Genomic DNA, 104,432 nt, shown 5'->3' on the forward strand with positions numbered 1-104,432 from the left:
AAGCCGTTTCGACGGCGCACCGCGGGCTGTCTGCCCTCTCGACGCCCGCGGTGTCCTTGTTTTTCCGTGACGCGGCGCCGCCGCGTGACTATATCCGGGCCATGACCACCACGATCCAGACGATCCGCGACGATTTTTCGTTCCTCGAGGAATGGGAAGACCGCTATCGCTATGTCATCGAACTCGGCGAGGCGCTGCCGCCATTTCCCGACGAGCAGCGCAGCACCGCCAACAAGGTGCCGGGATGCGTGAGCCAGGTCTGGCTGACCACCGAACGCGGAGCCGGGACCGACCCGATCGTCACCTTCACCGGCGATTCGGACGCTCACATCGTGCGTGGACTGGTTGCGATCATGCTGGCGCTGTTTTCCGGCAGGACCGCCAGCGAAATCCAGCAGACCGATGCGGAAGCGACATTGAAAGAACTCGGCCTCGACGAACATCTGTCGCCGCAGCGCGCCAACGGCCTTCGCTCGATGGTCAAGCGCATCAAGCGCGACGCCGAGGCAGCGCTCAAGCAGACCGCCTGACACCTCCATACCCGATCCGCGCGTCGCGGCGCGCAAAAATCAAACGGCGCCCGAAGGCGCCGTTGATGTCGATCCGATCTGGCTTATTTTAACGCAATTCCCAAGGGAAAGCTCTATGCGCTTTCCCGGGAAAACCGTTTCACATTTTTCCTGGAATTGCTCTGGCAGCGATTACCGCGCTTTGCGCTTGCGGCCGAGGCCCATCTTCTTGGCAAGCTGTGACCGGGCAGCCGCATAGTTGGGTGCAACCATCGGATAGGTCGGGTCAAGGTTCCACTTTTCGCGATACTGATCCGGTGTCAGGTCATAGTGGGTCATCAAATGACGCTTCAGCGACTTGAACTTCTTGCCGTCTTCAAGGCAAACGATGTAGTCGTCATGAACCGACCGCTTCGGGTTGACCGCCGGCTTCTGCTTGTCGGCAGGCGGCTGTTCGGCGGTTCCGCCCACACGCCCGAGCGCAGCATGGACATCGGATATCAGGTTCGGCAATTCGCCGACCGGCACGGGATTGTTGCTGACATAGGCGGCCACCACATCGGCGGTCAATTCGATCAGCGCATCGCTGTTTCTGGAAGGTGTTTCGACAATATCCATGGTCTTCGGGCCCCAACAAGAGTTACATCGATCTGCGCCCTTTTTTACAAGCAGGGCATCGCACGAATTTTGTGCAGGTAGAGTTTCTACGATTCGTGTCGCGGGCACATCAATGAGCGCGCAGACCAAGTAAGTCAATTCGGCCCTTACGCTATATTGAACGATATTGATCAATTATTCCACGATCAGCTTCAATCTTTCGTGCATTGTGTAATTTATCGATATTTCGCGCTCCGCCGGCGGCGGCTGACGTAACGTCAGATCGCCGTTACATTCGTGGCAACTCACGACACGGGTTTTAATGTTTGATCTTGCTTGGCTATCGCCCGAGCAATATTGGTTGTTCACATTTATCCACAAAACCGTAGGTTGCCGTGGTCATACGCAAGCATCATGCATGCCTGTCATCCAACCGATCGGCTGATTGCTGCCGCGTCAATCAATGCGGGGTGATGTATTTGCCATAGGCCCAGCCGGTGATGAAATTGCCGTTCTGGGCCGGATCATGCCAGACTTCGCACCAGCGATAGCGAATCTTCTGTTCCTGCTTCCATGCCGGCTGGTTGGCGATGTCGAGCAGGTTTATTCCGCCGGTGCATCGCCCGGTCATCTGCAGAACGGTCCCGTTCGGATATCCCGCCTGCTTCTGGGATGTGCCCGAAGGGTATTTGCGTACGTTGAGCGTATCGCCGAACGGCACATTGGCCACTTGCCAAGCCGCGAATACGGTCGCATGAGACTGGCCGGCAAAGGCCAGAGTTAGTGAAGCAACGGCGAAAGCCGCAGCAGTCCGAGACCAAATAGTCATCATCTCTCCTCCCGGCTCATCTCCTGGAGCCGACACAACCCATACGCTGTGGCTCTTGAACCTGCCCTGAGTGGCGTGTTCATTCGCCGTTCAAGATCTTTCTCCATTTGAGATGGTCCATTCAAGATACTGGCCTATTCAAGATACTGGCCCATTCAAGATACTGGCAAAGCGAGACGCAATGACCAAGACATCCATATTTCCGATCGTCAGCCCGCCTACGCCCGAGAAGCGGCCGGTTTCCGACACGCATCACGGCATCACGCGAACCGACGACTATGCCTGGCTGCGGGCCGGCAATTGGCAGGAGATGTTCCGCGACCCGTCATTGCTCGATGCGGGAATCCGCGCAGAACTCGAGGCGGAGAACGCGTACCAGTCGAAGCTGATGGCCGACACGGCCGAACTGCAGAAGCAGCTTTTCAAGGAGATGAAGGGCCGTATCAAGGAAGACGATTCTTCCGTGCCGATGAAGGACGGACCCTATGCCTATGGCTCGTCCTTCAAGCTTGGTGGCGAGCAGCCGCGCTATTTCCGTATGCCACGCGACGGCGGTGCCGAGCATATCCTGCTCGATGGCGACGCAGAGGCCGCGGGCAAGGCCTATTTCCGTCTTGGTGGTGTCGACCATTCGGCCGACCACGCAAGGCTGCTTTGGGCATTCGACGACAAGGGCTCCGAATTCTACACGCTTCGCGTGCGTGACCTTGCCGACGGCAGGGAGCTTGAGGACCAGATCCCCGACACCGGCGGTTCAGGTGTCTGGAACGCCGGCAATGACGGCTTCTTCTATACACGTCTCGATCCCAACCACCGCCCGTCGAAGGTGCTGTTCCATGCGCTTGGCGACAGCCCGCAAAGCGACCGGCTGATCTATGAGGAAACCGATCCCGGCTTCTTCATGAATGTCGACGGCACCCGCAACAACGAGTGGATCATGATCGGCATCAACGATCACGAGACCTCGGAATACCGCCTGATGCGCGCCGACGATCCGTTTGCCGAGCCGAAACTGGTGTCGCCGCGCGAGATTGGCCTTCAGTACGAGTTGGAAGAAGGCGGCGATATCTTCTTCATCCTGACCAATGCCGACGGCGCCAAGGACTTCAAGATCATGACGGCACCGGCGGGCGATCCCGTGCGCGCCAACTGGCAGGAACTGGTGCCGCATGAGCCCGGTCGGCTGATCCTGTCGGTGATCGGCTTCAGGGACCACATGGTCCGGCTCGAACGCAAGGAAGGCCTGCCGCGCATCGTCGTGCGCGACCGGATCAGCGGCGAGGAGCATCTTCTGTCCCTCGACGAGGAGGCCTTCTCGCTCGGACTGTCGGGTTCTTATGAGTACGACACCGAGATCATGCGCTTTTCCTACTCGTCGATGACGACGCCGGCGCAGGTGTTCGACTACAATATGCGCACCCGCGAGCGGGTGCTGCTGAAGACCCAGGAAGTGCCGTCCGGCCATGATGCGGACCACTATGTCACGCGGCGCCTGATGGCGCCGGCCAGCGACGGCGAACTGGTGCCGATCTCGCTTTTGCATCATCGCGACACGCCGCTGGATGGATCCGCACCTTGCCTGCTTTATGGCTACGGCTCCTATGGCATCACCGTGCCGGCCGCCTTCAACACCAACTGGTTCTCGCTGGTCGACCGTGGCTTCGTCTTCGCCATCGCTCACGTTCGCGGCGGCAAGGACAAGGGCTATGGCTGGTACGATGAGGGCAAGCGGGAGAACAAGATGAACACGTTCACCGATTTCATCGCCGTCGCGCGCCATCTGGTCACGGAGCGTTACACGGCGCATGACCGTATCGTCGCGCAGGGCGGTTCGGCCGGCGGCATGCTGATGGGTGCCGTCGCCAACATGGCGCCGGATTGTTTTGGCGGCATTGTCGCCGAGGTTCCCTTCGTCGATGTGCTCACCACCATGCTCGATGCGACCCTGCCGCTGACGCCGCCGGAATGGCCCGAATGGGGCAATCCGATCGCGTCCGCCGACGACTACCGGACCATTGCCGCCTACTCGCCCTATGACAATGTCGCTGATCACGACTATCCGCCGATCCTGGCGCTGGCCGGTCTCACCGATCCGCGCGTCACCTACTGGGAACCGGCCAAATGGGTGGCCCGCCTGCGTGATCGCAAGAGCGGGGACAATCCGGTTCTGTTCAAGATCAACATGGATTCGGGCCATGCCGGCGCTTCCGGCCGGTTTTCGCGGCTGGAAGAGATCGCCTACACCTATTCCTTCGCGCTGAAAGTGATGGGCAAGGCGCAGCCTACGGGAGCAACCAACAAATGATCGACCTCACCACTCTGATCGCTTACATCGCGGTCGTTTTCGGCTTCGTCTTCATTCCAGGCCCCGCCACCCTGCTGACGATCGCCCGGGCAACGAGTTCCGGAACCAAGGTCGGCATCGCGACGGGCGCCGGGATCGCTGCCGGCGATGTCTTTCACACCGTCATGGCGATGATCGGCATATCGGCGGTCATCGCCGCGTCGGCGACGCTGTTCATCGTCATAAAGTACATCGGCGCGGCCTACCTGATCTATCTCGGCATTCGCGCGATCATGGAGAAAACACCGGCCAATCCGGCTGCCGGCGCGCTTGCGATCTCTGCCGGCAAGGCGTTTCGACAGGCTGTCCTGACCGAAGTGCTCAACCCCAAAACCGCTCTGTTCTTCCTCGCCTTCCTGCCTCAGTTCGTGCGGCCTGAAAACGGAACGGTGATGCTTCAGATGGCCGCGTTGGGGGTCATCTTCGTCGTACTGGGCCTTTTCAGCACGGTCGTCTTTGCCGTGAGCGCTGGCCGGCTCGGCACGCTCCTGCGCCGAAATCCGTCAGTGTTACGATGGCAGGGCAAAGTTGTCGGCGGCATCTACTGCGCTTTGGGCGTCCGTCTGGCGCTGCAGCAACGCTGACTCCAGACGATGATCGACGCGCCCTTTCCGGAGGGCTGGGTGATCAGGACTTTTTGAAGTTCCCGTTGCTCATTTTCACTCGCAATTGCGGTGACCGCGCGCTACCCAGTGCGCGGCTTTTCCCGGCCTGACAGCCTCCAATCGCGTAAAGGTCCATTATGCTGCTCGTCGACGTCTATCTCGACAAATCGCCTATCCAGGGAATCGGCGTCTTTGCCAAGAACCACATTCCTCGCGGCACTCTGATCTGGAAGCTGGACCCAAGGTTCGATCGGCTCATCGAGGTCGAGACTTATGAGCGCGTGGCCGGCCCGGTGAAGAGCTATCTCGATCGCTACTCCTATCCCGACCGCCGCGATCCGAACTACATCGTCTTCGAAGCCGACGACGCGCGCTATATGAACCATGCCGACGAGCCGAACTGCGACGTCTCCTCACCCGAGGAGAGCTTTGCGCTGCGCGACATCGCGCCTGGCGAAGAGCTGACCTGCAACTACAACCATTTCTTCGAAACGGGCTTCGATTTTCTCGGCGACCGCCACCTGTTATCCGCAGACCCGGTCTAGTTCGCCGTCTTCTTGCGGGCCGGATAGCCGTTTGGATGCGCCGGGATCGCCTTCAGATAGGCGGCGATGGCCGCACGGTCCTGCGGCGTCAGTTCGGCCATGTTCCGCTGGACGTCGACCATGGCGCCGCCGACCGAATCGAAATCGGGCGTGAAGCCGGTTTCGAGATAGTTGGCGATATCTGCCTCCGACCATTCGGCGAGACCGCCCTCGCCTGATGTGATGTTCGGCACGACGCCACTGCCTTCCGCGGCCACGGCGCCCGCCAGCCATTCGTTCTTCTTCGTGCCGCCCGCAAGATCGCGCGGCGTGTGGCATTCGCCGCAATGGCCTGGCCCTTCGACCAGGTAGCGGCCTGATATCACCGGATCAGGCGTGCCTTCGGGGAAGGCAACAACCGGCTGGTCGCTGAGGTAGAGCAATTTCCACAGGCCGATGCCGCGGCGGATATCGAAGGGGAAATCGAGCGAATTGCCCGGCGCCTTGCCGGCGACGGCCGGCAACGTCTTCAAGAAGGCATAGAGATCGCCAATGTCGGCCGGATTCATGCGCGCGTAGGATGCATAGGGAAACGCCGGATAAAAATGCTCACCAGAAGGCGACACGCCCTTCAGCATGGCATTGGCGAGGTCCTCGACAGACCATGCGCCGATACCGTCCTTGGGATCTTGCGAAATGTTGGGCGGCACGAAGGTTCCGAAGGGCGTCTTGAGTTCGAGGCCCCCAACGAGCTGAAGCCGCGTGTCGCCCTGTGAGCCCGGCTTTGCATGGCAGGATGTGCAACCGCCGGCATAAAAGATGCGCTTGCCCTTGGCAGCGTCGCCAGGACCGAGCTTGGCCAGAGTTTCCCTGTCGAGCCTCACCGGCGCCGACAGGACCCACCCGGCAACCGCGCCGACGCCGCCCAGAATGACGACGGCGCCGACAAGTTTTTTCAGCCACGCCATGGCTGGTGATCAGCCCTTCTTGATTCTGTAGCCTTGATGGCAGGTGCCGCAATCGGAGCCGATAGCGCCGACTTGCGCCTTCAGCGCGTCGGCATCGGCGGGAGCCGCAGCGACCGCAGCCTTGACGTCGGCGAGATATTTGTCCTCCGCTGCCTTGAAGCCAGCCATGTCTTCCCAGATCTTCGGCGAGGCCGTGGTGTCGCCGGTGTCGCTGCCGGCCGGGAACAGCGCATCGGCATCGAATTTGTCGGCATTCGCCTGCAGCGCCTGAAGTTGCGTCAACACAGCCGCCGCATCAAAGGGTTCCTCGCCCTTGACCACTTTCGACAGGCCGCCGACGATCTTTCCGCGTTCCTTCATCAGTGCCTGCCGATCGAGGATCGGGTCGGCAAAAGCCGCCGAGGCCGCGAGTGCGAGCATAGAGATGGCGATAACAAGCTTTCTCATTCAATTGGCTCCATGATGAAGGCATTTCGGGACAGGACGTTAACGGATGCATCAGGGGGAAAATTCCCTTCCCCCTGATGATTTTTGCCAGACCTTTGTTGTTACGGGAATCTCGACGCAGAAAAAGAAAAGCCCCGCTCGATGAACTGCCCCCCGAAAGTTGGGCATCAACCTTCGGGGGAGCAGTTCATCGCGCGGGGCTTCTCTACGATCGATCAGGACATCAAACGCGCTGTGTTCAAGCGGACTCGAACGACGCGGTTTGAGTCTTTGTTTTCGTGCATGTCGTTATCCCAAAACCGCTGCGCACTTTTGGGCAACATGCATCAGGCCTTTTCGTACAATTCGAGGACATGGTCCCAGTTGATCAGGCTATCGACGAACGCCTCGAGATATTTCGGCCGGGCGTTGCGATAGTCGATGTAATAGGAGTGCTCCCAGACATCGACGCCAAGGATCGGCGACGCGCCATGAACGAGCGGGTTCTCGCCGTTCGGCGTCTTCGAGATCGCCAGCTTGCCATCCTTGACCGAGACCCAGGCCCAGCCGGAACCGAACTGAGTCGTGCCGGCGGCAATGAAGTCGGCCTTGAACTTGTCATAGCCACCAAGATCGCTATCGACTGCCTTCTGCAAGGCGCCCGGCAGCTTGTTGCCGCCGCCGCCTTTCTTCATCCACTTCCAGAAATGGATATGGTTGTAGTGCTGGGCAGCATTGTTGAAGAGGCCGGCATTCTTGCCGAACGACTGCTTGACCACCTCTTCGACCGACAGATCACCCAAGCCGGCCTCGGCGGCGAGCTTGTTTCCGTTATCGACATACGCCTTGTGGTGCTTGTCGTGGTGATATTCCAGCGTCTCTTTCGACATGTAAGGCTGCAAGGCCTCATAGTCGTAAGGCAGAGCGGGCAATTCAAAGGCCATGGATAGTACTCCCTCGTGGAAAAATCCGGTGTCGATACCGGAGTAAGATAGGTCTGGAATGGATTGGGACAACTCCGGATGAAGCGTCGGTCGCCTTTTTATCCGCTCAAGCAGGGGAAGTCGAATGCGCCCAAGCCCAATAGAGTTCGCGCGCCTTTTTGGCCACCGGCCCGGGTTGCAGATTGCGATCCTCGATACGCGTGACCGGCACCACCTTGGAATGGTTCCCGGTCGAAAAAATTTCGTCCGCTTCGAGGAAATCTCGCACCGACAGCGTCTTTTCCGTGGTCCTGAAGCCATATTCGCCGAGCAGCGTTATCGTGCGCGAGCGGGTGATGCCGGACAGGAAGGTGCCGTTCGGCGCAGGCGTAAAGACGTGACCGTCCTTGACCAGGAAGATGTTCGAGGTTCCGGTCTCGGCGACGTTGCCCAGCATGTCGAGCACCATTGCGTTGTCGAAGCCGCGCATCTTGGCTTCGAGAATGGCCCGACCGTTGTTGGGGTAAAGGCAGCCGGCCTTGGCGTTGGTCGGCATGGTTTCGATGGTCGGACGCCGGAACGGCGACACGGTCACCGAAAAGCCAGTCGCCGGAATCATCGGTGATTCATAGAGGCAAAGGCAGAAGCGGGTCGAGGCGGGATCGGCCGGCACGCCCATATAGCCGCCATGCTCGGCCCAGTACATCGGCCTGATATAGACCGCCGTCTTGCCGTCGAACTTCTTCAACCCATCCCATGTCAGCCCGACGATCTTGTCGGCGCTCATGTTCGGCTTCAGGCCGAGCGCGATCGCCGAGGAATTCACCCTGGCGGCATGGAGGTCGAGATCCGGCGCCACGCCTTCGAACCAGCGGCCACCGTCGAACACGCTAGTGCCGAGCCACATGGCGTGGCTGCGCGGCCCCAGAATGGCGACGTTGCCCTCGTGCCAATCACCATCGACGAAAGTCCATGTCGCGGATTGCGCCGCAGCCGCCAGTGTCATCGTGTCGTCCCGCCTCAATCGGTCTCGTGTGACGGCCATTGGAAGATGCTTTGGCGGGCGCCGTCAACCGGCATCATGGAGTTTTGTTGAGGCCAGTGCCGGGGCGCAATGCAATCAAAGCTTGCACCTTGTCGCACCTGCCCTCAAAACTGTTGTCATGCAATACGCCGCCTATGTCTTCGACGCCTATGGCACGCTGTTCGACGTGCATGCCGCCGTGCGCCGTCATGCAGACCGGATCGGGCCGGACGGCCAATTGTTGTCCGAGATCTGGCGCGCCAAGCAGCTCGAATATTCCTGGGTGCGCACGCTGATGGGCGCCTATGCCGATTTCTGGCAACTGACCGAACAGGCGCTCGATTTCGCCTTGCGCAAGGTTCCCTCGGCCGACCCCGGTCTCAAGGCGATATTGCTGGATGCCTACTGGCGGCTGGATTGCTATCCGGAAGTGCCGGCCGTGCTCAAGGCGCTCAAGGCTTCGGGAGCGAGGCTGGCGATTCTGTCAAACGGTTCGCCCGAAATGCTGCAGGCAGCGGTCAAATCCGCCGCGCTCGACCAGGTTCTGGATGACATCTATTCCGTCGACAGGGTGCGGCGCTTCAAGACCGATCCGGCTGTCTACGATATGGTCGCCACCGGCTGGCGCCTCTACCCCGGCGCGGTTTCCTTCCAGTCCTCCAACCGCTGGGATATTGCAGGCGCCACCAAATTCGGCTTTCGCACGGTGTGGATCAACCGTTCCAACCAGCCCGAAGAATACCAGGATTTCCCACCGGCCCTTATCCTGCCGTCGCTCGAAGCCCTTGTGCCCGGCAGCTAGGAGACCTGTGTCTCTGGCGCCACAGTAGCGGCTCGGTCACAGCTTCGCCTTTGTTTGCCCACGTTCGGGCCAGAATCGGAACCGCCTATCGGCCCAGGTGTTGTCAGGCACCCCGCGGAACTGTCGGCGAATTCACGCTTTGTTGCGATTTGAGACTTAAAGAAGGCAACCATGTCCATAACCGAAATCGAATCTTTTCGCCTGAGCCGTCGCGGCTTTCTCAACGCCGCAGCCCTGGGCGCCGCTTCGATCGCGGTTTCCGCATGCGCCACTACCGGGCCGGGCCCGGTCGAGCCGCCGCCGCCAGCCTATGTCGAACCGCCCCTGACCGATTATGTGACGATGTACGCGGCAGTCAGCGACGGCGGCTTCGATTTGCCGGCCATCCCCGTCGACAAGATCGATCCGCAGTTCCTGCGTCAGATCGTTCCCGACCCGACGGGACAGAAGCCGGGAACCATAGTCGTCGATACCACCGGCCACTTCCTTTATCTGGTTCGTCCAGGCGGTCAGGCGATACGCTACGGCGTCGGCCTTGGCCGCGCCGGTTTCGAATGGTCCGGCGACGCCGTCGTTCAGTGGAAGCAGAAATGGCCAAAGTGGACGCCGCCGGACGAAATGATAGCCCGCCAGCCGGAATTGAAGCCCTACAGCGCCGACAATGGCGGCATGCCCGGCGGCCTGAAGAACCCGCTCGGCGCACGCGCGCTCTATCTGTTCCAGGGCAATGTCGACACGCTCTATCGTCTGCACGGCTCGCCTGAATGGCGGTCGATCGGCAAGTCGGTATCGTCAGGCTGCGTGCGTCTGATGAACCAGGACATTATCGACCTCTATGATCGCGTGCCCTCGAAGACGCCGGTCGTCGTGACCAGCGACGCCAGCCAACCCATGGTGGCGACGGCCAACCGACAGGCGATCCCGATCGACGCCGGCGTGCCGGACGGTTCGGTGCTACTTGGACCGGTCAAGGCGATTACCAATTCGATCTTCTGAGCAGGCGAAGGGGCGGCGGTTACGACGCTCCTTCACCGGATTGTCTCTCTGAAACGGAACCGATTCTGCATCGGCGGAGACCGGTCTGTCGCGTGGCGGCCCACTGCGATATTCTGTGGTGATGAAACTCAGCCAGAGCATACGGTTCTGCACGTCCGAGGACGGTACCCGCATCGCTGTCGCATCATGCGGGGAAGGCAAGGTGATCGTTCGGGCGGCGCACTGGCTGAGCCATGTCGATTATGATCTCGAAAGCCCGGTTTGGCGGCCATGGCTCCAGGCCCTTTCGGCCCACAACCAGTTTGTGCGCTACGATCCACGCGGTTGCGGTCTGTCGGATCGCCATGTCGCCGACCTCTCGATCGAAGCGTGGCACGCAGACCTGGACGCCGTGACGGCGACCATCGAGCAGCCAAGTTTCGTTCTGCTCGGTCTTTCGCAAGGCGGCGCTCTCAGCATCGCCTATGCGCTGCGGCATCCTGAGCGGGTGTCGCATCTGGTGCTGCTGAATGCCTACGGCCAGGGTGCGAGAGTTCGAGCGCAGACCGAGGCCGAGCGTTTGGAAGCCGAAACACTCGTCAATTTCGTGCGCATTGGCTGGGGACGCGAAAATCCTGCGTTCTGCCAGTTCTTCACCAATCTTTTCATTCCCAACGGGACACAAGAACAGCACCGCTGGTGGGGCGATCTTGAGCGCGTGACGGCAAGCGCCGACGTAGCCGCCCGCCTGCTCTGGCAGATGCAGGGGATCGACGTCCTCGACCTCGCGGTGAAACTCCGCGTCCCGACGTTGATCGCGCACAGCCGCGGGGACATGCGCGTGCCGTTCGATGAAGGCTGCAAGCTTGCCGCAGCGATCCCTGGAGCGCGCTTCCTGCCGCTTGAAAGCAAGAATCATGTTCTCCTGCCGACCGAGCCAGCCTGGAAGGTGTTCCAGGATGAACTCGATGCCTTCCTCGGACATGAGCGGCCCAGGCAGCCGCGCGCAATCCGAGAGGCCGGCCTGACACCTGCCGAGGCGGCGCTTCTGGATCTGGTCAAACAGGGGCTGGACAACCGCGCGATCGCGCAGCGCTTGAGCAAGAGCGTGAAGACCGTGCGCAATCAACTGTCGATGATTTTCAGCAAGCTCGGCGTCCACAGCCGATCGCAGGCAATCGTGATGACGCTGTCCGACAGAGAGCGAGCGCCCCAGCCCGATTGAGTTCCTCGCAGACCACAAATAAGGGACTTCTGTCCCTATTTGCATTCGCTTTCACTTCCCCCACGGGACTGCTGCATCATGCCCATCATCAGAGGGGGTCTCATCCTCGGAATCGGCGGAGCGACAAGCCGTCGTCCGAAGATCAGGAGGAACCCGACATGACGCAACTCAATGAAACCAGGCTCAATGAATTGGTAGGCCGCGTTCTGGGCGACCTTGGTGGTGCGGTCAGCGTGCCGTTGGTTCGGATCGGAGATGCGCTGGGTCTCTACAAAACGCTCAAGGAAATCGGCCCTGCGAAGGCCAACGAACTTGCCGATGCTGCAGGATGCGCGCGTCGCTACGTTCGCGAATGGCTGTCGGCGCAGGCGGCGTCCGGCTACGTGCACTATGAACATGGACGGTTTTCGCTGACGCCCGAGCAGTCATTCGTATTTGCCGAACCCGACAGCCCGGTCCATCTGATTGGCGGTTTCGACACCGCGGCTGCTATGGTCGAGAACCAGCCAAAAGTGGAATCGGCTTTCAGGACCGGGCGAGGCGTTGCCTGGGGCGATCAGGCAGGGTGTCTGTTTTGCGCCGTGTCACGTCTGTTTCGGCCGGGTTATGTCAATGCCCTGGTGAAGGACTGGCTGCCGGCGCTTGACGGTGTCGTCGCCACGTTGAAGGCAGGGGCATCGGTGGCCGACGTTGGGTGTGGGCACGGTCTGTCGACGATCCTAATGGCGCAGGCCTTCCCCGCCTCCCGCTTCATAGGTTACGACTTCCATCCGGCCTCGATTGCCGCCGCGACCGCGCATGCCCGGTCGTACGGACTGACGAACCTGAATTTCGAGGTCGGCCGGGCGCAAGATTTTGGCGGGCGTGGCTTCGATCTGATCACCTGCTTCGACTGCCTGCACGATATGGGCGACCCAAAGGCCGCGGCGGTGCATATTCGCAAATCGCTAAAAGAGGGCGGCACCTGGATGATCGTCGAACCCATGGCGGGAGATACTCTGGAGGAAAATATCAATCCGGTCGGACGGCTGTACTACTCGGCCTCGACGATGATCTGCGTTCCCACATCACTGGCACAGGAGACGGGCCTCGCGCTCGGAGCTCAAGCAGGAGAGAACCGGCTGACGGAAGTGATCCGGTCGGGTGGGTTCTCTCGTGTCCGGCGGGCTGCCCAGACCCCACTCAACATGGTGCTCGAAGCGACCTGACGCAGAAAAGGTCGGTTCGGGCCCTCCTCGAACCGGCCAACCAACGTCTGTCCGCCAAAACCGGCTCAATGCCGCCTATCCGATGCGGCTTCAAGCCACGGGCATTTCGCCAAAGCGGATGCCTCTGCCTCAGATCCGAAGCTCACCGCCCCCTGGAAAGACTGCCCAATATCCCGCGCACGATTGCCCTTCCGACCGACGAGCCGACCGAGCGCACCACCGACTTGATCGCCGCCTCGGCCACCGTCTGGCGGTTGGACGGGCGCGGTGCAGATGTGCGCCTGCCACCCGATTGCGGCGCGGGATCGTCATTGCCGAAGCCCGGAATGGTCCAGCGCGAGCCGCCGCTGCCGGCCTGCTGGGCCTGCTCTTCGGCATCCTGCGCGTCCTTGGCCTTTTTTTGCAGCATTTCGAAAGCCGATTCGCGGTCGACGGCCTGATCGTACTGGCCGGCGACCGGGCTTTCCTGGATCAGCTTTTGCCGCTCAGCGGCAGTTATGGGTCCAAGCCGCGAGGATGGCGGGCGGATAAGCGTCCGCTGCACCATGGACGGAACACCCTTGGCCTCCAGCGTCGAGACCAGCGCTTCGCCTGTGGCAAGCTGGGTAATGGCGGTCATGCAGTCAAAATCGGGATTTGGCCGAAACGTCTCGGCTGCCGTCCGGACTGCCTGCTGCTCACGCGGCGTATAGGCGCGCAGCGCGTGCTGGACGCGATTGCCGAGCTGGGCCAGGACTTTTTCAGGGATATCCAAAGGGTTCTGCGTGACGAAATAGACGCCGACGCCTTTCGAGCGGATCAGTCGGACCACTTGTTCGACGCGATCGATCAGCACCTTGGGTGCTTCGTCGAACAGAAGATGCGCCTCGTCGAAAAAGAACACCAGCTTCGGCTTGTCGGGGTCGCCGACTTCCGGCAGCACCTCGAACAGTTCCGACATCAGCCATAGCAGGAAGGTCGCGTAGAGCCGCGGATTCATCATCAGCTTGTCGGCGGCAAGCACGCTGATGGCCCCGCGTCCGTCGCGGGTGGTGCGCATGAAATCGGCGATACGCAGTGCCGGTTCGCCGAAGAAGTTCGCCGCGCCCTGCTGCTCCAGGACCAGCAGCGTGCGCTGGATAGCCCCGACCGATGGCTTCGTCACATTGCCGTAGCGTGAGCCGATCTCGTCGGCGCGCTCGGCGATGTTGGCCAAGAGCGCCTGCAGATCCTTCATGTCGAGCAGCAGCAGGCCTTCCTCGTCAGCCAGGCGGAAGGCGATGTTCATGATGCCTTCCTGCGCCTCGGTCAGGTTCATCAGGCGCGATAGCAACAACGGCCCCATTTCCGAGACCGTGGCGCGGATCGGATGACCCTGTTCGCCGAACAAGTCCCAGAAGATGACGGGGAATTCCTGGAAGTCATAAGGATCGAGCTTGACCTGTTCGGCCCGCTTGACGAGGAAATCCTGTGCCGTGCCCATCATCGCGATGCCCGACAGATCCCCCTTGATGTCGGCGCAGAACACAGGCACGCCGGCGTTGGAAAATCCTTCGGCCAGGATCTGCAAGGTGACTGTCTTGCCGGTACCGGTGGCGCCCGTCACCAGGCCATGACGATTCCCATATTGCAGCAACAGCTGCTCGGCACGCTGATAGCTGTCGTCGGGCTTGCGGCTGGCGCCGATGAAAATACTGCTGTCGTCAGCCATATGCACGGTCTCCGCAAACTGATGTGTCTAAAGCCAGGGGCCTTGCCGCAGGTATAGTGAGGCCATTGGACAGCGACAATGCCATTCGTCCAAATCGGGGCCATTCGTCCAAATCCGGGCCATTCGTCCAAATCACCCCATTCTTTCAAGTCGGGTTTTTGGAGCTTGCGGATTTTGCCGCTGTTTGGCAATCGTCGTCCTCGCGGACTGACCTATATCTGATGGATCGAATCCGGTCTCTGAAAGCGCATTGCATTGCGATATCGGACCGGGGACCGTAGACTGAACCACTCCCGGCCGGTGCGGCCGCATGAAACGAGGAGGACGGATGGGCGCCGGAGCCTTGATCCAGGACGTGGAACCCGAAAACATCGAGCGCCAGCGATGGCTCGCCTTGGCGGAAAAGGCTTTGGCAGGCGCTTCCTTCGAGGAAAGGCTGGTCTCGCACAGCGACGACAACATCCGTATCGAACCGCTCTACGACCGCAGCACCGCGGCGGAACCGATCGTGTGCGCAAACCCGAAATCGCCATGGATCGTCAGCCAGCGAATCGACGATCCCGACACCAACCGCGCCAGAAGCCAAGCGCTGGAGGATGTGGCACAGGGTGCCACGGGATTGTCGCTGGTCTTCGAGGGGGCGCCGAACGCGTTCGGATACGGCTTGCCGAGAACGGCGGAGGCGTTGGAGGCGGTGCTGGACGGCATACCGCTCAACCGCATCCAGGTTCGCATCGACGCCCATCCCTGGAGCCGCGCCGTGGCCGACTGGCTGGTCGCTTTCCTGAGCAAGCGGCGGTCGGACCCGGCAAAGCTCAACCTCTCCTTCGGCATCGATCCAGCGGCGATCTTCGCGGGAACCGGTCGGCTGCGCATGTCGATCGAGGCGCTGCAGGCCTCCATGCCGCAGTCGCTGGCGCATTTCTTCGCGATGGGCGTTCCGGGCGTGCTGCTGGAAGCTGACGGGCGCGTGTTCCACAATGCCGGCGCCACGGAAGCGCAGGAGCTTGGCATCATGCTGGCTTCGGCTGTCTCCTACCTCAGAATGTTCGAGACGGCGCGGCAGCCGCTTGTCTATGCCGCACCTCATATCGGTTTTGCACTCAGCGTCGACCAGGACCAGTTGCTGTCGATAGCCAAGATGCGGGCGCTGCGCAGGCTCTGGGCGCGGGTGCAGGAGGCTTGTTCGATCCCGACATCCACGGCCAGTATCCATGCCGAGACGTCGTTTCGCATGATGACGGCGATGGACCCGGAGACCAACATCCTGCGCACCACCATTGCATGCTTTGCTGCGGCGTGCGGCGGCGCCGATTCGATCTCCATCCTGCCGCACACGATCGCGCATGGTCTGCCGGCGGGTTTTGCACGTCGTGTTGCCCGCAACACGCAGCTGATCATGGCCAATGAAAGCCATATCGATCATGTCGCCGATCCCGCCTATGGTTCCGGCGCTGTCGAGGCGCTGACCATGGAATTGTGCGAGCTGGCCTGGGCGGAATTGCAGACGATCGAAGCCGAGGGCGGTGTCCTGTCCAGCCTTCAGGACGGACACATCCAGAAGCGCGTCCACGCAGCGGCGGAGCAGCGCAATGCAGCCTACCGCACAGGTGAACGGGCCATCATCGGCACCACGCTCTATCCATCAAAAGACGAACGCCCGGTCGAGACGCTGGCGGCGGAACGGCGACCGGCCTTCACCGAAGGCGTTGCCGTCTGCGAGCCGCTGTTTCCAGTCCGCATCGACCAATCGATCGGAGCCGGCTCTTGATCCCGGACTTCGGCCAGATCGGCTGGATCCCGCCACGCCGCACGCCTGTCGAGGTCAAAGGCCAGCGGACCACGCCGGAAGGGCTCATTGCCAAGCATCTGTACAATCAAAGCGATCTCAAGGGGCTGCCGCATCTCGACACCTATCCCGGCCTGCCGCCCTTCGTGCGCGGCCCCTACCCGACCATGTATGTCCAGCAGCCCTGGACGATCCGGCAATATGCCGGTTTCTCGACGGCCGAAGATTCCAACGCTTTTTACCGACGCAACCTTGCCGCCGGCCAGAAAGGGTTGTCGGTCGCCTTCGATCTCGCCACGCATCGCGGCTATGACAGCGATCATCCGCGCGTTGCCGGCGATGTCGGCATGGCGGGCGTCGCCATCGATTCCATCCTCGACATGCGGCAGCTCTTCGACGGCATTCCGCTCGACGAGATGACGGTATCGATGACGATGAACGGCGCGGTGCTGCCGATCATGGCGCTTTACATCGTCGCTGCGGAAGAACAAGGCGTTGCGCAGAAGGATCTCGCCGGGACCATTCAGAACGACATTTTGAAGGAATTCATGGTCCGCAACACCTACATCTATCCGCCGAAACCTTCGATGCGGATCGTGTCGGACATCTTCTCATACACATCGAAGAACATGCCGAAGTTCAATTCGATATCGATCTCCGGCTATCACATGCAGGAGGCCGGCGCGACGGCCGACCTTGAGCTCGCCTACACGATCGCCGATGGCATCGAGTATGCCCGCGCCGGCGTCGCGGCGGGCCTCGACATCGACCGCTTTGCGCCTCGCCTGTCCTTCTTCTGGGCCATCGGCATGAATTTCTTCATGGAAGTCGCCAAGCTGCGGGCTGCGCGCCTGTTGTGGGCGACCCTGATGCAGAAGAATTTTTCGCCCAGGGACGAGCGCTCGCTGTCGCTGCGCACCCATTGCCAGACTTCTGGCTGGTCGCTGACGGCGCAGGATCCCTACAACAACATCATCCGCACCATGATCGAGGCGATGGCTGCAACGCAGGGCCATACCCAGTCGCTGCACACCAATTCCTTCGACGAGGCGATGGCGCTGCCGACCGACCATTCGGCGCGGATCGCCCGCAACACGCAGCTCATCCTGCAAAAGGAATCCGGCACCACGCGCATCATCGACCCGTGGGGCGGTTCGGCCTATCTCGAACGGCTGACGCATGATCTGGCGGCGCGCGCCCTTGCCCATATCGAGGAGGTCGAGGCGCTCGGCGGCATGGCCGCTGCGACCGAACAGGGCATACCCAAGCTGCGCATCGAGGAAGCCGCCGCACGCACGCAGGCGCGCATCGATTCCGGTGAGCAGATGCTGGTCGGCGTCAATGCCCATCGGCCCGAGTCCGACATCGAGGTCGACGTGCTGAAGATCGACAATGCCGAAGTCAGGGCGCGGCAATTGTCGAAGCTGCAACGGCTGAAGGGCACGCGCGACGTCGCCGCCGTCGAAAGCGCGCTCGATGCGCTGACCCGTGCCGCGCAAGGCAATGAAAACCTGCTGGAATTCGCCATCCGAGCCGCGCGCGCCAATGCCACGGTCGGCGAGATTTCATTCGCGTTGGAAAGGGCGTTTGGGCGCCACGTCGCCACGGTGCAGACCATTTCCGGGGTCTATCGCAAGGCGCTTGGCGATCATCCCGTGGTCGAGGGTCTGCAGGACAAGCTTGACGCCTTCGAGAAGAAGACCGGCGGCAAGCCGCGCATCCTGGTCGCCAAGATGGGTCAGGACGGCCACGACCGTGGCCAGAAGGTCATCGCCACGGCCTTCGCCGATCTCGGCTTCGACGTCACCGTCGGCGCGATGTTCCAGACACCGGATGAGATCGCCAGGCTGGCGGTCGCACAGGACGTCCACATCGTCGGCGCCTCGTCGCTGGCGGCGGGACATCTGACGCTGATCCCCGAACTACGTGACGCGCTGAAAAAGCTCGGCCGCGGCGACATGCTGATCGTCGCCGGCGGCGTCATCCCGCCGCAAGACTATGACGCGGTGCGGCAGGCGGGAGCTGCCGAGATCTTCCCGCCGGGCACGGTCATACCGAAAGCAGCGGATCGTTTGTTGGACCGGCTGCTGGCTTGACATTCAACGCTTGTCGTTATAATCACTGTTGCAACAGCATATAGAGTGTCTCCTCCTGCACGGCTAGTGGACTTGAGCGTTAACTCAAGTCCACTAGCCGTGCAGGAGGAGACTGAAGGAGGTCACAAATGAACATTACCGTACGCAAAATCGGCAATTCCGAAGGCGTGATTTTGCCCCGGGAAATGCTTGACCGGCTAAATGTTCGAGCAGGGGATACGCTTGTTGCCGCCGAGAACGCAGGCGAGCTTCGGCTTCGTCGGCTTGCGAGCGATCCTGAAGAATTTGAGAACAAAATGAAGGTAGCTCGCGAACGGATGAAAAAATATGAAGTTGCTTATCGCGCACTAGCGAAGTGAGTCAGCATCATTCGCGAGAATTTGTCGAGGCGCTTCACACTGAGCAATTGCGCCTTCACGGTGGCGCGCCGGGCATCCGCGATGAGGGTATGCTGGAATCGGCGCTCCACCGGCCGCAACAGAGAGAGAGCTATGGAGAGCCCGATCTCTGCGAATTAGCATCGGCGTATCTCTTCGGTATCGCCAAGAACCATCCCTTCGTTGACGGCAACAAACGCACTGCTTTTGCCGCAGCAGACTTGTTTCTCTACTTCAACGGGTTGAGCATTGAAGCCGATCCTGCGGATATCATCCAGTTGGTTATGATGGTTGCCGCCAGCGAGATCGATGAAGCCGGTGCAGCCGCTTTCTTCCGCGACCATGTCGTCAAGCTTGAAGACTAGCCATCGGAAAGCTTGACGATTTCCCATTCCTTGCCGTTGACGCTGGCCAAGTCGCCGACCTTCTTGCCGAACAGGGCGACAGCCATCGGTGACACATGGGAAATCGTGCCCTTGGCCGGATCGGCCTCGTCCTCGCCGACGATCTTCCAGTGCACCTTCCTGCCGTCATTGCTCTCGATCGTGACGCCCATGCCGAAGCGCACAAGGTTACTGCCCGGCTCCGGTACGGAGAGTTCGGCGCTTTCACGCCGGGCGGTCCAATAGCGCAGGTCGCGCGACACGACCGCGATGCGCTCGCGGTCGGCTTTGCGTTCGGCCTTCGCCAAGATATCGCGCAGATCGGCGAGATTGTCCTCAATCTGCGTCAGGCCGCGTTCTGTCACCAGATTGCGATGGTGGCTGACTGGCCGTTCACCGACGCCGGCGATGGCATTTTCGCTGTCTTCCTCGCGCGTGAAAGCTCTGCTCATTTCCTGAACTTAGGCCCGCAGAAGCTGCTCGACAAGCCATTGTCGCGCGCTCGGCAGGAGAGACAGAACGGCTGGCACGATTCCTGCGATAAGCAGGCTTGAACGCTGGGATTCTGTGCCGATGTTGAACAGACGAACGCTGCTGACCGGGACCGCCGGCTTTGCCGTCATGGGGCTTGCGCTTGGCAAGGCGGTGGCCGCAAACCTGACTGGCATCGAGAAAGCCTCGATCCGCGGCTCGATCAATGCCACCGACCTCGGCGTGCAGCCCGGCACATCAGACGATCAGAGCAAGGCCTTCGCCAAACTCCTGCGTGACGCAAACAGCCGCGACATGCCGATATTCCTGCCGCCCGGCACCTATGTCGTCTCCAATCTTTCGCTGCCCGGCCGCGTGCGTCTTTCCGGCGTGCCGGGCGCGACGCGCATCGTTTACGGCGGTGACGGCCACCTGTTCATGGCCGAACAGGCCGACCATATCGAACTTAGCGGTCTGGTCTTCGATGGTTCGAACCGCACGATGGGCGATTACACGCAAGGGCTGCTCGATCTGCGCCGTATCGCGCACCTCGCCATCGACAATTGCCAGATCACCGGCAGCGGCAAGAACGGACTGGCGCTGGAACATGCGGCGGGCGGGGTCGAGCGCAGCGAGATATCGGGTGCCGCCGATGCCGGCATTTACTCGGTCGAGGCTGGCGGGCTGTCTATCACGGGCAACACCGTCTCCGATTGCGCCAATGGCGGCATCCTCGTGCACCGCTGGCAGGCGGCGGAAGACGGCACCATGGTCACCGGCAACCGCGTCCAACGGATCCAGGCACGCGGCGGCGGAACCGGGCAGAACGGCAACGGCATCAATGCCTTTCGCGCCGGCAATGTCGTCATCTCGGGCAACATCGTCTCGGACTGCGCCTTCTCGGCGATCCGGGCCAACAGCGCCAGCAACCTGCAGATATCGGGCAACACCTGCTCGCGCTCGGGCGAAACGGCGGTCTATTCCGAATTCTCGTTCGAAGGCGCCATCATCAGCAACAACATCGTCGACGGTGCCGCCAACGGCATCTCGATCGTCAATTTCAACGAAGGCGGCCGCATGGGCGTCTGCTCGGGCAACATTGTGCGCAATCTGTCGACCAGCGGCCCCTACCCCGCCGACTCGCCAGGGTTTGGCGTTGGCATCGGCGTCGAAGCCGACACAACCGTTTCCAACAACGTCATCGAGAACACGCCGCTCTATGGCATGCAGATCGGCTGGGGCCCGTACCTGCGCAATGTCGTCGCCACCGGCAACATCATTCGCAAGGCCGGAACCGGGATCGTCGTATCCGTGGTCGAGGGCGCCGGTACGGCCATCATTTCAGACAATGTCATCGACGGTGCGCTGAACGGCGCCATTGTCGGCCAGCGCTGGGCCGAACCGGCGACTGGCGATCTCACGTCATCGGACAATACCGGCTATGCGCATCTGACCGTCGAGCGCAATCACGTCAGTTGAGGGCTGCTGTCGGCCTCAGCGCCCCGACCTTGGCACCGTTGCGGTTTTCGATGGGCGTGTTTGCCAATTCGCTCAGCTTGAACGCCAAGGCCTCGTCGGCGCGCAACAGTTTGGCAAGGACGGCGGCAGCCATGGCTTCACCGGCGCGGCCGGCGCCATCGTCGCATTTGAGCGCGATGCCGAGACCGAGCTCCGGAATTGCGGCACAATGGACGCCCTCGGCGCCGCCTTTGGTGAAAATCCGCCCTGGTGCGGCCTGCATCAGCGCGACGTCTTCGCGGCCGCTGCCGGCAACCAAGAAGGGCTCGGCCATGCAGGCGGAAAGCAGCCGCTTTGCAGCCTTGGCTCGCTCTGGGCCAAAACCTGATGTCGTGGCCATGCGGGCAAAGCCGAGCGCGAAGCTCCTGAGCGGCACCGCATAGGTTGGGATCGAACAGCCATCGATGGCTCGCTGGTCCTCACCATGGACAGCGCCCGTGACCGACTGCATGGCATCGCGCACCATCTCCTGCAGGCCGTGTCCCGGCTTGACATAGCCGCGATGTGCAATGCCGGCGTGGACGCAGGTGCAGAGGAAGCCGGAATGCTTGCCGGAACAATTGTTGTGCAATGCGTTCGGCGAGCCGCCGCCGCGGGCGAGTGCAATCTCAGCATCATGATTGGACGGCCAATGCGTGCCGCATTCGAGAGCCGAACCGTCCAGCCCGGCCTTGGCCAGCATGGATCGCGCCAGTTCGACATGGGCCGGCTCGCCCGAATGGGACGCACAGGCAAGCGCCAGTTCGCGGTTGCCGAAACCATAGGCATCGGCCGCCCCGCTTTCGACCAGCGGCAATGCCTGGATCGCCTTGACCGCCGAGCGCGGAAACACCGGCTTGGCCGTGTCGCCGATCTCCCAGACAGGCTTGCCGTCGCCATCGAAGACCGCGACTGAGCCGCGATGCGCGCTCTCGACGATCTCGCCGCGCAACACTTCGATCAGAACCGGATTTGTCATGAACCCTCCCGTAAATGCGGGCGGTTTATCTGATCCGGTCGAGAATGGAAACGTAGTTGGCCACCGCCGCACCGCCCATGTTGAAGATGCCGCCAAGTTTTGCGCCCGGCACCTGGATGCCGCCGGCCTCGCCGACAAGCTGCATGGCGGTCAAGACATGCATGGACACGCCCGTGGCGCCGATCGGATGGCCCTTGGCCTTCAGCCCGCCGGATGGATTGACCGGCAGGCGACCATCCCTAGCCGTTGTGCCGTCCAGCGCCAGCTTGGCCCCCTCTCCCGGCTTGGCAAGGCCCATCGCCTCATATTCAATCAGTTCGGCAATGGTGAAGCAGTCATGCGTTTCGACGAAGGAGAGATCGTCGAGCGTCACGCCGGCGTTCTTGAGCGCCCGGGTCCAGGCCTGTTCGCAGCCTTCGAAGGTCAGGATGTCGCGCTTCGACATCGGCAGGAAATCCTGCACATGCTCGTTGGCGCGGAAGGCAACGGCACGGCGCATCTTCAGTGCCGTCGCGGTGTCGGCGAGGATAAGGGCGGCAGCGCCATCGGAGACCAGCGAGCAATCGGTGCGCTTCAGCGGGCCGGCAACGAACGGGTTCTTCTCGCTCTCCTGGCGGCAGAACTCGTAGCCGAAATCCTTGCGCATCTGCGCATAGGGATTGTCGACGCCATTCTTGTGGTTCTTGGCGGCAATCATCGCCAGCGCATCCGACTGGTCGCCATAGCACTGAAAATAGGCCTGCGCGATCTTGCCGAAGACGCCGGCGAAACCCGCCGGTGTCTCGCCGTCCTCGGGCAGATAGGACGCCTTGAGCAGGTTTTTGCCGATCTCCGGCCCCGGCGTTGTCGTCATCTGCTCCGCGCCGACCACCAGCACGATGCGAGCGGCATTGGCGTCGATGGCACGGATGCCCTGGCGGACCGCCGCCGATCCGGTGGCGCAAGCGTTCTCGACGCGCGTCGCCGGCTTGAAGCGCAGCCGGTCGTCGGCCTGCAGCACCAGGCTGGCGGTAAAATCCTGTGCCGAAAAGCCGGCATTGAAGTGGCCGAGCACGATCTCGTCGACCTCGTCGGGGCCGATGCCGGCATGGTCGAGCGCGTCCGTAGCGACCTTGACGATGAGGTTCTCGAGCGTTTCGCCCTCGAGCTTGCCGAAGCGCGAATGCGCCCAGCCAACGATGCATGCGGTCATGGCGGTCTCCATCCTTGGCGCCAGCCTAGCATGTGGGCCACGGCGCATTTCGCCTCTATTGTTCAAATATAAACAATCCTGCTCGCCTCGTGAAGGGCTGGGAGCAGACAATCACTTGGTACAGGCGACGCCAGTGCTGATTTTTTTGTTGATTGACCCGTCAATAAAAAATAATCCTACTCGAAAGGGATCATTGCAAGATGCCGAAAATCGGAATGGAACCGCTGCGCCGCAAGGCGCTTATCGACGCGACGATCTCGGCGATCGGCGAGCGCGGCTCGCTCGACGTGACCATGTCCGAAATCGCCGGGCGCGCAGGGGTTTCGTCGGCCCTTGCCCATCACTATTTCGGCGCCAAGGACGAGCTGCTGCTGGCAACGATGCGCCACATCCTGGCCGAACTGACCGCCGACACGTTGCGCGCCCTTGGTTCGGCCAACACCGCGCGCGAGCGCGTCTCGGCGGTGGTCGCCGTCAACTTCTCCGACATCCAGTTCCAGCCGGAAACCATCGCCGCCTGGCTCGCCTTCTATGTCGAGGCGCAGAAATCATCGGCGTTGCGCCGACTGCTCAGGGTCTATGCGCGGCGACTGCATTCGAACCTGATGAGCGGGCTTGTCGGCATCTTGCCCAGAGCCGAAGCCGACCGCGCCGCCGAAGCGACAGCGGCGATGATCGACGGGCTCTACATCAGGCGGGCGCTGAAGGACGGCGTGCCTGATGCCGCGACCGCGATCGCGCTGGTCGAGGACTATCTCGAAACCAAACTTGGCGAGCGGCGCAAACAGTGACAATTAAGCGATCCAATTTCCTGATCGTCATGGCCGATCAGCTCAACGGAACCCTGTTTCCGGACGGGCCGGCGGAGTTTCTGCACGTACCGCACCTGAGGGCGTTGGCCGCACGTTCGGCGCGCTTTGCCAACAACTACACGGCGTCGCCGCTCTGCGCGCCGGGCCGTGCCTCGTTCATGAGCGGGCAATTGCCGTCGCGCACCGGCGTCTATGACAATGCCGCCGAATTCGCCTCATCGATCCCGACCTTCGCCCATCATCTGCGCTCTGCCGGCTACTACACCTGCCTGTCGGGCAAGATGCATTTCGTCGGGCCGGATCAGCTGCACGGTTTCGAGGAGCGGCTGACCACCGACATCTACCCGGCCGATTTCGGCTGGACGCCGGACTACCGCAAGCCCGGCGAGCGTATCGACTGGTGGTATCACAATCTGGGCTCGGTGACGGGCGCCGGCGTCGCCGAGATCACCAACCAGATGGAGTATGACGACGAGGTCGTGTTCCTGGCCACACAGAAGCTCTATCAGCTTTCGCGCGAACAGGATGATGCGAACCATCGGCCCTGGTGCCTCACCGTATCGCTGTCGCACCCGCACGATCCCTATGTCGCGCGCAAGCAGTATTGGGATCTTTACGAGCACTGCCAGGCGCTGGACCCGGAAACCGGGTTCATCGCGCATGACGAGCAGGATGCGCACTCCCGGCGGCTATACCACGCCAGCGACTATCCTTCTTTCGAGATCACGCCGGAACAGGTGCGTCGTTCGCGGCAGGGCTATTTCGCCAACATCTCCTATGTCGACGACAAGCTGGGCGAGATCCTGAACGTTCTCGAGCGCACCCGCATGGCCGACGACACAATCGTCCTGTTCTGCTCGGACCACGGCGACATGCTCGGCGAGCGCGGCCTGTGGTTCAAGATGAGCTTCTTCGAGGGCTCGGCGCGGGTGCCGCTGATGATTGCCGGCAAGGGCGTGCCAGCCGGGCTGATCGAGGCGCCGGTTTCCAATCTCGACGTGGCGCCGACGCTTTGCGACCTCGCCGGCATCGACATCGCTGCGATCGCACCATGGACGGACGGCCAGTCGCTGCTGCCGCTCACCGAGGGCATTGAGCGCACCGCGCCGGTGTTGATGGAGTATGCGGCCGAAGGGTCCAATGCGCCTTTGGTGGCGCTCCGCGACGGCAGATACAAATTCGTCCACTGCGAACTCGATCTGCCGCAACTGTTCGATCTCGAAGCCGATCCGCTCGAGCGAGACAATCTGGCCGAGGACCCGGCCAATGTGGCCTTGGTGGCGGCATTCATGGACAAGGTCCAGGCGCGTTGGGACATGGCCGGCTTCGACGCCGCCGTGCGTGAAAGCCAGGCGCGCCGCTGGGTCGTCTATCCGGCGCTGCGCAACGGCGCCTACTATCCCTGGGATTTCCAGCCGCTGCAAAAAGCGTCCGAGCGTTACATGCGCAATCACATGAACCTCGACAATCTCGAAGACAGCAAGCGGTATCCGCGAGGCGAATGATGTCAGACCTTCTCGTCCCCTCCCTCGACCACCTCAAGCAGGCCTATGCCGTCACATCCCGGGCGACGCAGATCACGCCGCTGCTGGAATCGACGGCACTGGCCCGCGAGACGGGTGCGGCCCGCGTCTTCATCAAGCCGGAATCGCTGCAATGGGCCGGCTCGTTCAAGGTGCGCGGTGCCTATTGGCGGCTGAAGCAGCTTTCAGCTGACGAAGCGAAGAAGGGCGTCGTCGCCTACTCCTCCGGCAATTTCGCGCAAGGGCTGGCGGCCGCCGGCCAAGCGCTTGCCATTCCGGTCACCATCGTCATGCCGATCGACGCACCGGCCGCCAAGCGCGACGCCACGGCAGGCTATGGCGCTCGTGTCGTGCTGACCGACCACGGCGAGCGCGCACGTGAGGAAGTCGCGGCCGCCAAGGCACGCGAGATCGCCGAGACCGAGGGGCTGGCGCTGCTGCATCCATTCGACGATCCGGAGATCGTCGCCGGCCAGGCGGGCGCCGGCCTCGAAGCGCTCGACCAACTCGAAGCCAAAGGTGCCAGCGCTGATCTTTTGTTCTGCTCGGTCGGCGGCGGCGGACTGATCGGCGGCGTTTCGCTTGCCTTCCACTATCTGTCGCCCGCCACTGAGATCATCGGCGTCGAACCGGAAGGTTTCAACGGCATGGGCTCGTCGCTGGCGCATGGCGCCATCGAGACGATGCCAATCGGGCCGAAATCGATCTGCGACGGACTGATGTCGCGACGGCCAGGCGACGCGCCGTTTGCCGCGGTCAAGACCGCGGGTGTTCGCGGCATCACCGTCGACGACGCGTCTGTCCGCCGGGCGATGCGGATCGCGTTCGAGCGCATGAAGCTGGTGCTCGAACCGTCCGGCGCCGCCTCGCTGGCGGCACTGCTCGGCGGCGAGGTGGATGTGGCGGGCAAAACCGTCCTGGTTGTGGCTACCGGCGGCAATGTCTCGCTCGCCGATTTTATGGCGCATATGAACCATGCTTGAAGCGGATTTCGTCATCATCGGCTCCGGCTCGGCCGGCTCGGCCATGGCCTACCGCCTGTCGGAGGACGGCAAGCATTCGGTCATCGTCATCGAATTCGGCGGGACCGATATCGGGCCGCTGATCCAGATGCCGTCGGCACTGTCGATCCCGCTCAACATGAGCCTCTACGACTGGGGCTTTGCCAGCGAGCCGGAGCCGCATCTCGGCGGCCGCGTGCTGGCGACGCCGCGCGGCAAGGTCATCGGCGGCTCGTCTTCGATCAACGGCATGGTCTATGTGCGCGGCCATGCCCGCGACTTCGACCATTGGGCCGAAGAGGGTGCGGCCGGCTGGAGCTTCGCCGACGTGCTCCCCTATTTCAAGCGCATGGAGGACTCGGATGGCGGCGAGGATGGCTGGCGGGGTCACGGCGGTCCGCTGCATGTGCAGCGCGGCTCGCGCCGCAATCCGCTCTACGGCGCCTTCGTCGAGGCCGGACGCCAGGCCGGGTTCGAGCTGACCGACGACTACAATGGTTCCAAGCAGGAAGGGTTTGGGCCGATGGAGCAGACCATCAGCGGCGGCCGCCGCTGGTCGGCGGCATCAGCCTATCTGAAGCCGGCGCTGAAGCGCAAAAATGTGAGTCTGGTCAAGGGCTTTGCGCGGCGGGTGATCATCGAGAATCAACGCGCCATCGGCGTCGAGATCGAAGCTCACAAAAAGATTCAGGTCGTTAAGGCGCGACGTGAGGTGATCGTCGCCGCCTCGTCGATCAATTCGCCCAAGATCCTGATGCTGTCCGGCATCGGCCCGGCCGAGCATTTGCGCGAAAACGGCATTGCCGTGGTGGCCGACAGACCCGGCGTCGGCCGCAACCTGCAGGACCATATGGAGCTCTACATCCAGCAGGAATCATTGCTGCCGATCACGCTCAATTCGGTGCTGAATCCGTTCTCGAAAGCGCTCATCGGCGCGCAGTGGCTGTTCCTCAAGACCGGGCTTGGCGCCACCAACCATTTCGAAGCGGCGGCCTTCGTGCGCTCGCGCGCCGGCGTCGACTACCCCGATATCCAGTACCATTTCATCCCTGCGGCTGTCCGTTATGACGGCAAGGCGGCGGCCAAGTCGCACGGCTTCCAGGCGCATGTCGGGCCGATGCGCTCGAAGTCGCGCGGCTCTGTGACGCTGCGCTCGCCGGACCCGAAATCGAAGCCGGTGATCCACTTCAACTACATGTCGCATCCCGACGACTGGGCGGAGTTCCGCCACTGCATCCGGCTGACGCGCGAGATCTTCGGCCAGTCGGCGTTCGACCCCTATCGGGGCAAGGAAATATCGCCTGGCAGCCACGTGCAGTCGGACGACGATCTCGACATCTTCATCAGGGATCACGCAGAGAGCGCCTACCATCCTTGCGGCACCTGCAAGATGGGCCGCGCCGACGACATGATGAGTGTCGTCGATCCGGAGTGCCGGGTCATCGGCGTCGAAGGATTGCGGGTCGCCGATTCCTCGATCTTCCCGCGCGTCACCAACGGCAATCTCAATGCACCCTCGATCATGACCGGCGAAAAGGCTTCCGACCACATCCTTGGCCGCACGCCGCTGGCGCCGTCCAACCAGGAACCATGGATCAATCCGCGCTGGCAGGTCGCGGATCGATAGGGCATTGTCGAACGGACTTGGTAGCGAATACATCTGGAGAAAACCATGCGCGCCCAGCCCACGGCATCGCACTATGTCAATGGACGCTACATCGAGGACGAAGGCGGCGCGCCGCTGCCGGTCATCTATCCGGCAACCGGTGAGACCATCGCCATGCTACGTTCGGCGACGCCGAACGTGCTGGAGCTCGCCGTCGAGGCAGCGCGGGCGGCGCAGCCCGCTTGGGCGCGGCTGAAACCGGTCGAGCGCGGGCGCATCCTGCGCCGCGCCGCCGACATATTGCGCGCCCGAAATGCCGACCTCGCCCGCATCGAGACGTTGGACACCGGCAAGGCGATCCAGGAAACGCTGGTGGCGGACGCGCCTTCCGCCGCGGACTGCCTTGAATATTTCGGCGGCGCCGTCGCCGCCTACAATGGCGAGTCGGTCGATCTCGGCGGACCCTTCGCCTACACAAGGCGCGAAGCGCTCGGCGTCTGTGTCGGCATCGGCGCCTGGAACTATCCGATCCAGATCGCCGGCTGGAAATCGGCACCGGCACTCGCCATGGGCAATGCCATGGTGTTCAAGCCATCGGAAAACACGCCGCTTTCAGCACTCGCACTGGCGGAGATCTACAGCGAGGCCGGGCTGCCCGACGGCTTGTTCAACGTCGTGCAGGGCTATGGCGATGTCGGCGCCGGGCTTGTCGGCCACGATGTCGTCGCCAAGGTGTCGGTGACCGGTTCGGTGCTGACCGGCCGCAAGGTGCTGTCGCTGGCCGGCTCAAAAATGAAGCACGCGACGATGGAGCTCGGCGGCAAGTCGCCGCTGATCGTGTTCGACGATGCCGACATCGAGAACGCCATTGGCGGCGCCATGCTCGGCAATTTCTATTCGACCGGCCAGATCTGCTCCAACGGCACGCGGGTCTTCGTGCAAAACGGCATTCACGACCGCTTCGTCGAACGCCTTGTCGAGCGGACCAAAAAAATCCGCATCGGCGACCCGCTCGACCCCGAAACCCAGATGGGTCCGCTGGTCTCCAAGGCGCAGCATGACAAGGTGGTCGGCTATATCGAAATCGGCAAGCAGGACGGAGCAACGCTTGCCTGCGGCGGCAACGTGCCGTCGCTGCAGGGTTTCCAAGGCGGATTCTTTGTCGAGCCGACGGTGTTCACCGGCGTCGCCGACACAATGCGCATCGCCCGCGAAGAGATTTTCGGGCCTGTCATGAGCGTGCTGAAGTTCGACGATGAGGACGAGGTGATCGACCGCGCCAACGACACCGAATTCGGCCTTGCCGCCGGCGTCTTCACGCGCGACCTGCCGCGCGCCCACCGCGTCATCGCCGAGTTGCAGGCTGGCACCTGCTGGATCAACGCCTACAATCTGACGCCGGTGGAAATCCCGTTCGGCGGCTTCAAGCAGTCAGGCATCGGACGTGAGAATTCACTGGCGGCACTGGCACTCTATTCGCAGCTGAAGTCGGTGTATGTCGAGACTGGGGATGTAGCGAGCCCGTATTGAGAGGCCGGCCTCTCAATACGGGCTCATCCCTTCTCCACCGTCCCATCAAGATACTGCGTCAGCGCGCAGACCAGATGATAGAAGATGCTGGCAGGAACGTCCGATGCCAGCGAGCGGCCGCGCTCGTCGATGCGATCGATCCACAGGCCGAGCGGCGCCGGGTCGATGTGCCAGCGGAACAGCCGGCCGACGCGCGCTTCGATTTCCGGCTTGAGATCGGGGCCGCCAGAGCCATCCAGCGCGATCGCCGCCTTCACGGCTTCGGCCTGCGGCCAACTGCGGGATATCAGGTCGAGCGGCAGGCCTTGCCTGGAGACGGCGCCATAGGCAAGCCCGGTGGCGCGGTTGAGGCCATTGGCAGTGGCCGACGCGTAAAGTTTTCGGGCAAAGCCGCTCAACTCGGCCTGGCCGCTACGCCCGGCGAAATCTACCAGCAAAGAGGCCCATTCGAAATGGTGGCCGGGCTCGGTCCATGACCCTTTCTCGCCGGTGGAGGGTTTCCATTCGGCATCGAAATACTCGCCAAGCGTCCAGCTTTCCGGATCGAAGAAATGACTGCGGAAGAGGTCGATGATACGTGCCGCGCGCCGCAGATGGGCGCGCTCGCCGGTCGCCTGGTGCCAGGCGAGAAAGGCCTCGAGCAGGTGCATATGCGGGTTGGAGCGGCGCTCGCCTTTGCCGTCCGATGTCTCAAGAAAGCCGGTCATGCGGCTGTCTTCGAGATGCGCATCGAGAAAGGCGAAGGTTTCCTCGCCGAGGCGCAAGGCGTCGGGATTGCCTGACATATGCGCATGCGCCAGTGCCAGGAGCACGCAGGAATGATCGTAGGCATCCTCGGTGGCGTCGGCGACCGAACCGTCGACATTCAGCGTGCGAACCCAGCCGCCTTTGTCGGTGCGGCCCTTGCCGGCCATGAAGGCGATGCCGTGGCTGATCAACCGATCGGCCGGGCCGTCCCAGCCGCGCGCCCGGGCGACGGCGAAAGCATAGACCTGTCTTGCCATGGTGCGCATGCGCTTGGGCTTCATCAACGGCGAGGCGTCCAGGCCGAGCGCTTCGTGAAAGCCGCCATGGCGTTCGTCGACCCCCGATGTCGACCACAGCGGCAAGGTCTCCTGAAACAGCCAGTGATGCACGCGCCGGCGCCAGGCGCCGCTTTCGATGACGCGGTCATGCGCCGGCGTGAACCTGGTTTCCAGGCGACCCGATTTTTCGAGCTGCTCGACGATCTTCTTGACGTGTTGGCTGTGGCTGACCGGGGCGACGAAGGTGGCATCCGATGTCGAAACGATGGCGATATCCTTCATGCCGATCGCCGACAGCAGGCGGCCGTCGCTGCGAATGTAGGAATTCTCGCAATCGATGGCGACGACATCGCCGATGATGACATTGCCCCGGTCGTCTGCGGGGCCGACATCGAGCAGCGACTGCCACGAGCCGAGATCGTTCCAGCGGAAGCCCGCCGGCACCATGGCGATGTCTTTTGCCCGCTCCATGATGGCGTAGTCGATCGAGTTCGACGGAATGGCGGCGTAGAGTTCCAGCGGCATGTAAAGGCCCGACAGATCCGATGTCGCCGCCTTGTAGGCTGCTTCGGTGGCCTGCCAGATATCCGGCTGGAACGCTATGAAGGCGTCACGCATGGTGCTGGCGCGAAACAGGAAGATGCCGGTGTTCCAGTAGAAATTTCCGGCCTTGAGATAGCTCTGCGCAGTCGCAATATCCGGCTTTTCGACGAAGCGCGACACGTCGAAGGTGCCGCCGCTTTCGGCCGCGACCTCGATATAGCCATAGCCGGTCTCTGGTTGCGTCGGCTTGATGCCGAACACCACCAGCCTGCCGACGCGCGCAGCCTCGGTGCCGGCTTCGACGCTCTGCCAAAACTGGCGCGGGGTCGATATCTCATGGTCAGACGGCACCACCAGCACCAGGCTGTCGCCGAACTCGGACAGTGTGCGCAGCGTCGCCAGTGCGACGGCGGCGGCTGTGTTGCGCCCGGTCGGCTCGAACAGCGGACCGCCGCCGGCGAGGTCGAGACCAGCAAGATCGGCGTGAACGCGATCAGCATGGCGCTCCGCGGCGATCAGGAAGATCGGCGTTCCGCCTTCCAGCCGGGCGGTCAGCCGACGCAAGGTCTTGGCCAGCATCGAGCCGTCGCCGGACAGATCGTGGAACTGCTTGGGGTTGTCCTCGCGCGACAGCGGCCACAGCCGCGAGCCGACGCCACCGCTCATGACAAAACTGACGATCCGCTCGGTCATTCAACTACCATTCAAAAGGTCTGGTTGTAGGCGCCCACCTCGGAGCTGCGGCGCAGCACGGCGTCGACAGCCTCGAACATCTCCCGTCGACGCTGCGACGACACCGGGCTTTCGACCACCACGACCAGTTCCGGTTTGTTCGACGAGGCGCGCACCAGCCCCCAGGTGCCGTCATCGGCGACGACGCGCACGCCGTTGACGGTGATGAGGTCTGCGATCTTCTGCCCAGCGAAAACCCTTCCATCCCGCTTCATGGCCTGAAAGTCGGCAACCACCCGTTCGACCACACCATACTTCACCTCGTCCGCGCAGTGCGGCGACATGGTCGGCGTGCCAAAGGTCAGCGGCAGCGCGCGATAAAGATCGGCCATCGAACTGCCCGGGCTGCGATCCAGCATCTGGCAGATGGCGATGGCGGTGACCAGGCCGTCGTCATATCCGCGCCCGATCGGCGGATTGAAAAAGAAATGACCCGACTTTTCGAAACCGGCGACAGCACCGAGTTCGGCGACGCGGCGCTTGATGTAGGAATGGCCGGTTTTCCAATAGTCAGTGACGGCGCCATTGGCGCGCAGCATTGCGTCGGTATGGAACAGGCCGGTCGATTTGACGTCGACGACGAAGGTCGAGTTGGGATGCTGGCTGGAAATATCCCTTGCCAGCATCACACCGACCTTGTCGGCAAAAATTTCATTGCCTTCATTGTCCACGACACCGCAGCGGTCGCCATCGCCGTCGAAGCCAAGGCCGATGTCGGCGCCTGATGCCAGCACCTTGTCCCGGATGGCATGCAGCATCCGCATGTCCTCGGGATTGGGATTGTAGCGCGGAAATGTATGGTCGAGCTCGACGTCGAGCGCGATGACCTCGCAGCCGATGCGCTGCAACGCTTGCGGCGCGAAGGCGCCGGCGGTGCCATTGCCGCAGGCTGCGACCACTTTCAGTTTTCGGGCGATGCGCTTGTCGCGGGTCAGATCGTCGAGATAGGTCGCGCGAAAGTCGCGGATGAAATCGTAGGAGCCGCCGCCGACAAGGTCAAAATCGCCGGACAGCACGATTGCTTTCAGCGCGCTCATCTCTTCCGGGCCGAAGGTCAGCGGCCGCGCCGCACCCATCTTGACGCCGGTCCAGCCATTTTCGTTGTGCGAAGCGGTGACCATGGCGACCGAGGGCGTATCCAAAGCGAACTGAGCGAAATACGCCATCGGCGACAACGCCAGTCCGATGTCCCTCACCCGTGCGCCTGCAGCCATCAAACCGGACACCAGGGCCAGTTTGATCGACAGCGAATAGGAGCGGAAATCATGCCCGGTGACGATATCGGGACCGGCGCCGAGACGGCGGATCAGCGTACCAAGCCCCATGCCGAGCGCCTGGACGCCGATCAGATTGAGTTCCGGTCGTTGCGCGGAGCCGGGATGGCCGAACCACCAGCGCGCATCATATTCGCGAAAGCCGGATGGCTTGATCAGCGCTTCGGTTTCGAATTCGAAACTGTTGGGCCGGGCGTCGCCAACGATGCTGAAGGACAAGACTGGAAACTCCGAATGGCCGAAATTACGAATTGTCGAGGGCTGCGGCTTAGCACACAAGGCTTTAAGCCACGTTTATTCCGGAAGGGAATCCGGGCCTTTCGGGCAATGCTCGACGAAAGCCGACGAAATGCGACAGAAGTGCCGCCGTGCCGCTTGCAGGAACCAAGTGTGGCGGCTATAAGCCCGCGGTCTGGTCACGGAGTGTAGCGCAGCCTGGTAGCGCACCTCGTTCGGGACGAGGGGGTCGCAGGTTCAAATCCTGCCACTCCGACCAGAGAAAACAAAGAGTTAACGCATCCCGACTTCGGCGCTCCACCTGCCCCTCAAGCGAGATTACTCGCGTCCCCCGCCAGTCGGATGGGCGAATTTCTATTCGCCGTGCCTCTGTGACCCGGCCGACAGCGATGCCTGTTGCACTGGACAGTAACCAGTCAACCGGCCGCCTGATGCCTTCATGCGTGCGCTCGCGGACAGTTTCGGGTAAACATCCCGACTGGTACGCGCGTCCCCCTCAGCGGAGGCCAAAAAAGCTCAAGATCGCTATCACGATGACCACAGCTCCAACGAGCCAAATGATATTGTTCATGATCTCTCTCCTGTTGCCTGGGAAGCCCGCGCCTCTGGCAGAGAACGCGGGCCGACCAGCCTTTGCCGACTGATCCGCAGCAGACACCAAATCGTGATCCCGGCTGCGGGAAATAAACCATCAGGCACGCCTAATGTTCCGCCGTTTGACGAGATCCAGCGATGACCAGTGAACGTTCGGGTCGATGCCGGACGACCGGAACCAAAGCGATCAGGGGCAGTTTATCCAATGAAGGGCTAATTAAGAAAATGGAGAAACTGCAATGAAAACAATGATCATGTGCGCGTTGGCGCTTTCCCTTGGACTGCCCGTTGTGGCTTCGGCAGCCGAAGCCGATGTGGTTGTTAGAACCCATCATCGACATCACGAAAGCGTCAAGATCATCAACGAAGACGGTCAGCGCTTGCACCACCGCCGCCATGGTACCGTAGCGTTCTATGACCATGGGCGCCGGCATCATCACCGCGATACTGTTGTCGTGACAGGTTCCGTCTCCACCCACCGTCACCACCATCGACACCATCCCGTTGTGATCGAAAACGACGGGTACTGATCGCAGATCTCCGGCCCGATTCTTGATGAGTCGGGCCACGAAAGGCCTTTTGGCACGCATCCTGGGTCATGCTTTGGCGGCGCCGTCGGCAAGACCATTGCGGCCCACGACCAGACTTAGGTCCGACCCCTCCCCGACCGAAGTCCAGGGTTGGAAACGTTTGCCCTTGCCCCAAATTCGAGTGGCGGGCAAAAAATGATCAATGAACTATGAGCAGCAGCATGTCGAACCGTGAGACCAAGAAATCCTATGCCCTGAGCATGCGCATGACAGAGATCAAAGCCAGGATGCCGGAAGCCCAGATTACCGAAGACGAGATGAAGACCTTCCAGAAGGTCGCAGCCATCATGGAGGGCGGCGAGGGCCCAATCGAGGTTGACGATCTGATTGCCGCGTCATTCCTCACCGAGACGACGCTGAACAGCCAGAAGCGTTAAGCGACCATGCCGACGATTTGCAGACTTTTTGATTCCCCCGTCGATGCGGCGCGGGTCGCCAGCGACTTGGTGGCAGCCGGAATTCCTCGCGTACAGATCGCGATCATCGGGCCTTACAATGACGAGGCGGGATCTCTTCGGGTTTCCGCTTTGGGATCGTTATTTGGCGCTGCCGCCGGCGGGTTGGTCTGCCTGAGTGCCGTTGCGGCCTATGGCATCAATCCTGTTGCTGCGGGCGTATTGCCAACAGCGGTGGCTGGCGCGGTCTGTGGCGGCGTTGCCGGTCTGTTTGGAACATTCGCCACGGCCGCCATAAAGGCGGATGATCAGGAGGTTGCCGAAGGGGTCGTTCTGGTGACGGCGCATGTCGATGAAAATGACGCCGACATCGCTCAGACAGTGCTCGGCGGTTGCCCCCCGTCGAGGTTCGTGGCCGAGGCAGCGTAGGAAAGGCCGCCCCGACGTCGCCGGAACCGGTACTCTCCGTTTGCCAGCGATTGAGCCCAACACTCGGCAGATAGCAATTCCAGTGACTGAGATGTTCCTGCGTCGGCCGCAAAGGCCGGGCCCAGTGGGAGGTTTCTTCGAGGCCGCATATTTTGACGAAAAGGTCTGTCGGTCTTAGGGTCGTGAACTTGATGGAGTCAGTGAACGGCGGGCCGAGTGCGACATGAATTTGAATTCAACCACAGCCTCGCCCTTGATTCTCGTGATGACGCTGGTTCTCGTCGCTGGCTGTTCATCGCTCGGCAGAACCGTCGATCCAGCGAAATACGATTCGATGACGTGCACCGACCTCAACAGGGCGATGGGAGACGTCGCCCGTGACATCTCGCAAACGGCAATCACCCGCGGCAAGGTCGCCAACACCAATGTTCCACGCTGGCTGCTCGGCGGCTCACGCGTGAAGACCGCGGTGGCCAACCGTGAAACAGCCAGGATCGACCGGCTCAAGCAGCAACAGGATGCCATTGCCGCTGTGCGAGCACGCAAGTGCCCGAGCTCCACAAATTGAGCGGACAGCCAGTGTATCGGTGCGAAGCCTGGTTCAGGCGCTCAGGCGAAATCGCGTCATGTCGATCGCGGCGGCCATCAGCGTCTGTGTGTAAGCGTGCCGCGGATCGCTGAAGATCGCCTCGGTCGGCCCCTCCTCGACGATCTTGCCCTGTTTCATGACGATGATGTAGTCGGCCATGGCGCGCACGACCGACAGATCGTGGCTGATGAAGAGATAGGACAATTCGTGGTCCGCCTGCAGCTTGCGCAACAGTTCGACGATCTGTTTCTGCACAGAGCGATCGAGCGCCGAGGTCGGCTCATCCAATACCACCAGCCTGGGCTTCAGGATCATGGCGCGAGCAATGGCGATGCGCTGCCGCTGGCCGCCGGAGAATTCGTGCGGGTAGCGATTGCGTGCGTTGGGGTCGAGGCCGACCTCGCGCAAGGCGTCGACCGCGCGTTGATCACGCTGCTTGCCCGAGAGATCAGGCTCATGCACCAGAAGTCCTTCGGTGATGACCTGGCCGACGGTCATGCGCGGCGACAGCGAGCCGAACGGGTCCTGGAAGACAAGCTGCATCTGGCGCCGCAGCGGCCGCATCGCCTGCCTGTCGGCTTGGGAAATGTCGCGATCGCCGAAACGGATAAGCCCGTCGCTCGGCAACAGCCGCAGCAAGGCGCGGCCGAGCGTCGACTTGCCCGAGCCGGATTCACCAACGATGCCGATGGTCTGGTTGCGCTGCAGCCGGATCGAGATGTGATCGACGGCACGCAGCATCAGCGGTTCACCAGCAAGAAACCCGCCGCCAATCCTGAACGTCACTTCGACATTTCTGCCTTCAAGCAGCACCGGAGCATTGGCGGGCGGCGGCGCCTTGCTGCCGGTCGGCTCGGACGCCAGCAGCATTTTCGTGTAGGCATGCTGGGGATTGACGAAGATGGCCTCCGCCTCCCCCTCCTCGACAACCTCGCCCTGGCGCATGACATAGACCCGGTCGGCAAAGCGGCGGACGATGCCAAGATCGTGGGTGATGAAGACGATCGCCATGCCGAGCTTGCGCTGCAATTCGGCCAGAAGCATCAGGATCTGCGCCTGGATGGTCACGTCGAGCGCCGTCGTCGGCTCGTCGGCGATCAATATGTCAGGGTCGTTGGCGAGCGCCATCGCGATCATCACACGCTGGCGCTGGCCACCGGACATTTCATGCGGATAGGATTTCATCCGCCGCTCGGGATCGGGAATATGCACCAGCCGCAGCAGCTTGAGCGCCTCTTCCCGCGCGTCGGGGGCATTCAGGCCCCGGTGCCGGCGGATCGGCTCGATCAACTGATTGCCAATCGAATAGAGCGGATCGAGTGAAGTCATCGGCTCCTGAAAGATCATGCTGATCTTGCGGCCACGAACCTGGTTGAGCTCGGATTTGCTGAGCGTCAGAAGATTGCGGCCGCGATAATCGACGCTGCCTGTCGCTTCGCCATTCGATGCCAGCAGGCTCATCGCCGCCATCATCGTCTGGCTTTTGCCGGACCCGGATTCGCCAACCACGGCAACGGTCTCGCCTGATTTGACGTGGATGTTGATGCCCTTGACCGCCTCGACCGCGCCGTCCAGCGTGCGGAAGCGGACACGCAAATCCTTGACGCTGAGGATCGTTTCGGAAGCAGCCATCTCGGCGATCCCCATCTTAGCGATCCCTTGGGTCGAGTGCGTCGCGCAGGCCGTCGCCGACGAAATTCAGCGCGAACAGCGTCGAGACGAGGAAGAACGCGGGGAACAGGAGCAGCCAGTTGGCGGTGCCGATGTTCTTGGCGCCGACCGAGATCAGCACGCCCCAACTGGTCATCGGCTCCTGCACGCCGAGCCCCAGGAATGACAGGAAACTCTCCAGGATGATGACCTGCGGCACCAGCAGCGTCATGTAGATGACCACCGGGCCGAGCAGATTGGGAATGACGTGGCGCAGCAGGATACCGCGCTGGCCGACACCCATGGCTTCCGCCGCCTGGACATATTCCTGCCGGCGGATCGACAGCGCCTGGCCGCGCACGATGCGCGCCATGTCGAGCCACAGCACGGCGCCGACCGCCAGGAACATCAGCACGAAGTTGCGGCCGAAGAACACCACCAGCATGATGACGAAGAAGATGAAGGGCAAGGAATAGAGCACGTCGACGATGCGCATCATCACCTCGTCGATTTTGCCGCCGGCAAAGCCGGCAGCGGCCCCGTAGACCACGCCGATGACCACCGCCACGACACCCGCGAGCAGGCCGATGGCCAGCGATATGCGCCCGGCCATCAGCGTGCGCGACAACAGGTCCCGGCCGGTGTTGTCGGTGCCGAACAGGAAATATTGCTGCTTGATCGAGGCGCTCATCGTCACTTCGAGACCGTCGGGCGACTTGCTCTCGATCTTGGTGCCGTCAAAGGCATCGGAACGGTCGAGATAACGGATGTTGCGATCGTCGATCGGCCTGGTCGACTTGACGGTGACGAAGACCTGGTTGCCTTCCTGCCGCCACTCCTTGATGTCGACCCGCATGCGCTTGATCGCTTCGGTAAGCGCCGTCTCGACCATGTCGGCCTTCGGATAGGCTGACAGGCTTGGCGGCATGCGCACATAGTCGGCATAGATGGTAGTGTATTGATGTGGCACGAACCACGGCCCGAATACGCTGACGACACCGATCAGGGCAAGGTAGTACAGGCTGAACATGGCGGCGCGATTGGCCTTGAGACGCGCCCAGGCATCCCCCCAGAGTGAACGGCCGATGACGGCGGGGGCGGCTGTGGCTGCGATGTCAGTCATAGCGCACCCTCGGATCGACGACCGCGTACATGACGTCGACGATCAGGTTGAAGACAATGGTAAAGATGGCGATCACCACCACCGTTCCCATCACCAGCGTGTAGTCACGATTGAGCGCGGCATCGACGAAATAGCGGCCAACGCCTGGAATGGAGAAGATCGTCTCGACAATGACCGAGCCGGTCAGCAATGCCGCCGCCGCCGGACCGGTGAAGGAGACGATCGGCAGGATGGCGCCGCGCAGCGCGTGCTTGACCACCACCGACCAATCGGACAGGCCGAGCGCGCGCGCCGTGCGGATGTGATGGGACCGCAAGGATTCGATCATCGAGCCACGCATCAGCCGGGCGACGATGGCGATCTGCGGCAGAGCGAGCGTCAACACCGGACCGACCTTGTTGATGAAAGCGCCATCGCCCCACCCACCGATCGGCAGCAGCCTCCAGGTCAGCCCGAACAGGAGTTGGATCACCGGCGCGATGACGAAGGTTGGGATGGTGCTGCCGGCCGTCGCCAGCGCGATCACCGTATAGTCGCCAAGCTTGTTCTGGTTAAGCGCCGCAATGGTGCCGAGCACACAACCGAGCAGCAGCGCCAGGACGAGCGCCGAGGCGCCGAGCTGAACCGATATAGGCAGGCCCTTGGCGAAGAGTTCGGTGACGGTGAAGTCCGGCATGTTGTAGCTCGGGCCGAAATTGCCGCGCAGCAGATTGCCGAGATAATGGACGAATTGCAGCCAGAGCGGGTCGTTGAGGCCGAACTGGGCTTCGAGATTGGCCTTGATCTCGGGGCTCAGCCCCCGCTCTTGGTTGAATGGGCCGCCCGGCGCGACGCGCATCAGGAAAAACGCCATGGTCACGATGACGAACAGCGTCGGGATGGCGGTCAGAAGCCGCCGTAATACGTATCGCAGCATCGGTGCCCCGCTTGATCCAGAGCAACGCGCGTCCAGCCGGACGGTTGCGCTCTAGCCTTCAAATCTTCGCACCGACATGCCGAAAATCGATTCCGGTTTCCGGACCGATGCGATGGCAAACCAGCACCGCCGCGCATTGAGTTGCGCGGCGGCCGGCTAAGGATCAGTCCTTGCTGATGAAGCGGGACGGATGGATATCCATCACATTGTCGTCGAAGCCATGCAGCTTCGAGGAAACGATGTCGTGGAAGCTGTAGTAGAGAAGCGGAATGTTACCGACGTCATCGACAAGGATGCGCTCGGCCTCAGCGAGGTCCTTCATGCGCTCTTCCGGCTTACCGCCGGCAGCCGCCGCCTTGTCCATGGCCGCTTCATATGCCGGGCTGACATAGCTCGAATAGTTGTTGCCGCTGGCCTTGCGGGTGATGCCGAGGAAGGTCTCCGGATCCTTGTAGTCGGCGATCCAGGCGGCACGCGCCACGTCGTAGTCGCCCTTCTGCTCGAGGAAGGAGTAGTGGGTCTTGGTGTCGGTGTTGACGAGCGAGACGTCGACGCCGAGCGGCTTCAACTGTTCCTGGATGGCGACGGCCGTGTTCTTGTGGTTTTCCGACGTGTTGTAGCGGATCTCCATCTTCAAGGGATGCTCGGGCGTATAGCCGAGTTTCTCGAGGGTCTTCTTGGCAGCGTCCTCGCGGTCGATCTGCGACATGTCGGCGTATTTGGCCGTTGCCGGCGAGTAGCCCGCGATGCCCGGAGGCACCATCGAATAGCCAGGCAGCATTGAGTTCTGCCAGACCTTCTCGGCGAGGAAGTCGCGGTCGATCGCCATCGAGATGGCGTTGCGCAGTTCGACATTGTCCCACGGCGCCTTGTCGGTCTTGATCGCATAATAATAGGTGCCGAGATAAGGTCCGACGCGGACCTGGTCGCCGAACTTGGTCTTGAGGTCAGCGAGCTGTTCGGTCGGCAGGTCGCCGTAGCTGTCGAGTTCGCCGGCCTCGAAGCGCTTCATCGCCGATGAGCGGTCTTCGGTCGGGATATAGTTGACGACGTCCATCTTGACGGTCGCGGCGTCCCAGAATTTCGGATTCTTGACCAGCTTCATGTGGTCGTTGGGAATCCACTCGGCCAGCGTATAGGCGCCGTTCGAAACGAGATTACCCGCCTTGATCCAGTCGGCGCCGAGCTTGTCGATCGAAGCCTTGTTGACCGGATAGGTGGCCTGATGGGTCAGCATCTCCAGGAAGTAAGGCGTCGGCGCCTTCAGCGTGACTTCGAGGGTATTTGCATCAATCGCTTTGACACCCATATCCTCCGGCTTGCCCTTCTTGGTGTTGACGTCCTCCGCACCCTTCACCGGGTACAGCATCGAGGCGTATTCGGCAGCGGTGGCCGGATCTTCCAGCCGACGAAACGAATAGACGAAGTCGTCCGCCGTCACCGGGCTGCCATCCGACCAGAGGCCATCCTTGCGCAGCTTGAAGGTGTAGACAGTGCCGTCGTCGGACACTGTCCAGCTTTCGGCCGCGCCCGGAATGAGGTTCGTCTTCTGGTCATGCATGACCAGGCCCTGGAACAGGTCGCGTATGATATCGGCTTCGTAGACTGTCGAGGTCTTGTGCGGATCGACCGTCTCCGCTTCGGCGGCGCTGCCTCTGTTATAGACGGTCTCGGCGAAAGCCGGCGTGTAGAACGTGCCGGCGGCCAGCGCCATGGTCGTGGCGAGCACCGTCGCCTTCAGCATGTTTTTCAGCATGAAGTTCTCCCTGTCGGCGCTGCCGTTGGCGCGCCTATTAAGTGTTGACGCCCCGGAGCCGATATCTGACCCCTTTGAGCGCGCCGCTGGTTCCCGTCCTGCGGCTCGTGCCCAGACACTAACGCGGAGAATTTTTATTTCAACAGACTCTCTGGGTCACCCATAGTAAGGCGGACGAAAGCTATGGCGTGGCCGCTGAAACACCAGCCGAAACCAGAAGCTTGACTTGGTTTCTTCACCTCGACGCCATTTTTCACCGCGAATCGGAGCCACGCCAGTTTGCCGGAATGTCTTAATGCGTTCTTAAGCAACCACAGGTTACATTACGATTGCCTTCTATACAGTTCGATCTCAGACGCGTGGCGGCTATGAGCAACGGAGCAAGTAAATTGCCCAAAGTCTTTCAATTGGTGCGAAAACTTCAAGAAGAACGTGGAACTTCTGCGGTTGAATTTGCCTTACTCTCACCGATCTTCATTCTTCTTCTACTCGGAATGGTTGCATACGGTATATATTTCGGCGCCGCCAACTCGATCCAGCAGATCGCAGCGGATGCCGCCCGCACGGCAATTGCCGGGCTGAACCAGACCGAGCGCCAGACGCTCGTGGCCAGCTTCGTCACCAACAATGCCGGCGGATATCCCTTCGTGGATGTCAGCAAGTTGACCTACCAGGCCAACGACAGCGCGGCCGATGGAAGCCAGTTCGTGGTGGCCATCCAGTACGATGCCCGCAACCTGCCGATCTGGAACCTTTTCCCGGGCATAGCCATGCCCGGGACCACCATCAAGCGCCAGTCAACGATCAGGGTCGGGGGCATTTAAATGCTGCTGCATGCGTGCAATGGGATCGGTCGGCTTGCCCGGTTGATGCTGGGTGACAGGAAAGCGAACTTCACCGTCATGGCGGCATTGAGCGCGCCGGTGGCGCTGGCCCTGGCCGCGGTGGCCATCGACGAAGCCTCGATCTACACCGAGCGCCGCGAAGCACAGGCAATGGTGGATCTGGCGGCGATCACCGCCGCCTCGAACATGACCAAAGTCAACACAGCGGTTGTCACCACGCTGACCGACAACGGCATGCCAGGGGTTGTCGTTCAAAGCTCGGGACAGACGATCGAGCCGGCGGCCGGCAAAACCGTCGTGACGGTCACGCCCGGGAGATATGTGGCATCCGGGGCCAATGTGGGCCAGCGTTTCCAGGCCAGCATAACACCCTACAATGCCGTCCGCGTCACCCTGAAGAAGATCCCTGCCCGCTATTTCGCGAGTTCGCTGATCCCCACTCCCGTCATCGGCACCCAAGCCACCGCCAGCATGACGCCGCAGGCGACGTTCTCGGTCGGATCGAGGCTCGCCAGCCTCAATGGCGGCATCCTCAACGCGCTTCTCGGCGGACTTCTCGGCAGCAACATCTCGCTCAGCGTCATGGACTACAACGCGCTGATCTCGGCGGATGTGAGCGTGCTCTCCTTCGTCGACGGCGTTGCCACACAGCTGAACCTGACCGGCGTGTCGTATTCGGATGTGCTGGCATCGAAGGCGACCGTCGGCCAGATCGCCACGGCCATGGCCAATGTGCCCGGGCTTGGCAACACGGCCAAGGTCGCCCTGCAGACGATCGCGTCCAAGTCGACCAGCACGGTAAAGATCCCGCTCAGTCATCTGGTCGATCTCGGCTCCGTCGGCAAATTGGGCCTCGGGCAAAGGCCCGCCGGCCTCGGCGTCGATGCCAGCGCCTTGGGAATGCTGACGGCCGCTGCCGGACTGGCAAACGGTTCGAAGCAGGTCGACGTCGCCCTCGGCGCCACCATTCCCGGGGTGCTGTCGACCACGCTCGCCATCGCCATCGGCGAACCGCCGCAATCCTCGCCATGGCTGGCGGTTGGAGAAGCCGGCACCGTGGTGCGCACCGCGCAAACGCGCATCAAGCTGCTGGTCACGGTCGGCGTCGGCAATCCAAACCTGGGCGGCGGCATCAGCCTGCTGTCGGTCAAGCTGCCGCTGAATGTCGAAGTGGCCTACGCCGAGGCCAAGCTGACCGACATCAGCTGCCCGACCGGCCCCGACAGCCTGAAGGTTACCATTGCCGCGAAGCCCGGCGTCGCCGCGGTGAACCTTGCCGCCAGCGACGCCGATAACAGCCCCACCGCTTTCGCCGATTTCAGCAACCCGCAGTCGTTCTCCGACGCCAACATAGCGGATGTCAGCCTCAATCTGTTGCTGCTAAAAATCCCGCTAATACTGGTGAAGGGGTCGGCGGGTGCCGATATCACCAACGTCAGCCCGACCAACCTGGTCTTCAACAAAACCGAGATCGCCGCCAAAACCATCAAGACGACGCCGACACGGGACCTGACTCAGACGCTGACAACATCACTGGTCGACAAGTTGTCACTCTCCGTCAACGCGCTGGGTATCCTCGGGCTTGACGTAACCGCCCTGCTCGGCGCAGTGAAACCTGCGGTGACGACGCTCTTGAAAACCGTGACCGCACCAGTCGACACATTGCTTTACAATCTGCTCGATACGCTCGGCGTGCATCTCGGCGAAGCCGATGTCCGGGTCACCGGCGCGACATGCGGACGTGCGGTGCTGGTGCAGTAACGGTCCGGGTATCAGTCGAGCCTGCCAACAAAGGCTCCGAGCGCTGGCAGCAAAAGCTCGGTCTCGACGACCGCGGCATTGCCATCCAGCTGTACAACCGCTCCGATGTCCCCCCGCAACTGCCAATTGGCCGATCCCTCGGCGAAATTAAAGACACAGAGCAGTCTTTCGCCGCCGCCCTCGCGAATGAAAGCGAGCACGTCACCCTCGGCGTCGAGAAAGCGGATCGAGCCTGATACCAGCGCCTCATGCTCTCCGCGCAAGGCCAGCGTGGTCCGATAGGACTTCAGCACCGAGGCCGTGTCGGCATTCTGGACGTCGACCGCGTGGGTGCGATGGCTGGCCGGTATCGGCAGCCACGGCTTGGCCGTGGAGAAGCCTGCATTGTCGGCGCCGGCCTCCCAGACCATCGGCGTGCGACACCCATCCCTGCCCTTGACGCCTGGCCAGAAGCGGATGCCGACGGGATCGCGCAGATCCTCATAGGCCAGTTCCGCCTCCTCCAGGCCCAGTTCCTCGCCCTCATAGAGGCAGATCGAGCCGCGCAGGCAGGCGAGCAGCATGATCGAGAATCTTGCGACCGCGTCGGGATCGCTATCCGGCCTTGTCCAGCGGCTGACATGGCGCACGACGTCATGGTTGGAGAATGCCCAGCAGACCCAGCCGTCCGCAACTGCATTTTCAAAGGCCTGGACACAGCCGCGAACATGCGCCGCCGAGAACTGCGGACCGAGCAGGTCGAACGTGTAGCACATATGCAGCTTGTCACCGCCGGAGGTATAGGCGGCAAGCGTCTGCAGCGAGCGGCCTTCGTCGCCGATCTCGCCGACCGCGGCGCGGTCTTCATACTCGTCGAGCAGGGCCCGGAAGCGCTGGAGGAACGCCAGGTTTTCCGGCTGCGTCTTGTCGAACAGATGCTCCTGGTAGAGGTAGGTGTTGGTCTCTCCGTTGGTGCCGGCGACGCTCGACGCCAGGGGCGGATTGCTGCGCAGCCAGCGGTCGTGGACATAGTAATTGACCGTATCGAGCCGGAAGCCGTCGACGCCGCGCTCCAGCCAGAACCGCACCGTGTCGAGAAGCGCGTCCTGGACCTCCGGGTTGTGGAAATTCAGGTCGGGCTGCGAGGCAAGGAAATTGTGCATGTAATACTGCCGGCGGGTCGAATCCCATTCCCAGGCTGGGCCACCGAAGACGGAGAGCCAGTTGTTGGGCGCGCCGCCATCGGGCTTGGTATCGGCCCAAATGTACCAGTCGGCCTTGGGATTATCGCGGCTGGCGCGGCTTTCGGCAAACCAGTCGTGCTTGTCGGACGAATGCGACAGCACCTGGTCGATGACGATCTTCAGGCCGAGGCGATGCGCCTCGGCGACCAGCGCATCGAAGTCCTCGAGCGTGCCGAACATCGGATCGACATCGCAGTAATCCGACACGTCGTAGCCCATATCGGCCATCGGCGACTTGAAGAAAGGCGACAGCCAGACTGCGTCGACACCAAGCGAAGCGACATGAGCGAGCCTCGACGTAATGCCGGCGAGATCGCCGCTGCCGTTGCCGGTCGTGTCCTGGAAGGAGCGCGGATAGATCTGGTAGATGACGCAACCGCGCCACCATCCGGTCTTGTCACCTGCCGCCATTGCGCTTCTCCCCTGTGCCGGCTTGCGCTCGTTCGATCATGAAGATCACCGCCCGTCCCGATATCGGTCGCGAGCTGTCCGCTGGCTCGGCGGTTTCGAGGGCTGGCACCCAGCAAAATCCTTCACGCTCAGGCAAGGTGAACATGCAGGCCCGACGATCGCCGTTGACGAGCACCGCAAGACGGCGCTCGTCGTCGCTGGCGCCACCCAGGATCATGACAAGACGGTGCTGCTGCGGATCTTGCCAGCCTTGTCCATCGAGCGGCGTGCCCGTTTCGGTCAGCCATGCGACGTCCGGCGTCCCCGAACCTGCCTGCGGCTGGCCAGTTAGGAAGCTTGTATCGAAGAGCGCCGGCATCGACCGGCGCAGCCTCGAGAGTTCCACCGTGTAGCGCTCCAGCGCCTGGTCACGGCCGGCCCAGACGAGCCAGGTGATCTCGTTGTCCTGCGCATAGGCGTTGTTGTTGCCTTGCTGGGTGCGGCCGAATTCGTCGCCCGCGGTCAGCATGATGGTGCCGCGTGAGGCAAACAGCGTGGCGAGCAGCGCGCGCTGATCGTTCAGGCGAGCAGTTGGTACGGCCGGATCGTCCGCATCCCCTTCGGCGCCGTTGTTCCAGGACAGGTTTTCATTGTGGCCGTCGCGGTTCTGCTCGCCATTGGCTTCGTTGTGCTTGCGCTCGTAGCGCACGATATCGGCGAGCGTCATGCCGTCATGGGCGGCGATGAAATTGACGGTCCGACTGGCGTTTTGCCTGTTCGTTGCGAACACATCGGACGAACCGGCAAGCCGGGTCGCCAGCGCACCGACCATGCCGGCGTCGCCGCGCCAGAAGCGTCTGACATCGTCGCGATACTTGTCGTTCCATTCGAGGAAGGGCGGCGGGAAATTACCGAGCTGATAGCCGTCGGAACCGATGTCCCACGGCTCGGCGATCAACACCCGATCGGCCAGCAGCGGGTCGTCGCGCATCGCTCTCAGCAACGACGCCTCGGCATCGAATGTTCCTTCGACCCTGCCCAAAATGGGCGCCAGGTCGAAGCGGAAGCCGTCGACGCCGGCATCCCTGACGAAATGGCGAAGCGTGTCGAGGACCATCTCCTGGACGACAGGATGGTCGCAAGCGACCGTGTTGCCGGTGCCGGTATCGTTGGCCAGCCCGCCGTCTGATGAGTGCCGGTAGTAGGCCTGGTTGTCCAGACCGCGCAGCGACAACGTCGGGCCAAGCCAGTCGCTCTCGCCGGTGTGGTTGAAGACGAGGTCGAGGATGACGCCGATGCCAGCCTCGCGCAGCACGGCGACCGTGTTTCGCAACTCCATGACGCCGCCCGGCGCCAAACGCGGATCGAGGGCCATGAAAGTCACGGGATTGTAGCCCCAGGCATTGCGCAGCCCGAGCGGCGGCAAATGTCGCTCGTCCATCGACGCGGTCACCGGCATCAGCTCGACCGCGCCAACCCCCAGTTTTTTCAGATGCTCGATAACCGCCGGGTGAGCAAGTGCGGCGACTGTTCCGCGCAATTCTTCGGGAATGTCCGGATGCAGCATGGTGAAGGCGCGCACCGGCACTTCGTAAATAAGGCCGCCCGGCTGGAATAGCGGCGGGGCAGCCTGCACCGGCTTCGGCAGCGCAGCGGCAATCGCCTTCGGCATCAGCGGTGCGGTATCAGCGCCCTCGCCCCGGCGCTGGGCCAGCCGCCAGTCATAGACATAGGACCTGTCGATCTCGACGGCATAAGGATCGGTCAGGAGCTTGGCGGGATCGAACCACAGTCCGCGTTCCGGCGCGTAGTCGCCATCGGCGCGAAAGCCGTAGCGGATGCCCTGGCCAAGGCCCGCAACGAACAGCGCATGGACGCCCTCACCTTCCGGCTGCAGTTCGAGCCGTTCGATCTCCCGGTTGCCCTGCTCGTCGAAAATCGAGACCCAAAGCCGACGGGCGGCCTGCGACCAGGCGGCAAAGCGGATGCCTTCGCGGGTGACGGTGGCGCCGAGCTGGGTCACTGGAAAATACCGCCAAGGTTAGCGCGCTGCACCCCCCTCTGCCCTGCCGGGCATCTCCCCTTCAAGGGGGGAGATCGGACCGTCGCATCGCTTTCGCCAACGGCCAACGCAGCATGAGGAACGAGGCGCTGAAACTGCCGATCTCCCCCCTTGAAGGGGAGATCGCCGGGAGGCCAGAGGGGGGTGCAGCGCCATACGCCCGTCATTATCTGACCTGGCGCTCTGCGAGAGCTATGGGCGCGTGCAGCGCCACCCTCAAGTAATCACACTTGGCTCGGCGCGGCCGGTATGGCTGTGAATCCCGGCAATATCATCGGCCGCGGCTATCAGATCGGCAAGGGCGGCCTGGGTGTCGAGGTCGTGCCTCGACTTGTCCGACTCGTAGCGCTCGATATAGACGCGCAGCGTGGCACCTGACGTGCCGGTGCCGGACAGCCGAAAGACCACCCGCGAACCACCTTCAAACAGCACCCTGATGCCCTGATGCTCGCTGATCGAACCGTCGACGGGATCGTGATAGGCAAAGTCGTCGGCGCTGGCGATTGTCATGCCGCGCACGCTGGCACCCGGCAGCGCGCCGAGCTTGGCGCGCAGTTCGTCGACCAATGCGTTGGCGCGGTCGCTCTCAACCTCTTCATAATCGTGCCGCGAATAGTAGTTGCGACCGTAGGTCGCCCAGTGCTCGGCGGCGATCTGCTTACAGCTTTCGCCCCGCGCGGCAAGGATGTTGAGCCACAAAAGCACCGCCCAAAGGCCGTCCTTTTCGCGGACGTGGTTGGAACCGGTGCCGGCACTTTCCTCGCCGCAGATCGTCGCCATGTCGGCGTCGAGCAGATTGCCGAAGAACTTCCAGCCGGTCGGCGTCTCATAGAGGGCGATGCCGAGTTTTTCGGCGACGCGGTCGGCAGCGCCACTGGTCGGCATCGAGCGGGCGATGCCCTTCAGCCCGCCCTTGTAGCCGGGCGCCAGGCGGGCGTTGGCGGCAAGCATGGCAACCGAGTCCGACGGGGTGACGAAAATGCCCTTGCCGATGATCAGATTGCGGTCACCGTCGCCATCCGAGGCAGCGCCGAAATCCGGCGCGTCTGGTCCCATCATCTCGTCATAGAGGTGCTTGGCATGGACGAGGTTCGGGTCCGGGTGATGGCCGCCGAAATCCGGCAGCGGCTTGAAATTGCGGCAGGTGCCGTTGGGCGCGCCGAGCCGGTTTTCCAGGATCTCCTTGGCGTAGGGGCCGGTCACCGCGTGCATGGCGTCGAAGCGCATGCGGAAGTCGGATTTGAACAGTTTGCGCAAGGCATCGAAATCGAACAGGCTTTCCATCAGTTCGGCATAGTCGGCGACCGGGTCGATGATCTCGACCGTCATGCCGGCGGCCTTGACCGTGCCTGTTGTGTCGATGTCGATCGGATCGATGTCGGCGATCTTGAAGCTCGAAATCGCCCTGGTCTTTTCGAAGATCACGTCGGTCAGCTTTTCCGGCGCCGGGCCGCCATTGCCGGCATTGTACTTGATGCCGAAATCCTCATGCGGACCGCCCGGATTGTGGCTGGCCGACAGGATGATGCCGCCAAAGGTCTTGTATTTGCGGATGACATGCGAGGCGGCCGGCGTCGACAGGATACCGCCCTGCCCGACCATCACCTTGCCGAAGCCGTTGGCGGCCGCCATGGCGATGGCCTTCTGGATGACCTCGCGGTTGTAGAAGCGGCCATCGCCGCCAATCACCAGGGTCTTGCCCTTGAAACCGTCGAGCGCGTCGAAGATCGACTGGATGAAATTCTCGGCATAGTGCTCCTGCTGAAAGACAGGCACCTTCTTGCGCAGGCCCGACGTGCCGGGCTTCTGGTCGGAATAAGGCTTGGTGGGGACGGTGCGTATCATGCTTCAGGCAACCCTTTTCGAAAGCAGAGAGCGATAGAGTTCGACATATTTTTCCGCGCTCTTGTCCCATGACACATCGGCCTTCATGCCCTGGCGCTGCAACGATTCCCAGACCGCCGGACTGGCATGTGCGTCGACGAGGCGGCGGATGGCGTGCAGCAAGGCACCGCCATTGTTGGGCGCGAACTGGAAGCCGGTGGCGACGCCGGCCGAAACGGCAGCCTCATTGGCGTCGATTACCGTGTCGGCAAGGCCGCCGGTGCGGGCAACCACGGGTACGCAGCCATAGCGCAGGCCGTAAAGCTGCGTCAGCCCGCACGGTTCGAAGCGCGAGGGAATGACGATGGCGTCGCAGCCGCCTTGCATGATGTGCGACAGCCCCTCGTCGTAGCCGACGACGACCCCAATGCGGCCGCGATGCCGGGCGGCGGCGGCGAGCAGCGCGCCTTCGAGGCCGGCATCGCCCGAGCCGAGGATGGCCAGGCGCGCGCCGGTCGCAACAATGCCGTCGACCGCTGTCGCCAAGGTATCCATGCCCTTTTGCCAGGTTAGGCGGCTGACGACGCAGACGATCGGGCTGTCGTCGCGCTCAAGGCTGAAGCGGTCTTCCACGGCAACCCTGTTGGGCGCGCGCGCCTTCAGCGTGCTAGCCGTATAGGTGGACACCAGGTGCTTGTCGGTTTCCGGATCCCAGATGTCGGTGTCGATGCCGTTGACTATGCCATAGAGATCGCTGGAGCGCATGTTGATGAGGCCGTCGAGGCCCATGCCGAATTCCGCCGAGCGGATCTCCTGCGCGTAGGTCGGACTGACCGTGGTGATCGCCCAGGCGGCCTGCAGGCCGGCCTTGAGGAAGCCGACACCGCCATAATATTCGACGCCGTCGAGCGCCATCGCCGCTGCCGGCAGGCCGAGTTCGCCAAAGATGGCGGCGCCGAACTGGCCTTGGAAAGCGAGGTTGTGGACAGTCATCATCGATGGCACGCCGACCGCCTTGCCGTAGCGCATATAGGCCAGGGTCATCGCCGACTGCCAGTCATGGGCATGGACGATGTCGGGTTGGTAGCCAGAGATGGCGCCACCGGCGATGTCGCCGCCGACCTGGCTCAACGCCGCGAAACGCCGCCAATTGTCTGGCCAGTCCACGCCGGTGGCGTTGCCGTAGGGACCGCCGGGACGGTCGAACAGATGCGGCGCATCGAGCACGAACAGTTCGAGCCCGGCGAGTTGGACTGAATGGACGGAGGCCTTGCCGCCCTGCAGCAAGGGATATTGCAGAACCGCCCGCTTCTTCTTGAAGGCGGCCATGACGGTCGGAAACCCTGGGATGAGCGTGCGCACGGTCACGCCCTTGCCCGCCAAGGCAATGGGCAGCGCGCCGGTCACGTCGGCAAGCCCTCCGGTCTTGATCAGCGGAAAGATCTCGGGCGTGACCGACAGAACCTGCATGCGTTAGAGCCCTAACTTGTCGATCATGTCCTGGGTGACCAGGCAGATGCCTTTCTCCGAGACCCGAAAGCGCTTGGCGTCGAGGACGGGATCTTCGCCGACCACCAGGCCTTCCGGTATCCTAACACCATGGTCGATGACCACGCGCTTCAACTTTGCGTTCCGGCCGACATGAACGTCGGGCAGCATGACGACTTCTTCCAGCGTCGAAAAGGAATTGATGCGCGCGCCGGTGAAGATCAGGCTTCTTTTGAGCGACGCACCGGAGACGATGCAGTCGCCCGAGACAAGCGAGGACACGGCCGAACCGCGGCGGCCATCCTCGTCATGCACGAACTTTGCCGGCGGCTTCAATTCGGCATAGGTCCAGATCGGCCAGTCGCGGTCGTAGAGGTCGAGTTCAGGCGTGATGTCGGTCAGGTCGATATTGGCTTCCCAATAGGCGTCGACCGTTCCGACGTCGCGCCAGTAGGCCTCGTTCTCGGCGGTCGAGCGGACGCAGGATTTGGCGAAGCGATGCGCGATCGCCTTACCGTGCTGGACGATATAGGGGATGATGTCCTTGCCGAAGTCGCGGCTTGAGCCCGGCTCGGCCGCATCGCGGCGCAATTGCTCCATCAGGAATTTGGTCTTGAACACGTAGATGCCCATCGAAGCCAGCGCGAATTCCGGCTTATCGGGAATGCCGGGCGGATCGGCGGGTTTTTCGACGAAGGCGATGATGTTGTCCTTGGCATCGACATGCATGACGCCGAAGCCGGTGGCTTCCATGCGCGGCACTTCGAGGCAGCCGACGGTGACATCGGCATTGGCGTCGACGTGCTGGCGAAGCATCATCTCGTAGTCCATCTTGTAGATGTGGTCGCCGGCCAAGATCACCATGTATTCGGGCCCGTAGGCCTCGATGATGTCGATGTTCTGATAAACGGCGTCGGCGGTGCCTTCATACCACTGCGTTTCCGAGACGCGCTGGCTGGCCGGCAGGATGTCGAAACTCTCGTTTCGCTCGGGCCGCAGGAAGTTCCAGCCGCGCTGCAGATGACGGATCAGCGAATGCGCCTTGTACTGGGTGGCAACGCCAAGGCGGCGAATGCCGGAATTCAGAGCATTGGAGAGCGCGAAGTCGATAATGCGCGTCTTGCCGCCGAAATATACGGCCGGCTTGGCACGCCGGTCGGTCAGTTCCCTGAGGCGGCTCCCACGGCCGCCGGCCAATACATAGGCCATGGCATCGCGCGCCAGCGGCTGGGTCCGTTTCAAGTCTGCCATTTCTACCCTCCCAAGTTACTCGATATCGCCGTTTTACTCAGTCTCGACGGGCTCAGTCGGCAACGAGCTCGAGCATGATCGTCGACAGCGGCGGCAAAAGCATCGTCGCGGAGATGCTTCCTCCCTCCGCCCGTGCCTCGACCATGCCGCCATTGCCCTTGCCGGACCCGCCATATTCGGAAGCGTCGGTGTTGATGATTTCGCGCCATTTGCCTGATATCGGCAACGGCACGCGATAATTGTCACGCGGCACCGGCGTGAAATTGGAAATGACGGCCACCGGGCTGCCGCCCGGTGCACTGCGCAGCCAGGCAAAAACCGAATTCTGGCTGTCATCGACGATCAGCCAGGAAAACCCTTCCGGCTCACAATCACGGCCATGCAGGGCCGGGCGCGAACGGTAGAGATAGTTGAGATCGCGCACCGTCTGCCAGACGCCGCGATGCGGCCGGAATTCAAGCAGGTTCCAGTCGAGCGCGCGCGCCTCGCTCCATTCGCGGCGCTGCGCGAACTCCTGCCCCATGAAAAGCAGCTTCTTGCCGGGATAGCCCCACATGAAAGCGTAGTAGGCGCGCAGCGTCGCAAACTTCTGCCAATCGTCGCCGGCCATCTTGCCAAGCAACGTGCCTTTGCCGTGCACGACCTCGTCATGCGAGAGCGGCAGCACGAAATTCTCGGAGAAGGCGTAAGTCAGGCCGAAGGTGAGGTCGTTGTGGTGGTGCTTTCGGAAGATCGGTTCCTTGGAGAAATACTCCAGCGTGTCGTGCATGAAGCCCATATTCCACTTGAAGCCGAAGCCCAGCCCGCCTTCATGCACCGGTGCCGAGACCTTCGGCCAAGAGGTCGATTCCTCGGCGATGGTCATCACGCCCGGATGGTGGCCGTAGACCTCCTTGTTCATCTTCTGCAGGAAGCTGACCGCCTCAAGGTTCTCGCGGCCGCCTTTCTCGTTGGGGATCCATTCGCCGGCCTTGCGCGAATAGTCGAGGTATAGCATCGAGGCGACCGCATCGACGCGAAGTCCGTCGACATGGTATTTCTCGGCCCAGAACAACGCATTGTTGACTAGGAACGACACCACCTCGCGGCGGCCGAAATTGTAGATCGCGGTGTTCCAGTCGGGATGAAACCCCTTGCGCGGATCGGCATGTTCATAGAGCGCGGTGCCATCGAAATTGGCCAGGCCGTGCTCATCGACCGGGAAATGCGCCGGCACCCAGTCGAGAATAACGCCGACGCCGGCACGGTGGGCGCCGTCGACGAAGCGGGCAAAGCCGTCCGGATCGCCAAAGCGGGCCGATGGCGCGTAGAGCCCGGTCGTCTGGTAGCCCCAGGACGGGTCATAGGGATGTTCAGAGATCGGCATGAATTCGATATGGGTGAAGCCGGTCTCGACCACATAGGGGATGAGCCGGTCGGCCAGTTCGTCCCATGACAGGAACGTACCGTCGTCGCGAAGCTGCCAGGAACCGGCATGGACCTCATAGATCGAAATGGCTTCGCGCCGGTGATCGGCATTGCGCCAGAAATTGCGATGCGCCTCATCGCCCCACTCATGCGCCGGCGGCACAGCAACGACCGAAGCGGTGGCCGGACGCAGTTCGGATTTGAAGGCGAACGGATCGGCCTTCAGCGGCAGCCTGACGCCGTCGGGGCCGATGATCTCGTATTTGTAGGGCCGGCCAGCACCGATATCGGGAATGAACACCTCCCAGATGCCGGTGTCGCGGCGGTCGCGCATCGAGTGCCGGCGGCCGTCCCATTCGTTGAAATCGCCGACCACAGAGACACGCCGCGCATTGGGAGCCCAGACGGCGAAATGCACGCCGGTGGCGCCTTCGTGCTCGATGACATGAGCGCCGAGCTTGTCGAACAGCCTGAGATGCGATCCCTCGGCGATGTAGTAGTCGTCCATCGGCCCGAGCACCGGACCGAACGAATAGGGATCGGTCAGCCACCAGTCGCCGCCGGCATTGCGCGCGTGATAGCGAAGCGGTTGCCGCTTCTTGATCGAGAGCTTGCCTTCGAAAAAGCCGCCATCGTCGCGCCTGGACAATTCACCCGCGATGGTGCCGGTCAGCGTATAAGCGGTGACGAATTCGGCATTCGGAACAAAGCAGCGGGCCACAAAACCCTTCCCAGCCTCCTGAACACCGAGAACGGCAAACGGATCGCCATGCGTACCGGCAACAATCGCCGCAACATCGCTGGCTGCCGCCAGTCCGTCCGGCCCGCTTGTCGCAGCGGTCGCGCGCGGCTTCTTCATCAGGCAGTGTCCCTCCCCAGGCACCGAGTGTTTGTTTCTAGTGGTGTGATCCGACTTTTAAGTTCACACCACCGGGACCACATTGTTTGCGGCCTCATGCAATCACATCAGGCAGGCACGTTCCAGATTTCTTTCGCATATTGGCGGATCGTGCGATCGGAGGAGAACCAGCCGACACGCGCCACATTGCGGATTGCCCTGGCGTACCAGTCGGGACTGTTGCGCCAGACCGCATCGACCTCGCGCTGGGCGGTGGCATAGGCATCGAAATCGGCGGCGACCATGAACCAGTCGCTGTTGTAGAGACCGTTGACGAGGTCGCGGTAACGCTCCGGATCATCCGGCGAGAAGACGCCTGACGAAACAGCCGCGACCGCTTGCGCCAGCTCGGGCGATCCTTCGATGACGGCGCGCGGATCGTAGCCGTTGTTGCGCCGCTCGGCGACCTCGGCGGTGGTCAGGCCGAAGATGAAGATGTTGTCGTCACCGACGCATTCCTTGATCTCGACATTGGCACCGTCGAGCGTGCCGATGGTCAGCGCGCCGTTCAGCGCGAACTTCATGTTGCCGGTGCCCGACGCTTCCATGCCGGCGGTCGAGATCTGCTCGGAAAGGTCGGCAGCCGGCATCATGATCTCGGCAAGGCTGACATTGTAGTTCGGCACGAACACGACCTTCAGCAAACCGCGCACGGCCGGGTCGCGGTTGATGACCTTGGCGACGTCGTTGGCGAGTTTGATGATCAGCTTGGCGTTGTGATAGCTGGGCGCCGCCTTGCCGCCGAAGAATTTCACGCGCGGCATCCAGTCGCGCTCGGGGTGCGAGCGGATCTGGTCATAGAGGGCGATCGCCTCGAGGATGTTCAGAAGCTGGCGCTTGTATTCGTGGATGCGTTTGATCTGGATGTCGAAAAGCGCCGAAGGATCGACCTTGATGCCGAGCCGGTCGGCGACGAGGTTGGCCAATCGCGCCTTGTTGGCGCGCTTGACGGCGGCGAACTTGTCGCGAAAGACGGCATCGCCGGCGAAACCGTCGAGATCCTTGATGGCGTCGATGTCATCGAGAAAACGGTCGCCGATCGCCTCGCGGGCGAGCGACGTCAGTCCGGGATTGCATTGGATCAGCCAGCGCCGCGGCGTGATGCCGTTGGTCTTGTTGTTGATGCGATCGGGATAGAGCTTGTGCAGATCGGCAAACACCGTCTCCTTCATCAGGTCGGTGTGAAGCGCCGAAACGCCGTTGATCGAGTGCGAGCCGACAAAGGCCAGATTGCCCATGCGCACCCGGCGGTCGCCATTTTCCTGGATCAGCGAGATGCGGCCGATCTGCTCGTCCGAGAACTGGTTGGAGGCACGAGCCTCCAGAAGCACTTCAGCGTTGATGGCATAGACGATCTGCATGTGGCGCGGCAAAAGCCGCTCGAACAGCGGCACCGGCCAGCTTTCCAGTGCCTCGGGCAACAGCGTGTGGTTGGTGTAGCCGAAGGTGCGCTTGGTGATATCCCAGGCCTGATCGAAATCCATGCCGTGGACGTCCATCAACAGGCGCATCAACTCCGGCACGGCGATGGCGGGATGGGTGTCGTTCAAGTGGATCGCAGCCTTGTCGGGCAGCGACTTCAGGTCGCCATATTGGCTCAGATGGCGCTGGACGATGTCCTGCAGCGAGGCGGTGGAGAAGAAGTACTCTTGCCTGAGCCGCAATTCCTGCCCGGCCTTGTGGGAGTCGGCGGGATAGAGCACGCGCGACAAGGCATCTGCCTTGTTGCTTTCGGCAAGCGCGCCGATGTGATCGCCGGCGTTGAACTTGTCCAGCAGGATCGGATCGATCGGCATGCCCGACCACAGCCGTAGCGTGTTGACGCGGTTTGCCCGCCAGCCGACGACAGGCGTGTCGTAGGCGACGGCCAGCACATGCTCGGTCGGCTTCCAGACATGGCGTTCGAGGCGCCCATCCTTGGAGGTGATCGATTCCACCGAACCGCCGAAACCAACCTCGAAGGAGCGTTCGCGACGTTCGAACTCCCACGGGTTACCGTGATCAAGCCAGGTCTCTGGCAGTTCGACCTGCCAGCCGTCGTGAATCTCCTGCCGGAACATGCCGTTGGCATAGCGGATGCCGTAGCCATGCGCGGGAATGTCGACGGTCGCCATGCTTTCCATGAAGCAGGCGGCGAGCCGGCCGAGGCCGCCATTGCCGAGCGCCGCATCCGGTTCGAGCCCGGCGATAAGGTCGAGGTCGACGCCAAGGGATTTCAGCGCTTCGCGCATATTGTCCATCAGGCCGAGATTGGAGAAGGCATCACGCATCAGCCGGCCGATGAGGAATTCGAGCGACAGGTAATAGACGCGCTTTTCCTGCTGGGCGTAGGCCTCCTGCGTCGCCTGCATCCAGTGATCGACGATGCGGTCTCGCACGACCTTGATCGAGGCCGTCAGCCAATCATGTTGCGTGGCGACGTTGGTGCCCTTGCCTACCCGGTATTTGAGGGCCTTCAAGACTTCGTCGGCGAGCGTCTTGGGATCGGGGGTTTCGAGAACGGGAGCTTTGGATGTCATCGCGTTTGCCATGTCGCCTTCTCGTGCATTTGCCATGATCATACCGGCTTTCACCATTCCTCCCAGTCCATGCTAGCTGATCTCGGCATATCTTCAATCGATTTAAACTGCCGCGAGGCCGGCTGACCCTGCGGCAATTTGGGCCATCGGAGCCTCAAGCCGCCAACGCTGCCTCGGGCGGAACCTTTGCTCCGGTCATGAAGGCCACGGCATCGGACATCGTATATTGCTTGGGATCGATGACGCAGAGACGACGGCCCAGCCGGTGGATGTGAATGCGGTCGGCCACTTCGAAGACATGCGGCATGTTGTGCGAGATCAGCACGATCGGCAGGCCCCGTTTCTTGACGTCGAGGATCAACTCGAGCACGCGGCGGCTTTCCTTGACGCCAAGCGCGGCCGTCGGCTCATCCATGATCACCACACGACTGCCAAAGGCGGCCGCACGCGCCACGGCAACGCCCTGCCTTTGGCCGCCCGAGAGCGTCTCCACAGCCTGGCTGATGTTCTGGATGGTCATCAGGCCAAGTTCGGTAAGCTTGTCGCGAGCGCGCTTTTCCATTGCCGGACGGTCGAGCATGCGAAGCCAGTCGCCCAGAAAACCCGGTTTGCGGATTTCGCGACCAAGGAACATGTTGTCGGCGATCGAGAGCGCCGGCGACAGCGCCAGATTCTGATAGACGGTCTCGATGCCGGCTTCGCGGGCCTCCATCGGCGATTTGAAGGCGACGGGCTTGCCTTCAAGCCGGATCTCGCCTTCGTCGGGTACGGCCGCGCCGGAAATCGCCTTGATGAGCGACGACTTGCCGGCTCCATTGTCGCCGATGACGGCAAGGATTTCGCCGGGGTAGAGGTCGAAGTCGGCGTTGTCGAGGGCCGTGACGCGGCCATAGCGCTTGACCAGGCCACGCGCGGTGAGGATGGGTTCCTGGGTCGTGGTCATGCCGAAACCTTTCTGATCCATTGATCGACCGCCACGGCGCCGATGATCAGCACACCGGTGAGCAGCACCTTCCATTGCGGATCGGCGCCCAGCATGTTGAGGCCCATGGAGACGACGCCGACGATCATCGCGCCGAACAGCGTGCCCAGGATCGAGCCGCGTCCGCCGAACAGGGAAATACCGCCGATCACCGTCGCGGTGATCGCCTGCAGGTTGTAGTCGGTGACGGCGGCGGACGGCGAGATCGAGCCGTTGCGGCCGATGGAGACCCAGGCAGCGAAAGCGGCGATCAGCCCGGCAAGGGTGTAGACCGTCATCAGCACCTTCTTGGTCTGGATGCCCGACAGCTTCGCCGCCTCCTGATCGTCGCCAACGGCATAGACATGGCGGCCCCATGCCGTGTGATTGAGCACGTACCACAGGACCATAACGAGCACGACCGTGGCAATGACACCAAGCGTCAGCACCGCCGTGCCGACCTTGAAACTGATGGCAAAGAGATGCAGCAGCGGCGCTTGGGTGTCGACGTCGGTGTCGCGGATCGTCTCGTTGGCCGAATAGATGAAGTTCGTGGCCATGACGATGTTCCAGGTGCCAAGCGTCACGATGAAGGGCGGCAGTTTCATGTAGGCGACAAGCACCCCGTTGAGCAGCCCGCAGGCCGCGCCGGCGGCAAGCCCGATCGCCACGGCGAGCGCGCTCGGCATGCCGTAGCTGACCGCGCAATTGCCCATGATCACCGCTGAAATCACCATGATCACGCCGATCGACAGGTCGATGCCGGCGGTCAGGATGACCAATGTCTGTGCGGCACCCAGAATGCCGATGATGGCGATCTGCTGCAGGATAAGCGTCAGCGTATAGGACGAAAAGAACCGCCCTCCGATGGTGATGCCGAAGACGATGATCGCCAGAACCAGCACGATCAGCGGCACCGCGGCCGGCGTCGAATGCAGGAAATGCTGGATGCGCTTGACGGCCGATTTGTGCTCGTCAAAAGCAGCAACGCTGGTGTCGCTGCTCGAGAGAACCTTCTCGAATTCCTGAGCTTGAGCCATGTTTACTCCCCGTAGGCTTCAGCCAAACGCCGACGCCAGTCCACGCCTTTCCGGTCTGCTGCCGGGATTGTTCGCGGTCACGCGAGCCATCGTCCACCCGAAGCGGCCGGGGATCAAGCCCCGACCGCTCAGGTTCCGTAGATGCCTTGTCAGACCGGCATCAGCCCCAGCACTTGGCGAGGCCTTCCTTGGTGTCGATGGACTTCACGCCGGTGGCCGGCTTGTCGGTCACGAGGTTGACGCCGGTGTCGAAGAAGTTCTTGCCTTCGGTCGGCTTCGGCTTGGTTCCGTCCTTGGCAAAAGCGGCGATCGCCTCGATGCCGAGCGCTGCCATCTGCAGCGGATATTGCTGCGAAGTGGCGCCGATGACACCTTCGGCCACCGACTTCACGCCGGGGCAGCCGCCGTCGACGGAGACGATCAGCACCTGGCTTTCGAGGCCGACAGCCTTGAGCGCCTGGTAGGCGCCGACAGCAGCAGGCTCGTTGATGGTGTGGATGACGTTGATGGTGTTGTCCTTCTGCAGGAGGTTCTCCATCGCCTTGCGGCCGCCCTCTTCATTGCCGTTGGTGACGTCGTGGCCGACGATGCGCGCATCGTCCTCATCGCCGATCTTGTTGGGATCCTTCACGTCGATGCCGTAGCCCATCATGAAGCCCTGGTCGCGAAGCACGTCGACGGTCGGCTGCGAAGGCGTCAGGTCGAGGAAGCCGATCTTGGCGTCCTTGGCCTTGTCGCCGAGCGTGGCGGCTGCCCAGGCACCGATCAGCTTGCCGGCTTCGAGATTGTCCGTCGCAAAGGTCGCGTCGGCGGCGTCGATCGGATCGAGCGGCGTGTCGAGCGCGATCACCAGCAGGCCCGCATCGCGCGCCTTCTTCACGGTAGGCACGATGCCCTTGGTGTCGGATGCAGTGATCAGGATACCCTTGGCGCCGTCGGCGATGCAACTCTCGATCGCCGCGACCTGGCTCTCGCTGTCGCCGTCGATCTTGCCGGCATAGGTCTTGAGGTCGACGCCGAGTTCCTTGGCCTTCGCGGTGGCGCCTTCCTTCATCTTGACGAAGAAGGGATTGGTGTCGGTCTTGGTGATCAGGCAGGCACCGACACCGGCCGCGGATGCGGACGATGCGAACGCCATCAGCCCCAGAGCCGCGGCGGCAAACACGGTCGATTTCAACAGTTTTGTATTGGTCACGATTTCCTCCCAGTGGAACCATTCCGGATGCCGGCCAACCGGCACCTGCAGCGCGTCCAACGAAATTCTCCCAGCGTGGACGCTGCTTCAACAGACACCAGCACAAAGCCCCTGTCAATAATTAAATCACTCTTATTTATTATTGACAGCCTTGCTTCGTTGACCCATTCTGGCCCAAAAGCATTGAGGGGAACGACGGGAGGAACAGGGTGGAAACGGCCATTGCGAGGCACGGTTCGCCCGAGGTGAATGACAGTCTCATTCACCGCGGCACCAACCAGAGCGGCATGCGCGACCACAACGAGCGGTTGGTGCTGTCGCTGGTGCGCCAGCATGGCAGCCTGGCAAAATCCGACATCGCCCGCATGACCGGCCTTTCGGCGCAGACGGTTTCGGTCATCATGCGCGAGTTGGAGGAAGAAAGCCTCCTGCTGCGCCAGGCGCCGTTGCGCGGCAAGATCGGCCAGCCTTCCATCCCGATGGCGCTCAACCCCGAAGGCGCTTTCTTCATCGGCCTGAAGATCGGCCGCCGCAGCGCCGAACTGGTATTGATAGATTTCCTTGGCCATGTCCGTTCGATGCTGCAGCATTCCTATCGCTACCCGGCGCCGCGCGAGACGGTGGACTTCGTCACCAACGGCATGCGGCAGATGCGCGGCGAGCTGACGCCCGCGCAAGACAAGCGCATCGCCGGGCTCGGCATCGCCATGCCGTTCGAATTGTGGAACTGGGCCGATACCGCCGGCGCCCCGCGCGATGTCATGGACGAATGGCGTCACCGCGACATCAGGGCCGACATCCAGGCGCAATGCGATTTTCCGGTCTATTTGCAGAACGATGCCACGTCGGCCTGCGGCGCCGAGCTCGTCTTCGGCCAGGCGGGCGCCGCGCGTGACTTCGTCTATTTCTATATCGGCGCCTTTGCCGGTGGCGGCATCGTGCTGAATGGCCGGCTTTTTGGCGGCCCGACCGGCAATGCCGGAGCGCTCGGCTCCATGCCGGTGCCCGGGCCGGACGGCAAGCCGACCCAACTGATCGATGTCGCTTCCATCGCCATGCTCGAAAAGGCGCTCAATGCGCGCGGCATCGAGGCCTCGCATCTGTGGACCTCGCCGGAAGACTGGGGCGAGATCGGATCCGAACTCGACGACTGGATCGCCAGCGCCTCAACGGCGCTCGCTTACGCCATCGTCGCCGCATCCTCGATCATCGATTTCGAAGCGGCGGTGATCGACGGTTGGATGCCGAAGGCGGTGCGCCGCCGGCTGGTCGACGCCATCATTGCGGCCATCGCCACGATCGACGGCGAAGGCTTGAAGCTGCCCGCCATTCGTGAGGGAACCGTCGGCATTCACGCCCGGGCGCTCGGCGGCGCCAGTCTGCCCCTTTCCGAACGCTTCCTGATCGGCTCGACGACAATTTCCAGGAGCGCCTGATGCTGATCGGAATTCCGGCGCTGCTCGGTCCGGAGCTTCTGGCGATCCTGCGCGGCATGGGCCATGGCGACGAAATCGCCCTTGTCGACGGAAATTATCCGGCGGAACAGCAGGCAACCCGGCTGGTACGCGCCGATGGCCACCCTCTTATCCCGGTACTCGACGCGATACTAAGCGTCTTGCCGGTGGACGACGCCGTGCCGGAGGCGCTGTTTCGCGCCTCGGTCAAGGGCGATCCTTCGCTTGCCGATCCCGTCCATCATGAGATCGAGGCGATCTGCGCCAAACGCGCGCCTGGCCGCAAGGTGGTTGCGCTGGCCGGCGCCGACTTCTATGCACGGGTCAAATCGGCGCATGCCATCGTCGCGACCAGCGAGCCGCGGCTCTACGCCAACATCATCATCCGCAAGGGCGTGATCCATCCGCCGGAGACCAGGAAGCCATGATCCTCTGCTGCGGCGAAGCCCTGATCGACATGCTGCCGCGCACGACGACAGCAGGCGAGCCGGCCTTTGCGCCTTATGTCGGCGGCGCCGTGTTCAACACGGCGATCGCGCTTGGCCGGCTCGGCGCGCCGGCAGGCTTCTTTTCGGGCCTATCGTCGGATCTGTTCGGCGGCCAATTCCGGGATGCGCTGGGGGCAAGCAAGGTCAGCTCCACCTATGCGCACACCTCACCACGGCCAACGACGCTGGCCTTCGTCAAGCTCACCAACGGCCAGGCGACCTACACTTTCTATGACGAGAACACCGCCGGCCGCATGCTGACCGTCGACGACCTGCCGCAGCTTGGCAGCGAGATCGAAGCCATGCTGTTAGGTGCCATCAGCCTGATTTCGGAGCCCGCCGGCAGTGCCTATGAGGAATTCATGCGGCGCGAGCATGAAAGTCGAGTCATGATGCTCGATCCCAACATCCGGCCGAACTTCATCCCGGACAAGGCCAAGCACCTCAGGCGCATCCGCGCCATGATGGCGATGGCCGACATCGTGAAACTGTCGGACGAAGATCTGAACTGGTTCGGCGAAGCCGGCTCGCACGAGGATGTCATCCGCAACTGGCTGGATCGAGGCCCGAAGCTGATCGTCGTCACCCATGGCAGCGAAGGCGCCGTCGGCTATACCAGGGAACATGCCGTCACCGTCATGCCGGAAAAGGTCGAGGTGGTCGACACGGTCGGTGCCGGCGATACCTTCAACGCCGGCATCCTCGCCTCCTTGCATGAGCAGGGCCTGCTGACCAAGGCGGCGATTTCCGGCTTGTCGAAAGACGCCATCCACAAGGCGCTGGCGCTCGGCGCGAAGGCGGCGGCAGTGACCGTGTCGCGGGCCGGCGCCAATCCACCCTGGCGACATGAAATCGCCTGAGCAACGCTCAACATAAGCTGAGCCCAATCGATCACTTTATGTTTCGCAGGGGCTCTTTCCAGGGCTATGAGGGCGGGATGGCGCCCGACGAAGCCCGGATTTCCGGCATCTGGCTGACATTCGCCGGGAAATACTGGTAACGGACTGCGACACTTGGGCAATTTAGCGCTCTGCCTGCCCGGCTTTCTCGGCAAGCGCAACTCTGGTACCAGCGGCCGATTATCTGGCTAACCCGTTTTGAGGCCGACATGCAGTTCATCGATCTTGGCGCGCAGCGCGAACGAATCCGCGACCGGCTGAAGGCCGCGATCGACCGTGTCGTCGACGAAGGCCGTTATATTCTTGGCCCGCAAGTCACCGAATTCGAGAATAAGCTTGCCGCCTATATCGGCACCAAGCATGTCGTGGCCTGCGCCAACGGCACCGACGCGCTGCTGTTGCCGCTGTTTGCGGCCGGCATCGGCCCGGGTGACGCGGTGTTCGTGCCGAGCTTCACTTTCGCCGCCACCGCCGAAGTGGTGGCGCTGGCCAAGGCCGAGCCGGTGTTCGTCGATGTCGACCCGCATAGCTACAACATCGACATTGCCAGCCTCGAAGCGGCCATCGCCATGATCAAGAAGCAAGGCCGGCTGAAGCCGAAGGCAATCATTCCCGTCGATCTGTTCGGCCTTGCCGCCGACTACGAGGCGATCATGGCGATCGCCAACCGCGAAGGGCTGATGGTGATCGAGGATGCCGCCCAGTCGATGGGCGGTTCGCTCGACGGCAAGATGTGCGGTGCTTTCGGCCATGTCGGATCGACCAGCTTCTATCCGGCCAAGCCGCTTGGCTGCTACGGCGATGGCGGCGCGATGTTCACCAATGATGATGCGCTGGCCGAGCAGCTCAGATCCTTCGCCTTCCACGGCAAGGGCGAAACGCAATATGACAATGTCCGCGTCGGCATCAATTCGCGGCTCGACACGATACAGGCGGCGATCCTGATCGAGAAGCTGGCCATCCTCGAAGACGAGATGGTTGCGCGCCAGGTGGTGGCAAAGCGCTATGCCGACGGGCTTGGCGACATCGTCACCGCGGCCCGCAATCTGGACGGCAGCCGTTCGGCCTGGGCGCAGTACGCCATCGAGACGCCCAAGCGCGACGGGCTGAGGGCGCATCTCGGCGAAAAGGGCATTCCGTCGGTCATTTACTACGTGAAGCCGCTGCATGCCCAGGTCGCTTATCGCGACTACCCGCGCACGCCGACCGGCCTGGCCGTTTCGGAAGACCTGCCGAAGCGTATCCTCTGCCTGCCGATGCACCCCTATCTCAGCGAAGCCGACCAGGACCAAATCATCGAGACGATCCGCAACTATATCGGCTCGAATTCAGCGCAGGCCGCAGCGGAGTAAGCTGCCGAGCCTTTCTCAGCCGGGGCCCGCAGCCCTGCCGCTGGCAATGAAATGCGGATTGGCAAAATCCTCGTCGTCGCTTTGCCTGCGCTTGCCATAAACCAGAGGCTGGCCATCGAGCGTGCGCGTCATGCCGCCGGCGGCGCGCAGGATGGCGTCGCCCGCCGCTGTGTCCCATTCCATGGTGCGGCCGAAGCGCGGATAGACATCGGCCTCGGCACTGGCGAGAAGGCAGAATTTCAAGGACGAACCGACCGAAACGATTTCGGCGGCACCCAGGTCGCGAATATAGGCCTCGGTTTCCGGTGTGTTGTGAGACCGACTGGCGACGACGGCCAGCGGCGTCGCGGCCGTTCTCGCCGCGATCGACCGGCGGCCGACGACCTGGTAATCGCCATCGATTTCGAGTGATTCCGCCCTGCCCGGCTGGCCGGAAAAGAAGCGCCCCGTACAGGGCGCAAAGACGACGCCGACTTCCGGCACGCCATCGCGAACCAGCGCTATGTTGACGGTGAAATCGGTGCGGCGGTTAACGAACTCCTTGGTCCCATCGAGCGGATCGATCAGAAAAAAAGCCCCGTCCAGGTCGGGCGGCACGATCCCGGCGGAAGCTTCTTCCTCGGCCACGCAGGGGATATCGGGAAATGCGGCACGCAGTCCGGCGAGAATGATCTTTTCGCTCTCGCGGTCCGCCTCGGTCACCGGCGAGGCGTCGGACTTGCGGTCAACCGCACAGCCGGCGTGGAATACGCGCATCACCTCGCGCCCGGCCGACAAGGCCAGGCGCTCGAAGATTTCGAGCATCAGCCTGTCGTCAGATGCCGCCGCCGCTATCGTATTGGTCTTCGGCAATGTCGCGCTCGTTCAGCCAGTGTTCCAGGGCGTGGACCATCTCTTCGGCCGACTTGCCGAGTGTCCGCAGATGGATCTCCGGGGTTTCCGGCGCTTCATAAGGGGAATCGACGCCGGTGAAATTCTTGATCTCGCCATTCAGTGCGCGCGCATAGAGGCCCTTGGGATCACGCCTGGCGCATTCCTCGAACGGCGTATCGACAAACACCTCGATGAACTCGCCATCGGCCATCAATTCGCGCGCCATGCGCCGTTCGGCGCTGAACGGCGAAATGAACGACACGATGACGACCAACCCGGCATCGGCCATCAAACGCGCCACTTCGGCGACGCGGCGGATGTTTTCGACGCGATCAGCGTCGGTGAAACCAAGATCGCGGTTGAGACCGTGACGGACGTTGTCGCCGTCCAGGATATAGGTATGGCGGCCGGTAGCGAACAGCTTCTTTTCGAACAGGTTGGCGATGGTCGACTTGCCGGATCCCGACAGCCCAGTGAACCAGAACACGGCGGGCCGCTGGTTCTTCATGTCGGCGCGCACGCGCTTGCCGACATCGAGCGACTGCCAATGAATGTTTTCGGCACGGCGCAACGAGTGCAGGATCATGCCGGCGCCGACCGTGGCGTTGGAGATGCGGTCGATCAGGATGAAGGCGCCGGTGGTGCGGTTTTCGGCGAAGGGATCGAAGGCGATCGGCGTCCGCGTCGAGATGTTGCAGATGCCGACTTCGTTCATTTCGAGCGACTTGGCCGCTTCATGGGCAAAGTCATTGACGTTGATCCGATATTTTAGGTCGGTGACGGTGGCGCTGGTCTGGTCGGTCTCGGTGCGCAGGATGTAAGAGCGGCCTGGCAGCAACGCATGCTCGTCGAACCAGACGATGTTGGCGGCGAACTGGTCGGCGACTTGCGGCCGTGCGGCAGGCGAAACCAGCATGTTGCCGCGCGAGATTTCGACTTCGTCATCGAGGACGAGCGTGACGGCCTGGCCGGCGGCCGCCTGGGCGAGATCGCCGCCATACGAGACGATCCGCTTGACGCGCGAGGATTTGCCGGACTTGGCGACAACGACCTCGTCGCCGGGCGCAACCGAGCCGGAGGCGACCGTGCCGGCAAAGCCGCGAAAGTCGAGATTGGGACGATTGACATACTGGACCGGGAAACGGAACGGCAGTTCGACCATCGCTTCGTCGACCGACACGGTTTCGAGATGCTCGATCAGCGTCGGGCCGGAATACCATTCCATGCTTTCCGACCGGCGGCTGACATTGTCGCCATAACGGGCCGACATTGGGATCGGCACAATGGTCTGGAAGCCGAGATCGCGCGAGAATTGCCCGTAGTCTTCGACGATCCGGTCGAAAACCGCCTGATCGAAATCGACAAGATCGATCTTGTTGACGGCCAGCACGACGTGGCGGATGCCGAGCAGCGAGGCGATGATCGAATGCCGCCTTGTCTGGCGAAGCACCCCCTGCCGGGCATCGATCAGCACGATCGCCAGGTCGGCGGTCGAAGCGCCGGTGGCCATGTTGCGGGTGTATTGCTCGTGGCCAGGTGTGTCGGCAACGATGAATTTGCGTTTCGGTGTGGCGAAGAAGCGGTAAGCGACGTCGATGGTGATGCCTTGCTCGCGCTCGGCCTCCAGACCGTCGACCAGCAGCGCGAAATCGATGTCGTCGCCCGTCGTGCCATGCTTGCGCGAATCGCGTTCGAGCGCGGCGAGTTGATCCTCGAAAATCTGCTTGGTGTCGGACAGCAGGCGCCCGATCAGCGTCGACTTGCCGTCATCGACCGAGCCGCAGGTCAGGAAGCGCAGCAGCGATTTCTTCTCCTGCGCAGCCAGATAGTCGCGAACGCCGTCGGTGGGAGCGAGGCTCTTTGCCATGATGTGGCGCATGGTCAAAAGTACCCCTCGCGCTTCTTCTTTTCCATCGAGCCGGCTTCATCGCGGTCGATCAGGCGGCCCTGCCGTTCGGACGTGCGTGCCGTCAGCATTTCACCGACGATGGCTTCCAGCGTGTCGGCGTCCGATTCGATGGCGCCGGTCAGCGGATAGCAACCCAGCGTGCGGAACCGCACCAGCCTGTTCTCCACTGTCTCGCCGGGGCGCAGTTTCATGCGCTCGTCGTCCCGCAGGATCAGCATGCCGTCGCGTTCCACCACCGGCCGTTCCTTGGCGAAATAGAGCGGCACGATCGGGATACTTTCCTGCAGGATGTACTGCCAGATATCGAGTTCGGTCCAGTTCGACAGCGGAAAGACGCGGATCGATTCACCCGATGCGATGCGGGTGTTGAATATCTTCCACATTTCGGGGCGCTGGTTCTTCGGATCCCACACATGCTGGGCGTTGCGGAAGGAAAAGATGCGCTCCTTGGCGCGCGATTTCTCCTCGTCGCGACGAGCGCCGCCAAAGGCCGCATCGAAACCGTATTTGTCGAGCGCCTGGCGCAGCGCCACGGTCTTCATGACATGGGTGTGGGTGTTCGAACCATGGTCGAACGGATTGATGTTGTCGCGCACGCCGTCTTCGTTGACATGAACCAGGAGATCGAAGCCGAGTTTCTGCGCCATCTGATCGCGAAAGGCGATCATCTCGCGGAACTTCCACGTCGTGTCGACGTGAAGAAAGGGGAACGGCGGCTTGGCGGGATAAAACGCCTTCATCGCCAGATGCATCAACACGGATGAATCCTTGCCGACCGAATAGAGCATGACCGGCTTGGCAAAAGCGGCCGCAACCTCACGGAATATATGGATGGACTCGGCTTCAAGCCGCTGAAGATGCGTAAGCGCTGTTGTCATGGGCCGTGGGCGTTCTTTCGTATCTTCCAACAGAAGACCTTGCCTCAAATCACCGAGCTCTTCGCGCCCGGTTCGAGCCTTGTTTCCGGACAATCTTTCTCGTGCCGGCATTCTAGCAGATCGCCATTGTCAAGAACAATGCAAGACTGGCCCGGCCGCACATGGTTCGAGAATGAATTTTCCACAGATGCCGGCAAACCCGGAAATTCCTGCCCGCAAGCTCAACGGCCCAGAAAACGCGGGGAAAATATTGCTTGAATGGACCAGTGTGCGGCTTTCAAGTGACTTCCTCTGGTCGGCCCGCGCCTGCCGCCGATTTTCGGTGGCAATCTGCCCTATACACTATCGAAAATGGGGGGCAGCCGCTATACCAGCCTCGGGAAGCGGGCAAGTGCATCATGAGGCATGGGCAATTTCGAGGCGAGCGCATTCAACTTCGCTAAACAGATCCGCCGCATGAAACTTGCCGAAGACAGCGAGCCCGAAAATTGACCCGGCTTTCATCCCTGAGACAGCAATTCACGCCTTCGCGGATCAACAACTACTTCTCCATCCTTTGCTTCTTTTTTCCACCGGTTCTGGGATCGGTGGTCAGCTTCGTATTCAATGGCGGAGGCCTTTCGTCAGTCCTGCTGATTGCTTTACGGAAAAGGCGCTTCAACGCCGACCGGCCCATGATCTGGATGACGGTCGCGATCTATGCCTACTGCGCCTCCAATCTCCTGGCTTCCATCGTCAACAATTCGTTCGCCCGGGATGCGCCGCATCTTATCCCGCTGGTGACCTTCCTGTTTTTCCCCGTGTCCTATTCGACCTGGAGCATCACGCAGAAAACCACGCTTGCCCGCATCATCGTGCTTTCCAGCATGGCCGCCTGCTTTGTCGCGCTGCTCATAGCCGTCATCCAGCAATATTGGATTGGCGTCAGGGCCGAGGGGGGAGCTGGAAATCCGATCGTGTTCGCAACCGTCGTCTGCCTTGCCGTGGTCATGTGTGTGGCTGGCGCCTTGTCCGGTATTGAGCAAGCCCGGACACCCCTCTTCTACGCGGCACTGGCCGGGACGATCGCCGTCATCTATTCCGGCTCGCGTATCGTCTGGCTGGCACTGCTGATCACCGGTATCGCCGTCATGCTGATCAACCGGCACAGGCTCAGAGGCAGGAATGCCGTTCGCCTGCTGCTGCTGCTGGCGGCGGTCGGCGTCGTGATCGCCGCTTCCAGCTTCCAGGCGATATCCGGGCGGGTCGACTTTTTGCGCTCCGATTGGGGTGCGCTTGGAGCCAGCGGCAACTACGATACCTCGCTGGGAATACGTGTTGCGCTTTGGGAGATCGGCCTCAAAGCATTCCATGACATGCCACTGTTCGGGCACGGTGTGGGTGCAACCCAGCTTCTGATCAAGCAGGGCTTTCATGAGCAGTTCGCGATGGACACAGGCTTCAACCATTTTCACAACGGCTTCCTGACCGCCTTGGTGCAAGCGGGAATTCTGGGCGCCGTGACGCTGGCGGCGATCTTTATCGTTGCCGCTGGAAATGCCGTCCGGGTCTTGCGAAACAGCAGCGATCCGAGCGAGCGGTTCGGCGCGACCATGATTGTCGTCGTGGTGATCACCTATCTGACGGCCGGAATGACAGGCATCCTGATCGGCCATGACATTCTGGACTCGGTGCTGATGGTCTTCCTGGTGAGCGGAACATATCTCGCCTCCGGCCGCCAGGTTCCATTGTTGGAAGAGCAGGCACCTGCGCCAGTGATGGAAGAGCGAGTGGTCAGCAAAGAGCTGTTTCGGGCAAGACCATGAAGGTTCTGGTCACGGGAGCGACAGGTTTCATCGGGCGTCTTGTCGTGCGCCACCTTCGCGAAGCCGGTGCCGAGCTTCGCCTCGCCTCCCGCCATCCCGAGAGGCTGGGTTCGGAAAACGAGACTGTGCCGATGCCCGGTTTCGACGCGCCGGCCGCCGCCTTCCTGGAACTGACCCGGGATATGACTGACGTCGTCCATTGCGCCGGCCTCAACAATGATCAGGGAAATGCAACCGAAGCCGATTACAGGGCAGTCAATGTGGAATTGAGCGCGCGGCTGGCGCATGCAGCGGCCGCCCAGATAAGCGGACGCTTCATCCATCTCTCCTCGATCCGAGCGGTAATCGGCGCGCACGTCAGCGCAACGATCGACGAGGACACGCTTCCTGCCCCACAATGCGCCTATGGACGCTCGAAGCGCGAAGGCGAGATCAAGGTTTTGGACGCCTACGCGTTACACGGCCGCTCGGACGCCGCCGTGTTGCGCCTGCCTCCGGTTTATGGAAGCGGCATGAGGGGAAATCTGGCAACGCTGATGCGCCTTGCCGATACGCCGCTGCCGCTGCCGACGGGTGCCTTGACCGGAATCCGCTCGCTGATGTCTTCCGAGGCCGCGGTGCGAGCAGTGTCGCACCTGCTCAGCCATTCCGGACCGCTTCGCCCGATCTACGTCGGCGCCGATGTGCCGCCGGTCACCGTCGAGACCGTTATCGTCGCCTTTCGCGGAGGTTTGGGGCGGCCTGTGCGTCTGATGGCTGTGCCGGCCGGCCTGATACGGCCGGTCGTGGCCGCGCTCGGCAGGCGGGCGTTCTGGGACAGCCTGACTGCGACACAGATATGCGACCCCGCCCTGCTGGTATCGCAGGGGTGGACGCCTGAAGCTCGCACGGTCGAGCGGCTGGCCGAGCTGGCGCGGCTCGGTAGATCCTGACTCCCTGGTGACCTATCCGCTTCGGTAGAGCGTTCCAAACAGGATCCGAAAATCGAGCCAGAACGACGCAGTGCGGAGGTAGGCAGCATCCGTTTCGGCCAAAAGCTCCGGGTTCGACATGTCGATGCCCCTGATCTGGGCCAGGCCGGTTATGCCCGGCAGCGCCGCCAAAACCCCCAGCCGCCTGCGACACTCGATCAACTCCGTTTGGGTCGGCAGGCAGGGGCGCGGCCCGACCAGGCTCATTTCGCCCTTCAGGACGTTCCAGAATTGTGGCAGCTCGTCGAGCTTGAACTTCCGTAAGACCTTCCCGACCGATGTCACGGAATCCACCGGCGCCTCATGCGAGGGCAGTGACGGCGTCCCGACATACATCGTGCGCAACTTGTGGCAGCGAAAAAGCCGACCGTCACGGCCGACCCGCACCTGTGAAAAAATAGCCGGGCCCGGCGACGATGCCCGAACGGCAAGGACGGTGAGCGCCAAGACAGGAGATGTGGCCACCAGCAGCAGAGCCGCACCGGCAATATCGAAGATTTGCTTGGCTGCCTTCATGAACGGCCGATAGTGCTCCCTGCCGAAGTCCCGAGGCAACGCCGCAGGCAAATGCCGTCAATCCGGTCGACGTAGCATGAGCCGATCTTTTGGCCAAGCGTGCCACGCACTCGTGCCAATGTTCAGATGCGCCCCAGGACGAAAGCGAGATAGAGCCCTAGGTTTCCGGAAACTGTCTGCCTATAGACGCCGCTTTGGCGCAAGCCCGCCAAACGCCGGAAAAGACCGCCGTTGCGCCCGCGGGTGAAAAGGTCGAGGCACGCCGTCGCGTCCTCGGTCAGGAGGTCGCGATTGAGGGCGAGACCGTCGAGGTTAAGGTCTGTCCAGCCGGCGAATTCCCCCTTGAACAGGCGGCCAAGCCGGGAGAACCTTGCTTTCCAGGACACGTTGGCGCCGACCAGGTTCGCCGCGTGCTGCCGGTAGCGCACCAGCGGCCGCGGATCGTAGCGGACGATGCCGCCGGCGGCGGTCACGATGAGATAGGCCCACCAGTCATGGCTGACGAACCCGGTCCGCGTGGAGGCCCTGGCCAGCAGGTCGCGTGCCGCAGCGTTGAGCAGGATTGTGTTGCCGCCGGCGATGCTTTGCACAAGCGCGTTGCGAAAGGTTGGCGGCCGGGCAAACAGCGGCGAATGGCCGACAAGACTTCCTGTTTCCGTCATGGTGGCGGTTCGCGAACAAAACATCAGCGGGGTTTTCGCATCCTGGGTCCGCATCCAGCTGATGGCGCTCTCCAGCCTCTCGGTCTCCCAGATATCGTCCTGGTCGCAGAAGGCATAGCAGTCCGCCTCGATGCGTCGGTCGACGATCATGGAGCGGAAATTGGCGGCGAAGCCTTGCCGCGGCCCCTCTACCAGCGTCATCCGACCTTTGGGCCGCCAGCGGGATTTCCATGTCTCGATGATGGCGGTCGTGCCGTCGACGGAGCCATCGTCTGAAATCCACAGGTCGACCAGAGGGTGCGACTGCGCGAGCAGGGACTGCAGCTGTTCATCGATGAAGGCCGCGCCATCCTTCGTGCCCATCAGGACCGCTATGCGCAGATCTGCTTTGCTCACGACCAAGATCGCTTTCTGAATTCTGAACCTAGCTCGCCTGCCCGGCCGTTTTCGGGATCGCGTCTTGACGTGCACTCTCCCTGGCCTTCTTGGCGCGGTCGAGACCTGCCAATGCGGCGAGCGCGGCAGCCTTGTCCTGGTTTTTCGCCGACTGCTGCAGCGCCGTGAGCGCGACCTGGACATCCGACCATTCCACGACGTCCGTGCTGAGGCCGAAAACCTTCGAGATGCCGAGTTCTACGAGTTCCTCGTCTTCGCCATGCAGCGTTTCGTGAAGTTTTTCGCCCGGCCTGATGCCGGTGAACCGGATCGCGATGTCCTTGTATGGGCTCTTTCCGGACAAGCGGATCATCGTTTCGGCCACTTCAAGGATCGGCACCGGCTTGCCCATGTCGAGCATATAGACGGCATAATCGTGTCCGCTCTGCCGCGACGCGGCATCGGCCGCCGACATGATGACGAGATCGACGGCTTCGGCCACGGTCATGAAATAGCGCGTCATGCGCCGGTCGGTGATGGTGACGGGCCCCCCAGCCTCGATTTGCGCCTGGAATATGGTCGCCACCGAACCATTGCTGCCGAAGACATTGCCGAACCGCACTGCAATGAACTTGGTGGCCGGGTCACGCCCGCCCGTCTGGCCATGCAAGGCGCTGATGATCTGTTCGGCGGCCCGCTTCGTCATGCCGAGCACTGATGAGGGATCCACCGCCTTGTCGCTCGATATCAGGACAAATTGCGCAACCCCGCACTTGGCGGCAACTTCGGCGCAGACGAGCGTTCCGAAAATGTTGGTTTGAACGGCTGAATCCCAGTTTTCCTCGAGCAGCGGAACGTGCTTGAGCGCCGCGGCATGAAAGATGATGTCCGGCCGGAATTCCGTGACGACACGCGTTATCTGGCGCCGGTCCGCGACATCGACGATGCGGACCTTGAGCCGGTCATGGTCCTTCTCGTCAACATACTGGCTCAACTGGAAAATGCCGAACTCGGAGTTGTCGGCGACCAACACCGCCTCGGCTCCCAGTTCCAGCGACCGCTTGACCAGCGTCTGGCCGATCGAACCGGCGCCGCCGGTCACCAGAACGCGTTTGCCGCTGACAAAGGCGCCGATGCGCTGGATGTCGGACGCGACCGCCGGACGGCGCAGGATCGTTTCCATCTCAACGGTGTCGAGAACCAGCTTTCCGTGCTGTTCCAGCTCCGAAAGGCCTGAGAACTGCACCACATTTATGTCGCCGTGCCGGGCAATGCGCACGAGTTCCGAATAGTCCTCGATTTCGTGCTCGGCGCCGCTGCCGAAAATCAGCAAGTCCAGGCTTTTGGTGCCGGTCGCATAGTCTTCCAGGACATCGATCAGGCGCGGCATGGTCGCCACCACGGGAACACCTTGAATCCGCGTGCCCAACGGTGCGCCGCGCTCGGTCGCCATGATGCCGGCGATGGAATAGTCCGCCGGTTGCGCCGTGCGCGTGAAGCGAATGATCAGGTCGGCCTCGTCGAGCCGGCCGACGAACAGAGCGCGCTTGGCCTGCCTGATGTCGGTCTTGCGGCTCAGAATCCCCCAGCTCGCGCCGTCACGCAGGAAGCGGTAGAATAGCCGGGGTGCCGATATTATGGTGAAGGAGACGAGGAAGAAGACGATGAACTGACGCTCGTTGAGCCCCGCGACCGGCCGGTAAAACCGCAGCAGCAGCGACGCCACATAAAGAGTGAACGTCAAGATCGCGCAGCTCTTCAGGATGTTGAAAAAGTCCGGCGTCGAGGCGAAGCGCCAGACGGTGGTGTAGAGGCCACTGTAGCGGAACAGCAAATGGCTGATGACGACAATGCCCGCCCATGTCGCCAGACCCTCCTCGGAGAGCGCGTCGAACGAAAGATTCGACCGCGAAAGCACGAGGCTGAGTGCCACGGCGACCAGGACCATGACCACGTCCTGGACCATGATGAAGGCGCGCCGCATCTGTGGCCTGAGCCCGAACACAGCTTCGAGGTGGGAATTCATTGGACGGCACTAGACTCCAGGCTCAGGGGCATCGACACCAGCGAGGTGCGACACGAAGATACTTCGCGACCGATCACCTTACTCAAGTGCCATCCCCGGCCCCCGCCGTGCTGTATCGCATACTGCGGGGGCGAGGGCATAGCCAGAGTTTTTTTCGGACAAGAAGCGTCCAGTGGAGAACATGGATCTTGCTCGGGCGGTTGCCGCAAAGTCAACATTATCAAAAGCTAAAGTAAGCTAGACAGCATGCGTTCAGTTTTGCCGCAGTTGACTCTGCTCCCCACCGCGTTACGACGCAATGCGTTGCCATATGCCCATCGAAATGGCTATTAGAGACGGGCTTGGTGGTTCGCTATGGCCAGCGAAGAATAATGCGCCAGAACAACGGATTGCGATACTCCCAGCTATGATTGCGGCACTAAACGGCGCTTTTGACGACATCTCAAAGGCCATGAGATTACACCGGGTCTGGATTGCGCTTGCCCATGAGGACATCGGCGACCAGCACAGACGCACGACGCTCGGCCCGCTTTGGATGCTGGTCAATTATCTGGCATTCATCGGCACTTTCATCTTCGTTTTCAAGACCAAGGACACGGATTCGGCCGGATACACGGCCTATGCCTCGATCGGCCTAGTTGTCTGGTTCTACCTTATGGAGATGATCAGCCTGAGCGTGCCCCTGTTCTCGCGCGAAGCCAGTTTCATTCAAGGTACGAGGCTGCCACTCTTCGTGTATGTGATGCGGCTGACGGTGCAATGTATCATCCGAGCGAGCTATTCGGTCGCGGGTTGCATCGTCATCCTGCTGCTGAGCGGTTTGGGAATCAGCGCTGAGTGGCTTTTGTCGATCCCGGGGTTGTTGCTGATTGTGCTCGCGACCCCTGCAATCGTAATGGTTTTCGCATTCCTGGGCGCATTCTTTCCCGATGCTCAGTTCATCGTCGGCAACATCATGCGAGTCGGCACGTTTCTTACGCCAGTCTTCTGGGCCTATCATGGGCAAGGCGGTATACAGAACTATGCCTATCATTGGAATCCGTTCACATATTTCCTGGAAGTGGTGCGTGCGCCAATCGCGAGCGGCGAATTCCCAACCCATCCCTTTGTTGTGACAGCCTACATCTCCTTGGCTTTCTGGGCGGTTGCGTTGCTGCTGCTGGGCGGATATCGCAAGCGCGTCGTTTTCCTGATCTGAGCTCAAAATGATTTCCATCAAGCTGGACAATGTCAGCCTCGCCTACCGCCTCTACGAAAAATTGACGCTTACGGCGCCTGACCGGCGCCTGGGTGGTCTTGGAGGCAAAATCGGACGATCCGGCGGCAAGCAGGTCGTGCAGGCGCTGGAAGATGTCAGCTTTGAACTCAAAGCGGGCGACCGTTTGGGCTTGGTCGGCCCAAACGGGGCCGGCAAGACGACACTGCTCAAGGTGTTGTACGGCATCTATCAGCCATCGGCCGGCACAGTAGCCATTGAAGGCAAAGTCGACGCTTTGTTCAACATCAACATAGGATTTCGCCCCGAAGCGACGGGGCGGCGAAACATTGTTCTGAGGGGTTTGATCAGCGGGTGGACCGAGGCCGAGATCCAAGAAAAAATGCCGGAGATCATCGCCTTCAGCGAACTTGGCGACTTTATCGATGTCCCCTTCAAAACCTATAGCCAGGGTATGGCCGCTCGCCTTGCTTTCTCAGCGGCTACAGCCCTTGACCCCGAAATTCTGCTGATGGACGAGTGGATCGGCGCCGGCGACGCCCAATTTCAAGAAAAAGCCAAGCGACGCATGGATGAACTGGCAGAGAAGGCAGGCATCATCGTCCTGGCGACCCACAATGAGAGCCTGCTCGAAAGCGTATGTACGAAGAGAATGACGCTTAAGAACGGAAGGGTCGAAGCCTTCACGACGAAACCTGCAGAGAGGGCTGGAACGCGAGCTAAGTCTTAAGGTACTCTTCCCGGATACTATATGCTCGCAGTTCAGATTCCCAATTCGTCGCACCTGCTGCGGTTGAGTATGCCAACGTTGCGCCCTGTGGACGTTACTAAAATGAATTGCGCGCGCGATTGGTCAACTGCCTGCTAGAGATCGCCTGGACAAGCGTTTCGCGAGGCCCATGCCGGGCCGCTCGATGTATCGATAGCTCACCAGCGCCAAAGGAATCAATACAGCAAGAGTGCAGATGGTCGAGACGAAGAACGGGACGGATGCGCCGCTGAATGCTGAATAGATCGTGCGATACAGGCCGCACCTCTCCAAGCCGACCAGAACAACAGGGTGCCAGAGATAGAGGCTGAAGCTGGCGTTCCCGAGGGTCATTGCAACTCGGTTCACGAACCATCTTGCCGGATGAAGAGAAACTCCGACTACTGCTCCAGCTAGAGCGACCGCCCACGCTACGCGCCCGCCTAAACCAGGGATGTAGGCAGAAAAGTCGATCAGGCCGATGACCGCCAATAAACTGACGCCAAATACTGCCTGACCGGCCAGAGGGGAGGTTTGACGAAGCTTAAGCCAAACGTGATATCCGGCTATGCCGGCTGCAAAATTCACCATGTGGCCAACCAGCGAATATCCACCAAATGCCGCGATTGGCCCTGTTGTCCCTTGGAACGCAGCATCCCAGCTAACTGTGACGAACACGACCACGGCTAGGAAGACCAGTGAGCGCGTAAGATCGGTCACTGCAAAAACCAGCAATGGCAGAATGGCATAGAAGGCCATTTCGATGCCGATCGTCCACGAGGCCATGACGTAGCCGGTCACATACTGGGGCGTCAGATTGAAGATGAACAGTGCAGAGCTGACGACGTACCCGAGAGCAAACGGCGAGGTGGGAAACTGCGCGGCGCCAAACATCCAGTAGAGTGGGAAATAGAACGCCATCATGAAATAAAACAGCGGCGCAATCCGAAGGAAGCGGCGCAAGTAGTATTCCCGCAGATCATCCCGCGAGCCAATCTTGCTGCTATAACCGACAAACAATCCGAAAGCGCTGACGATAAAGAACAGCGGCACGCCATAGCCAAAGTGCGATCGGACGAATCCTAGATAATGGGGAATCTCCAGCTTCGTGAGCCAGACCATGTGAAAGAGTACAATCGATAGCGCCGCGTAGCAGCGCATTGCAAGAAGGCCTGGCAGATCAATCCGCGCGGTCTTGTTTTCGGGGCGTATCTCCGTATTCATTCCGTCTCGCTTGTAACTCAAACCAACTCGTCCTACTGTCTGTCTGGGGTACCCGCGACCATTCGCTTTTCTTCGGCTCCGACCTAAGCTTTCACCGATCCCCATACACTCGCTGCCTCAACCGCCGCCGGCTTATTACCTCGGCACGTTCACGGCCTTTCGCAAGCTTGCATGAAAGCCGTCGCTGCCGCATGTCGCCATGTAATCGGGCTCCCGAAGATCGTTGGCAAGAGGTAGGTGTCCGAGGCCTTCCAATTAGGGCTGTCCTTCCCGACCGAGTGCGAGAGCTACTTCAAAGCTGTAGAGTATAACACCGACTAAGCAGAAAAATTCTTTAGCGGGCGTGTTTCCGTGCCAAATATACTTCTGTAAATTCGCCTACTATTCCGTGCCAGTGATCGTGAAAACGGCACACCTCGACGTCCATTCCTGACCACCGGTGGATCAGTTCTGGAAGGTCATAGCCGTAGTGAAATGTTACCAGCGAACCAGCATCGCTAACCGGATTCCCATGATATTCCGGCTCGCCGGTGTGCTGGATCGTTCCGTCCGGCCTGTAGAGCGCACGGCGCTCACTGTCGATCTTGCCCTTGTAGGTGGGAACGGTGAACAGGTAAGCGCCGCCTGGTTTCAGGGTGCGGACAATCTCCTTTGTCACCCGCTCCGGCATATTCACATGCTCCATGACATCAAGTGTAACGACGACATCGAAAGTCGCATCACCAAATGTCTGCGCCTCCAAGTTCTCGTTTCGGAAGCCCTTGACGGACGAGCCCAAACGCTCTCCGGGAAAGTACTGCGATTCAACATACCCGGCACATTCCCGCTTCAACTTCGGAGAAATCCCGCGGGGAGTGGGAGAGGATTCATGAATAACAAGGTTGCGCCAACGAGGGATATGTCGCGTGAGCGTAAGAGCCAAAGCGCGCTCGCGCGGGATCGATCCACATCTGGAGCAGAGCAGATGATCACGATACCAATCATAGTTGGCGGAAAACTCGACATTGGCTTCACAGATTGGGCAGTAACCTGCCCGGCGGTAAACTGGATGAGAATCAGAATTCATGGAGCACCATCAGGATTTTCAAAAAACGAAGCCGTAAGCAGAATGCTGCTTCGGTACGAGCTCAGCTTCACGGTGCTACTCTAGCCGGTGGGCAACCCCATTTTCCGAAAGGAATTGGGCAAAACGATCATATAGAACAGTGTACTTGCGCTGAAACTCATCATAGTTACCAGCCTGCACAAGCTCGTGGACGTCCAATTGTCCCACTTTATCGACCGGGATGTGCGGGATGCTCATAAGTTCCGCCATTTCCGTCGTCCTCGAATCATGGGAAATTATGGTTGCAGGAACACCGTTGGTTAATGCGATCAGGTTTCCATGGAAGCGCGTTCCTACCGAATAGTCAAACTTCGAGATGTACGCATCCCACTCTGCCAGATCAAAGAACATTTTTGCGTTCTCTTTGACGTGCTTTACATAGAGCGACGGATCCATTTCCATGTTCATCTGCCCGAGCACTGCCTGGGCGACCTCAAAATCATCTTCTCTCCCATCTCTGGAAAGTAGCATTTTCATTTCCGGTTCTTCGTTCTGAAGAACATATGGATATTTTTTATGAGCGGATAATTTCAAAAGATCAGCTTCAACGCGCCGGGCAGCTTCGGGATTGGCCGAATGAAGAAATACGTTGCGTGATCCGTTCACTGCAACTCTCAGTTCGGCGTCTCTTCCTGGCCTCTTTATCTTCAAGTCCGGACGCAATTTGCGAAACAAACTTGGGCATCCAACCTCTTTGACGTTCTTTATCGCAAAGTCATTCATGACTTCAGCCGTAAAATGGCCACGCACGCCCACGGTCTTGCTGCGTTCCGATATGATACGAAGGAAGCGTTTACTGCCCTCTGGGATATCTGTGACTTTGTCACCGATGATAGAAGCTTGCGCCCCGAGGCCGGCAACCAGGCATGGCAGCTTGGTCGGCTCGATAAAGTCAGCCAAATAGGACAAATCAAAATTTTTGAAAATGAAATTCGCTGCGGCGATAGCAATGATGTCGAAACGTTCGTTTGCTTCTTGCGGGGAATAGCCCAACCCCTGACCGAACTCTTCAAAGCGAAGTTCCTCGAATAGAGACTGCCCTATCAGAAGGTTTCCGGTGTTGTATCCAATGATTTCGAATTTCTTTTCAAAAGCAATCTGCGGATCAGGATGCGGAGCTATTGGCGCTCCCAGAAAAAGAACTCTCACTAAAATCTCCTCGACGCTCTGTAGACATCTAATTCTCCACAGCCACCAACGTCGTCATTCTTGAATTGGGATACCAAATCGTTCACTGAGTTCACGGGCGTAGACGCTCGCCCGTTCAAGCGCGGCAGATCCAAGATCGTGGCTGCGGATTGTGTTGGCCTGTACCTGCCTGATCTCCTGTAGATGCCTGAGATCGAAATTTCCTATGGTTACGCTCGACTGATGCCGCCGGTGTGAATTGAGCGAACGCGGGGAAAAAGCGATCGAACCATTTTCGAGCAGACGCAAATATGTCACCCAATCCCCGGCGTTGCGCAACGACATGATCTCTTCGCTGTGTTTGGCCAGTGCATTCCTGAGCGCCTCCCTTCGAAACAAGACGCCACTGACGTTCGGAATGGTGTTCTTAAGGTAAAGCGCCTCGGCGATTTCCTGGCGGCCGTCCACGACGTAGGGTTTCGTCCAGCGAGACCGGTCGATGTCCGACACATAGTCGAGATAGTGTTCGGACAGAACCCGGCCGGCGCCGTCCATCTGGCGCGACTGGCAGTAGCTCATCACCACCTCCTCACGTTCGAAGGCGGGCAGAAGCTCGGCCAGAAAATCGGGATCGGCGAGGTCGTCGGCTTCGGCGATCCAGACATAATCGCCGCGCGCCATTTCGACCCCCCGCATCCATTGGCGGAATACCGAGCCTGAATTCTGCGCATTGACGACCAGCCGGTATGGGATGTCGCAACCGGCCAGAAATTCCTCGATGACTTCTACGCTTTCATCGGTCGAAGCATCGTCAAGCACGATCAACTCGTAGGGCTTTATCGTCTGATCGACGATGGAGCCTAGACGTGCGCCCAGGTATGGGGCGTAGTTGTAGTTCGGCACGATGACCGACACCCGCGGCAGCGGCCTTTCGGCGTAAATCAGCAGGTCATGTAGGTATTGGCTGAAGCTGAATTCCTGGCGGACAATATCCCGGCCAACGCTGGCGAGACGCCGAGCTTCACTTGGATTGTCGAGCAGATTGCCAATGACCTCGGCCATCGCATCGGTGTCGAATGCCTGCACGAGGATTCCGCAATCCCGCTTCAGCAGATCCTGGAAGCCACCAGCGCCCTCAAAGGCAACGACCGGCACTGTGGCATCCAGCGCCTCAAGCACCACCGAAGGGAACGGATCTTCACGCGAGGTCAAGGCGTAGATATCAGCGGCGAAATAGTATTCCTGCGGATTTTCCACCAATCCGACAAAGACGAAGCGGCCCTCCAGTCCCGCTTCCTTCACACGCCGCATTTGCTTGGCGTGAAAGACAGTATCGACATGACCGACCCAGACTGCAACCGCATCCGGCCTGGATGCCATCACCTTGAGGCAAGCATCAACGAAAAGATCGAGGCCCTTGCGATGGTCGGCATAGCCCGCGCACAGTATGATGCTTGCGTTGGTCGAAAGCCCTAATCTTGCGCGGACCGCCTCGCGGACCTGCTGGCGATCATCGGCGAGATAGGGCGTACGCAGATAGAGTCCTTGCGGCCTGACTACCGACTGGCTGACCGGTTGGCCAACAAACTCTTCGAATCCGGCTTTGACGATCTCGGCTGGGAAAACGACCGTGTCAGCGCTCTCAGCAATGGCTGCGGCTGCGTCAGCAAGACCGTAGGACGCCAATATTCCGGGCAGTTCGTGGACGAGGCAAACGGTGCGGAACCCCGCCTGCTTCAGCAGCGGGACGAGCTTTCCGGATACGGTGGTATTCACGACGGCGACCTCGGCACCGTTGTTTCTAATGGTGGCCAGGCGTTTCAACACATCGGCATCGCCTTGTTCAGGCAAGTCGATCCTGTGCACGGTCGCGGCGTGGGCGAAACGGCCGAGCAGCGGCCCGTCGCCCAGCACGATGAGATCGGGCTCAAAACCAAGCCGCTTAAATCCCTTGGCCACATTGAGAGCCAGCAATTGCGCCCCATGCGGGTGGGCGTCGTGGGAAACGATTGCAATCCTTGCCTTGGAGATCCCCTTCGCCGCCTCCAAAGCGTCGCGGGTCGCTTGCAGATAGGCGTGGCCGTTAACGCTATCGGGCTCCAGGTGAGCGCCTTCCGCCCACTCGTTCCAGGCATTGACGAAAACCAGCCGCTCGGATGGCTCGCTAATATGGGCCAAGGTGTCCTCAATAGCATTGTCCAGCCATCTGCGATACAGCGCGGGGGTGTTGTTGATGAACACCGTGCCACCGCGCTTGCGGCGTGCGGTATTGTCCCAGCCCGGGCAAACCGAACGGAAGAGCTTGTATTTGCGGGATGAATAGGTTTCGCTGCGTTGTGGGAATACCGACCAGTCATAGACGGTCGTGGCAAAATCCTCATGCAGCGGCGTCACTGTATGCGTGACATTTGGCGGCGCGGAATTGTTTGGCGGAAATTCCACTGCGGCATCGAACCCGTAGCGGTGGGGAGGCACAGATTCGAAGGACTGGGTGTAGGCTAGGAAAATCTCGCCAACACCATTCTCCCGGCACCAGGTCCGCCAGCGCCGCGCTGTCTCACCCGCCGCCGGGAGCAGGCTTGGTCGGTAGACCAGCAACAGCGGCTTGCCATCGATGCGGATGTAGCGAGGGTCACGGAGATAAGGCGCGACCTCGGCGATAAAGGCGAGGTCGTCCTGGGGGGAGTGATCCTGCGCGATGAGGATTTCCTGGTCCATCCCGTCCCAGCGACGCGACCAGTTCTCGTTGGCCCAGCAGACGCAGAACGGCATGTCGAGGCTCTTGTCCCCGAGCCAGTTCTCAAGCGGCTTTTCCAGAAGCCGCTTGCCGGCGAACCAATAAAAATAGAAGCAGAAACCTTCCACGCCATAGAGCTTTGCCAGCTCTATCTGGCGGCGCTGAACTGCAGTGTCGCGCAGATCATAATACCCGAGCGCATCCGGCACGTGCGGCTGGTGATGGCCGATAAATTGCGGCTCAGCGGGCCTCACATTGGTCCATTCGGTGAAGCCCTGCCCCCACCATTCATCGTTTTCGGGGATCGGGTGGAATTGCGGCAGGTAGAACGCGATGACGCGCACCGGCTTCTGGAGCAGTGGCGGCGCCTTGAGAACCGGCACATAGACGGGTTCGGGCGCAAAGATCGGACCGGAACTGACCAGCGCCCCGCGCAAGACCATCTCGTTGCTGCCCAAAGGCGTTTGGGGTGCCTCCATGCTTCTCCAGGCGCGGTAGGCATTTGTAACGCCAAACAGCGAAGGAAAGGTCGAAAACGCTGCTCTCTTCAATTTTCGCTTGAGGTCGATGGAGAGCGGCAGATTGTGCCAACAAGCGTAAGCGCCGCGAATTGCCAAGCGGCGGATCGTCATGCGAGCGGTGCCGATAGCGTGGACGCGGCTCCCAATCCCGCGCAGAGGCTTGGTCACTCGCCAGGATGTGCTGGCATAAACGGCATCGAGAACCTCATGCAACCGGATTTCCTCGGATCGCGCCTCGTCGCGATCCGCAAGCAGCGCACTCGTCGCCCTGTGCGCCATCGACAAATTTTGTTGCAGGAGCTCGATCTCCTTGTCTCTCGCAATGATCTGTGTCCGCCCTTGAGCAATCTCGTCGTCTCTTGCGCTGACTTGTGTCCTTGCGCTTGAGATCTCGTCTTTGTAGGTCCGGATTTGTTCTCGCATTTCAGCCATCTCGCTGGAGAAAGCCTCGATACGCGCCCCATGATGCCCCACCAATTTCCGGTTGGTTTCGATCTCCTCCTCCATCGTTGTTGACTTCAACGACCATGGATTTCCGGTTTGATCGATCGCCTTGCTCTTCGTCTCGTCGAGAAGAACCACGCTCCCGTCGGCGAGCGCGACCCGCCCGTGCACGTTGCGCGCGCCCAGGACGTTTTCCGGAATTGGCAGCTTCGTTACAATGCAAAGCGAGTTCAAGAACTCGACGGAATGAACCGATGCGAGAGAAGCTTCATCAAATGCGACTTGGTGCCTGTCGGCGAAAATCGCCAAGGCATCGACCCGACGGCGATCCAGCCCCCAATGCTCATGGTTGACCACATCAAGCAGACGCTTGAAAAACGACATCGAGGAAAGCGGATCGTAGAGACCGCCCTCGAACTCCTGCCAGTAACTGCAATGCAAATCCTCGGCGAGGTACATGCCCCCTTCGGAAAGATGGGGGAAATATCGTGCGAACGAGCGTATTATATCCGAGGATAGGTGCGATCCGTCATCAATTATAATATCATACTTTTCCGACATCGAGATGATGTCGCGCTCTGTTTCATCAGTATTGGCGTCACCTACGGAGATCTTTATCTTCCGGCTGTCGAAAACGAGATTCCCGCAAGCCAGATTGACGTCACAACCAACGATTATTTCAGCATTGGGGAAATATTTCTGCCATATCTCCAGGGATCCGCCATTCTGAACTCCGATTTCCAGGATTCGAACCGGCCTGTCTCGATACTCTGAAAAAATATGGTCGTAGGTGCTGAGATAGATCGACCATTTATCCGACACTTTGCCGCGATGCGCGTCGTACAGGTCACGAAGTGAAAGAGCCTGCTTTGCAGGCCTTGCCGTTTTGGCTTTGGCGCGTGCCTTGCCGGCAGGCATCGCATCGCGCGTGTTTTCCGCTGAAGGGTGCTTGTTCATGCCGTCAATGCCTGTTTCGTCTCACCGGCTAGGAGCCGGTGCACCACCGCCCCCGTCGATTGACGCCAGTCCGGCGCCCTCCACCCGAACACGTCGGCGAATTTCGCGCTCGACAGCCGGGAATTGGCGGGGCGGCGCGCCTTGGTCGGATAATCCATCGTAGCAATGTCCCGTACCCGCGCCCAAGGACCACCCAACACGCGGCTTGTGTCCAGGATATGGCGGGCAAAGCCGCTCCAGTTGGCCTCGCCGGTTCCGGTCAGATGATAGATGCCGGATGTGGCGGCGCCGTCGTGCAGCTGTGCCGCCGCATGCAGGATCGCGTCGGCGATATCAAGTGCCGATGTCGGATTTCCCCACTGATCGGCCACCACCGCGATCTCGTCGCGGTCGGCGGCCAGCCGCAGCATGGTTTTCACGAAATTCTTGCCGAACGGACTGTAGACCCATGCCGTGCGCAGGATCAGATGGCGCGGATTGGCTGATGCAACCGCCTGTTCGCCGGCAAGCTTGGAGGCGCCATAGACGCTGGCTGGTGCGGTCGCGTCGGTCTCGACATAGGCGGCGTCCTTGGTGCCGTCGAAGACATAGTCAGTCGATAGATGGATGACGGGAACGCCAAGCAGCGCCGCCGCTTGCGCCACCTTGCCGGCGCCGACGGCGTTCACCGCGAATGCCAGATCGGGCTCGTCCTCGGCCTGATCCACCGCCGTGTAGGCGGCAGCCGACACGACGGCATCAGGCTTCGCGGCCGCGATGGCTTCGATCACGGTGTCGGGTCTTGAAAGGTCGAGTTGCGGACGGCCAATGGCGATGACCTCAACGCCGGCGGCGGCCTGGCCGGCCTCCAGGAGGCTTGCCGCGACCTGCCCGTCGCGTCCGGTGACAACCAGCCTCACGCCGCCCCCTTGCGTGCTTCGCCCAGCCGTTCACCGGCATAGCGCTGCTCGCGGATCGGTCCCCACCACCATGTGTTGTCGAGAAACCAGTCGACGGTCTTGGCGAGGCCGCTGTCGAAATTCTCATTGGGCGCCCAGCCCAGGTCCCGGCCTATCTTCGAGGCGTCGATGGCATAGCGGCGATCGTGACCGGGGCGGTCGGTGACGAAGGAAATCAGGTCGCGATAGGTCTTGCCCCCTGCCCGGGGCCGCCTGCTGTCGAGGAGATCGCATATCGTCTCGACGACGCCAAGGTTCGTCCGCTCGGAATTGCCGCCGACATTGTAGCTTTCGCCCGGCAGTCCCCTGGTCGCGACAAGTTCCAGCGCGCGCGCGTGATCCTCGACGAACAGCCAGTCGCGCACATTGGCGCCGGCGCCATAGACCGGCAGCGGCTTTTCATCGAGCGCATTGAGGATGACCAGCGGGATCAGCTTTTCGGGAAAGTGATAGGGTCCGTAATTGTTGGAGCAGTTGGAAAGCACGACCGGCAGGCCATAGGTTTCGTGCCAGGCCCGCACCAGATGGTCCGAGGCCGCCTTCGAGGCGGAATAGGGCGAGGATGGCGCGTAGGGCGTTTCCTCGACGAACATGCCGCCATCGAAGGGAAGATCGCCGAACACCTCATCGGTCGAGACATGATGGAAGCGGAAATGGCTCTTCCTGTCTTCGGGCAGGCCGCGCCAGTATTCCAGCGCGGCATTGAGCATCTTGTAGGTGCCGACGATGTTGGTCTCGATAAAGGTGCCCGGCCCATCGATCGAGCGGTCGACATGGCTCTCGGCGGCAAGGTTCATGACGATGTCGATATCGTCGCGCTGGAGGATGTCGAGCACGGCCCTTTCGTCGCAGATGTCGGCCTGCGCGAAGCGATAATTGTGTGCATTCTCGATCGGCCGCAGCGAGGCCAGGTTTCCCGCATAGGTAAGCTTGTCGAGATTGGTCACCCGATAGGCCGGGTTGGCGCATAGATGCCGGCACACCGCGGAACCGATAAAGCCCGCACCGCCCGTCACCAGAAAATTCATGCCGCTGTCCTCACGTAACCCATCAGGCGAACACCTCGGCGGCGGCCAGCAGCGGCGCCTTGAGATCCTTGTCCGAGAGCTGGAACCCGCCGGTCAATGACGGCCATTCGATGCCGATGTCGGGATCGTCGAAACGGATCGACCGATCATGCGCCTGCGAATAGGTGTCGGTCACCTTATACAGGACCTCGGTGTCAGGCACGAGCGTCACGAAGCCGTGCGCGAAGCCTTTCGGCACCAGAATCTGGTTGCCCTTTTCGGCCGACACTTCGAGAGCGACCCATTTTCCGAATGTTTTCGAACCGCGGCGAATGTCGACGGCCACATCGAGAATGCTGCCCCGGATGACGCGCAGCAGCTTGTCCTGCGCGCGCGGCGCAAGCTGATAATGAAGCCCTCGCAAGACGCCCGCCGCGGCGGAATAGGAATGATTGTCCTGCACGAAAGCCAGGTCTATGCCGGCCTGCGAAAAGCGCTCGGCATTGTAGGTTTCCACGAAGAAGCCGCGCGCGTCGCCATGTCGCTTCGGCACGATTTCCAGCACGCCATCGATGCCAAGGGGCCTGACCTCCAACGCCTAGCCCTCCGACAGGTCGACGACACGCCGGCGCAGATAGGCGGCATATTCATTCTTGCCCAGGTGGTCGGCGCGACGCAGAACCTGGTCCACTGTCAGCCAACCCTGTTCAAAGGCGATCTCTTCGGGACAGGCGACCTTGATGCCCTGGCGGTGCTCGATGGTGCGCACGAATGACGAGGCCTCATGCAGGCTGTCATGCGTGCCGGTGTCGAGCCAGGCAAAGCCGCGCCCCAACCGATGCACATGCAGCTGGCCGCGCTCGAGGTAGACATTGTTGACCGCCGTGATCTCGAGCTCGCCGCGCGCCGAGGGACGGATGGCAGGGGCGATGTCGACGACGTCGTTGTCATAGAAGTAGAGACCGGTGACCGCCCAGTTGGATTTCGGCACCTGCGGCTTTTCCTCGATCGTCAGCGCCGTTCCTGTGGCCTTGTCGAAGGAAACCACGCCATAACGCTGGGGATCCTCGACATGATAGGCGAACACCGAAGCGCCCTTTTCGCGCGAGGCTGCGTCGCGGCAAAGCTGCGACAGCCCGTCGCCGAAATAGATGTTGTCGCCGAGGATCATCGACACGTTGTCCTTGCCGATGAAATTGCGGCCGATGATGAAGGCCTCCGCCAGCCCGTTGGGCTGCGGTTGCTCGGCATAGGACAGGTCGAGGCCGAACTCCGATCCATCGCCAAGCAGATCGCGAAAAACCGGCAGGTCACGCGGCGTCGAAATGATCAGAATTTCACGGATACCCGCGAGCATCAGAACGCTCAGCGGATAATAGATCATCGGCTTGTCGTATATCGGCAGAATTTGCTTAGAGACTGCTAATGTTAGTGGATAAAGACGCGTTCCACTGCCTCCAGCAAGGATAATTCCTTTCAAGAAGCTCTCCTTGACATGCCTGAACCCCCCGGCCCCAGCCGCCCGTGCTTAGGTTCCATGCAATGGCTTGTCAATCTCGGCGTTCGGCAAACGACCGGGTCACGGTCCAGCGCCAATCCATGGCCAATTCCAGGCGACGCATTGCTATCGTCTTGCCAAGGCCGGCCTGACGGGAACAAGCAGATTGTCATCATGGGCCTCGGTCGACTCGCCTCTCTGGCTTAACCGCCCAGCGAATCCCTTGTGAAAGATGATGCCATTCATATAGGCGAAAGTCATCGCAAGCGCCGCCGTTCGCAAGGGATAATCGACCAGGGAATGGACGAGCAGAAACGATACTGAGAGAAATGCCATTTTCTGCAGCGGATCTCGCCGTGCCGCAAGGGAAAACGCAAAAAGCAATACCGAGTAGGCCGCGACCAGAAAGACAACAGGCGCGCCACCTTCAAGTGCCAATTCCAGATAATCATTGTGGGCGTGATTGACGTAGGGCTTGAAGATCATCTCTCCCTTTTCGTAAATCTGGTAGACCTTCGGAAAACTGCCAAAGCCGACGCCCGTCGCCCAGTTCTCTTCAATTCCCGCGATCGTCGTGCGGGCAAATTCGGCCCGTCCAAAGGCCGGGTCAACCACTTCCGCATCGATCTTCGTCCACGCCCCGATGGTGTAAAGCGAAAGCCCGATGAAGACAGCGGGTATTCCATACCCGCCCAGCCTCGAGCGCGCGGACAGAAAGACGACAGATACTATGGTGATCGCCAGCCCTATCAGAATACCGGCGCGCGAACCGGCGGCCAGAAGCAGCAGCAGCAGCGTTATCAAGCCGAGCGACCCGGACAGAAGGTGCCCGCGAAACAGGCCGTAGTAGACGACGAAGGGGATGGAGACGAAGAGCAAAGCTGAAAAATGGTTCTGGTTGGCAAACAGTCCCGCATTGATCGTGAACGGCAGCAAACCCTGTATGGCAACCGTGTCGGAGAGCGAATACTGGATCGCCGCAGCCAATCCGTTACAGATGACACCCATCAAAAAGAAGGGCAGAAGACCGTAGACCTGATCTGGGCGCAGGCGGGTGACGCTCAGAAAGAATGCAGCCATCGCCACGAAGTACAACAGACACTCGATCGTACGTCCCACGCCGACACTGACGAAACGCAGCCCGGTTTCACCGCTCAGCCATGGATTTGCAAGTAAAACCTCAGGCCGCAATCCGCTCAACAGGGCGGCAGGCAGCGGCGCGATCTGAAAACAGAACACGGCTAGGCCCAGAGCAAGCAACCACAGGGCCGAGCGAGGGATGCCGTGCTCCGACGGCCTTGAAATGACGGCCGCGGCCGCGACAATCGCCGCCACCTCGATCAGCGCTTCGGTATAGAGACCGCTCGCGGTGCCGCCGCCAATCAGCACTGACAGGAAAAGAACCGACCCAAGCAGATATTTTTCCCATTCCGTGGACCGGGTTGACCGCTCTCTCAAGATGAAACTCTTTCGATGCTCAATTTGTGCATGACCAGCGTGCCAACGTACCGAAATCGCCAGCTCTCAGCGATGGCAGCTGTTTCCAGCCGCAACAATTGCATGGGACACGCGCCTGGTCCGATCGCGAAATCCAGGCTCAACTGCCGCCGATTGAATGTGCCTTCCGGAATGTTGAACCGCGCTATTTCGCCCGCCGGATCCGCGCATCTGATGGACCAGAACAACTGTTTGGGCAGCTTCAGGTTTCTCGCGGAGGCGATCAGGGAAATCCTGTAGGAGCCGGGAGGCAATCCAACGTATTGCTGGAGCGCGGCGTTCTTTACCGGCGTATTCAGGAACCGGACAGTCGCTCCGCTATCGCTTTCGCCGACATCGCGCGCCCCGGCAAAGGTAATTTCCAGACCGGAGCGGTCGCGAACCTGCCAGTCGAATGGCTTGTCGCTGAGGATATGCTCAAAGCCGCCGTTGAAAATGTATCCGGCCAGTGTCCGCTCCTGATCGGACAGACTGAACAGGAACAGCCGATAGGCCGCCTCGTATTCCTTCTGCCGGATATACCCGTCGATTACGGCAGACAATTCCTTCGACGTCGGTCGTGAGCTCGATCCGGCAAGGTCAAGCAACAGTTGATTTGCGACGCGCAGGCCCCGCGGATCCTTACCAAGGGCGGAGAAAAGATTGGATCTCCACGGCGCCTCGATCCTTAAGGCTGCCAGGACAGCCTGATATCCGTCCGGGTTTGAAAGAATAGCCGGCAAGCCTGCCGCAATGACTGGAAATCTGTCGGGCCACCGGCGCAGCAACGTGTCGATCTCGGCAACGGCCTTTGACAGATCGCCCACCTCGATCGAGCGATCGATCGATCTCTGAAGCGAATGGATTTCGGTCTTGGACAGCTTTCGAGCCTGGTCGAAGAGTTCAAAAGCCTCGTCTTTCTCGCCTTGTCGATACTCAATCTCGCCTATCAGGCTGTAGAGCCGGGCGTCCGCGACGTTGAAACGAAGCGCGCCCCTCGCCTTTGCTGCCAAGACGTCGAGATCAACACCGTCGCCTGTTTCGCTCAACCGACCGGCAATTTCGCCTATCAAGGCATCTGTGTTCAAGGGATCAAGCGCAAGCGAGACGGCCGGCGTTTCCGACTCAAGAAGCCGACTTAGCCCTATCGACGAAACCGCCAACACCAGAACGGAGGCGACGAACCAAACGCCTGAACGCCGGAGATTTCGCGTGAGCGGGCTGGCCTGCTCCGTCATCGACTTTGCCCTCAATTTTCGGGGTACTCGCGCCATAGTCGTAGTACTGATAGTTCATGTATTTATAGGCGTAATTGTAATCGAATTTGTTGACCGTAAATTTCGACATCGCCGCTCCGATCACGTTCGCACCGGCTGAGCGCAGACGCTTGAGTGCCGTTTTGGCTGACTTGCGTGTGACCTGATTGGTCGAAACGACCATCAATGTGCCTTCGGCAAGCCGGCTGAGGATTGGTGCGTCGGAAAGACCGACGACCGGCGGGGCGTCGATGATGACCAGATCGAAGCGTTTGCCTAGATTGGTCAAGATCAACGCCATCTTCGGCGACGAGAGCAGGTCGGCCGGATTCGGCGGAATCGTTCCGGACGTCAGCACGGTGACATTGGGGTATTTCGTCGGTCTGAAAATGCTCGGCAGATCGTCCTTGCGAACGGTATTTGTCAGCAGGTTGCTCAACCCGATCGCATTGTCGAGGCCGAACAGCCGGTGCAGGTTGGGTTTGCGGAGATCGCCGTCGACAAGCAGAACCCTTGCGCCGAGTGCCGCGAAATCCTGGCCAAGCTTGAACGACGTGGTCGACTTGCCTTCCGACGGTTCCGAACTGGTCACCAGCAGCGATCGCGGCGCGCCCTCCGCACCGGAGAACTGCAGCGATGTTCGCAGCGAACGATAGGCCTCGGAGAGCCCGGATTTTTGATCGGCGATGCTGGCTATGAGTTCGCGGTCACCGACAAGCGGCAGGATGCCGAGCATCGCCAGCCCCAGATCTTTCTCGATCTGCTCCGGGTTGGTGAAAGTGTTGTTCAGCAACTCGATGATGTAGATGATCGATGCCGCCAGGGCCATGAAAAGCGCGAGAGCGACTGCAAGATTGATGCTCAGACGTGGAGAATAGGGGGCTGTGGGCAGCGAAGCGAAATCGACTATCGCAGCGCTTTGCGTCTTGAGCTCCGAGCTAACGCCGACTTCATTCAGCTTGGCGATAAGGCTGTCATACTGCGACCGGTTGGAGTCGACTTCGCGTTTCAGGATCGTGTATTTGATATTCTTGTCGTTGAAGACGACCTGCTGCCTCTCCATCTCCGCGAGCTTGGACTTGAGGTCGGTTTCCTTGTTCTGCGCTTCCTGATATTTCAGCCGCAACGAATCGGTTATCGCCAGCACGCCGTTGTTGTAGAGTCGCTGCAGTTCCTTGATCTGCGATTGCAATTGCTGCATTTCCGGAAAACCGGGCTTCAGGATGCCCAATTTCTGCTGATACTGGCTGGTCAGATCCGCCAGCTTGTCGCTAAGCTTCTGCAAACCTTCGCTTTCCAGAACCGGACCGAGGCTCGACCCGCGGCCCTTTTCTATCTGATCGACCACCCGCCCCGCATCAAGACGCTCCTGGATTGCAGTGGCCAGGGCGGTGTTCAGGGCTTCGATGTTTGAGCCGATCAGCGATTTGTCATCGCCGGTAACCGTGATGCCGGCATCTTTTGCATAGGTGACCAGTTCCTCTTCGGAGGTCTGCAGCTTTTGCTTCACTTGCAAAACCTGTTCCTGGATGAACTGCCGTGCCAGATCAGAGGTCTCGCTGGTCTGATCGAGACGTTGATCGATAAAACTCTGCGCAACCTGATTGGCAACGTCGCTTGCATATTTCGGCTTTTGATCGACGAAGGTGATCGATAGCAGGCTTGTATTGGTGATCAGATTGACAGTCAGATCTTCCTGGATGCGCTTGATCGCAATTGCCTCGCGCTCTTCGGGCGTTTTCTCCTCAATGGAGGGTGACTTGGACATCCCGAACGCACGGTAGACAATATTGCTCGGGGAAAAGCTCGGCGTCGGAAACAGAAAATCCGGTTTTTCGCTAAGCCCAAGCTGGAACACCACGCGCTGAGCCAATGCCCGGCTCTTCAGCTTCTCCCGAGCGGTCAGGAAGGCCCGGACGTCGCTGTTTTCGGAAACAACCTCAATGTCCTGAAACACTTTCGCCGAAGGCACCAGAACTTCGAGCTGCGTCATCGCCTGATACTTTGGTGTCTGCATCATCGTCACGATGACGCCGGCAACGAGCCCGGCCGCCGCCATCATGACGATCAGCCAGCGATACTGGACGATGTATAAAAGCAGCTTGAGCGGGTTGAACCCCTCATCCTGGCCCGCATAGTCGCGACCATAGGGACCGTAGTTTTGCGGCACGTCGTAATAGGAGTCCGCGGACAGGGCCTGGCCATGTCCGGGTCCGGCAAGTTGGGGCTGCCTGTTACGATCGAGCATGCGCGAGGTGATCCTGGAGTTGTCCGTGTCTACGGAATGACCGCAATGCGGGCAGCGCTGGAGGCGAGGCCCAGCGCATCCTTCAAATTGTTCATCGCGATTTTCGACTTCGAAGCAAAAACGACGACCACGTCGCCGCCATAGATCCGCGGGTTGCGGTTCTTGCCGGCGCGGATTTCCTCGACATTGTAATTTGCGACCAGCTTGTTTTGGCCGACATTGCGATAGACGAAGACCTTGCCGGCATCACCGACCGGATTGAACCCTCCGGCAAGGGCGATCGCGTCGAGCAAGGAAGCGCTGCTGGACACCGGATAAATGCCGGCCTTGTTGACTTCACCATCGACCGTGATGCGCTGGCCAATCGACTCCTTGACGAAAATCGTCACGTCAGGCGACTGCAAGTACTTTTCACCGTAGGCAGTCTCGATTTCCTTCTCGAGCTGACGAACGGTCTTGCCGGCTGCAGTCATGGTTCCAATCAGCGGAAGCGAAATCTGCCCGCCCGCGTCGACCTGAACTGTTCTGTTCAAATTATCGACCTGAAACACACTGACCTCGAGTACATCGTTGGCAGACAGCGGCTGCTCGCTGCCGTTCTGGGTATTCTGCGGCGGCGGGAGATCCTTGACCACCTGCAGCGTACCACCGCCTGAGAGCGCCGATGAAGACGCCATCGGCTGCAGCGCATCGACAGAACTGGTGGAGGACGTCGATGTCGACGAAGTGCTTGCGCAAGCAGATATTGCTAGCGATGCGAGCAAAGCGGGCACGGTGCCCGCATGACTTCTTGCAAGATCGAAAATGCCCATCAAAGAGCCCCGCTCTTGAACAACCGGCCCAATCCGCCAAACCGCCCCGCACTGCTGCCGCCCGATTTCCTCGCGCTTTGCTTTCCGATGGGCACGAGCGGCCGATTTTGCAATATCGCGTCCGGGCGTTTCACTGCCATGTTGTAAGCCTCATCTTCCCCACACCGGTTCGCGATGGCGACAACCGCCTGCGAAAGCCCTGGCCGCCGCCGGCTGGCGCCGTGCGTGTCGGAGGCGACAATATCCACCCTGCCCTCATCCAGCAGCTTCTCCGAGTAGTAGAGCGCCGTACGTCCAAAGGCCCCCGTCACAGAATCAGCCGTGAGCTGAATAAGGCAGCCTAGCGTATTCAACCTCTCGATGACGTCGTAATTCGCCTTGATCCAGGTCAACCGCTCTGGATGAGTGAGGATCGGCACGAAGCCGGCGCCTATGAGACGCGCGGCGAAGTCTTCGAGCCGCGGAGGCAGAATGTGATGTGGCGGTTCGAACAGGAAATAGCGGGATCCGTTCAGAGTCGGCACCGTACCAAGCCTCAATCGATCGGAAAGATCAGGCGCGAGATGAACATCAGCGCCAACGTATAGGGTAAGCGGTATGGCAGCGCGATGAAGCTCCAGTTCCAACGCCTGAACAGCCTCGGCAATGTTTTGCGTGGCGTTCTCATAAACCCCAGGCATTACATGCGGCGTACATGCCATATGCGTTGTACCGTCGGCGACTGCCAGCCGTGCCATCTCCAGCGACATGGCCAAGTCAGGAGAACCGTCATCGAGACCGGGCAGGATATGTGAATGCAGGTCGATCATTGGCGTTTCTGGTTGAGAGGAGGCAAAGCTTCGCCTCGACAAAAATAGAAACGCGTCACCCGCATGAAGGCGAATGACGCATTTGACAAATTTACGCAAAACAACGGGGGTCGTATCCCGCCTATTGGCTGACCGCGTCGTCGTCATCCTGCAGGCCGATAATAAGGGCGACGGCACCACCGACGGCGGCGCCGCCCAAGAGAACCGGCAGCATGCCAGGTTCTGAGCTGGCGGGTACGATCGTCGCAGATGGTGTCTCAAGCGAAACGCACATGCCGCCTTCGATAGGGTCGACCTTGACGGTGGCATTGGCTGGAATATCGAGCGCGCAATTGGCTCCGATAGCCAGCGAAGCAGACGCCTGCGACCCGGTCATGATGCGCGCGCCCGCATACACCGGCGCCTCGGCATCCACCCCTGCATAGCCGCCGGCCTGGGACATCTGGACATCACCCCGGACCTGCGTAAGACGACCTATCGCGTCTTCGGACGCCGGCACGGGCGCAAGACAGGAACAGGTTTGCTGAGCTACAGCCTCGGGCTCGGCGAACAGGACGCCCCCTGCGACGAATGCAACAAAAGCAAAAGCAGCCCCGAACCGATGGCAACTCATCATTTTACCCCACCAAAATCTGTAACTCGCCCTGTTGGTACGAATTACAGCCCGCCCCGCCCCAAGCAATAGAACAATATGGTTAACAAACCCAATAAACCAGCCGGCCCGCCAACCTATCCAGACCCTTCTCTACAGCGGCCGACGCCGCCATATCTTCGTCAGCGGCTGACGCCGTTGTCGTCGTCCTGCGTCGCCGCGAGCACGCCAGACGTCAGAAGCGCCCCGGCGAAAATCGTCTCCGGCGGACCGAACCCAGCGCCGCCGCCGGAGGGCTGAATAGCAGCCGTCTGCTCCGAGCCGACAAGCTTGAGGCAAATGTCGTCGCCAAGGCGGGAAACGTCGAGGCTCGAATTGGCCGAAACCTCCAGATTGCAGCCGCCGACCAGAACGGAGGCCGCGCCCTTGGCGCCAACCACCACACGGCTGCCGAAATCGAGCGCGCTTCCAACCTTGGCAGCGCCATAGCCCGCCGTCTGCGACACCATCACATCACCGATGGCGGAACGGATGGATCCGATCGGGTTTGCCGAACCTTGATAGGGTGTCGCGCAGCTGCACGAAGCATCCTGGGCAAACGATGAAGCTGGACCAAACCCGATTGACACGACAAATACGGCAAGCGCAGTTTTGACCACAAGGTTCATCAGTCTTCGATCCCTTCTTGCTGCACCACTTCAGACGCACCCAGTCAAAGGCAGTGCATCAGCGCGTACCAGTTTTTGGCCACAATTCCAACCTGTTTCGCGCGCGCGAGGCGATTTAAGCTGATGCGTGTCTGTCCGAGCACAGTACTTTAGCCAAATCGCATTAATAGTTTTCGACTAACTTTCACAGGTTTCTTATTATCGGGCAAAAATTTGAGGTCTCCTTTCCGCGGTGACTGGCTCGATAAGATTTGACCAAGCTGAGCGCGCCAAACCTTCCGACACCCAAGCTAATATATTGAATTATAGATACATTTTCGGTGTAGATATTCCTGCTGACAGCATGTAATTCGAGATCGGCTCGATACCAATCGCGGCCAACGGGGTAGACGGCCGGCTCGGCTACCCATTCCTCATCTCTCGGCCATAGAGATCTGGCTCCATGCCCCCACCTCGATCCAATTCACCAAGTCGACGTGCCTCAGACTTGGAGCCTTTACCGCCTATTTTGGCCGTACCACGTTCCCTTGCCGGTTCCATGTTGGGCCAGATGGTTCGCTTCGACCAGAATGGCCAAGTGTTTTTTGACGGTGTTTCGGTTTGCACCTGTCAAGTTGACGATCTCGCTGATGGTTATGCGCCCACGCTCATTGATGGCCTCAACGATTTGCAGCGAGAGTTCGGGCAACGTGCCGAGCACAAGGCGTTCCCGCTCGATTTTTTTCTTCAACCTCCGCTTTTGCTGCTGCAGAGCGCGCAGGAAATACACAGCCCATGGCTGCCAATTGGGGTTCGGGCTGCGGATCGTCTTCTGGGTCTGGCGTAGCGCCAGATAGTAGCCTTCCTTGCTGTTCTCAATCACGCTTTCGAGGGAAGAGTAAGGCACATACGCATATCCGCTGCGCATCAGCAGGAGCGTCGTCAGAACGCGCGACAGCCGTCCATTCCCGTCCTGGAATGGGTGTATCTCCAGAAACACCACCGTGAAGATTGCGACGACGAGCAGAGGGTGCAGGCTTTGCTCGTTGAGTGTGTTGCGAGTCCACTCGATAAGCTCCTTCATCCGCTTTGGTGTATCGAAGGGCGTCGCCGTTTCGAAAATGACGCCAATCTCTTTCCCGTCGGCATCGAACGCACTGACATTATTGGCGAGTGTCTTATATGCACCGCGATGGCGTTCATCCTTGTTGCTGAACGCCAGCAGGTCACGGTGTAGTTGTGTCAGGTGGTTTTCGGTCAGATCAATCGCATCGAAATGCGCGAAGATCAATTCCATGACCTGCGCATATCCGGCGACTTCCTGCTCGTCTCGGGACTCAAAGAATTTGATGTCGAGGTTGGCGAGCAGCCGCTCCACTTCGCCGTCAGTAAGCCTGCTTCCTTCGATACGGGTAGAAGAGCCGATGCTCTCGATGGTCGCAACGCGGCGCAGAGCCGATAGGCGCTCCGGAGCGAGCGCGCCCAGCGCTCGCCAAGCCCCTTTGAATTCGTCGATCTCCGAGACCAGGGCAAGGATCTCGGTGGTAATTTGCAGAGAGTCGATCTTCAGGGTCATACCCACAAATATACCCACAAATACCCGAAAATTCAAGAACCGACATACCCAAGAAAGGACCCATAAATACCCAAATACGGGCAGCCGGCCAGCTTGAGAACAAGACCCACTCACTTCGCCGCAAGAGGCTCCGGTCTTTACTGGCGACCTGCTCAGCAAGGTTTGTACGTTGCGCCGGCCTGAACCGGCTGGCCGCAGAGAATTCCGCCCTGCGTAAGTATGGTGGCCAAATCTTCGCCCTCGGCCGTCAAGCACTGCACAACAAGGGTATCGCCAACCCTGGAGGCGATCTTGCCGTCGCAAGGTGTTCCGGCACCGACAGGTTTGCAGGCCAGGACGAGCCCCTGGTAGTCTCGGCGCGCCGCTTCCGTCACCAGGAGGCGCATAGCCTGAGGCCTGGAAAACGCCGCTCCGCACAGCAGGATCTTGCGACCGCCGACGCGCAGATCATCGACCGATGGGATTGCGAGCTTGCCGTCAAACGGCTTGAGCTCGGCTACCGGCTTCGCGGGGGACGGGCCGCCCCTCTGCATCACGATGATGCCCAGAAAGCCAACACCAAACAAAACAGCCACGACGGCAAGCAACGCTATGCTCCTGACTGACAAAACCATCCTCCATCCGACCCTGTGCGGCCGGTCCGCTCATTTCGTCGCAAGGGCGCTCAGTCTTTCTATCTGCTGCATGTACTTCTCGATGACGATCCTTTCCGAAAACTGCCGCTCGACCTTGTTTCTGCTCTGTGCCCCCATTCTGTCCCTGGACGAGCCGTCCAGCCGCGCAAACTCGACCATCTTGCTCGCAAGGTCATCAGGGTCCCTCACCTTGCATAGGAAGCCATTGACGGAGTGGTCCACCACTTCCCTGCATCCTGGCACGTCGGTTGCGATCAGCGGCTTGCCCATCGCAGCCGCCTCGAGCAGCGAGCGCGGCGTTCCCTCCCTGTAGGAGGGCAGCACGACACAATCGGCGGCACGCATGAAAGGCCGCACATCCTCGGTGGAGCCGAGATATTCGACCAATCCCTCGCCAACCCATTTTTCCACGTGCTCGCGGCTGACCGCGGTCCGGTTTTCGACATCAAGAAAGCCGAGTAGCTGGAAACGCACTCCGGGCACCTCACGGCAAACCCGACGGGCCGCCGTGATGAACTCGCCGACACCCTTGTCCCAGAGAAGCCGGGCCACGAGAAGAAAGACGATGGCGCCAGACCCGGTGCGCGCTTCGGACAACGGGGCAAAACGCACGAGGTCGATGCCGGAGCCAGGCAAAAGCGCGGTTCGATCCTTGCGAACCAGACGTTCGTCGACGAACAGCATCCGGTCATCGTCATTCTGGAAGAAAACCATTTTGGAACGGGCCAATGCCACCCGGTACAAGGCCTTGGCAATCCTGAGCAGCAGACCACCGCGGACGAACGCCGTCCCCAATCCCGAAATGTTGTTGATGACGGGAATGCCGTTCAGATTGGCCGCGATGGAGCCGAACACATTGGGCTTGATCGTGAAGCCGACAAACGCCAGCGGTCTCTCGCGCCGCAAGAGACGCCAGTAGCGCCACAGAAGGACCAAATCCCGCAACGGTGACGTGCCGGAATTGTCCATGTCGAGTTCGACATAGCGGCAGCCCATGGCCCCAATCAGCGGAGAATACTCGTCTCTCGGCGCGACGACGACCACGTCATAGCCACGGCTCCGCAGCGCCTCGATCAGTCCCTTGCGGAAATTGACGACATTCCAGGATGTGTTTATCGAGACGACTATCTTGTTGCGAGCAACGGCCGTCATCTCTGCCCACCCGGATATGACGACGGCGCTCTCAACAGCATATCCGCAAACCGATCCGGCGATCTTTCCGACAAGGTCTTTCCGTACAAGGCCGACCGGTCACCGACTTGAATGACCTTCAGCAGTGCTTCCGCAATTTCCGACGCGCCAAAGCCGGCTGAAATCTCCAGGCCCGACAGCATGTCCAGATCTCCCGCACAGGGGGTGGTGACGATGCCGGGAATCCGGCAAGCCATCATTTCCAGAAGGACGTTGGGAAATCCCTCCGTCGCCGACGTGAGCATGCCGGCACGCGCTGCGCGAAACAGCGGAAACGGGTTGTCTCTCTGGCCGAGCAGATTTAGTCGCGAGGCCAGATCAAGCTTGCCGGCGCGGGCTCTCAACTCCGCTTCCATGGGGCCAGAGCCAACCATGGTCAGCCCATAATCCTCGCCGGTCCTTCGTCTGACTTCGGCCAGCACATCAACCGCGATCGTCGGACGCTTCACATCAATCAGCCGGCCGCACCAGACTATCTGTGGACGGCGGGAAAGTATCTCGGCGTCGTGCCCGGACAATGCCTCCATCGACATTTTGACGATGAGATCGTCGTCGACCGGGTTGGGCAAAGTACACAACTTGGCGATTGCTCGCCGGGGCAATACGTCACGCAAGCGTTCATTCATATAGCTCGTTTGCGCGACTATCATGTCTTGGCTGCCATAGGCAGCGTAGAGCGCCTTGTAAGCGAGCGCGCGAGGACCCTTGAAACGATCCAGAAGTACCGTGGACTCGCGGGCGACCAGCCTATGGCTGCGGAGAAGTCCAATGCTTCGAGCGGCAGCCAGAAACGAGTTTACCCGTGCGTGGCTCGAGAACACCAAATCGTACCGACGCCGGAGCAGCCGCGGGGCGAGCAAAAACTCGCTCATGGCCTTGCCGCCGCCAAAGCCGTAGCTGCACCGAATTCCGTCCTGGTGTGATCCAGCGGCCTCGCCCGCCGCCTGGCTACCCAAGAAGCCGATTTCGACGTCCCAGTCGGGTCGCCTCGCGAGTGCGCGCGCAACAAGTTTCAGAATGGTTTCGGCACCGCCTCTTCTGTCGAGCGGAATGGCGATCAGCGCGAGCTTCCTTTTCATGAGCCGCGGGAACTCACTGTTTTCGCCGAAAGACATAGGCGTAGGTTTCAGCGGCATCCTTGCGGAGAAACAGGGCCGAAACGCCTAACCAGATGCGCCAGGCAAGAAAGGCCGGCACGAAAAAATAGAAGTAGGAGCTTTTCCAGAACAGACGGCGCTCGACAAGTTCCAGGTCGTTCCGTTTTGCGATTGTCTCGACGTCACTGGGCAAGCACTTGTCGTAGAAGGCCGGAAACCCGTCATGACCCATGCCCTTTTCAGGATAGATCGCAAAAAGCAGCCGTCGCTTCATCCCCTCCGGCAGGACCCGATTCAATCTGGCAAAAACGGCGTTGCGCGAGGGCGAGAAAATGGCAACCATGCCTCCCGGCTTCACGCAACTGGCAATGCCGCGCACGGCACCCTCGCCATCACGGACGTGCTCGAGCGTTGCCTGGCAAATGACGACGTCAGCATCGCCCCTCCCCCTAAACGAGGTAAGGTCCGCTTCAATCTCCTCGTCGTATATTCCGCGTGGCGCTTTCGACAACTCTTCCGCGTCGAGGTCGAGCCCAACGACAAAAAGCCCCAGGCGCCGCTTCTCCGAAAGACTGACGAACGGCCTGGCACCCCCGCCAAGATCGTAAACCCGTGCGTTTGAGGTAAGTAAGGGAGGTGCTATCTCCGTCGCAAAGGTACGGTTGCCGTCGATGCGAAGGCGCCGCGGCAGAGCACTGTCCAGGAACTCGGAAATGGCCACATTCGCGCGAACAAACTTTCGCAATATCGACACTGCTTCACCACCGGTTTCGTTTGGCGATCTGCGCCCACTCGGATTTGACATCCGCGCTATATCCTGTGGAAGATGTAGAGCCGCGTATGATGCGAAAATGGGCCGAGCAACCGGTCCGCAGCAGCACGCAAACCTCTCAGGATTCCATTCTTGCTGTCGTACCAGGCCTGCATCGGCTTGGAGAAAAATGTCTCGTCCTTCAGCCCCTTGAAGCCTCCCCTTGGCTGTGATCCCAGAAGCTTGAAGCCGTACTGTTCGAAACTGGAAACAATCGAAGACGGCTCAAGAACGAACTGGTAAAATCCGGCCTGTTCACCTGAAAACCTGGGATAGAGACCCATTCTGATCTTCAGCCGTCGGAGAGGAGAAATGCTCGGCACTGTCACGAAGGCAACTCCTCCTGACCGGATGATGCGCCTCATCTCCAATGCGATCTCATCGTAACCGTCGAAGAAGTGCTCGATCACCCCCAGAGACCACACCCCATCGAAGAATTCGTCCGCGAAGCCCGTTGCTCGAACATCCCCCACGGTCACTTGCAAATGGGGCGCGGCACGGTTCACCATCCCCACGGTCTTCTGCGCGAAGTCGATCCCGTAGGCGGAAAAGCCTGCCTGGTGGAGGCCATGGACCGTATTGGCCAAGCCACATCCAGCGTCCAGGATCTTGGCCGATCCGGTCAGGTATCGCCTGGTGGTTTCAACGACAAAGCGATCCGGCCTCAAGACAATCCCTTCGGCCCAGTGAGAATCCCAATAGTCGTCATCAGCCACCGTGCCGACATGGACGATGCGCCTGTTTTCCTCGTCGTAGAGTGCTTTCTTCTCATTCATTTCTGGCATCCGGCCCGACCACCAAAACAGTGCGCTGTTTCGCATCAGGCCCTTGGTCTGCAATCACATTCCTCAATGCGAAAAAGGAACAGGCAGCGGCAACGACATATCCGAACAAAAACGCCATTTCACTGCCAAGCGGCACCCGCCACCAAAGGCCCAATGCCGCCAGACAACAGCAAGCCAACGCCCCTATCGCGTAGGAATAGGTCAACGTCATCGCTTTGCTCGACCGAAGCGCAAACGGATCGATGATCACCTTTTTCGTCCTGTTGATCAGAACAGCACAAGAAACGATCCCGAACACCACAGGGTCAAAAGACTTCCCCAGCCATCCGGAGGCATGGCCCGAGAAAAACAGGCCAACTATTCCGGCCGCCGCCGCGGTCGCAAAAATGAGTGCGATGGCCGCTCCCTCGAACAGTCCGCGCCGAAACTCCCTGACGTTTCCATTTGCGGCGCTGAGAAACGCCCTTGGCACGAAAACGAAGCTGGCCGCATTCATGAAGAAGCCGACGGACCGTTGTGAAAGATCGACACAAAACGAGAAGACACCGAGATGGGTCTCGGAGCCAAGCAACAAAACTATGTATCGGATGCCGACAAACACGCCGCTCTCGGCCAGATTGCTCAACACAAATCCCCAGCCAGTGACCAGAGACCCGGCAAGATAGGAAAAGCCAGGCCGTCTCAGATTCCTAGGTCCCAGCAAGGCAAATGAAATCAGCGCTCCGACGAAATAGCTGAGCGAAAAGGCTGCAAGAGCCGAGCCTACTTTCGCATCTCCGACAAGCAGGACTATAGCTCCTGCCTGGTATGCGACGGCCTGGCCAATCGCCGACCAACCGTACGCCCACAAGCGCAGTTGTGACCTCAAAATCTCTTGAAGTGCGGTGTGCAAGCCGAAAGAAACGATGATGGTCGCGGCAACGGCATTGCCAAATCCCAGCCACGTCAGTGCCAGTCCAGACAGGACGACAAACAACGCCACAACTGCCAGCACGGTCAAGATGGACGATACGTACTCTCTACCCATTCCCGCGGCATGCATTTTTGCGGAAACCGGCATTATCGAATAGGTCGCGACTCCAAAAACAAGTGTCGAAATAAATGAAACTGTTGCAATCGTCGTGCTGAAAATACCGTACTGTCCAGTCTCCAGATGGCTGCCGATGTACAGCAACGTCGCTATGTTCAGAAGACCAGGAACAATTCGTATTACGATGGCTTCCACCAACTTCCACAGGCTGGCTTCTTTCATGAAGTCACCCGCACGAATGACCTCTTGAGCAAGAACGGGAAACTCAAGGCACCAAAGCTCAAACAGGCAAGAACCGCCTTGCCCAGGAACCGAACCGACCGATATCGTCCTAGCCAGAACGCCTTGATGTAGTTCAAGTTCAGCAACAACATCGGGTATGCATTTTGCCGCTGAAGAAGCCGAATCCTTGCCGTCATCCCCTCCGGCAAATATCGTTTTCGTCCAATCTCGACATTGACACAGATAACGTCGTATTCGATCGCCAATCTGGACCAGAGAAGAGATGTTGGAACACGGCGGAACCGCCCCGCTGGGGGCACGGCAACCCGTTTAAGCAAAGGAGTTTTGATGACCTCCTTCTTGTCGCCGACCACCCGTTCGTCGGCCCGCATCTTTATCAGGTTTGTCCGTTCCGATGGAAATGGCTCTGCTGCCGTCTCTGGGTGGCCAAGAGCCATCGAGAACACAAAACCCGCAATCTTCTCATCGACACTTCTCTGCGAGAGGTGCTCACAGACTTCCGGCAAGCGATCGGTGAAGAGATCGTCGTCATCATCGAAGACCATGCAATAGTCGCCAGTGGCGGAAGCAATCGCCGAAAACATCGCGCGGCCTCTGCCGTCATTCGGGCCGGTGGTGACCACCAAACTGGCATCGCGAGATGCGATTTCCGCAAGCGCTTCGTTCGTTCCATCGGTCGAACCGTCGACATGGACGCATATCTGCAATGGGCAGTCCGTACGCAACAGTTGCTGAACCAGCGCCGCAACGCGATCCCGCCGATTGAACGTAAGCGATGTCGCGACGGCACCTTTCGGTGATCGGCGTGAAGGACGATGTTCGGAGCCTTTGAGGGCTTCGACACATGACGATTTCAGAGCTTACGCTTAAA

Annotated in this window: 88 protein-coding genes and 1 tRNA gene (1 of these 89 only partly in view); 33 read left to right on the plus strand and 56 right to left on the minus strand. The window is 60.8% G+C overall.

Annotated features, from left to right (window positions below):
• Positions 1-2, plus strand: a 2-nt sliver of a protein-coding gene (locus tag NKI66_RS18800; protein ID WP_023812789.1) for a DUF5330 domain-containing protein. Its footprint begins 352 nt before the window's first position; just 2 of its 354 coding nucleotides fall inside the window; its start codon lies beyond the left edge, outside the window; only part of the stop codon is in view: it crosses the left edge, with 2 bases visible at positions 1-2.
• Between the two features lie 99 nt (positions 3-101).
• Positions 102-530 carry a SufE family protein gene (locus tag NKI66_RS18805; protein WP_023812788.1) on the plus strand — a complete coding sequence of 143 codons (429 nt, stop codon included), beginning with the start codon at positions 102-104 and terminating at the stop codon, positions 528-530.
• A gap of 171 nt (positions 531-701) precedes the next feature.
• On the opposite strand, the gene NKI66_RS18810 is transcribed toward NKI66_RS18805, so the two are convergent.
• Both NKI66_RS18810 and NKI66_RS18815 read right to left on the minus strand, forming a co-directional pair.
• Complete coding sequence (locus NKI66_RS18810) at positions 702-1,127, minus strand: Ros/MucR family transcriptional regulator (protein WP_013532660.1); 426 nt, start codon at positions 1,125-1,127, stop codon at positions 702-704.
• Between the two features lie 439 nt (positions 1,128-1,566).
• Entirely contained in the window at positions 1,567-1,935 is a 369-nt protein-coding gene (locus NKI66_RS18815; protein WP_023812787.1) for an SH3 domain-containing protein, read from the minus strand.
• 181 nt (positions 1,936-2,116) lie between these two features.
• Here NKI66_RS18815 and NKI66_RS18820 point away from each other — a divergent pair, with 181 nt between their 5' ends.
• From NKI66_RS18820 to NKI66_RS18830, 3 genes are all read left to right on the plus strand, one after another.
• A complete protein-coding gene (locus tag NKI66_RS18820) occupies positions 2,117-4,240 on the plus strand; it encodes a S9 family peptidase (RefSeq protein WP_352721833.1) in 2,124 nt (707 codons plus the stop codon).
• Positions 4,237-4,863 (plus strand): LysE family translocator, encoded by a 627-nt coding sequence (locus NKI66_RS18825; RefSeq protein ID WP_023812785.1) that lies wholly within the window; start codon positions 4,237-4,239, stop codon positions 4,861-4,863. The genes NKI66_RS18820 and NKI66_RS18825 overlap by 4 nt, the downstream gene beginning before the upstream one ends.
• A 158-nt stretch (positions 4,864-5,021) precedes the next feature.
• A complete protein-coding gene (locus NKI66_RS18830; RefSeq protein ID WP_023812784.1) occupies positions 5,022-5,429 on the plus strand; it encodes an SET domain-containing protein in 408 nt (135 codons plus the stop codon).
• Here the strand turns inward: NKI66_RS18830 and NKI66_RS18835 are convergent.
• From NKI66_RS18835 to NKI66_RS18850, 4 genes are all read right to left on the minus strand, one after another.
• On the minus strand, positions 5,426-6,376 hold the full coding sequence (locus NKI66_RS18835; protein WP_023812783.1) for a cytochrome c: 951 nt from the start codon (positions 6,374-6,376) through the stop codon (positions 5,426-5,428). The two genes, NKI66_RS18830 and NKI66_RS18835, sit on opposite strands and share 4 nt — an antisense overlap.
• Positions 6,377-6,385: 9 nt before the next feature.
• Positions 6,386-6,823 (minus strand): c-type cytochrome, encoded by a 438-nt coding sequence (locus NKI66_RS18840; RefSeq protein WP_023812782.1) that lies wholly within the window; start codon positions 6,821-6,823, stop codon positions 6,386-6,388.
• 326 nt (positions 6,824-7,149) lie between these two features.
• A complete protein-coding gene (locus NKI66_RS18845; RefSeq protein ID WP_023812781.1) occupies positions 7,150-7,746 on the minus strand; it encodes a superoxide dismutase in 597 nt (198 codons plus the stop codon).
• A 106-nt stretch (positions 7,747-7,852) separates the two neighbouring features.
• The gene (locus NKI66_RS18850; protein WP_023812780.1) at positions 7,853-8,731 is read right to left on the minus strand and encodes a branched-chain amino acid aminotransferase; all 879 of its coding nucleotides are present in this window, start codon (positions 8,729-8,731) and stop codon (positions 7,853-7,855) included.
• A 157-nt stretch (positions 8,732-8,888) separates the two neighbouring features.
• Between NKI66_RS18850 and NKI66_RS18855 the strand changes: the two genes are divergently transcribed.
• From NKI66_RS18855 to NKI66_RS18870, 4 genes are all read left to right on the plus strand, one after another.
• Positions 8,889-9,551 carry a haloacid dehalogenase type II gene (locus NKI66_RS18855; protein ID WP_023812779.1) on the plus strand — a complete coding sequence of 221 codons (663 nt, stop codon included), beginning with the start codon at positions 8,889-8,891 and terminating at the stop codon, positions 9,549-9,551.
• A 171-nt stretch (positions 9,552-9,722) separates the two neighbouring features.
• Positions 9,723-10,547: a L,D-transpeptidase gene (locus tag NKI66_RS18860; RefSeq protein ID WP_023812778.1), complete on the plus strand. Its 825-nt coding sequence runs from the start codon at positions 9,723-9,725 to the stop codon at positions 10,545-10,547.
• 121 nt (positions 10,548-10,668) lie between these two features.
• The gene (locus NKI66_RS18865; protein WP_352441365.1) at positions 10,669-11,751 is read left to right on the plus strand and encodes an alpha/beta fold hydrolase; all 1,083 of its coding nucleotides are present in this window, start codon (positions 10,669-10,671) and stop codon (positions 11,749-11,751) included.
• Positions 11,752-11,909: 158 nt separating this feature from the next.
• A complete protein-coding gene (locus NKI66_RS18870; RefSeq protein WP_023812776.1) occupies positions 11,910-12,959 on the plus strand; it encodes a class I SAM-dependent methyltransferase in 1,050 nt (349 codons plus the stop codon).
• A 142-nt stretch (positions 12,960-13,101) separates the two neighbouring features.
• On the opposite strand, the gene NKI66_RS18875 is transcribed toward NKI66_RS18870, so the two are convergent.
• Positions 13,102-14,649 carry a helicase HerA-like C-terminal domain-containing protein gene (locus tag NKI66_RS18875; protein ID WP_352752527.1) on the minus strand — a complete coding sequence of 516 codons (1,548 nt, stop codon included), beginning with the start codon at positions 14,647-14,649 and terminating at the stop codon, positions 13,102-13,104.
• A gap of 328 nt (positions 14,650-14,977) precedes the next feature.
• Between NKI66_RS18875 and NKI66_RS18880 the strand changes: the two genes are divergently transcribed.
• The 4 genes from NKI66_RS18880 (at position 14,978) to NKI66_RS18895 (ending at position 19,276) form a co-directional block, all read left to right on the plus strand.
• On the plus strand, positions 14,978-16,420 hold the full coding sequence (locus NKI66_RS18880; protein WP_352721829.1) for a methylmalonyl-CoA mutase subunit beta: 1,443 nt from the start codon (positions 14,978-14,980) through the stop codon (positions 16,418-16,420).
• Positions 16,417-18,534 carry a methylmalonyl-CoA mutase gene (gene scpA / locus NKI66_RS18885; RefSeq protein ID WP_352721827.1) on the plus strand — a complete coding sequence of 706 codons (2,118 nt, stop codon included), beginning with the start codon at positions 16,417-16,419 and terminating at the stop codon, positions 18,532-18,534. Before NKI66_RS18880 ends, scpA begins: the two co-directional genes overlap by 4 nt.
• Before the next feature lie 128 nt (positions 18,535-18,662).
• Positions 18,663-18,893 carry an AbrB/MazE/SpoVT family DNA-binding domain-containing protein gene (locus NKI66_RS18890; protein WP_081734931.1) on the plus strand — a complete coding sequence of 77 codons (231 nt, stop codon included), beginning with the start codon at positions 18,663-18,665 and terminating at the stop codon, positions 18,891-18,893.
• Positions 18,890-19,276 (plus strand): type II toxin-antitoxin system death-on-curing family toxin, encoded by a 387-nt coding sequence (locus NKI66_RS18895; protein ID WP_023812771.1) that lies wholly within the window; start codon positions 18,890-18,892, stop codon positions 19,274-19,276. Before NKI66_RS18890 ends, NKI66_RS18895 begins: the two co-directional genes overlap by 4 nt.
• On the opposite strand, the gene greA is transcribed toward NKI66_RS18895, so the two are convergent.
• The gene (greA, locus tag NKI66_RS18900) at positions 19,273-19,746 is read right to left on the minus strand and encodes a transcription elongation factor GreA (protein WP_023812770.1); all 474 of its coding nucleotides are present in this window, start codon (positions 19,744-19,746) and stop codon (positions 19,273-19,275) included. The genes NKI66_RS18895 and greA overlap by 4 nt on opposite strands.
• A 121-nt stretch (positions 19,747-19,867) precedes the next feature.
• Between greA and NKI66_RS18905 the strand changes: the two genes are divergently transcribed.
• Positions 19,868-21,244, plus strand: coding sequence for a TIGR03808 family TAT-translocated repetitive protein (locus NKI66_RS18905; RefSeq protein WP_352441315.1), 1,377 nt, complete (start codon positions 19,868-19,870; stop codon positions 21,242-21,244).
• Here the strand turns inward: NKI66_RS18905 and NKI66_RS18910 are convergent.
• Together NKI66_RS18910 and NKI66_RS18915 are read right to left on the minus strand one after the other, a co-directional pair.
• Complete coding sequence (locus NKI66_RS18910) at positions 21,237-22,241, minus strand: asparaginase (protein ID WP_352721825.1); 1,005 nt, start codon at positions 22,239-22,241, stop codon at positions 21,237-21,239. The two genes, NKI66_RS18905 and NKI66_RS18910, sit on opposite strands and share 8 nt — an antisense overlap.
• Before the next feature lie 25 nt (positions 22,242-22,266).
• Positions 22,267-23,433, minus strand: coding sequence for an acetyl-CoA acetyltransferase (locus NKI66_RS18915; protein WP_352752529.1), 1,167 nt, complete (start codon positions 23,431-23,433; stop codon positions 22,267-22,269).
• 200 nt (positions 23,434-23,633) lie between these two features.
• Between NKI66_RS18915 and betI the strand changes: the two genes are divergently transcribed.
• From betI to betB, 5 genes are read left to right on the plus strand one after another with little or no spacing between them, the layout of a single operon-like run.
• Positions 23,634-24,224 carry a choline-binding transcriptional repressor BetI gene (betI, locus tag NKI66_RS18920; RefSeq protein ID WP_023812766.1) on the plus strand — a complete coding sequence of 197 codons (591 nt, stop codon included), beginning with the start codon at positions 23,634-23,636 and terminating at the stop codon, positions 24,222-24,224.
• Positions 24,221-25,750, plus strand: a complete 1,530-nt coding sequence (betC, locus tag NKI66_RS18925) for a choline-sulfatase (RefSeq protein WP_352752531.1) — start codon at positions 24,221-24,223, stop codon at positions 25,748-25,750. The genes betI and betC overlap by 4 nt, the downstream gene beginning before the upstream one ends.
• Positions 25,750-26,751 carry a threonine/serine dehydratase family protein gene (locus NKI66_RS18930; protein WP_352441319.1) on the plus strand — a complete coding sequence of 334 codons (1,002 nt, stop codon included), beginning with the start codon at positions 25,750-25,752 and terminating at the stop codon, positions 26,749-26,751. Before betC ends, NKI66_RS18930 begins: the two co-directional genes overlap by 1 nt.
• The gene (gene betA / locus NKI66_RS18935) at positions 26,744-28,396 is read left to right on the plus strand and encodes a choline dehydrogenase (protein ID WP_352441320.1); all 1,653 of its coding nucleotides are present in this window, start codon (positions 26,744-26,746) and stop codon (positions 28,394-28,396) included. Before NKI66_RS18930 ends, betA begins: the two co-directional genes overlap by 8 nt.
• 45 nt (positions 28,397-28,441) lie before the next feature.
• On the plus strand, positions 28,442-29,905 hold the full coding sequence (gene betB / locus NKI66_RS18940) for a betaine-aldehyde dehydrogenase (RefSeq protein ID WP_352441321.1): 1,464 nt from the start codon (positions 28,442-28,444) through the stop codon (positions 29,903-29,905).
• A gap of 23 nt (positions 29,906-29,928) precedes the next feature.
• Here betB and NKI66_RS18945 read toward each other — a convergent pair whose 3' ends face one another.
• Both NKI66_RS18945 and NKI66_RS18950 read right to left on the minus strand, forming a co-directional pair.
• Entirely contained in the window at positions 29,929-32,166 is a 2,238-nt protein-coding gene (locus NKI66_RS18945) for a mannose-1-phosphate guanylyltransferase/mannose-6-phosphate isomerase (protein WP_352441322.1), read from the minus strand.
• A gap of 11 nt (positions 32,167-32,177) precedes the next feature.
• Complete coding sequence (locus tag NKI66_RS18950) at positions 32,178-33,698, minus strand: phosphomannomutase/phosphoglucomutase (RefSeq protein WP_023812760.1); 1,521 nt, start codon at positions 33,696-33,698, stop codon at positions 32,178-32,180.
• Between the two features lie 200 nt (positions 33,699-33,898).
• Between NKI66_RS18950 and NKI66_RS18955 the strand changes: the two genes are divergently transcribed.
• A tRNA-Pro gene (locus NKI66_RS18955) sits at positions 33,899-33,975 on the plus strand.
• A 442-nt stretch (positions 33,976-34,417) separates the two neighbouring features.
• Here the strand turns inward: NKI66_RS18955 and NKI66_RS18960 are convergent.
• Entirely contained in the window at positions 34,418-34,879 is a 462-nt protein-coding gene (locus NKI66_RS18960; RefSeq protein WP_352752533.1) for a hypothetical protein, read from the minus strand.
• Between the two features lie 182 nt (positions 34,880-35,061).
• Here NKI66_RS18960 and NKI66_RS18965 point away from each other — a divergent pair, with 182 nt between their 5' ends.
• From NKI66_RS18965 to NKI66_RS18975, 3 genes are all read left to right on the plus strand, one after another.
• Positions 35,062-35,277 carry a hypothetical protein gene (locus tag NKI66_RS18965; protein WP_023808493.1) on the plus strand — a complete coding sequence of 72 codons (216 nt, stop codon included), beginning with the start codon at positions 35,062-35,064 and terminating at the stop codon, positions 35,275-35,277.
• A 6-nt stretch (positions 35,278-35,283) separates the two neighbouring features.
• Complete coding sequence (locus tag NKI66_RS18970; RefSeq protein WP_023808494.1) at positions 35,284-35,724, plus strand: hypothetical protein; 441 nt, start codon at positions 35,284-35,286, stop codon at positions 35,722-35,724.
• 223 nt (positions 35,725-35,947) lie between these two features.
• The gene (locus NKI66_RS18975; RefSeq protein WP_023808495.1) at positions 35,948-36,292 is read left to right on the plus strand and encodes a hypothetical protein; all 345 of its coding nucleotides are present in this window, start codon (positions 35,948-35,950) and stop codon (positions 36,290-36,292) included.
• Between the two features lie 33 nt (positions 36,293-36,325).
• Here the strand turns inward: NKI66_RS18975 and NKI66_RS18980 are convergent, their stop codons facing one another.
• The 4 genes from NKI66_RS18980 to NKI66_RS18995 form a co-directional block, all read right to left on the minus strand.
• On the minus strand, positions 36,326-37,945 hold the full coding sequence (locus NKI66_RS18980; protein ID WP_023808496.1) for an ABC transporter ATP-binding protein: 1,620 nt from the start codon (positions 37,943-37,945) through the stop codon (positions 36,326-36,328).
• A 16-nt stretch (positions 37,946-37,961) separates the two neighbouring features.
• A complete protein-coding gene (locus tag NKI66_RS18985; protein WP_127295647.1) occupies positions 37,962-39,086 on the minus strand; it encodes an ABC transporter permease in 1,125 nt (374 codons plus the stop codon).
• Complete coding sequence (locus NKI66_RS18990; RefSeq protein WP_027035849.1) at positions 39,079-40,002, minus strand: ABC transporter permease subunit; 924 nt, start codon at positions 40,000-40,002, stop codon at positions 39,079-39,081. Before NKI66_RS18990 ends, NKI66_RS18985 begins: the two co-directional genes overlap by 8 nt.
• 163 nt (positions 40,003-40,165) lie before the next feature.
• Positions 40,166-41,758: a peptide ABC transporter substrate-binding protein gene (locus NKI66_RS18995; protein WP_023808499.1), complete on the minus strand. Its 1,593-nt coding sequence runs from the start codon at positions 41,756-41,758 to the stop codon at positions 40,166-40,168.
• A gap of 368 nt (positions 41,759-42,126) precedes the next feature.
• Between NKI66_RS18995 and NKI66_RS19000 the strand changes: the two genes are divergently transcribed.
• Positions 42,127-42,582, plus strand: coding sequence for a TadE/TadG family type IV pilus assembly protein (locus NKI66_RS19000; protein WP_502900946.1), 456 nt, complete (start codon positions 42,127-42,129; stop codon positions 42,580-42,582).
• Positions 42,583-44,364 carry a TadG family pilus assembly protein gene (locus NKI66_RS19005; RefSeq protein WP_352752537.1) on the plus strand — a complete coding sequence of 594 codons (1,782 nt, stop codon included), beginning with the start codon at positions 42,583-42,585 and terminating at the stop codon, positions 44,362-44,364.
• An 11-nt stretch (positions 44,365-44,375) separates the two neighbouring features.
• Here the strand turns inward: NKI66_RS19005 and bglA are convergent, their stop codons facing one another.
• From bglA to NKI66_RS19055, 10 genes are all read right to left on the minus strand, one after another.
• Entirely contained in the window at positions 44,376-45,998 is a 1,623-nt protein-coding gene (bglA, locus tag NKI66_RS19010) for a beta-galactosidase BglA (RefSeq protein WP_352752539.1), read from the minus strand.
• The gene (gene glgX, locus NKI66_RS19015; protein ID WP_352752541.1) at positions 45,985-48,000 is read right to left on the minus strand and encodes a glycogen debranching protein GlgX; all 2,016 of its coding nucleotides are present in this window, start codon (positions 47,998-48,000) and stop codon (positions 45,985-45,987) included. Before glgX ends, bglA begins: the two co-directional genes overlap by 14 nt.
• A 255-nt stretch (positions 48,001-48,255) precedes the next feature.
• Positions 48,256-49,884, minus strand: coding sequence for an alpha-D-glucose phosphate-specific phosphoglucomutase (locus NKI66_RS19020; RefSeq protein WP_352752543.1), 1,629 nt, complete (start codon positions 49,882-49,884; stop codon positions 48,256-48,258).
• Between the two features lie 3 nt (positions 49,885-49,887).
• Positions 49,888-51,333, minus strand: a complete 1,446-nt coding sequence (gene glgA, locus NKI66_RS19025; RefSeq protein WP_128302923.1) for a glycogen synthase GlgA — start codon at positions 51,331-51,333, stop codon at positions 49,888-49,890.
• A gap of 3 nt (positions 51,334-51,336) precedes the next feature.
• Positions 51,337-52,602 (minus strand): glucose-1-phosphate adenylyltransferase, encoded by a 1,266-nt coding sequence (glgC, locus tag NKI66_RS19030; protein ID WP_023808506.1) that lies wholly within the window; start codon positions 52,600-52,602, stop codon positions 51,337-51,339.
• 52 nt (positions 52,603-52,654) lie between these two features.
• On the minus strand, positions 52,655-54,868 hold the full coding sequence (glgB, locus tag NKI66_RS19035; protein WP_023808507.1) for a 1,4-alpha-glucan branching protein GlgB: 2,214 nt from the start codon (positions 54,866-54,868) through the stop codon (positions 52,655-52,657).
• 107 nt (positions 54,869-54,975) lie between these two features.
• Entirely contained in the window at positions 54,976-57,438 is a 2,463-nt protein-coding gene (locus tag NKI66_RS19040) for a glycogen/starch/alpha-glucan phosphorylase (protein ID WP_023808508.1), read from the minus strand.
• 142 nt (positions 57,439-57,580) lie between these two features.
• On the minus strand, positions 57,581-58,390 hold the full coding sequence (locus tag NKI66_RS19045; RefSeq protein ID WP_023808509.1) for an ATP-binding cassette domain-containing protein: 810 nt from the start codon (positions 58,388-58,390) through the stop codon (positions 57,581-57,583).
• Positions 58,366-59,427, minus strand: a complete 1,062-nt coding sequence (locus NKI66_RS19050; protein WP_023808510.1) for an ABC transporter permease — start codon at positions 59,425-59,427, stop codon at positions 58,366-58,368. The genes NKI66_RS19045 and NKI66_RS19050 overlap by 25 nt, the downstream gene beginning before the upstream one ends.
• Positions 59,428-59,587: 160 nt before the next feature.
• On the minus strand, positions 59,588-60,565 hold the full coding sequence (locus NKI66_RS19055; protein ID WP_502898064.1) for a sugar ABC transporter substrate-binding protein: 978 nt from the start codon (positions 60,563-60,565) through the stop codon (positions 59,588-59,590).
• A gap of 266 nt (positions 60,566-60,831) precedes the next feature.
• Between NKI66_RS19055 and NKI66_RS19060 the strand changes: the two genes are divergently transcribed.
• The 4 genes from NKI66_RS19060 to NKI66_RS19075 all read left to right on the plus strand — a co-directional run bounded on the left by NKI66_RS19060 (position 60,832) and on the right by NKI66_RS19075 (position 64,815).
• The gene (locus tag NKI66_RS19060) at positions 60,832-62,058 is read left to right on the plus strand and encodes an ROK family transcriptional regulator (RefSeq protein WP_023808512.1); all 1,227 of its coding nucleotides are present in this window, start codon (positions 60,832-60,834) and stop codon (positions 62,056-62,058) included.
• Positions 62,058-62,504: an RbsD/FucU family protein gene (locus NKI66_RS19065; protein ID WP_023808513.1), complete on the plus strand. Its 447-nt coding sequence runs from the start codon at positions 62,058-62,060 to the stop codon at positions 62,502-62,504. Before NKI66_RS19060 ends, NKI66_RS19065 begins: the two co-directional genes overlap by 1 nt.
• Complete coding sequence (locus NKI66_RS19070; protein ID WP_352752546.1) at positions 62,501-63,424, plus strand: carbohydrate kinase family protein; 924 nt, start codon at positions 62,501-62,503, stop codon at positions 63,422-63,424. The genes NKI66_RS19065 and NKI66_RS19070 overlap by 4 nt, the downstream gene beginning before the upstream one ends.
• 248 nt (positions 63,425-63,672) lie before the next feature.
• Positions 63,673-64,815 carry a DegT/DnrJ/EryC1/StrS family aminotransferase gene (locus NKI66_RS19075; RefSeq protein WP_352752548.1) on the plus strand — a complete coding sequence of 381 codons (1,143 nt, stop codon included), beginning with the start codon at positions 63,673-63,675 and terminating at the stop codon, positions 64,813-64,815.
• Between the two features lie 15 nt (positions 64,816-64,830).
• On the opposite strand, the gene cysQ is transcribed toward NKI66_RS19075, so the two are convergent.
• From cysQ to cysD, 3 genes are read right to left on the minus strand one after another with little or no spacing between them, the layout of a single operon-like run.
• Positions 64,831-65,619, minus strand: a complete 789-nt coding sequence (gene cysQ, locus NKI66_RS19080) for a 3'(2'),5'-bisphosphate nucleotidase CysQ (protein ID WP_023808517.1) — start codon at positions 65,617-65,619, stop codon at positions 64,831-64,833.
• 10 nt (positions 65,620-65,629) lie between these two features.
• Positions 65,630-67,567: a sulfate adenylyltransferase subunit CysN gene (cysN, locus tag NKI66_RS19085; RefSeq protein ID WP_352752550.1), complete on the minus strand. Its 1,938-nt coding sequence runs from the start codon at positions 67,565-67,567 to the stop codon at positions 65,630-65,632.
• A gap of 2 nt (positions 67,568-67,569) precedes the next feature.
• On the minus strand, positions 67,570-68,475 hold the full coding sequence (cysD, locus tag NKI66_RS19090) for a sulfate adenylyltransferase subunit CysD (protein WP_027035869.1): 906 nt from the start codon (positions 68,473-68,475) through the stop codon (positions 67,570-67,572).
• A gap of 488 nt (positions 68,476-68,963) precedes the next feature.
• On the opposite strand from cysD, the gene NKI66_RS19095 reads away from it, so the two are divergent.
• Positions 68,964-70,280, plus strand: a complete 1,317-nt coding sequence (locus tag NKI66_RS19095) for an O-antigen ligase family protein (RefSeq protein WP_352628724.1) — start codon at positions 68,964-68,966, stop codon at positions 70,278-70,280.
• Positions 70,277-71,212 (plus strand): NAD-dependent epimerase/dehydratase family protein, encoded by a 936-nt coding sequence (locus tag NKI66_RS19100; protein ID WP_352752553.1) that lies wholly within the window; start codon positions 70,277-70,279, stop codon positions 71,210-71,212. Before NKI66_RS19095 ends, NKI66_RS19100 begins: the two co-directional genes overlap by 4 nt.
• Before the next feature lie 12 nt (positions 71,213-71,224).
• Here the strand turns inward: NKI66_RS19100 and NKI66_RS19105 are convergent, their stop codons facing one another.
• The 3 genes from NKI66_RS19105 to NKI66_RS19115 form a co-directional block, all read right to left on the minus strand.
• Entirely contained in the window at positions 71,225-71,767 is a 543-nt protein-coding gene (locus NKI66_RS19105; protein WP_023808522.1) for a sugar transferase, read from the minus strand.
• Between the two features lie 122 nt (positions 71,768-71,889).
• On the minus strand, positions 71,890-72,825 hold the full coding sequence (locus NKI66_RS19110) for a glycosyltransferase family 2 protein (RefSeq protein WP_023808523.1): 936 nt from the start codon (positions 72,823-72,825) through the stop codon (positions 71,890-71,892).
• Positions 72,826-72,853: 28 nt separating this feature from the next.
• Positions 72,854-74,830 (minus strand): nucleoside-diphosphate sugar epimerase/dehydratase, encoded by a 1,977-nt coding sequence (locus NKI66_RS19115; protein ID WP_031212183.1) that lies wholly within the window; start codon positions 74,828-74,830, stop codon positions 72,854-72,856.
• A 310-nt stretch (positions 74,831-75,140) separates the two neighbouring features.
• Here NKI66_RS19115 and NKI66_RS19120 point away from each other — a divergent pair, with 310 nt between their 5' ends.
• Both NKI66_RS19120 and NKI66_RS19125 read left to right on the plus strand, forming a co-directional pair.
• Positions 75,141-76,028 carry an ABC transporter permease gene (locus NKI66_RS19120; RefSeq protein ID WP_245273030.1) on the plus strand — a complete coding sequence of 296 codons (888 nt, stop codon included), beginning with the start codon at positions 75,141-75,143 and terminating at the stop codon, positions 76,026-76,028.
• Between the two features lie 7 nt (positions 76,029-76,035).
• Positions 76,036-76,776 carry an ABC transporter ATP-binding protein gene (locus NKI66_RS19125; RefSeq protein WP_023808526.1) on the plus strand — a complete coding sequence of 247 codons (741 nt, stop codon included), beginning with the start codon at positions 76,036-76,038 and terminating at the stop codon, positions 76,774-76,776.
• Between the two features lie 123 nt (positions 76,777-76,899).
• Here NKI66_RS19125 and NKI66_RS19130 read toward each other — a convergent pair whose 3' ends face one another.
• The 23 genes from NKI66_RS19130 to NKI66_RS19240 form a co-directional block, all read right to left on the minus strand.
• Positions 76,900-78,018, minus strand: a complete 1,119-nt coding sequence (locus tag NKI66_RS19130; RefSeq protein ID WP_023808527.1) for an acyltransferase family protein — start codon at positions 78,016-78,018, stop codon at positions 76,900-76,902.
• A gap of 334 nt (positions 78,019-78,352) precedes the next feature.
• Positions 78,353-79,084: a class I SAM-dependent methyltransferase gene (locus tag NKI66_RS19135; RefSeq protein WP_031212187.1), complete on the minus strand. Its 732-nt coding sequence runs from the start codon at positions 79,082-79,084 to the stop codon at positions 78,353-78,355.
• A gap of 75 nt (positions 79,085-79,159) precedes the next feature.
• Positions 79,160-80,272 (minus strand): polysaccharide pyruvyl transferase family protein, encoded by a 1,113-nt coding sequence (locus NKI66_RS19140; RefSeq protein WP_352721794.1) that lies wholly within the window; start codon positions 80,270-80,272, stop codon positions 79,160-79,162.
• Between the two features lie 54 nt (positions 80,273-80,326).
• Complete coding sequence (locus NKI66_RS19145) at positions 80,327-84,910, minus strand: glycoside hydrolase family 99-like domain-containing protein (RefSeq protein ID WP_081734721.1); 4,584 nt, start codon at positions 84,908-84,910, stop codon at positions 80,327-80,329.
• Positions 84,907-85,809 (minus strand): dTDP-4-dehydrorhamnose reductase, encoded by a 903-nt coding sequence (rfbD, locus tag NKI66_RS19150; protein WP_352752555.1) that lies wholly within the window; start codon positions 85,807-85,809, stop codon positions 84,907-84,909. Before rfbD ends, NKI66_RS19145 begins: the two co-directional genes overlap by 4 nt.
• Positions 85,806-86,876: a dTDP-glucose 4,6-dehydratase gene (rfbB, locus tag NKI66_RS19155; protein WP_352752557.1), complete on the minus strand. Its 1,071-nt coding sequence runs from the start codon at positions 86,874-86,876 to the stop codon at positions 85,806-85,808. Before rfbB ends, rfbD begins: the two co-directional genes overlap by 4 nt.
• Before the next feature lie 22 nt (positions 86,877-86,898).
• Positions 86,899-87,450: a dTDP-4-dehydrorhamnose 3,5-epimerase gene (rfbC, locus tag NKI66_RS19160; protein ID WP_023808534.1), complete on the minus strand. Its 552-nt coding sequence runs from the start codon at positions 87,448-87,450 to the stop codon at positions 86,899-86,901.
• A gap of 3 nt (positions 87,451-87,453) precedes the next feature.
• A complete protein-coding gene (gene rfbA, locus NKI66_RS19165) occupies positions 87,454-88,335 on the minus strand; it encodes a glucose-1-phosphate thymidylyltransferase RfbA (RefSeq protein ID WP_224696618.1) in 882 nt (293 codons plus the stop codon).
• 144 nt (positions 88,336-88,479) lie between these two features.
• Positions 88,480-89,811: an O-antigen ligase family protein gene (locus NKI66_RS19170; RefSeq protein ID WP_352752558.1), complete on the minus strand. Its 1,332-nt coding sequence runs from the start codon at positions 89,809-89,811 to the stop codon at positions 88,480-88,482.
• Positions 89,808-91,067 carry a tetratricopeptide repeat protein gene (locus NKI66_RS19175; protein WP_352609920.1) on the minus strand — a complete coding sequence of 420 codons (1,260 nt, stop codon included), beginning with the start codon at positions 91,065-91,067 and terminating at the stop codon, positions 89,808-89,810. Before NKI66_RS19175 ends, NKI66_RS19170 begins: the two co-directional genes overlap by 4 nt.
• Positions 90,955-93,333: a GumC family protein gene (locus NKI66_RS19180; protein ID WP_352752560.1), complete on the minus strand. Its 2,379-nt coding sequence runs from the start codon at positions 93,331-93,333 to the stop codon at positions 90,955-90,957. The genes NKI66_RS19175 and NKI66_RS19180 overlap by 113 nt, the downstream gene beginning before the upstream one ends.
• A 29-nt stretch (positions 93,334-93,362) precedes the next feature.
• On the minus strand, positions 93,363-94,145 hold the full coding sequence (locus NKI66_RS19185) for a polysaccharide biosynthesis/export family protein (protein WP_031212196.1): 783 nt from the start codon (positions 94,143-94,145) through the stop codon (positions 93,363-93,365).
• Positions 94,145-94,954 carry a tyrosine-protein phosphatase gene (locus tag NKI66_RS19190; RefSeq protein WP_023808540.1) on the minus strand — a complete coding sequence of 270 codons (810 nt, stop codon included), beginning with the start codon at positions 94,952-94,954 and terminating at the stop codon, positions 94,145-94,147. Before NKI66_RS19190 ends, NKI66_RS19185 begins: the two co-directional genes overlap by 1 nt.
• A gap of 121 nt (positions 94,955-95,075) precedes the next feature.
• Positions 95,076-95,396, minus strand: coding sequence for a hypothetical protein (locus NKI66_RS19195; protein WP_023808541.1), 321 nt, complete (start codon positions 95,394-95,396; stop codon positions 95,076-95,078).
• A gap of 332 nt (positions 95,397-95,728) precedes the next feature.
• A complete protein-coding gene (locus tag NKI66_RS19200; RefSeq protein ID WP_352752562.1) occupies positions 95,729-96,055 on the minus strand; it encodes a hypothetical protein in 327 nt (108 codons plus the stop codon).
• Between the two features lie 655 nt (positions 96,056-96,710).
• A complete protein-coding gene (locus tag NKI66_RS19205; protein WP_352752564.1) occupies positions 96,711-97,769 on the minus strand; it encodes a Fic family protein in 1,059 nt (352 codons plus the stop codon).
• Positions 97,770-97,921: 152 nt separating this feature from the next.
• Positions 97,922-98,356 carry a hypothetical protein gene (locus NKI66_RS19210; protein WP_127295725.1) on the minus strand — a complete coding sequence of 145 codons (435 nt, stop codon included), beginning with the start codon at positions 98,354-98,356 and terminating at the stop codon, positions 97,922-97,924.
• Between the two features lie 57 nt (positions 98,357-98,413).
• A complete protein-coding gene (locus NKI66_RS19215) occupies positions 98,414-99,556 on the minus strand; it encodes a glycosyltransferase family 4 protein (protein ID WP_023808545.1) in 1,143 nt (380 codons plus the stop codon).
• Positions 99,553-100,710, minus strand: a complete 1,158-nt coding sequence (locus NKI66_RS19220) for a glycosyltransferase (protein WP_031212201.1) — start codon at positions 100,708-100,710, stop codon at positions 99,553-99,555. Before NKI66_RS19220 ends, NKI66_RS19215 begins: the two co-directional genes overlap by 4 nt.
• On the minus strand, positions 100,688-101,497 hold the full coding sequence (locus NKI66_RS19225; RefSeq protein ID WP_081734723.1) for a class I SAM-dependent methyltransferase: 810 nt from the start codon (positions 101,495-101,497) through the stop codon (positions 100,688-100,690). The genes NKI66_RS19220 and NKI66_RS19225 overlap by 23 nt, the downstream gene beginning before the upstream one ends.
• A 5-nt stretch (positions 101,498-101,502) precedes the next feature.
• Positions 101,503-102,279 (minus strand): class I SAM-dependent methyltransferase, encoded by a 777-nt coding sequence (locus NKI66_RS19230; protein WP_023808548.1) that lies wholly within the window; start codon positions 102,277-102,279, stop codon positions 101,503-101,505.
• On the minus strand, positions 102,272-103,540 hold the full coding sequence (locus NKI66_RS19235) for a polysaccharide biosynthesis protein (protein ID WP_023808549.1): 1,269 nt from the start codon (positions 103,538-103,540) through the stop codon (positions 102,272-102,274). The genes NKI66_RS19230 and NKI66_RS19235 overlap by 8 nt, the downstream gene beginning before the upstream one ends.
• Positions 103,537-104,418 (minus strand): glycosyltransferase family 2 protein, encoded by an 882-nt coding sequence (locus NKI66_RS19240; protein WP_352752570.1) that lies wholly within the window; start codon positions 104,416-104,418, stop codon positions 103,537-103,539. Before NKI66_RS19240 ends, NKI66_RS19235 begins: the two co-directional genes overlap by 4 nt.
• Positions 104,419-104,432: the final 14 nt, after the last annotated feature.

The organism is Mesorhizobium sp. M0518 (genome assembly GCF_040321125.1).
Classification (GTDB): domain Bacteria; phylum Pseudomonadota; class Alphaproteobacteria; order Rhizobiales; family Rhizobiaceae; genus Mesorhizobium.

What these genes read in the sequence shown, in the direction of transcription:
- greA (WP_023812770.1), bottom strand. Translation starts at nt 19,746, where the DNA reads ATGAGCAGAGCTTTCACGCGCGAGGAAGACAGCGAAAATGCCATCGCC.
- NKI66_RS18915 (WP_352752529.1), bottom strand. Translation starts at nt 23,433, where the DNA reads ATGACCGCATGCATCGTTGGCTGGGCGCATTCGCGCTTCGGCAAGCTC.
- NKI66_RS19205 (WP_352752564.1), bottom strand. Translation starts at nt 97,769, where the DNA reads ATGACCCTGAAGATCGACTCTCTGCAAATTACCACCGAGATCCTTGCC.
- NKI66_RS18845 (WP_023812781.1), bottom strand. Translation starts at nt 7,746, where the DNA reads ATGGCCTTTGAATTGCCCGCTCTGCCTTACGACTATGAGGCCTTGCAG.
- NKI66_RS19100 (WP_352752553.1), top strand. Translation starts at nt 70,277, where the DNA reads ATGAAGGTTCTGGTCACGGGAGCGACAGGTTTCATCGGGCGTCTTGTC.
- NKI66_RS19065 (WP_023808513.1), top strand. Translation starts at nt 62,058, where the DNA reads ATGCTGATCGGAATTCCGGCGCTGCTCGGTCCGGAGCTTCTGGCGATC.
- NKI66_RS19115 (WP_031212183.1), bottom strand. Translation starts at nt 74,830, where the DNA reads ATGAATTCCCACCTCGAAGCTGTGTTCGGGCTCAGGCCACAGATGCGG.
- NKI66_RS19130 (WP_023808527.1), bottom strand. Translation starts at nt 78,018, where the DNA reads ATGAATACGGAGATACGCCCCGAAAACAAGACCGCGCGGATTGATCTG.
- NKI66_RS18805 (WP_023812788.1), top strand. Translation starts at nt 102, where the DNA reads ATGACCACCACGATCCAGACGATCCGCGACGATTTTTCGTTCCTCGAG.
- glgA (WP_128302923.1), bottom strand. Translation starts at nt 51,333, where the DNA reads ATGCAGGTTCTGTCGGTCACGCCCGAGATCTTTCCGCTGATCAAGACC.
- NKI66_RS18820 (WP_352721833.1), top strand. Translation starts at nt 2,117, where the DNA reads ATGACCAAGACATCCATATTTCCGATCGTCAGCCCGCCTACGCCCGAG.
- NKI66_RS18875 (WP_352752527.1), bottom strand. Translation starts at nt 14,649, where the DNA reads ATGGCTGACGACAGCAGTATTTTCATCGGCGCCAGCCGCAAGCCCGAC.
- NKI66_RS18860 (WP_023812778.1), top strand. Translation starts at nt 9,723, where the DNA reads ATGTCCATAACCGAAATCGAATCTTTTCGCCTGAGCCGTCGCGGCTTT.
- NKI66_RS19180 (WP_352752560.1), bottom strand. Translation starts at nt 93,333, where the DNA reads ATGCTCGATCGTAACAGGCAGCCCCAACTTGCCGGACCCGGACATGGC.
- NKI66_RS19145 (WP_081734721.1), bottom strand. Translation starts at nt 84,910, where the DNA reads ATGAACAAGCACCCTTCAGCGGAAAACACGCGCGATGCGATGCCTGCC.
- NKI66_RS18985 (WP_127295647.1), bottom strand. Translation starts at nt 39,086, where the DNA reads ATGACTGACATCGCAGCCACAGCCGCCCCCGCCGTCATCGGCCGTTCA.
- rfbB (WP_352752557.1), bottom strand. Translation starts at nt 86,876, where the DNA reads ATGAATTTTCTGGTGACGGGCGGTGCGGGCTTTATCGGTTCCGCGGTG.
- NKI66_RS18880 (WP_352721829.1), top strand. Translation starts at nt 14,978, where the DNA reads ATGGGCGCCGGAGCCTTGATCCAGGACGTGGAACCCGAAAACATCGAG.
- NKI66_RS19000 (WP_502900946.1), top strand. Translation starts at nt 42,127, where the DNA reads ATGAGCAACGGAGCAAGTAAATTGCCCAAAGTCTTTCAATTGGTGCGA.
- betA (WP_352441320.1), top strand. Translation starts at nt 26,744, where the DNA reads ATGCTTGAAGCGGATTTCGTCATCATCGGCTCCGGCTCGGCCGGCTCG.
- NKI66_RS18910 (WP_352721825.1), bottom strand. Translation starts at nt 22,241, where the DNA reads ATGACAAATCCGGTTCTGATCGAAGTGTTGCGCGGCGAGATCGTCGAG.
- NKI66_RS19200 (WP_352752562.1), bottom strand. Translation starts at nt 96,055, where the DNA reads ATGGTGTCGCAGACGGCGGGCTATGGCGCTGCCAAGGTTGGAAGCGCG.
- NKI66_RS19050 (WP_023808510.1), bottom strand. Translation starts at nt 59,427, where the DNA reads ATGGCTCAAGCTCAGGAATTCGAGAAGGTTCTCTCGAGCAGCGACACC.
- glgC (WP_023808506.1), bottom strand. Translation starts at nt 52,602, where the DNA reads ATGGCAGACTTGAAACGGACCCAGCCGCTGGCGCGCGATGCCATGGCC.
- NKI66_RS18850 (WP_023812780.1), bottom strand. Translation starts at nt 8,731, where the DNA reads ATGACACTGGCGGCTGCGGCGCAATCCGCGACATGGACTTTCGTCGAT.
- cysQ (WP_023808517.1), bottom strand. Translation starts at nt 65,619, where the DNA reads ATGCTCGAAATCTTCGAGCGCCTGGCCTTGTCGGCCGGGCGCGAGGTG.
- NKI66_RS19105 (WP_023808522.1), bottom strand. Translation starts at nt 71,767, where the DNA reads ATGAAGGCAGCCAAGCAAATCTTCGATATTGCCGGTGCGGCTCTGCTG.
- NKI66_RS19005 (WP_352752537.1), top strand. Translation starts at nt 42,583, where the DNA reads ATGCTGCTGCATGCGTGCAATGGGATCGGTCGGCTTGCCCGGTTGATG.
- NKI66_RS18815 (WP_023812787.1), bottom strand. Translation starts at nt 1,935, where the DNA reads ATGACTATTTGGTCTCGGACTGCTGCGGCTTTCGCCGTTGCTTCACTA.
- NKI66_RS18970 (WP_023808494.1), top strand. Translation starts at nt 35,284, where the DNA reads ATGCCGACGATTTGCAGACTTTTTGATTCCCCCGTCGATGCGGCGCGG.
- NKI66_RS19020 (WP_352752543.1), bottom strand. Translation starts at nt 49,884, where the DNA reads ATGATACGCACCGTCCCCACCAAGCCTTATTCCGACCAGAAGCCCGGC.
- NKI66_RS19215 (WP_023808545.1), bottom strand. Translation starts at nt 99,556, where the DNA reads ATGACGGCCGTTGCTCGCAACAAGATAGTCGTCTCGATAAACACATCC.
- NKI66_RS19235 (WP_023808549.1), bottom strand. Translation starts at nt 103,540, where the DNA reads ATGAAAGAAGCCAGCCTGTGGAAGTTGGTGGAAGCCATCGTAATACGA.
- bglA (WP_352752539.1), bottom strand. Translation starts at nt 45,998, where the DNA reads ATGGCGGCAGGTGACAAGACCGGATGGTGGCGCGGTTGCGTCATCTAC.
- NKI66_RS19045 (WP_023808509.1), bottom strand. Translation starts at nt 58,390, where the DNA reads ATGGATCAGAAAGGTTTCGGCATGACCACGACCCAGGAACCCATCCTC.
- NKI66_RS18990 (WP_027035849.1), bottom strand. Translation starts at nt 40,002, where the DNA reads ATGCTGCGATACGTATTACGGCGGCTTCTGACCGCCATCCCGACGCTG.
- glgB (WP_023808507.1), bottom strand. Translation starts at nt 54,868, where the DNA reads ATGAAGAAGCCGCGCGCGACCGCTGCGACAAGCGGGCCGGACGGACTG.
- betI (WP_023812766.1), top strand. Translation starts at nt 23,634, where the DNA reads ATGCCGAAAATCGGAATGGAACCGCTGCGCCGCAAGGCGCTTATCGAC.
- NKI66_RS19225 (WP_081734723.1), bottom strand. Translation starts at nt 101,497, where the DNA reads ATGTCAAATCCGAGTGGGCGCAGATCGCCAAACGAAACCGGTGGTGAA.
- NKI66_RS18855 (WP_023812779.1), top strand. Translation starts at nt 8,889, where the DNA reads ATGCAATACGCCGCCTATGTCTTCGACGCCTATGGCACGCTGTTCGAC.
- NKI66_RS18995 (WP_023808499.1), bottom strand. Translation starts at nt 41,758, where the DNA reads ATGCTGAAAAACATGCTGAAGGCGACGGTGCTCGCCACGACCATGGCG.
- NKI66_RS19190 (WP_023808540.1), bottom strand. Translation starts at nt 94,954, where the DNA reads ATGATCGACCTGCATTCACATATCCTGCCCGGTCTCGATGACGGTTCT.
- NKI66_RS18890 (WP_081734931.1), top strand. Translation starts at nt 18,663, where the DNA reads ATGAACATTACCGTACGCAAAATCGGCAATTCCGAAGGCGTGATTTTG.
- NKI66_RS18830 (WP_023812784.1), top strand. Translation starts at nt 5,022, where the DNA reads ATGCTGCTCGTCGACGTCTATCTCGACAAATCGCCTATCCAGGGAATC.
- cysN (WP_352752550.1), bottom strand. Translation starts at nt 67,567, where the DNA reads ATGCGCCACATCATGGCAAAGAGCCTCGCTCCCACCGACGGCGTTCGC.
- NKI66_RS19125 (WP_023808526.1), top strand. Translation starts at nt 76,036, where the DNA reads ATGATTTCCATCAAGCTGGACAATGTCAGCCTCGCCTACCGCCTCTAC.
- NKI66_RS19070 (WP_352752546.1), top strand. Translation starts at nt 62,501, where the DNA reads ATGATCCTCTGCTGCGGCGAAGCCCTGATCGACATGCTGCCGCGCACG.
- NKI66_RS19135 (WP_031212187.1), bottom strand. Translation starts at nt 79,084, where the DNA reads ATGAATTCTGATTCTCATCCAGTTTACCGCCGGGCAGGTTACTGCCCA.
- NKI66_RS18825 (WP_023812785.1), top strand. Translation starts at nt 4,237, where the DNA reads ATGATCGACCTCACCACTCTGATCGCTTACATCGCGGTCGTTTTCGGC.
- NKI66_RS18810 (WP_013532660.1), bottom strand. Translation starts at nt 1,127, where the DNA reads ATGGATATTGTCGAAACACCTTCCAGAAACAGCGATGCGCTGATCGAA.
- NKI66_RS18905 (WP_352441315.1), top strand. Translation starts at nt 19,868, where the DNA reads ATGTTGAACAGACGAACGCTGCTGACCGGGACCGCCGGCTTTGCCGTC.
- NKI66_RS19075 (WP_352752548.1), top strand. Translation starts at nt 63,673, where the DNA reads ATGCAGTTCATCGATCTTGGCGCGCAGCGCGAACGAATCCGCGACCGG.
- NKI66_RS18865 (WP_352441365.1), top strand. Translation starts at nt 10,669, where the DNA reads ATGAAACTCAGCCAGAGCATACGGTTCTGCACGTCCGAGGACGGTACC.
- NKI66_RS19055 (WP_502898064.1), bottom strand. Translation starts at nt 60,565, where the DNA reads ATGGCGTTCGCATCGTCCGCATCCGCGGCCGGTGTCGGTGCCTGCCTG.
- NKI66_RS18835 (WP_023812783.1), bottom strand. Translation starts at nt 6,376, where the DNA reads ATGGCGTGGCTGAAAAAACTTGTCGGCGCCGTCGTCATTCTGGGCGGC.
- NKI66_RS18980 (WP_023808496.1), bottom strand. Translation starts at nt 37,945, where the DNA reads ATGGCTGCTTCCGAAACGATCCTCAGCGTCAAGGATTTGCGTGTCCGC.
- NKI66_RS19195 (WP_023808541.1), bottom strand. Translation starts at nt 95,396, where the DNA reads ATGTCCCAGGCCGGCGGCTATGCAGGGGTGGATGCCGAGGCGCCGGTG.
- cysD (WP_027035869.1), bottom strand. Translation starts at nt 68,475, where the DNA reads ATGACAACAGCGCTTACGCATCTTCAGCGGCTTGAAGCCGAGTCCATC.
- NKI66_RS19220 (WP_031212201.1), bottom strand. Translation starts at nt 100,710, where the DNA reads ATGTCTTTCGGCGAAAACAGTGAGTTCCCGCGGCTCATGAAAAGGAAG.
- NKI66_RS18930 (WP_352441319.1), top strand. Translation starts at nt 25,750, where the DNA reads ATGTCAGACCTTCTCGTCCCCTCCCTCGACCACCTCAAGCAGGCCTAT.
- NKI66_RS19120 (WP_245273030.1), top strand. Translation starts at nt 75,141, where the DNA reads ATGCCCATCGAAATGGCTATTAGAGACGGGCTTGGTGGTTCGCTATGG.
- NKI66_RS18975 (WP_023808495.1), top strand. Translation starts at nt 35,948, where the DNA reads ATGAATTTGAATTCAACCACAGCCTCGCCCTTGATTCTCGTGATGACG.
- NKI66_RS19175 (WP_352609920.1), bottom strand. Translation starts at nt 91,067, where the DNA reads ATGACGGAGCAGGCCAGCCCGCTCACGCGAAATCTCCGGCGTTCAGGC.
- NKI66_RS18840 (WP_023812782.1), bottom strand. Translation starts at nt 6,823, where the DNA reads ATGAGAAAGCTTGTTATCGCCATCTCTATGCTCGCACTCGCGGCCTCG.
- NKI66_RS19230 (WP_023808548.1), bottom strand. Translation starts at nt 102,279, where the DNA reads ATGAATGAGAAGAAAGCACTCTACGACGAGGAAAACAGGCGCATCGTC.
- betB (WP_352441321.1), top strand. Translation starts at nt 28,442, where the DNA reads ATGCGCGCCCAGCCCACGGCATCGCACTATGTCAATGGACGCTACATC.
- NKI66_RS19185 (WP_031212196.1), bottom strand. Translation starts at nt 94,145, where the DNA reads ATGGGCATTTTCGATCTTGCAAGAAGTCATGCGGGCACCGTGCCCGCT.
- NKI66_RS18965 (WP_023808493.1), top strand. Translation starts at nt 35,062, where the DNA reads ATGTCGAACCGTGAGACCAAGAAATCCTATGCCCTGAGCATGCGCATG.
- NKI66_RS18870 (WP_023812776.1), top strand. Translation starts at nt 11,910, where the DNA reads ATGACGCAACTCAATGAAACCAGGCTCAATGAATTGGTAGGCCGCGTT.
- NKI66_RS19040 (WP_023808508.1), bottom strand. Translation starts at nt 57,438, where the DNA reads ATGGCAAACGCGATGACATCCAAAGCTCCCGTTCTCGAAACCCCCGAT.
- NKI66_RS18945 (WP_352441322.1), bottom strand. Translation starts at nt 32,166, where the DNA reads ATGACCGAGCGGATCGTCAGTTTTGTCATGAGCGGTGGCGTCGGCTCG.